This is a genomic window from Chryseobacterium indoltheticum (genome assembly GCF_003815915.1).
GTDB lineage: Bacteria > Bacteroidota > Bacteroidia > Flavobacteriales > Weeksellaceae > Chryseobacterium > Chryseobacterium indoltheticum.
In genome coordinates this window covers 1,499,460-1,613,830 of the sequence record NZ_CP033929.1, presented here as the reverse complement: position 1 = coordinate 1,613,830, position 114,371 = coordinate 1,499,460, and the positions used below count along the sequence as shown (strand labels likewise).

128 protein-coding genes and 1 tRNA gene (1 of these 129 only partly in view) are annotated in these 114,371 nt (G+C 33.7%); 42 read left to right on the top strand and 87 right to left on the bottom strand.

The window, feature by feature from the left end:
* From EG358_RS07625 to EG358_RS07615, 3 genes are all read right to left on the bottom strand, one after another.
* On the bottom strand, positions 1-1,671 hold the 5' portion of the coding sequence (locus EG358_RS07625; protein ID WP_076562268.1) for a SusC/RagA family TonB-linked outer membrane protein. 1,308 nt of this gene lie to the left of the window's left edge; only the first 1,671 of its 2,979 coding nucleotides appear in the window; it begins with the start codon at positions 1,669-1,671; its stop codon lies off the left edge, out of view.
* Positions 1,672-2,128: 457 nt separating this feature from the next.
* Complete coding sequence (locus EG358_RS07620; protein WP_076562269.1) at positions 2,129-2,875, bottom strand: glycerophosphodiester phosphodiesterase family protein; 747 nt, start codon at positions 2,873-2,875, stop codon at positions 2,129-2,131.
* Positions 2,876-2,942: 67 nt separating this feature from the next.
* A complete protein-coding gene (locus EG358_RS07615; RefSeq protein ID WP_076562270.1) occupies positions 2,943-6,035 on the bottom strand; it encodes a TonB-dependent receptor in 3,093 nt (1,030 codons plus the stop codon).
* Between the two features lie 239 nt (positions 6,036-6,274).
* Between EG358_RS07615 and ligA the strand changes: the two genes are divergently transcribed.
* Positions 6,275-8,275, top strand: a complete 2,001-nt coding sequence (gene ligA / locus EG358_RS07610; protein WP_076562271.1) for an NAD-dependent DNA ligase LigA — start codon at positions 6,275-6,277, stop codon at positions 8,273-8,275.
* 97 nt (positions 8,276-8,372) lie between these two features.
* Here ligA and EG358_RS07605 read toward each other — a convergent pair whose 3' ends face one another.
* Positions 8,373-9,023 carry a DUF1349 domain-containing protein gene (locus EG358_RS07605; RefSeq protein WP_076562272.1) on the bottom strand — a complete coding sequence of 217 codons (651 nt, stop codon included), beginning with the start codon at positions 9,021-9,023 and terminating at the stop codon, positions 8,373-8,375.
* 158 nt (positions 9,024-9,181) lie between these two features.
* Between EG358_RS07605 and EG358_RS07600 the strand changes: the two genes are divergently transcribed.
* The 4 genes from EG358_RS07600 (at position 9,182) to EG358_RS07585 (ending at position 13,781) form a co-directional block, all read left to right on the top strand.
* Positions 9,182-9,943 carry a response regulator transcription factor gene (locus EG358_RS07600; RefSeq protein ID WP_076562273.1) on the top strand — a complete coding sequence of 254 codons (762 nt, stop codon included), beginning with the start codon at positions 9,182-9,184 and terminating at the stop codon, positions 9,941-9,943.
* Between the two features lie 42 nt (positions 9,944-9,985).
* Positions 9,986-10,630, top strand: coding sequence for an MgtC/SapB family protein (locus EG358_RS07595; protein WP_076562274.1), 645 nt, complete (start codon positions 9,986-9,988; stop codon positions 10,628-10,630).
* A gap of 166 nt (positions 10,631-10,796) precedes the next feature.
* Entirely contained in the window at positions 10,797-11,378 is a 582-nt protein-coding gene (locus EG358_RS07590) for a Crp/Fnr family transcriptional regulator (protein ID WP_076562275.1), read from the top strand.
* A 261-nt stretch (positions 11,379-11,639) separates the two neighbouring features.
* On the top strand, positions 11,640-13,781 hold the full coding sequence (locus EG358_RS07585) for a S46 family peptidase (protein WP_076562276.1): 2,142 nt from the start codon (positions 11,640-11,642) through the stop codon (positions 13,779-13,781).
* Between the two features lie 52 nt (positions 13,782-13,833).
* Here the strand turns inward: EG358_RS07585 and EG358_RS07580 are convergent, their stop codons facing one another.
* Positions 13,834-16,701, bottom strand: a complete 2,868-nt coding sequence (locus tag EG358_RS07580) for a M16 family metallopeptidase (protein WP_076562277.1) — start codon at positions 16,699-16,701, stop codon at positions 13,834-13,836.
* A 212-nt stretch (positions 16,702-16,913) separates the two neighbouring features.
* Between EG358_RS07580 and EG358_RS07575 the strand changes: the two genes are divergently transcribed.
* The 6 genes from EG358_RS07575 (at position 16,914) to EG358_RS07550 (ending at position 21,070) form a co-directional block, all read left to right on the top strand.
* Entirely contained in the window at positions 16,914-17,384 is a 471-nt protein-coding gene (locus EG358_RS07575; protein ID WP_076562278.1) for a hypothetical protein, read from the top strand.
* A 28-nt stretch (positions 17,385-17,412) separates the two neighbouring features.
* Positions 17,413-17,970 carry a YdeI/OmpD-associated family protein gene (locus EG358_RS07570; RefSeq protein ID WP_076562279.1) on the top strand — a complete coding sequence of 186 codons (558 nt, stop codon included), beginning with the start codon at positions 17,413-17,415 and terminating at the stop codon, positions 17,968-17,970.
* 236 nt (positions 17,971-18,206) lie between these two features.
* Positions 18,207-18,917, top strand: coding sequence for a hypothetical protein (locus tag EG358_RS07565; RefSeq protein ID WP_076562280.1), 711 nt, complete (start codon positions 18,207-18,209; stop codon positions 18,915-18,917).
* Positions 18,918-18,943: 26 nt separating this feature from the next.
* On the top strand, positions 18,944-19,507 hold the full coding sequence (locus EG358_RS07560; protein WP_076562281.1) for a DUF4256 domain-containing protein: 564 nt from the start codon (positions 18,944-18,946) through the stop codon (positions 19,505-19,507).
* Between the two features lie 184 nt (positions 19,508-19,691).
* Positions 19,692-20,078 carry an immunity 22 family protein gene (locus EG358_RS07555; protein ID WP_076562282.1) on the top strand — a complete coding sequence of 129 codons (387 nt, stop codon included), beginning with the start codon at positions 19,692-19,694 and terminating at the stop codon, positions 20,076-20,078.
* Between the two features lie 38 nt (positions 20,079-20,116).
* On the top strand, positions 20,117-21,070 hold the full coding sequence (locus EG358_RS07550; RefSeq protein ID WP_076562283.1) for a Fic family protein: 954 nt from the start codon (positions 20,117-20,119) through the stop codon (positions 21,068-21,070).
* Between the two features lie 40 nt (positions 21,071-21,110).
* Here EG358_RS07550 and polA read toward each other — a convergent pair whose 3' ends face one another.
* Positions 21,111-23,978 (bottom strand): DNA polymerase I, encoded by a 2,868-nt coding sequence (polA, locus tag EG358_RS07545; RefSeq protein WP_076562284.1) that lies wholly within the window; start codon positions 23,976-23,978, stop codon positions 21,111-21,113.
* A 471-nt stretch (positions 23,979-24,449) separates the two neighbouring features.
* Here polA and EG358_RS07540 point away from each other — a divergent pair, with 471 nt between their 5' ends.
* From EG358_RS07540 to EG358_RS07525, 4 genes are all read left to right on the top strand, one after another.
* Complete coding sequence (locus EG358_RS07540) at positions 24,450-25,295, top strand: prephenate dehydrogenase (RefSeq protein WP_076562285.1); 846 nt, start codon at positions 24,450-24,452, stop codon at positions 25,293-25,295.
* A 132-nt stretch (positions 25,296-25,427) separates the two neighbouring features.
* Positions 25,428-25,694 carry a DUF2089 family protein gene (locus tag EG358_RS07535; RefSeq protein WP_076562286.1) on the top strand — a complete coding sequence of 89 codons (267 nt, stop codon included), beginning with the start codon at positions 25,428-25,430 and terminating at the stop codon, positions 25,692-25,694.
* 5 nt (positions 25,695-25,699) lie between these two features.
* Positions 25,700-26,269, top strand: a complete 570-nt coding sequence (locus EG358_RS07530) for a YIP1 family protein (RefSeq protein WP_076562287.1) — start codon at positions 25,700-25,702, stop codon at positions 26,267-26,269.
* A 10-nt stretch (positions 26,270-26,279) separates the two neighbouring features.
* Complete coding sequence (locus EG358_RS07525; protein ID WP_076562288.1) at positions 26,280-27,668, top strand: serine hydrolase domain-containing protein; 1,389 nt, start codon at positions 26,280-26,282, stop codon at positions 27,666-27,668.
* Between the two features lie 130 nt (positions 27,669-27,798).
* Here the strand turns inward: EG358_RS07525 and EG358_RS07520 are convergent, their stop codons facing one another.
* The 7 genes from EG358_RS07520 to EG358_RS07490 form a co-directional block, all read right to left on the bottom strand.
* A complete protein-coding gene (locus EG358_RS07520) occupies positions 27,799-29,217 on the bottom strand; it encodes an L-serine ammonia-lyase (protein WP_076562289.1) in 1,419 nt (472 codons plus the stop codon).
* Between the two features lie 214 nt (positions 29,218-29,431).
* The gene (locus EG358_RS07515) at positions 29,432-30,778 is read right to left on the bottom strand and encodes an ammonium transporter (RefSeq protein WP_076562290.1); all 1,347 of its coding nucleotides are present in this window, start codon (positions 30,776-30,778) and stop codon (positions 29,432-29,434) included.
* Positions 30,779-30,925: 147 nt separating this feature from the next.
* Positions 30,926-31,567, bottom strand: a complete 642-nt coding sequence (locus EG358_RS07510; RefSeq protein WP_076562291.1) for an alpha/beta hydrolase family protein — start codon at positions 31,565-31,567, stop codon at positions 30,926-30,928.
* Between the two features lie 66 nt (positions 31,568-31,633).
* The gene (locus tag EG358_RS07505; protein ID WP_076562292.1) at positions 31,634-32,245 is read right to left on the bottom strand and encodes a YceI family protein; all 612 of its coding nucleotides are present in this window, start codon (positions 32,243-32,245) and stop codon (positions 31,634-31,636) included.
* A 78-nt stretch (positions 32,246-32,323) separates the two neighbouring features.
* Positions 32,324-32,890: a YceI family protein gene (locus EG358_RS07500; protein ID WP_076562293.1), complete on the bottom strand. Its 567-nt coding sequence runs from the start codon at positions 32,888-32,890 to the stop codon at positions 32,324-32,326.
* Between the two features lie 144 nt (positions 32,891-33,034).
* Positions 33,035-34,084, bottom strand: a complete 1,050-nt coding sequence (locus tag EG358_RS07495) for a glucokinase (protein WP_076562294.1) — start codon at positions 34,082-34,084, stop codon at positions 33,035-33,037.
* Positions 34,085-34,197: 113 nt separating this feature from the next.
* Positions 34,198-34,770, bottom strand: a complete 573-nt coding sequence (locus EG358_RS07490; protein WP_076562295.1) for a hypothetical protein — start codon at positions 34,768-34,770, stop codon at positions 34,198-34,200.
* A 241-nt stretch (positions 34,771-35,011) separates the two neighbouring features.
* On the opposite strand from EG358_RS07490, the gene EG358_RS07485 reads away from it, so the two are divergent.
* The 5 genes from EG358_RS07485 (at position 35,012) to EG358_RS07465 (ending at position 40,309) form a co-directional block, all read left to right on the top strand.
* Positions 35,012-36,385: a DUF1800 domain-containing protein gene (locus tag EG358_RS07485; protein ID WP_076562296.1), complete on the top strand. Its 1,374-nt coding sequence runs from the start codon at positions 35,012-35,014 to the stop codon at positions 36,383-36,385.
* 65 nt (positions 36,386-36,450) lie between these two features.
* Entirely contained in the window at positions 36,451-37,641 is a 1,191-nt protein-coding gene (locus tag EG358_RS07480) for a DUF1501 domain-containing protein (protein WP_076562297.1), read from the top strand.
* A gap of 124 nt (positions 37,642-37,765) precedes the next feature.
* The gene (locus EG358_RS07475; RefSeq protein ID WP_076562298.1) at positions 37,766-38,446 is read left to right on the top strand and encodes a hypothetical protein; all 681 of its coding nucleotides are present in this window, start codon (positions 37,766-37,768) and stop codon (positions 38,444-38,446) included.
* Between the two features lie 76 nt (positions 38,447-38,522).
* Positions 38,523-39,548 carry a sensor histidine kinase gene (locus EG358_RS07470; protein WP_076562299.1) on the top strand — a complete coding sequence of 342 codons (1,026 nt, stop codon included), beginning with the start codon at positions 38,523-38,525 and terminating at the stop codon, positions 39,546-39,548.
* The gene (locus EG358_RS07465; protein ID WP_076562300.1) at positions 39,545-40,309 is read left to right on the top strand and encodes a LytR/AlgR family response regulator transcription factor; all 765 of its coding nucleotides are present in this window, start codon (positions 39,545-39,547) and stop codon (positions 40,307-40,309) included. Before EG358_RS07470 ends, EG358_RS07465 begins: the two co-directional genes overlap by 4 nt.
* A 30-nt stretch (positions 40,310-40,339) precedes the next feature.
* Here the strand turns inward: EG358_RS07465 and EG358_RS19625 are convergent, their stop codons facing one another.
* The 4 genes from EG358_RS19625 to EG358_RS07450 form a co-directional block, all read right to left on the bottom strand.
* Positions 40,340-40,477 (bottom strand): hypothetical protein, encoded by a 138-nt coding sequence (locus tag EG358_RS19625; protein ID WP_164462478.1) that lies wholly within the window; start codon positions 40,475-40,477, stop codon positions 40,340-40,342.
* Between the two features lie 55 nt (positions 40,478-40,532).
* Positions 40,533-41,555 carry a helix-turn-helix transcriptional regulator gene (locus EG358_RS07460; RefSeq protein WP_076562301.1) on the bottom strand — a complete coding sequence of 341 codons (1,023 nt, stop codon included), beginning with the start codon at positions 41,553-41,555 and terminating at the stop codon, positions 40,533-40,535.
* 204 nt (positions 41,556-41,759) lie between these two features.
* Entirely contained in the window at positions 41,760-42,092 is a 333-nt protein-coding gene (locus EG358_RS07455) for a HopJ type III effector protein (RefSeq protein WP_076562302.1), read from the bottom strand.
* 10 nt (positions 42,093-42,102) lie between these two features.
* A complete protein-coding gene (locus EG358_RS07450) occupies positions 42,103-42,576 on the bottom strand; it encodes a hypothetical protein (RefSeq protein ID WP_079466960.1) in 474 nt (157 codons plus the stop codon).
* A 209-nt stretch (positions 42,577-42,785) separates the two neighbouring features.
* Here EG358_RS07450 and EG358_RS07445 point away from each other — a divergent pair, with 209 nt between their 5' ends.
* From EG358_RS07445 to EG358_RS07425, 5 genes are all read left to right on the top strand, one after another.
* A complete protein-coding gene (locus EG358_RS07445) occupies positions 42,786-44,171 on the top strand; it encodes an RtcB family protein (protein WP_076562304.1) in 1,386 nt (461 codons plus the stop codon).
* 210 nt (positions 44,172-44,381) lie between these two features.
* Positions 44,382-45,128: a nucleotidyltransferase domain-containing protein gene (locus tag EG358_RS07440; protein ID WP_076562305.1), complete on the top strand. Its 747-nt coding sequence runs from the start codon at positions 44,382-44,384 to the stop codon at positions 45,126-45,128.
* A 104-nt stretch (positions 45,129-45,232) separates the two neighbouring features.
* Complete coding sequence (locus EG358_RS07435) at positions 45,233-48,112, top strand: TrlF family AAA-like ATPase (protein ID WP_076562306.1); 2,880 nt, start codon at positions 45,233-45,235, stop codon at positions 48,110-48,112.
* 1 nt (position 48,113) lies between these two features.
* A complete protein-coding gene (locus EG358_RS07430; protein ID WP_076562409.1) occupies positions 48,114-49,208 on the top strand; it encodes a nucleotidyltransferase domain-containing protein in 1,095 nt (364 codons plus the stop codon).
* Between the two features lie 466 nt (positions 49,209-49,674).
* Positions 49,675-50,397, top strand: a complete 723-nt coding sequence (locus EG358_RS07425) for a hypothetical protein (RefSeq protein ID WP_076562307.1) — start codon at positions 49,675-49,677, stop codon at positions 50,395-50,397.
* A gap of 363 nt (positions 50,398-50,760) precedes the next feature.
* Here EG358_RS07425 and EG358_RS07420 read toward each other — a convergent pair whose 3' ends face one another.
* From EG358_RS07420 to rpsO, 4 genes are all read right to left on the bottom strand, one after another.
* On the bottom strand, positions 50,761-51,195 hold the full coding sequence (locus EG358_RS07420) for a cold-shock protein (protein WP_076562308.1): 435 nt from the start codon (positions 51,193-51,195) through the stop codon (positions 50,761-50,763).
* Between the two features lie 578 nt (positions 51,196-51,773).
* Positions 51,774-54,035, bottom strand: a complete 2,262-nt coding sequence (locus EG358_RS07415; RefSeq protein ID WP_076562309.1) for a polyribonucleotide nucleotidyltransferase — start codon at positions 54,033-54,035, stop codon at positions 51,774-51,776.
* A gap of 143 nt (positions 54,036-54,178) precedes the next feature.
* Positions 54,179-55,309, bottom strand: a complete 1,131-nt coding sequence (locus EG358_RS07410) for an acyloxyacyl hydrolase (RefSeq protein WP_123890045.1) — start codon at positions 55,307-55,309, stop codon at positions 54,179-54,181.
* 212 nt (positions 55,310-55,521) lie between these two features.
* Positions 55,522-55,791, bottom strand: a complete 270-nt coding sequence (gene rpsO / locus EG358_RS07405) for a 30S ribosomal protein S15 (protein ID WP_027386233.1) — start codon at positions 55,789-55,791, stop codon at positions 55,522-55,524.
* A gap of 283 nt (positions 55,792-56,074) precedes the next feature.
* Between rpsO and EG358_RS07400 the strand changes: the two genes are divergently transcribed.
* The 3 genes from EG358_RS07400 (at position 56,075) to EG358_RS07390 (ending at position 58,875) form a co-directional block, all read left to right on the top strand.
* Positions 56,075-56,632, top strand: coding sequence for a pyruvate decarboxylase (locus tag EG358_RS07400; protein WP_076562311.1), 558 nt, complete (start codon positions 56,075-56,077; stop codon positions 56,630-56,632).
* 83 nt (positions 56,633-56,715) lie between these two features.
* Positions 56,716-58,038 (top strand): magnesium transporter, encoded by a 1,323-nt coding sequence (gene mgtE / locus EG358_RS07395; protein WP_076562312.1) that lies wholly within the window; start codon positions 56,716-56,718, stop codon positions 58,036-58,038.
* A 108-nt stretch (positions 58,039-58,146) separates the two neighbouring features.
* On the top strand, positions 58,147-58,875 hold the full coding sequence (locus EG358_RS07390; protein WP_076562313.1) for an ABC transporter substrate-binding protein: 729 nt from the start codon (positions 58,147-58,149) through the stop codon (positions 58,873-58,875).
* A 168-nt stretch (positions 58,876-59,043) separates the two neighbouring features.
* Here the strand turns inward: EG358_RS07390 and EG358_RS07385 are convergent, their stop codons facing one another.
* Entirely contained in the window at positions 59,044-59,493 is a 450-nt protein-coding gene (locus tag EG358_RS07385; RefSeq protein ID WP_076562314.1) for a GAF domain-containing protein, read from the bottom strand.
* 11 nt (positions 59,494-59,504) lie between these two features.
* Positions 59,505-60,932 carry a nicotinate-nucleotide adenylyltransferase gene (locus EG358_RS07380; protein ID WP_076562315.1) on the bottom strand — a complete coding sequence of 476 codons (1,428 nt, stop codon included), beginning with the start codon at positions 60,930-60,932 and terminating at the stop codon, positions 59,505-59,507.
* A gap of 54 nt (positions 60,933-60,986) precedes the next feature.
* Here EG358_RS07380 and EG358_RS07375 point away from each other — a divergent pair, with 54 nt between their 5' ends.
* From EG358_RS07375 to EG358_RS07365, 3 genes are all read left to right on the top strand, one after another.
* Positions 60,987-61,754: an MBL fold metallo-hydrolase gene (locus EG358_RS07375; protein ID WP_076562316.1), complete on the top strand. Its 768-nt coding sequence runs from the start codon at positions 60,987-60,989 to the stop codon at positions 61,752-61,754.
* A 94-nt stretch (positions 61,755-61,848) separates the two neighbouring features.
* A tRNA-Leu gene (locus EG358_RS07370) sits at positions 61,849-61,928 on the top strand.
* A gap of 99 nt (positions 61,929-62,027) precedes the next feature.
* Complete coding sequence (locus tag EG358_RS07365) at positions 62,028-63,173, top strand: tyrosine-type recombinase/integrase (RefSeq protein WP_123890043.1); 1,146 nt, start codon at positions 62,028-62,030, stop codon at positions 63,171-63,173.
* A gap of 29 nt (positions 63,174-63,202) precedes the next feature.
* Here the strand turns inward: EG358_RS07365 and EG358_RS07360 are convergent, their stop codons facing one another.
* On the bottom strand, positions 63,203-63,757 hold the full coding sequence (locus EG358_RS07360) for a hypothetical protein (RefSeq protein ID WP_076562318.1): 555 nt from the start codon (positions 63,755-63,757) through the stop codon (positions 63,203-63,205).
* Positions 63,757-64,140, bottom strand: coding sequence for a hypothetical protein (locus tag EG358_RS07355; protein WP_076562319.1), 384 nt, complete (start codon positions 64,138-64,140; stop codon positions 63,757-63,759). The genes EG358_RS07360 and EG358_RS07355 overlap by 1 nt, the downstream gene beginning before the upstream one ends.
* 121 nt (positions 64,141-64,261) lie before the next feature.
* On the opposite strand from EG358_RS07355, the gene EG358_RS07350 reads away from it, so the two are divergent.
* A complete protein-coding gene (locus tag EG358_RS07350; RefSeq protein WP_076562320.1) occupies positions 64,262-64,480 on the top strand; it encodes a hypothetical protein in 219 nt (72 codons plus the stop codon).
* A 4-nt stretch (positions 64,481-64,484) separates the two neighbouring features.
* Here the strand turns inward: EG358_RS07350 and EG358_RS07345 are convergent, their stop codons facing one another.
* Genes EG358_RS07345 through EG358_RS07330 form a run of 4 tightly spaced genes read right to left on the bottom strand, consistent with a single transcriptional unit; the run spans position 64,485 to position 67,246 of the window.
* Complete coding sequence (locus tag EG358_RS07345) at positions 64,485-64,850, bottom strand: hypothetical protein (RefSeq protein ID WP_076562321.1); 366 nt, start codon at positions 64,848-64,850, stop codon at positions 64,485-64,487.
* 1 nt (position 64,851) lies between these two features.
* Positions 64,852-65,478, bottom strand: coding sequence for an SOS response-associated peptidase family protein (locus tag EG358_RS07340; protein ID WP_076562322.1), 627 nt, complete (start codon positions 65,476-65,478; stop codon positions 64,852-64,854).
* A 44-nt stretch (positions 65,479-65,522) separates the two neighbouring features.
* The gene (locus EG358_RS07335) at positions 65,523-66,779 is read right to left on the bottom strand and encodes a Y-family DNA polymerase (protein WP_076562323.1); all 1,257 of its coding nucleotides are present in this window, start codon (positions 66,777-66,779) and stop codon (positions 65,523-65,525) included.
* Positions 66,776-67,246 (bottom strand): LexA family protein, encoded by a 471-nt coding sequence (locus EG358_RS07330; RefSeq protein ID WP_076562324.1) that lies wholly within the window; start codon positions 67,244-67,246, stop codon positions 66,776-66,778. The genes EG358_RS07335 and EG358_RS07330 overlap by 4 nt, the downstream gene beginning before the upstream one ends.
* Before the next feature lie 283 nt (positions 67,247-67,529).
* Here EG358_RS07330 and EG358_RS07325 point away from each other — a divergent pair, with 283 nt between their 5' ends.
* Positions 67,530-67,751 (top strand): hypothetical protein, encoded by a 222-nt coding sequence (locus EG358_RS07325; protein ID WP_076562325.1) that lies wholly within the window; start codon positions 67,530-67,532, stop codon positions 67,749-67,751.
* Between the two features lie 50 nt (positions 67,752-67,801).
* Here EG358_RS07325 and EG358_RS07320 read toward each other — a convergent pair whose 3' ends face one another.
* From EG358_RS07320 to EG358_RS07230, 20 genes are all read right to left on the bottom strand, one after another.
* Positions 67,802-68,242 (bottom strand): lysozyme, encoded by a 441-nt coding sequence (locus tag EG358_RS07320; protein WP_076562326.1) that lies wholly within the window; start codon positions 68,240-68,242, stop codon positions 67,802-67,804.
* Entirely contained in the window at positions 68,239-68,739 is a 501-nt protein-coding gene (locus EG358_RS07315; protein ID WP_076562327.1) for a hypothetical protein, read from the bottom strand. Before EG358_RS07315 ends, EG358_RS07320 begins: the two co-directional genes overlap by 4 nt.
* A 31-nt stretch (positions 68,740-68,770) precedes the next feature.
* Positions 68,771-69,316, bottom strand: a complete 546-nt coding sequence (locus tag EG358_RS07310) for a hypothetical protein (RefSeq protein WP_076562328.1) — start codon at positions 69,314-69,316, stop codon at positions 68,771-68,773.
* Positions 69,317-69,367: 51 nt separating this feature from the next.
* The gene (locus tag EG358_RS07305) at positions 69,368-71,824 is read right to left on the bottom strand and encodes an SGNH/GDSL hydrolase family protein (RefSeq protein ID WP_076562329.1); all 2,457 of its coding nucleotides are present in this window, start codon (positions 71,822-71,824) and stop codon (positions 69,368-69,370) included.
* A gap of 2 nt (positions 71,825-71,826) precedes the next feature.
* The gene (locus EG358_RS07300; RefSeq protein WP_076562330.1) at positions 71,827-72,690 is read right to left on the bottom strand and encodes a hypothetical protein; all 864 of its coding nucleotides are present in this window, start codon (positions 72,688-72,690) and stop codon (positions 71,827-71,829) included.
* Between the two features lie 59 nt (positions 72,691-72,749).
* On the bottom strand, positions 72,750-75,947 hold the full coding sequence (locus EG358_RS07295; RefSeq protein ID WP_076562331.1) for a hypothetical protein: 3,198 nt from the start codon (positions 75,945-75,947) through the stop codon (positions 72,750-72,752).
* Positions 75,934-80,295, bottom strand: a complete 4,362-nt coding sequence (locus EG358_RS07290; RefSeq protein WP_076562332.1) for a tape measure protein — start codon at positions 80,293-80,295, stop codon at positions 75,934-75,936. The genes EG358_RS07295 and EG358_RS07290 overlap by 14 nt, the downstream gene beginning before the upstream one ends.
* Entirely contained in the window at positions 80,285-80,926 is a 642-nt protein-coding gene (locus EG358_RS07285) for a hypothetical protein (protein ID WP_076562333.1), read from the bottom strand. The genes EG358_RS07290 and EG358_RS07285 overlap by 11 nt, the downstream gene beginning before the upstream one ends.
* The gene (locus tag EG358_RS07280) at positions 80,919-81,158 is read right to left on the bottom strand and encodes a hypothetical protein (protein ID WP_076562334.1); all 240 of its coding nucleotides are present in this window, start codon (positions 81,156-81,158) and stop codon (positions 80,919-80,921) included. The genes EG358_RS07285 and EG358_RS07280 overlap by 8 nt, the downstream gene beginning before the upstream one ends.
* On the bottom strand, positions 81,159-81,311 hold the full coding sequence (locus EG358_RS19620) for a hypothetical protein (RefSeq protein WP_159436396.1): 153 nt from the start codon (positions 81,309-81,311) through the stop codon (positions 81,159-81,161).
* Entirely contained in the window at positions 81,308-81,727 is a 420-nt protein-coding gene (locus tag EG358_RS07275) for a hypothetical protein (RefSeq protein ID WP_123890041.1), read from the bottom strand. Before EG358_RS07275 ends, EG358_RS19620 begins: the two co-directional genes overlap by 4 nt.
* Positions 81,687-81,938 carry a hypothetical protein gene (locus EG358_RS07270; protein WP_076562336.1) on the bottom strand — a complete coding sequence of 84 codons (252 nt, stop codon included), beginning with the start codon at positions 81,936-81,938 and terminating at the stop codon, positions 81,687-81,689. The genes EG358_RS07275 and EG358_RS07270 overlap by 41 nt, the downstream gene beginning before the upstream one ends.
* The gene (locus EG358_RS07265; protein WP_123890039.1) at positions 81,938-82,792 is read right to left on the bottom strand and encodes a hypothetical protein; all 855 of its coding nucleotides are present in this window, start codon (positions 82,790-82,792) and stop codon (positions 81,938-81,940) included. The genes EG358_RS07270 and EG358_RS07265 overlap by 1 nt, the downstream gene beginning before the upstream one ends.
* A gap of 57 nt (positions 82,793-82,849) precedes the next feature.
* Positions 82,850-83,380 carry a hypothetical protein gene (locus EG358_RS07260; protein WP_076562338.1) on the bottom strand — a complete coding sequence of 177 codons (531 nt, stop codon included), beginning with the start codon at positions 83,378-83,380 and terminating at the stop codon, positions 82,850-82,852.
* A gap of 1 nt (position 83,381) precedes the next feature.
* A complete protein-coding gene (locus tag EG358_RS07255) occupies positions 83,382-84,506 on the bottom strand; it encodes a hypothetical protein (protein WP_076562339.1) in 1,125 nt (374 codons plus the stop codon).
* 18 nt (positions 84,507-84,524) lie between these two features.
* On the bottom strand, positions 84,525-84,950 hold the full coding sequence (locus EG358_RS07250; RefSeq protein ID WP_076562340.1) for a hypothetical protein: 426 nt from the start codon (positions 84,948-84,950) through the stop codon (positions 84,525-84,527).
* 2 nt (positions 84,951-84,952) lie between these two features.
* A complete protein-coding gene (locus EG358_RS07245) occupies positions 84,953-86,026 on the bottom strand; it encodes a hypothetical protein (protein ID WP_076562341.1) in 1,074 nt (357 codons plus the stop codon).
* 63 nt (positions 86,027-86,089) lie between these two features.
* Positions 86,090-86,986: a hypothetical protein gene (locus tag EG358_RS07240; protein ID WP_076562342.1), complete on the bottom strand. Its 897-nt coding sequence runs from the start codon at positions 86,984-86,986 to the stop codon at positions 86,090-86,092.
* Between the two features lie 151 nt (positions 86,987-87,137).
* Entirely contained in the window at positions 87,138-87,860 is a 723-nt protein-coding gene (locus EG358_RS07235; protein WP_076562343.1) for a hypothetical protein, read from the bottom strand.
* The gene (locus EG358_RS07230; protein ID WP_076562344.1) at positions 87,829-89,547 is read right to left on the bottom strand and encodes a hypothetical protein; all 1,719 of its coding nucleotides are present in this window, start codon (positions 89,545-89,547) and stop codon (positions 87,829-87,831) included. Before EG358_RS07230 ends, EG358_RS07235 begins: the two co-directional genes overlap by 32 nt.
* A gap of 84 nt (positions 89,548-89,631) precedes the next feature.
* Here EG358_RS07230 and EG358_RS07225 point away from each other — a divergent pair, with 84 nt between their 5' ends.
* Positions 89,632-90,654: an AlbA family DNA-binding domain-containing protein gene (locus EG358_RS07225; protein WP_076562345.1), complete on the top strand. Its 1,023-nt coding sequence runs from the start codon at positions 89,632-89,634 to the stop codon at positions 90,652-90,654.
* A gap of 3 nt (positions 90,655-90,657) precedes the next feature.
* On the opposite strand, the gene EG358_RS07220 is transcribed toward EG358_RS07225, so the two are convergent.
* The 8 genes from EG358_RS07220 to EG358_RS07185 all read right to left on the bottom strand — a co-directional run bounded on the left by EG358_RS07220 (position 90,658) and on the right by EG358_RS07185 (position 94,740).
* A complete protein-coding gene (locus EG358_RS07220; RefSeq protein ID WP_076562346.1) occupies positions 90,658-92,085 on the bottom strand; it encodes a phage terminase large subunit in 1,428 nt (475 codons plus the stop codon).
* Between the two features lie 9 nt (positions 92,086-92,094).
* The gene (locus EG358_RS07215; RefSeq protein WP_076562347.1) at positions 92,095-92,298 is read right to left on the bottom strand and encodes a hypothetical protein; all 204 of its coding nucleotides are present in this window, start codon (positions 92,296-92,298) and stop codon (positions 92,095-92,097) included.
* A 120-nt stretch (positions 92,299-92,418) separates the two neighbouring features.
* Positions 92,419-92,745, bottom strand: a complete 327-nt coding sequence (locus EG358_RS07210; RefSeq protein ID WP_076562348.1) for a hypothetical protein — start codon at positions 92,743-92,745, stop codon at positions 92,419-92,421.
* A gap of 82 nt (positions 92,746-92,827) precedes the next feature.
* Positions 92,828-93,085 (bottom strand): hypothetical protein, encoded by a 258-nt coding sequence (locus tag EG358_RS07205; RefSeq protein WP_076562349.1) that lies wholly within the window; start codon positions 93,083-93,085, stop codon positions 92,828-92,830.
* Positions 93,086-93,092: 7 nt separating this feature from the next.
* Entirely contained in the window at positions 93,093-93,404 is a 312-nt protein-coding gene (locus tag EG358_RS07200) for a hypothetical protein (RefSeq protein ID WP_076562350.1), read from the bottom strand.
* A 30-nt stretch (positions 93,405-93,434) separates the two neighbouring features.
* Complete coding sequence (locus EG358_RS07195; protein WP_076562351.1) at positions 93,435-93,917, bottom strand: terminase small subunit-like protein; 483 nt, start codon at positions 93,915-93,917, stop codon at positions 93,435-93,437.
* 2 nt (positions 93,918-93,919) lie between these two features.
* The gene (locus EG358_RS07190) at positions 93,920-94,432 is read right to left on the bottom strand and encodes a ParB N-terminal domain-containing protein (RefSeq protein WP_076562352.1); all 513 of its coding nucleotides are present in this window, start codon (positions 94,430-94,432) and stop codon (positions 93,920-93,922) included.
* A complete protein-coding gene (locus EG358_RS07185) occupies positions 94,429-94,740 on the bottom strand; it encodes a PDDEXK family nuclease (RefSeq protein ID WP_115596413.1) in 312 nt (103 codons plus the stop codon). The genes EG358_RS07190 and EG358_RS07185 overlap by 4 nt, the downstream gene beginning before the upstream one ends.
* Before the next feature lie 263 nt (positions 94,741-95,003).
* On the opposite strand from EG358_RS07185, the gene EG358_RS07180 reads away from it, so the two are divergent.
* The 4 genes from EG358_RS07180 to EG358_RS07170 are packed head-to-tail and all read left to right on the top strand — an operon-like array spanning position 95,004 to position 95,918.
* Positions 95,004-95,258 carry a hypothetical protein gene (locus EG358_RS07180; RefSeq protein WP_076562354.1) on the top strand — a complete coding sequence of 85 codons (255 nt, stop codon included), beginning with the start codon at positions 95,004-95,006 and terminating at the stop codon, positions 95,256-95,258.
* A gap of 20 nt (positions 95,259-95,278) precedes the next feature.
* Positions 95,279-95,446: a hypothetical protein gene (locus EG358_RS19615; protein WP_159436397.1), complete on the top strand. Its 168-nt coding sequence runs from the start codon at positions 95,279-95,281 to the stop codon at positions 95,444-95,446.
* Complete coding sequence (locus EG358_RS07175) at positions 95,443-95,706, top strand: hypothetical protein (RefSeq protein WP_076562355.1); 264 nt, start codon at positions 95,443-95,445, stop codon at positions 95,704-95,706. Before EG358_RS19615 ends, EG358_RS07175 begins: the two co-directional genes overlap by 4 nt.
* A 2-nt stretch (positions 95,707-95,708) precedes the next feature.
* The gene (locus tag EG358_RS07170) at positions 95,709-95,918 is read left to right on the top strand and encodes a hypothetical protein (RefSeq protein WP_076562356.1); all 210 of its coding nucleotides are present in this window, start codon (positions 95,709-95,711) and stop codon (positions 95,916-95,918) included.
* Positions 95,919-96,110: 192 nt separating this feature from the next.
* Here EG358_RS07170 and EG358_RS07165 read toward each other — a convergent pair whose 3' ends face one another.
* The 24 genes from EG358_RS07165 to EG358_RS07060 all read right to left on the bottom strand — a co-directional run bounded on the left by EG358_RS07165 (position 96,111) and on the right by EG358_RS07060 (position 108,751).
* Entirely contained in the window at positions 96,111-96,413 is a 303-nt protein-coding gene (locus EG358_RS07165) for a hypothetical protein (protein WP_076562357.1), read from the bottom strand.
* Positions 96,414-96,427: 14 nt separating this feature from the next.
* Entirely contained in the window at positions 96,428-96,703 is a 276-nt protein-coding gene (locus EG358_RS07160; protein WP_076562358.1) for a hypothetical protein, read from the bottom strand.
* A gap of 338 nt (positions 96,704-97,041) precedes the next feature.
* Positions 97,042-97,269: a hypothetical protein gene (locus tag EG358_RS07155; protein WP_076562359.1), complete on the bottom strand. Its 228-nt coding sequence runs from the start codon at positions 97,267-97,269 to the stop codon at positions 97,042-97,044.
* Positions 97,270-97,288: 19 nt separating this feature from the next.
* Positions 97,289-97,594 (bottom strand): hypothetical protein, encoded by a 306-nt coding sequence (locus EG358_RS07150; RefSeq protein WP_076562360.1) that lies wholly within the window; start codon positions 97,592-97,594, stop codon positions 97,289-97,291.
* Positions 97,595-97,599: 5 nt separating this feature from the next.
* Positions 97,600-97,827, bottom strand: coding sequence for a hypothetical protein (locus tag EG358_RS07145; RefSeq protein ID WP_076562361.1), 228 nt, complete (start codon positions 97,825-97,827; stop codon positions 97,600-97,602).
* 9 nt (positions 97,828-97,836) lie between these two features.
* Positions 97,837-98,079, bottom strand: a complete 243-nt coding sequence (locus tag EG358_RS07140; protein WP_076562362.1) for a hypothetical protein — start codon at positions 98,077-98,079, stop codon at positions 97,837-97,839.
* A gap of 19 nt (positions 98,080-98,098) precedes the next feature.
* The gene (locus EG358_RS07135; protein ID WP_076562363.1) at positions 98,099-98,362 is read right to left on the bottom strand and encodes a hypothetical protein; all 264 of its coding nucleotides are present in this window, start codon (positions 98,360-98,362) and stop codon (positions 98,099-98,101) included.
* A 33-nt stretch (positions 98,363-98,395) separates the two neighbouring features.
* Positions 98,396-98,641, bottom strand: coding sequence for a hypothetical protein (locus tag EG358_RS07130; RefSeq protein WP_076562364.1), 246 nt, complete (start codon positions 98,639-98,641; stop codon positions 98,396-98,398).
* Between the two features lie 67 nt (positions 98,642-98,708).
* Positions 98,709-99,281, bottom strand: a complete 573-nt coding sequence (locus tag EG358_RS07125) for an NUMOD4 domain-containing protein (RefSeq protein ID WP_076562365.1) — start codon at positions 99,279-99,281, stop codon at positions 98,709-98,711.
* Complete coding sequence (locus EG358_RS07120; protein ID WP_076562366.1) at positions 99,257-99,532, bottom strand: DUF3127 domain-containing protein; 276 nt, start codon at positions 99,530-99,532, stop codon at positions 99,257-99,259. Before EG358_RS07120 ends, EG358_RS07125 begins: the two co-directional genes overlap by 25 nt.
* 272 nt (positions 99,533-99,804) lie before the next feature.
* The gene (locus EG358_RS07115) at positions 99,805-101,106 is read right to left on the bottom strand and encodes a DNA cytosine methyltransferase (protein ID WP_076562367.1); all 1,302 of its coding nucleotides are present in this window, start codon (positions 101,104-101,106) and stop codon (positions 99,805-99,807) included.
* A gap of 147 nt (positions 101,107-101,253) precedes the next feature.
* Entirely contained in the window at positions 101,254-102,204 is a 951-nt protein-coding gene (locus EG358_RS07110; protein WP_076562368.1) for a P-loop NTPase family protein, read from the bottom strand.
* Positions 102,155-102,883, bottom strand: a complete 729-nt coding sequence (locus tag EG358_RS07105) for a DUF6291 domain-containing protein (RefSeq protein WP_076562369.1) — start codon at positions 102,881-102,883, stop codon at positions 102,155-102,157. The genes EG358_RS07110 and EG358_RS07105 overlap by 50 nt, the downstream gene beginning before the upstream one ends.
* A 28-nt stretch (positions 102,884-102,911) precedes the next feature.
* Positions 102,912-103,892 (bottom strand): phosphoadenosine phosphosulfate reductase domain-containing protein, encoded by a 981-nt coding sequence (locus tag EG358_RS07100; protein WP_076562371.1) that lies wholly within the window; start codon positions 103,890-103,892, stop codon positions 102,912-102,914.
* Entirely contained in the window at positions 103,893-104,060 is a 168-nt protein-coding gene (locus EG358_RS19610) for a hypothetical protein (RefSeq protein ID WP_159436398.1), read from the bottom strand.
* Entirely contained in the window at positions 104,060-104,302 is a 243-nt protein-coding gene (locus tag EG358_RS07095) for a hypothetical protein (protein WP_115596412.1), read from the bottom strand. Before EG358_RS07095 ends, EG358_RS19610 begins: the two co-directional genes overlap by 1 nt.
* A 77-nt stretch (positions 104,303-104,379) precedes the next feature.
* Positions 104,380-104,646 carry a hypothetical protein gene (locus EG358_RS07090; protein WP_076562375.1) on the bottom strand — a complete coding sequence of 89 codons (267 nt, stop codon included), beginning with the start codon at positions 104,644-104,646 and terminating at the stop codon, positions 104,380-104,382.
* A complete protein-coding gene (locus EG358_RS07085; RefSeq protein WP_228421463.1) occupies positions 104,612-105,109 on the bottom strand; it encodes a hypothetical protein in 498 nt (165 codons plus the stop codon). The genes EG358_RS07090 and EG358_RS07085 overlap by 35 nt, the downstream gene beginning before the upstream one ends.
* A complete protein-coding gene (locus EG358_RS07080) occupies positions 105,106-107,232 on the bottom strand; it encodes a DNA translocase FtsK (RefSeq protein ID WP_076562377.1) in 2,127 nt (708 codons plus the stop codon). The genes EG358_RS07085 and EG358_RS07080 overlap by 4 nt, the downstream gene beginning before the upstream one ends.
* Positions 107,229-107,804 carry a Rad52/Rad22 family DNA repair protein gene (locus tag EG358_RS07075; protein WP_076562378.1) on the bottom strand — a complete coding sequence of 192 codons (576 nt, stop codon included), beginning with the start codon at positions 107,802-107,804 and terminating at the stop codon, positions 107,229-107,231. The genes EG358_RS07080 and EG358_RS07075 overlap by 4 nt, the downstream gene beginning before the upstream one ends.
* Before the next feature lies 1 nt (position 107,805).
* On the bottom strand, positions 107,806-107,985 hold the full coding sequence (locus EG358_RS19605; protein ID WP_076562380.1) for a hypothetical protein: 180 nt from the start codon (positions 107,983-107,985) through the stop codon (positions 107,806-107,808).
* 55 nt (positions 107,986-108,040) lie between these two features.
* The gene (locus tag EG358_RS07070) at positions 108,041-108,262 is read right to left on the bottom strand and encodes a hypothetical protein (RefSeq protein ID WP_076562413.1); all 222 of its coding nucleotides are present in this window, start codon (positions 108,260-108,262) and stop codon (positions 108,041-108,043) included.
* Positions 108,263-108,266: 4 nt separating this feature from the next.
* Positions 108,267-108,509, bottom strand: coding sequence for a hypothetical protein (locus tag EG358_RS07065; protein WP_076562382.1), 243 nt, complete (start codon positions 108,507-108,509; stop codon positions 108,267-108,269).
* A 5-nt stretch (positions 108,510-108,514) separates the two neighbouring features.
* A complete protein-coding gene (locus EG358_RS07060) occupies positions 108,515-108,751 on the bottom strand; it encodes a hypothetical protein (protein ID WP_076562384.1) in 237 nt (78 codons plus the stop codon).
* Between the two features lie 110 nt (positions 108,752-108,861).
* Between EG358_RS07060 and EG358_RS07055 the strand changes: the two genes are divergently transcribed.
* Complete coding sequence (locus tag EG358_RS07055) at positions 108,862-109,287, top strand: helix-turn-helix domain-containing protein (RefSeq protein WP_076562386.1); 426 nt, start codon at positions 108,862-108,864, stop codon at positions 109,285-109,287.
* Here the strand turns inward: EG358_RS07055 and EG358_RS07050 are convergent.
* Genes EG358_RS07050 through EG358_RS07040 form a run of 3 tightly spaced genes read right to left on the bottom strand, consistent with a single transcriptional unit; the run spans position 109,284 to position 110,284 of the window.
* Complete coding sequence (locus EG358_RS07050) at positions 109,284-109,517, bottom strand: hypothetical protein (protein WP_076562389.1); 234 nt, start codon at positions 109,515-109,517, stop codon at positions 109,284-109,286. The genes EG358_RS07055 and EG358_RS07050 overlap by 4 nt on opposite strands.
* 22 nt (positions 109,518-109,539) lie before the next feature.
* Positions 109,540-110,010 (bottom strand): hypothetical protein, encoded by a 471-nt coding sequence (locus EG358_RS07045; protein ID WP_115596410.1) that lies wholly within the window; start codon positions 110,008-110,010, stop codon positions 109,540-109,542.
* Positions 109,988-110,284 (bottom strand): hypothetical protein, encoded by a 297-nt coding sequence (locus tag EG358_RS07040; RefSeq protein ID WP_076562391.1) that lies wholly within the window; start codon positions 110,282-110,284, stop codon positions 109,988-109,990. The genes EG358_RS07045 and EG358_RS07040 overlap by 23 nt, the downstream gene beginning before the upstream one ends.
* A 232-nt stretch (positions 110,285-110,516) precedes the next feature.
* Here EG358_RS07040 and EG358_RS07035 point away from each other — a divergent pair, with 232 nt between their 5' ends.
* The gene (locus EG358_RS07035; protein WP_076562393.1) at positions 110,517-110,840 is read left to right on the top strand and encodes an SHOCT domain-containing protein; all 324 of its coding nucleotides are present in this window, start codon (positions 110,517-110,519) and stop codon (positions 110,838-110,840) included.
* 1 nt (position 110,841) lies between these two features.
* Positions 110,842-111,291: a hypothetical protein gene (locus tag EG358_RS07030; protein WP_076562395.1), complete on the top strand. Its 450-nt coding sequence runs from the start codon at positions 110,842-110,844 to the stop codon at positions 111,289-111,291.
* A gap of 337 nt (positions 111,292-111,628) precedes the next feature.
* On the opposite strand, the gene EG358_RS07025 is transcribed toward EG358_RS07030, so the two are convergent.
* From EG358_RS07025 to EG358_RS07015, 3 genes are read right to left on the bottom strand one after another with little or no spacing between them, the layout of a single operon-like run.
* Positions 111,629-111,787, bottom strand: coding sequence for a transposase (locus EG358_RS07025; RefSeq protein ID WP_394337948.1), 159 nt, complete (start codon positions 111,785-111,787; stop codon positions 111,629-111,631).
* Between the two features lie 35 nt (positions 111,788-111,822).
* Positions 111,823-112,767 (bottom strand): ISAon1 family transposase, encoded by a 945-nt coding sequence (locus EG358_RS07020; protein WP_115596394.1) that lies wholly within the window; start codon positions 112,765-112,767, stop codon positions 111,823-111,825.
* A 28-nt stretch (positions 112,768-112,795) separates the two neighbouring features.
* The gene (locus tag EG358_RS07015; RefSeq protein WP_076561346.1) at positions 112,796-113,149 is read right to left on the bottom strand and encodes an ISAon1 family transposase N-terminal region protein; all 354 of its coding nucleotides are present in this window, start codon (positions 113,147-113,149) and stop codon (positions 112,796-112,798) included.
* Between the two features lie 436 nt (positions 113,150-113,585).
* Between EG358_RS07015 and EG358_RS07010 the strand changes: the two genes are divergently transcribed.
* Positions 113,586-114,128, top strand: coding sequence for a peptidoglycan-binding protein LysM (locus tag EG358_RS07010; protein WP_076561714.1), 543 nt, complete (start codon positions 113,586-113,588; stop codon positions 114,126-114,128).
* Positions 114,129-114,371: the final 243 nt, after the last annotated feature.

Sequence of the window (114,371 nt, the reverse complement as noted above, 5' to 3'; positions counted from 1 at the left end):
AGCACTTACTAACCCGTATACACTGTTCATCTGCTGATCATTGGGTTTGGGAACTTTTGTGATAAGCGCTATGGCATTATTTAGACTATAGTCGCCGGCTACCTTTAATCCTTCAGCACGGAAGTCTGTCATTACATATTGATTGTAACGTATACTTGCTCCGGCATTTGCACTTACATTAAATTTGCCATAATCTTTTTTGAAAGTAAATAATAAGTCATTATTGAACTCATTATTCTTAATATATTGCTCTCTGTAGAAACCTTTCAGATAATTGGCAGAGCTGTAAGGTCTCTTTGTTGTTCTTTCTTCATCAAGCATTTCGATTCCTGATCTTAACATCAAGCTGAAATTTTTGTTGAAATCATAAGTTGCAGAAATATTTCCGGTAATTAATTTCTTTTCTACACCGTTCAGCATTTTATAAGCAATCAGATAAGGGTTATCAATAAACGAACTGAATGGATGAATCTGGTCAAGTTCTTCCTGACCCGGTTTCCAGATTGGTTTATACCAAGCCAAATCAACATTCGGATTTTGGAAAATCATGAAATAAGAAATCGACTGGTTATTGTATCCTGTGGCAGGAAGATTATCACTTTGTGTATTAGCGTAGTTGAATTTGGTTGAAATTCTGAATTTATCTGTTACTTTATGATCTAATGAAATCGCACCATTGAAACGGTTAAAACCTGTATTTGGCATCATCCATTTGTTATCCAGATAAGTTAATGAGGCTCTGAAGCTTGTTTTATCTGTACTGCTTTCTACAGAAACATTATTAGAAGACGTTACACCCGTTTCCCAAAAACCTTTGATATTATCTTCATACGGTCTCCACAATTGTCTTTCGGCACTTTGTCCAAGCAAATTTGGGTCGTACTGGAAATAAGACTGACCATTGAATTTTGGACCGAAAGCACTACTCGTTCCTCCTGTACTTACACCGTCTGCAGAAGCTCCGTAAGAATAGAAAAATTCTCCTGCTGTATTTTTAGTTAAAGTTCCCTGACCGTACTGATACTGGTAATCCGGCCATTTCAAAACCGAATCATAGCTTAAAGTAGAATTAAAGGAAACAGTCAGTTTACCGTTTTTGCCTTTCCCTGACTTTGTGGTAACCATCAATGCTCCATTCGCAGCTCTCGATCCGTACAATGCTGCCGCAGAAGCACCTTTCAGTACGGTTACCGATTCGATATCATCCGGATTAATACTGTTGAGGCCATCACCCAGATCGACTGGTAAATCTCCTCCGGTTCCTGCACCATACGCCGCAGTTCCAGTTCCTGTAGTTGAATTGCTCAAAGGAACACCATCAACAACAATTAATGCATAATTTCCAGCGAAACCAAATGTTTTTTCTCCTCTGAGTGTTATTCTCGCCGAGCCAAGGGGGCCTGCTCCGGCTGTTTGTACTTTAAGGCCAGAAACCCTGCCTTCCAGACCTTGAGCCCAGTTGTTATTCTGAATGTTTTCAAAAACCTCAGCATCTACTTTCTCGGCTACATAACCTAAGGATTTATCTTGTCTTTTGATACCCAGAGCTGTCACTACAACTTCATCAATATTTTTGATCGTATCTTTCTTCACCTGCTGCTGGGCTGCCATATTGACGCTCACCAATCCTAACACAGATAAAAGAAGTAATTTTTGAGTCTCTTTACGCATACACTTTTTTGTTTGCGCAAAATTAGAAAGCTATGACCAGCATAGCTTTAATACGGTTTTAACATATTTTAAACAATTTCTAAACGCCATATTAACTTATGATTAACGATTATGTATAAGCTTTTAGTTAACAGTGCATTAAAAACATGAATCATTTTTAATACAAAAAGTGGCTTATTTTGTCCTACCTTTATTGTCTTTTCCTGAGAAAATAAAAAAATTTGTTGATAGGGTTTAGTTGACAGTTGGTAGGTTTATATTCAATAGCTTTATGCATGTATGCAATTTTTGTGAATTGAAATTTAAAGATTAAGGGTCGCTCCTCCGGAGCTTAAGATTGTTGGCGCAATTTTGCTATAAAAGTTTATTTCTACGGAGCAAAGAACTGAGATTATTAATAACAAAAAAATCCGCCTTGAAAGAGACAGATTTTATATAATAGAAAAAATTCAGAATATTACTTATTCTTCAGCTGATCCGGAATATTGGTTGTAACAAATTTTACTCCTTGTTTTTTCAGTTCATTATAGGTTTCAACGTCATTTACCGTCCATGAATTGGTGATTAATCCTAAAGCGTTTGCTTCAGAAATCCATGTCGGGTTTTTCTGAAATACTGAATAATGATAATCTAATCCGTCTAAACCTTCTTCTTTAATCTGCTGTGGAGAAAGTTCACCTCTTAAATACTGAACTTTAAAATCTGGAGCAATTTTTTTGATCTGTTTGCAGATATTTAAGCTGAACGAAATGTATTCACACTGAGACTCAAGCTTCATATCTTTGATCATGGCGATGGTTTTTTCGACCAATTCGTTTTCTAACGCTTCGGTCTTTGCCGGCTTTATTTCTACGATAAGCTTTAGTGCTTTGTCTTTTTTACCAGCTTTGAGATAATCTTTTAAAGTCGGATATTTTTCACCGTTTAATAGTTTAAGTTTTGCCAATTCTTTGAAATCGGTTTCAGAAATTTCCATTTTACCGTGATGCTCATCGTGATTAATGACCAAGACACCGTCCTTTGACATTCTTACATCAAACTCAGATCCGTAGATTTTTAATTTTTGAGCGTTTTGCAATGCTGTAATAGAATTTTCCGTTGTTGGAGGCTGCGTTTGAAAATAACCTCTGTGTGCAATGATTTGGGTTTGTGCGTTCATAAAAGCTGTTGTTAAAACTGCAAACCCTAAGATAAACTTTTTCATAATATCGATTGATCATTAAAATCTAAAAGCCTTTTTCAGACTTTTAGATAAATTTAGTACTTATTTTTTAGAATGAATATTTAGCTCCGATCTGTATCTGATAAGGATTTCCTGATAATGGAGCCAAACCGTTCGTATTTTTCACATATTCAAATTGTTGAGTAGTGGTATTGAACTTCGAAGCTCTGTATAATGCCATATTCCCGTAAGATTTGTTGACACCCCATTCTCTGTTAAGCAAATTGGCAAAGTTGAAAATATCAACAGAAAGTTCAAATGCACCGACTTTTTCAAACTTGATTTTTTTTGCTAAACGTACATCCCAAACTCCATAGAAACCGTTCTTTCCACCATTTCTTTCTGCAATTTTATTGTTGTAATCTGTGATATAATTTTTTAAAGCGTTCCCAACTTCAGGATCGTTTATCAAAGATTGGGTAAGTTCAGGAAAAATATACGCCAAATCATTAGAATCAACAAAATCTCCATTGATATTTCCTCCTGCAGTCACCGAGAAACGTGTTCCTCCAATTCCTGAATATCTTAATCCTAAGGTAAATCCTGCAATTGTAGGTGAGTTACCGTAAATAACCACTTTGTTTCTGAATTGATTATCAGAATACGTCATTTTCAGATCTCTCGGATCACCCTGAACCAGAGTAGATAAAGTAGCAGAATTGGCAACATTTCCGTTGTAAGAAGTATTGTCTCTGATATCTGACCATGTATAACTTGCCGTGATTTCACCATCTTTCCAATAACGGTAGCTTGTATCAAACACAAATGAAAACTGATTCACCTTGCCATCACTTACCAATTCGAGTACTCTTCCGAAGTTGTTGTTAATTCGACCATCTTTCCAATTAAGAGTTACGGTATTGTTTGCATTATTGGTAATCGCTTTTATAGGAACAAACACGCCTCTTCCGCCTTCATTTGCCAACGTGATGAAAGGATTTGCCTGCATATTTCTGTCGTAATAGAAGTAATTGTTTCTTCCTAAAGCCATATAACCTGCAACTCCCGCTCTGAACCTTTCGTTGAAGAAATGGGTATAAGAGAAATTTGCTTTATAAACGATAGGAATTTTAGCATCTTTCCCTGTATAATTGATGGTTGGCAGCTGGTATTGAGACAATGTAGGTACAGTTCCGTAATCATTTCTGTAGCTGATGAAGTCTGGAGTAAGGCCAATCTCGGAAGGATTGATATCAACGGTTGCCAAATGTTTCCCATCAAACACCAAATTATTGATTACCATATAATTATTAATATCAGAAGAGAAGATACCTGCTCCGAATTTTATGAAATCTTTATTGCCTTCATTAATATTCCAGTCAAACTGAAATCTCGGCTGAATTACAAAAGATTTAATCTTATTATCTGTACGTATTCCCATTTCATCATACAGTTTTTGGTTAAATTCTGCTTTTGGATATCCTCCGTAATCCAATCTCACACCTCCCATAAAATCAAGACCAGTCGCAAGTTTTGTCTGAAACTGCCCGTACACGCCAATATTCCAAATGCTCGATTTTACTGAAGGGTCTTCCACCAAAGGAACTTCTCTGTAATATCTGTTTGAAATAAGGTTATTAAAAGCATCTATTCCCTGATAATGAAATCTGCCATTTACCTCACTTCCATACACCGATTTTGATTTTGTGTACATCAAGTCAGCTCCAAATGTATATTTTACTTTGTCTGTATTGTAATATAAATTATCAACGATCTGGAAAACATTATTTCTAAAGCTTTCCTGTGCGAAACGGTGTCCGCCAATCTGAATATTCGTTGTTTTTTTGCTTCCATCAAAAAGAGTTGATGCCACACCCTCCACAATTGCTCTCGGAACCGGATGTCCTAACTGATCGTTTTGATAACTATCCTGAAAAGTGTATAAATATTGAGCTTTTAATTCGTTGGTTAAATTTGATTTTACATTTGTTCTCAAGGTAAACAACAAACTGTTATCAAGATTCTTGTCATTTGCGAATGATTCAAAGAAATTAATAGCCGTGTTGTCACCCAAACCATTTTTATTCAAATCGTATGTGAAATTGTTTCGTACCGTTAATAAGTTTTTATCATTTATCTGCCAGTCAAGACGTAAAAATCCTGCGTCAGAATTTCTCACTTTATCGAAACTTCCAAACTGAGGCGTATTTCCAACACCATATTTTGCTCTCGCAATATCTACAAACTGATTCAGGGTCTGGTTTGTAATATTAAATCTCGCTTCATCCTCATTCGATTTAATATCGGCGATAATCAACGGTCTTGAATCTAGCTGGTGATCCCAAGCTGCAAAAAAGTGAAGTTTATTTTTAATAATCGGTCCACCCAAAGAGAATCCAAACTGAGAAGTCGAAAAATCGTTTGTTCTCTTATTTCCTCTGATATCGTACGGGCTCGATAGCCAATTTGTTCTTAAATACTCCCATGCACTCCCCGAAAATTTATTGGTTCCGGATTTTGTAACTGCACTTACCGTTCCGCCTCCACTTCTACCCAAAGTCACATCATACTGATTGGTTGTGATTTTAAATTCTCGTACCGCCTCAATCGATATAGAAAATGGCGCACCACTTCGGCTGGTTGTAGATCCTGCAGAAGTAGGGTTTTTAGCAGTCATTCCGTCTATGGTAAAATTGGTAGAAGATCCCAATTGCCCGGATAAATTTCCACCTTTCCCACTCAAAGGAGACAATTCCGTAAGACTGGTAAAATTTCTTCCGTTTACTGGTAAAATCCCGATATTTTTGGCTGATATTGCTGTTGCTGCTCCTAGGTTTCCTATTTTATTTTTAAGGTTTCCATTAATGATTACTTCTTCAATCATTTTTTCACTTTCATCCAAATCAAGATTCACAGTAACCTGATCTCCGAAATTCACATTGTAGCCCTCCTTTTTTTCATCATTGACGATCACCGTATATGGTCCGCCCAGAGGTATTTCTTTGAAAATATATTCACCTTTAGAATTAGTTTCTGTTACTGTACGGAAACCGGTAGACTCATTCACGATGGTAACTTTTACTTTTTCCTGAACATTTTTGCCGGTAATTTTCCCTACAATAGAAGCCTGTGTAGTTTGTGCATAGGCAATAGTTCCTACACCCAAAAACAGAAGTCCCAATAAAATCTTTGCTTTTTTCATATAATAGATTAACTGGGGACAAAGGTATAGTGACTTTACAAGCCAGCTGTTTACGGGTGTTTTAACATTTTTTTAATTAAATTGAAATATTATGTTAAATCAGTGTAAACGATAAAATTATTAGAAACACTATCAAATCGTTAGAATAGATTACAAAGTTTTAATTTTCCCAGAATAATTAATAGTGTTATTTTTTTAAATTATTATTTACATTATTTTTGTTGAAAAGATAGAAACCCATGTCCGAAAACATTCAGCATAAAATAGTGCAACTCCGCAAAGAACTTCATCAGCATAATGAAAACTATTACCTGATGGATGAGCCCAGTATTTCTGATCTTGAGTTTGATTTATTACTAAAAGAACTTCAGGATCTGGAGGCGCAGTATCCCGAATTCTATGATGATAATTCACCAACTATTCGTGTAGGAGGTGGCGTTACAAAAATTTTTCCGACCATTCAGCATCAGTTCAGAATGTATTCTTTAGACAATTCTTACGATTTTGATGATTTGGCAGACTGGGAAAAGCGAATCATAAAAACCATCGACGAACCTGTAGAATTTGTTGCCGAGCTCAAATATGACGGTGCCTCAATTTCAATTCTTTACGAAAATGGAAAATTATCACAAGCTGTAACTCGTGGTGACGGTTTTCAGGGAGATGAAATCACGTCTAATGTGCGAACGATTTCAGATATTCCGTTAAAACTAAGCGGAGATTTCCCCGAGAGATTTTTTATGCGTGGCGAAATCTACTTAACACGAAAAAACTTCGATAAAATCAATAAACTGCGTGAAGAAGAAGGTTTAGACCCATTTATGAATCCAAGAAATACGGCAAGTGGAAGCTTAAAAATGCAGGACAGCGGTGAAGTGAGAAAACGCAGGCTGTCATCGGTACTTTATCAATTTGTTTCGGATGAAATTCCTGCTGAAACTCATTGGGAATTGCTTCATGAGGCAAAAAATTGGGGTTTTAAAATTTCAGATCAGGCAAAACTCTGCAAAAATTTAGAGGAAATTAAAGAATTTATTAATTTTTGGGACACCGAAAGGCACAATCTTCCATTTGAAATTGATGGAATTGTACTGAAAGTAAACTCAATAAAACAACAAAGACAGCTTGGCTACACCGCGAAATCGCCACGTTGGGCAATGGCGTATAAATTTAAGGCTGAAAAAGTGGAAACCGAATTGCAGAGTGTTTCTTATCAAGTGGGACGAACCGGAGCCATCACTCCTGTCGCCAACCTGAAACCAGTTTTATTAGCCGGAACAATTGTAAAAAGAGCTTCTCTGCATAACGAAGACATCATTAAAAAACTTGATTTGCATGAGCACGATTTTGTATACGTGGAAAAAGGAGGCGAAATTATTCCTAAAATTGTCGGCGTTAACACTGAAAAAAGAACATCTGAAAGCAAAGAAATTGAATATATCAAAAATTGCCCGGAATGCGGAACTGAGCTTGTAAAAATAGTGGATCAAGCCATTCATTTCTGTCCGAATGATTTACATTGTCCGCCGCAGGTTGTTGGAAGAATGATTCATTATGTTTCAAGAAAAGCCTTGAATATTGATAATCTGGGAAGTGAGACAATTGAGCAGCTTTATAAAGAAAAACTGGTTGAAAATCCTGCCGATTTTTATACTTTAACCAAAGAACAACTTCTTCCTTTGGAAAGAATGGCTGAAAAATCAGCTCAAAATATTATTACCGGAATTGAAAAATCGAAAGATATCGCTTTTGAAAAAGTTTTGTACGGAATAGGAATTAAACACGTCGGAGAAACCGTTGCTAAGAAATTGGTGAAAAACTTCAACACGATTGAAGATTTAAAAAATGCAACCGCCGAAGAACTGTGTCAGGTAGAAGATATCGGAATGAAAATCGCAATAAGCATCGTTGATTTCTTTAATAATTCTGAAAACATTCTGATGCTTGAAAGATTAAAATCTTACGGTGTTCAGCTTGAAAAGGGAGCAAATACAAATGAAGTTTTATCAAATGTTTTGGAAGGAAAAACCTTCTTATTCACCGGAAAACTCTCTCTTTTCACCAGAGAATCAGCGGAAGAAATGGTAGAAAAGCACAACGGAAAAAACATCTCCGCAGTGTCCAAAAACCTAAATTATCTTGTTGTTGGAGAAAAGGCAGGAAGCAAACTGAAGAAAGCCCAAGACATAGGGACTATTACGATTCTTGATGAGCAGCAGTTTTTGGATTTATTGTCATAATAATATTAACAACTATCAGACAGAGATATTCGTAAAAGAACTAACTGAGATTACATTTAATAAACTCCAAAAGCTTTGCCTTTGGAGTTTTTACTTTTTACTGATTATTCTTCAGCCATTCTAAACGTCGCTGATCCGGTAAGTGTTTCACAGAAAAATTCTCGAAAGTAGCTTTGAAACCGTTTCCATCCGGACTTGCCGCCATAAAACCGACTTTTACAGGCGTATTATCCTGTAGATAAGCATTTCGCATCATCACATATTCTTTATCATCAAACGAATAAAAAATCTCAACGGCATCCAATCTTCTCACTGCTTTTATCCAGACAAAAGGTGGCGTTTTTTCTAGAACAATAACGCTCCAATCGCTTGTTTTATGAGTAACAACCGTGCTTAAATTAAATTTTCCATCAACAAATTCTACTCCCGCTTTAATATAATTCTGCTCATCGATTCTTAACATTAAACCCATCTGATCAAAACGTGCTTTATAATTTCCGGTAATTTTCACTTTCGTCTCAAATTCACCACCGTATGTTGAATAATAAAACGGTGCATCATCTACTGTAAAACCATAATGCGAAATCCTCCAGTAATCACTTTGGGGCGTAACATTCATTGTCAGTTTTTTATCTTTGATTTCCCATTCCTGCGGCTCATTAAACCAAGTCATTTTTTCAAGAGATTGAGCTTTTAAACCTTGAAAAAAAGCAAAAACCAAACTTAAACGTATTAAAATCTTCTTCATATATACTTTATTTTTTATTTAAATTAATAATCTGCATCCATACAATTCATTTTCTGATGGTTAATTTTCCCAATAATTCATTGTATTTTTACACTAAATAATAGAGCAAAATTAAAATCTCAGAATTTTAATATCAATACTGATTAATAACCATTTTGATGAAGAATATTCAATCTGATTTAAACGATCAACTTCTCCGCCAGAACTTCACGTCTTCTGAAGAAAAAGAAAAACGACAATTGGAAGACTGTCAGGAAAAAGCGAGAAATTTTGTCGAACTAGAAAATGGAATTGCCGTTTTAAGTGACTTAAGAAACGACAAAAGTTATATTTATGCCGGAAAATTCGCTGATGAGCTCAATATTTTTAAAGATAAAAATATACAGGAAATCGAAAGCATCTGGGAAAAAGAACTTTTTGATCAGCTAAATGCTGAAGATGTTTTGCAAAAGCATGTTTTAGAGCTCCAATTTTTTCAGTTTATCAAAACCATTCCTTTTGAGCAACGCAAAGATTATTGTGTAATCAGCAGGTTAAGAATTTCTGAAAAGCAAAATCAGAAATCATTAATTCATAAAATGTTTTATTTTTCTAATTCTGATAATTGCAATACAGAACTCTCACTTTGCCTTTATAATTTCGACTTTTTTCAATCGGATTCATATACAGGAATGATTATCAATACCGCAAACGGAGCAATAATATATCAAGCTGAAGTTGAAAATTCTGCATTTCTTTCCGTACGTGAAAAGGAAATTTTAAAAATGACTCAGCAAGGCAAAAAAAGCAAAGAAATTGCAGAAGTTTTGTTCATAAGTATTAATACGGTAAATCGTCATCGCCAAAATATTATTGAAAAAATGCGGGTTTCAAATACCACAGAAGCCTGTACAATGGCATCACGATTAAAATGGATCTAAAATATATATTTTATTGTAACTTTATTTCACTAAAACTATACAATGGATTTTCTAAGAGACCACTCCATTCAAAACGAATTGCTTTTGATTTTTATTTCCGTTTTCCTCGGTCTTTGCATAGGCGCCGAGCGAGAATACAGAAATAAATCTGCAGGATTGAGAACTTTTATATTGGTTTGTTTCGGATCTTGTCTTTTCACTATTCTTTCCGTTAAAATCGGAATTAAAGATCCTGATCGTTTGGCCGCAAACATTATTACCGGGATTGGGTTTTTAGGCGCAGGAGTTATTTTTAAAGGAGACAATAAAATCGACGGTATCACCACTGCCACAACGATTTGGGCAACTGCATCTATCGGTATGGCTGTCGGTTCAGGATACGTTTATCTGTCGTTGTTGGGCACTTTACTGGTTTTGCTTATTTTAAGTTCACTCACCTATTTTCAAAATTATATTGATCACAATCATAAAATCCGTGAATATAAAATTGTAGTCTCCAACAAGGAAAATCTTGATTATTGCCGGGAATTATTTACAATTCACAATTTAAAATTCACTGTAGTCAAACAGCAGTTTTCAAAAGAATCATCCAGCACAACCTGGCTTCTTACCGGGAAAAACAGCCGTCATGAAGATCTTATACAGCAGATGATGCATGATTCTAAGATTGATTCTTTTCAATTTTAAAATTGGCTTTTCACTAAAATTCAAATTTTTCAGATCACCTTCGATTTCAAATCTATTTTAACTGTTTTTTATTATTTAACAGTAATAATTTAACTTCATTAAGGATTAGGTTTAAGAAATTAAACAGTATTTTTACATTACAAAACCTAATATCCATAAGGATTTCATGGAAAAACTGCTGAATATTTACACGAGTATAGAAGGTCTATCTGAGGAAGAAGCTTTGTATCACGTCAACAAATTTGAGAAGATTGTTTTTGCAAAAAAGACAATGATTTTGAAAGAAGGAACGGTAGAAGATTATCTGTATTTTATCGACAAAGGAATTATTCGTTTTTTTGTGAATAAGGTGCATCCAACCGAGCCGCCAAAAGAAGTTACATTTTCTTTTATTGCAGAAAATATGTTCTGCAGCGCTTATGATTCATTTATTACCAGAAATCCTTGTGCGTATAATGTGGAAACAGTGCAGGAAACAGTCGTATACAGAATTCACTTTGATGATATTCAGGAGCTTTATGAAAGAAGTAAAGTCGGAAATTATTTAGGGAGAATCTCCGCCGAGAGTCTGTATGTGCGAAAAACTCAGCGAGAAATATCATTACTTACACACAGCGCAGAAGAGCGTTACAAGAATTTGGCGAAGGCATATCCGCATTTTATCAGGGAAATTCCATTGAAGCATATTGCATCTTACATCGGGATCACTCCACAAGCGTTAAGCCGTATCAGAAAACAGAATTTATGAACATAGGTTCATTTTTTTACTCAAAAATAATCAGTTATTTTGCAGCTAGCAAGAAAACACAAGTGATGAAATTTTCTTTCTCAGAAACAATACAATAAAAAGTATATCATAGTGTAAAAAGATCTTTTGAAATTTATTTCATAGAGTTCATCAGCTGAAAAAAAATATATCCCGAAAACCCTTCCTAAATTTTAATTTTAGGAAGGGTTTTTCTTTTCTTAAAAAAATTAAAATGTGTATTTTAGACAAAATTTTTAAATAATGATAAAACGTAATATTCTTATTGCTTCTGCTTTCTTCAGTTTCTCTTGGGGAATCGCTCAGCAATACGGCGGAATGTGGATTCCTACGGAGCTCAATGAAAAGGAAATGAAAGATCTTGGGATGAAAATTTCTGCTAAAGATATTTTTAATACACAGAAACCAAGTATCAAAGATGCTGTGGTACAGTTCAACGGTGGCTGTACAGCCGAAATCATCTCACCAAAAGGATTATTACTTACCAATCATCACTGTGGTTACGGACAGATTCAGGCGCATTCTACAGTGCAGAATGATCTTCTTTCAAACGGATTCTGGGCAAAAGACATGTCTACAGAACTTCCAAATCCGGGTGTAACCGTTGATTTCATTGTTGATATTAAAGATGTTTCTGCTCAGATTTTAGAAGATACAGAGAATCTTCAGGAGCCGGAATTAGCAAAACAAATCGCCAAAAATATTGAGATTTATAAAAATTCTCAGAAAATAGAGAATTATCAGTCGATTTCTGTAAAACCAATGTACTACGGAAATAAGTTTTATGCTTATGTAATCGAAACATATAAAGACGTACGTTTGGTGGGTGCACCGCCTCAAAGCATCGGAAAATTCGGAAGTGATACAGATAACTGGGTTTGGCCGAGACATACGGGAGACTTCTCGATGTTCAGAATTTATGCTGATAAAAACAACAAGCCGGCAGAATATTCTAAAGACAACATTCCTTACGTTCCGAAACATTACCTTCCTGTTTCAATCAAAGATAAGGCAGAGAATGACTTCACGTTTGTATTCGGATTTCCGGGAAGAACAACAGAATATCTTCCGGCAATTGCAGTAGAAAAAATCATGAAAGAGATTGATCCTGCAAGAATTGCCGTACGAGACGTTGCATTGAAAACATTAGACGAAAAAATGCGTGCTGACGACGCCACAAGAATTAAATATGCTTCTAAATTCGCATCTGTAGCCAACTATTGGAAAAAATGGATCGGTGAAGTAGAAGGTCTTAAAAAGTCTAATGCTGTACAGAAAAAAGTAATGTATGAAGGTTCTTTAGTTGCTAAAAATCATGAAGTAAAAGCAACTTTAGACCAATTGAATAAACTGTATAACGACCAGGCGCCTTATGCCTTAAACAATGCGTATTACAGCGAAGTTGTAAGAAATGCAGAAACGTTTGCGTTGGCAAATATGTATTCCAATTATATTACTTCTGTAGAAGCCGGAAGAATGGATGAAAAAGGAATTACTGCTTTTAAAAACAAACTAACTTCTTTCTACAAAGATTACAGCGCTGAACTGGATTCTAAAGTTACCGCTAAACTTTTAGCATTATATGCTAATAAAACGGATGCTCAGTTTTTGCCAGCCGGTTTTGATAAATATAAAAATGAAGCTCAGAATATTGCAAATTTTGAAGAATTATCAAAAAATTCTGTTATTACAGGAAGAAGCCAGGTGAATGGTGCTGCTCTTAACGGAGATATTGAAAAAGCTTTTTCAAATCAGGATAAACTGATTAAAACTATTAAAAAAGATCCGGTTTATCAGTTATTTATGAGCATTAAAGATACTTATATGAAAACTGCCGATCCGCAATTTACCAGTTTACAGACTAAGATCGATGCCTTGCAAAAGACTTATATGGCGCAGCAAATGGCTACTGATAAAGACAGAAAATTTTTCCCGGATGCCAATTCTACGCTTCGTGTAACGTACGGAAAAGTAAAAGGATCTACTCCAAAAGATGCGGTAACTTATGATTACCAAACGCATTTAGCCGGAGTTATGGAGAAATATGTTCCCGGAGATTATGAATTTGATGTTCCGCAAAAGCTGATTGATCTTTACAACAAAAAAGATTACGGAAATTACAAAGATAAAAGTGGAGATGTTCCTGTAGGATTTACAGCAACCAACCACACAACTGGCGGAAATTCCGGAAGCCCTGCTTTGGATGCACACGGAAATCTTGTTGGTTTGAATTTTGACAGACAGTGGGAAGGAACGATGAGTGACATCAATTACGATCCTCGTTTCAGCAGAAACATCATGGTAGATACGAAATACATTCTTTTCATTATTGATAAATTTGCCGATTCGAAATGGCTGATTGATGAGATGAAAATTGTAAAATAATGTAAAGTAAAAAGTAAGCGGCGAAATCTTTGATTTCGCCGCTTACTTTTTTTTAATATCCGAAAATATCTTCCCGGCTTACTTCTTCGAAACTTCCCATTTCGTTCACCGCATCCATATTCAGATTTTCTTTTTTTCCAATGATGGCTGTGTTAAATTGTATGGGTTTTATCTCGGTCTGATAAAATTCTCTAAGATCACTAAATTTCAGATTTTCAATTTGATGATAAATATCTTTTCTGAAATCATAATTAATTCCCAGTTTCTTCAATCTTAAAGTATTAAAGAAAATATTGGTTCTGGTAATTCTGGCAGAAGCAATCTGTTTTAATGCAGAATTTTTTGCATTTTCAAACTGAACCGGAACTTCAGGAAGTTTATTCATCAAATCGCTCATTGTATCCACCGCAATCTGTAATTTGTCTGGTTGAGTTCCGATGTATGTTGTGATATAATCCGGATGATTCAGTTGTGAATTTGGTGAATAAGAAACATACGCCGAATAGGCCAAACTCTTACTTTCACGAATTTCCTGGAAGACAATTGATGATAATCCCCGACCGAAATATTCATTAAAAACATTTATTTTCCCAAAGTTTTCAGGGTTTACATTCTGGCTTCTTCCAATCTTGCTCATTTCCATCTGTACCATATCATAATCGGTGAAATATACTTTTCCTGTTGTTTCCTGTTCGGGATATTTTTTAGCTTCAGGAATCGTAAAGACTTCATTCACCATATAATTTGGAATATAATTCTTAAAGCTTTCAAAATCTTTTCCATAGAAGAAAATCTGGTAAGGAAAACCAAACAGCTTTTTCATTCGATCTGTAAATTCTTCCACTTTTGCCTGCTCAAGTTCTTCTTTCGAAATTATATCCAAAAATCTTGAATTTTTCCCAAGCTTCGTATAGTTCGTTAAAGCCGTCATGATACGGTTTTTGTCTTTTTTCAACGCTTCACGGTTTTCCAGAATGGTTTCCACAAACTGATTATAAATTTCCTGGTCTGGCTTTACATCATGCATCCAATGCTGCAATAACGAAATACCTTCTTCAAGATTAGATTCCAATCCGCTTAAAGAAATCGTAAGCTGATCTGCACTGGTTTTAAAATCATTACTAATCCCTATTTTAAAGAATTCTTTCTTTAAATCTTCAGACGAAAATCTTTCTGTTCCGAGATACTGCAAAATCTGTGTAGAAATCCCCAGATCTCTATCGTGGTCACTACCAAAAGGAAAGATAAAATATACCTGGGCAATTTCATTATATTTATTTTCAACGAAACTTACTTTTTTATTTTGAACGGTTTCAGTTTTAATTTCTTTTTGATAATCAATAAATTCAGGCTTTACATCTTCTGTTTGATCAGCCAAAATTTCCTGTAAAAATTCTGATTTTGCTTCGCGATTGATTTTAATCGGTGTAATTCCCGGATTATCAACTCTTAAAAGCTGATCATTAACTCCTTTTTCTTTATTGATAACCACATAATTATCTTTAAAAAACGTGTTCGCAAAATCAATAATATCTTGTTTGGTAAAAGAAGCGTATTCATCCATTTCGCCAAGCTCTTCCTGCCAGGTTTTGCCTTTAATGTACGTATCGTAGAGATTTGTGGCAAGACCATCTGCGGTCTCAAGACCTTTTAATCTTTGCAGTTTAAAATCATTGATGATTGCAGGAAGCATCCAATCTGGGAAATCTCCTTTTTTCAGTAATTCAATTTGTTCCAGCATCATTTCTTTTGCTTCAGATAAAGTCTGATTTTCTTTTGGAACAGCAACTATTGAGAAATAACCATAATGTTTTAGGCCTAAAGAATACGCTTGGGCAAACAGCATTTTTTGGGTCTGATTGATATTTAGATCCAATATTCCCGCTTCTCCCCTATTACTCATAATATTAGCCGTAATATCAGCAAGCATCGCTTCTCTGGTTCCGTAGCTGTCGGTTCTCCAGGCTATCTGAAGTCTTGGTGTTGTCGGGCTTTTTACAGTTCTTTCAACAATCCCTGTAAGTGGTTTTTCTATGATTAAATCTTTCTTCGGTAATTCTCTGTATGGGATTTTACCAAAATATTCATCAACCAGCATAACTGTTTCTTCAAAATCTAAATCACCAACTAAAACGATTGCATAATTATTGGGAACATAATACTCATCAAAATACTTATGTATAGCCTTCATTGAAGGGTTCTTCAGATGTTCAGGATCTCCTAAAGTCGTTTGCTGACCATTGGGATGCGTAGGAAAAAGAGCATCCATCAATTCATAATTTACCAGACGTGAATCGTTATCCTGTGCACGGTTGAATTCTTCATAAACAGACTCCAGCTCGGTATGGAAAAGACGCAAAACTATTTCCGAGAAGCGTTCTTTCTCTACTTTCAGCCATTTTTTGAGCTCGTTGCTGGGGATATTATTTTTGTAAACGGTCTCGTCAAACCAGGTATGTGCATTGGTTCCGGTAGCGCCTAAAGAAGAAATCGCCTTGTCATATTCATTGGCAATAGCGTATTGGCTTGCTTCCTGAGAAATCTCGTCAATTTTCTGATAAATTTCTTTTTTCCTTTCAGGATTTTGTTCAGTTTTATGCTCTTCGTATAAGTCTGATATTTTTTCTATTAAAACTTTTTCTTTTTCCCAGTTGTGGGTTCCTATTCTTGATGTACCTTTAAACATCATGTGTTCTAAATAATGCGCTAGACCTGTATTATCGGAAGGATCGTTGTTGCTCCCCGTTCTTACCGGAATATAAGTCTGAATTCTTGGAGCGTCGAAATTCTGGGCAAGAAAAATCTTCAAACCATTTTTCAGGGTATAAATTCTTACTTTATTTTCGTCGTTGGTAATGGTAATATAATCGTAGTTGTTTTTATCGGTATAATGTGTTTCTCTATACGTTTTGTCTATCATATTCTCTTTTTACGGTTCTAAAATTTTAGAACATCATACAAATTTACGGATTCAAAAAATAAGACCTGCTACTATTATTTTATATTAAATCTATTGCAACGATTTATTTTTAATTTCATTAAATGGAAATAGTAAAAAGGTTTATGTATTTTAATTTAATTCTTTATATTTAGTCGTAATTAAACCTGAAAACTATTCTTAAATCATGAAAAATGTTTGATTCTATTTTATCTTATTTTTTTCCAGCAATCATCTTATCGTTGATGATTTCTGTCATTTATTTCTTTTTTGAAAAGAGAAAAATTATTAAAAATTATTCCGTATCAAACTCAAAATACTTAAAAAATATCCGCGGACTTATTATTTCAGATGGCGGATATTTGCAAAAAAAGATACAACTCTGTAGTTTCGATTTACTAATCAATGACAATACAATTTTTATTTTTCCTAAAAGTTTTTATGTTATTCCGATGCGAAAAATAAATTTAAACTTTTCAAATTCTGATAAAAAACTTACCCGATCTAGAATATTACTGAGAGAAATGAAGATAAGTAATCAAAGTGTTGACTTAATATCTTATCCCAACTATTTACAATCAAAAGGACGTATCATTCGTTTACAAAATCTGACAACTGAGCAGATTTCAATTTTTGAGGAAATCAAAAAAAATAAAAATTATTAGATTTACATAAAACTAATTGCAAATAAATATGTCTGCAACCTTCTTTCCAACACCGCAAGATTTCAGAAACTGGCTCAAGAAAAACCATAAAACCGAACAAGAATTATTGGTAGGTTTTTATAAAGTTAGCACCAAAAAACCATCAATTACATGGTCTGAATCTGTAGATCAGGCTTTATGTTTTGGCTGGATTGACGGCGTGAGAAGATCGATTGATGAAGAAAGTTACAGCATCCGTTTTACGCCAAGAAAACCGACAAGTATTTGGAGCGTTGTGAATATTAAAAAAATCGAAGAGCTTTCCAAAGCAGGATTGATGCAGGAAGCAGGTTTAGAAGCGTTCAAACTTAGGAAGGAAGAAAAATCCGGTATTTATTCTCACGAAAAAGAACCTGCAAAACTAACATCAGAATACGAAAAACAGTTTAAAGCAAATAAAGAAGCCTGGGAATTTTTTGAAAAACAAGCTCCATCTTATAAAAAGGTGAGGATACATTGGATTATGAGTGCAAAACAGGAGAAAACACAGATTTCACGATTAGAAAAAACTATTTCGGAAAGTGAAAAGGGAAAAAGAATTTCTTAAAATCTTCAGTTCAAGATAAAAAGATAATGTTTGAATTTTACCGCAAAAGCTACAAAAGAAATCATTAAAAAAAAGAAATTTCAAAAGGACGTAAAAGGTAATAACCTTTTTTCATTATTATTTTTGCTTGCTTTTGAATAGCTTATACCTACTGAAATCTTTTGTAACTTTTGCGGTTTAAAAATTATCACACAATAAACAAATTTTATTATTTTTGAAATCCAAGTCACAATAATATGAAGAAAATTGTTGCATTTTCACTTTTGGTTTATTGTATTTCCTGCAGTCCAGGTCCGGAAAAAAATAAAGATAAAAAGGCCGAACGAAAAAAAGAGATTCAGCGAATTGCCGTAAAAAAAGATTCTTTAAAACGGGACACCATCGAATTTGTTTCCTATAATGACGATTTTGATTATTCACAACTCAACGGTAAAAAAGGAAAAGAAGAAATCAGTTATATCAATGACCAAAATAACGACCGCAGTTTTCTGAGAGGTGATCTGATCGCCATTGAATATAAAAACGATTCGATCTACATTGCCGGAGACGGAGAAACGCCTCAAAATGCAGAATGGATTGTTTCTGCGAAAAAAATAAAAGACGGAAAAGTTTCAAAATTCAGAAGAGAATATAATATGCCAATTAAGTATCATTATTCAAAAGAAAATGAACTTTCCAGCAGCTATTTAGATCATTTATACAAGCTTGCAGAATACTATATCGCCAATTCAAAGAAAGATTTGATAAAAATTTCTCTCAAAAATAAAGAGCAGCTCGGATATTCTGTTGAAAAGCAAATGAAGAATGAAAAAGAATATTACGTTTTGGGAATTTATACAGAATTTGAGCATCGAGTAAGTCCTTTTCAATGGCTTTATATCGATCCTGAAACCGATATAATCTACGAATACGATTTGCCAAACGATAAACTGATTGAGTTTCCTTAGTTTTAAATCTAAAAAATCTGAAGAAAATGCCACAAAAAAAACAATTATCTGAAAAAGAAACCATAGAACTTCTTGATATCCTGCAACAGCGTTTTGAGAAAAACAAAAGCCGTCATGAAAATCTGGACTGGTCAAAAGTTGAGGCGAAATTAAATTTAAATCCATCAAAATTATGGTCGCTACACCAAATGGAAATTTCTGGCGGAGAACCCGACATTGTCGATTATGATGAAAAAACGGATGAATATATTTTCTTCGATTGTTCTTCAGAAAGTCCAAAAGGCAGAAGAAGCTTTTGCTATGACCGCGAAGCTTTAGATTCCAGAAAAGAACATAAGCCGCAAAATGATGTAATGACTGCTGCCAAAGAAATGGGCGTAGAAATTCTTTCCGAAGAACAATATCGTTATTTACAAAGTGTAGGAAAATTTGACCAGAAAACTTCAAGCTGGATTAAAACTCCGAAAGAAATCAGAGAATTGGGAGGTGCTTTATTCTGTGACCGCCGCTACAATACCGTTTTTGTGTATCACAACGGAGCCGATTCTTATTATGCGGCAAGAGCTTTCAGAGGGGTTTTGAAGGTTTAATATACTTATTAATATTCGTCAGTTCGAATGAAATTCTGCAAGAATTTTGTATCGAGAACTAAATTGATAAATAACTTCTCGATACGCTGCGCTACTCGAAGTGACGGAAAAAACAATTACAAAACTTATCTAAATTTTTGAATCCAAAAACTATATTCTTACCTTTGAGCTTTGAATAAATACTATGGATAGACAGATTTTAGATTTTTGGGTAGGAAATTTCAGAACTGAAGAAGATTTTTTCCAGTTTGTAGAGGAAGATGAGAATTACTACATCGAAGAAGAATCTGACGACACTTATATTTCAAAATTTGCGGAGTCACAAGACACCCTTTGGTTTGATCAGGATTTGATGGAATATGGTTTCGAACAAAGCGTGCAGCATTTTTCTGAATATTCTTTTGCCGAGCAGTGGCTTCCGGTTTTATACAACAGAATCAACGAGATGAATCTTAAGTTTGATATCAACTCTCTGGTTTTTGTAAGCCAAGGACAGATTCCGCAACCTAAATCTGTGGAAAATGATGAGTTTTCTTTGGTTTATTTAGGGGGAATTGAGTTTGAGTATTAATTTCATTATCTTTGATAGTATCAAATGATACTATCACTATGAAACCACCATATCAGATTACTTCTAAAATTTTACATTTAATTTCAAATATTTCTCAAAAAATAGGTGAGGTAAATGCTAATTATTTAATTAAAAACAATCCTCAGTTAAGAAAACAGAACCAAATTAAAACCATTCATTCCTCATTAAGTATTGAGGGAAATACTCTTTCAGAAGATCAAATTACATCAATTTTAGAAAACAAAAGAGTTTTAGGACCTGAAAAAGATATTAAAGAAGTTTTAAATGCTTTGAAAGTTTATCAGGAATTAGATAGATTAAAATTTAATATTGAAAAGGATTACTTAAAAGCTCATAAAACTTTAATGAATGGTCTCGTTGAAAATCCAGGAAAATACAGAACAAAAGGAGTTGGAATTTTAAAAGGTTCGAAAGTAGAACATATCGCTCCACCATCAGAAAATATACCATATTTGATGAAGGAACTTTTTTATTATTTAAAAGATAATTCAGAATTAAGTCTGATAAAAAGTTGTGTGTTTCATTATGAAATGGAATTTATTCATCCCTTTATGGATGGAAATGGCAGAATGGGTAGACTTTGGCAAACGTTAATTTTGATGAATGAATTTCCTGTATTTGAATTCTTGCCTTTTGAAACATTGATTTCTAAAAATCAGCCTCAATATTATCATGCACTTTCTCAGTCTGATAAAGAAGGACACTCCACAAAATTCATAGAATATATGTTAGAAATCATTGATAAATCACTATCAGAGCTTCTAGCCAATACCATTAGAAAACTTACCCAAAATGATCGGATTTCTATTTTCTTAGAAAGTACAGAAAAAGAGTTTTCTAGAAAAGATTACATGAAAAAGTTTTCAGAAATCTCTTCTGCTACTGCAAGTCGTGACTTGAAAACAGCATTGGAAAAAGGATATATTGAAAAATTTGGTGATAAAAATGTAAGCATTTATAGAAAATTGTAAAAAAACTTCTGCCTTTCGACAGAAGTTTTTTAGTTATTTCTTAATGCGCTTCCAGCCAGTTCTTTCCTACTCCAACCTCAACTAATAAAGGAACCTGTGTTTCTATAGCATTTTCCATTTCTGTTTTAATGATATTTGTAGCCACTTCTACCTCATCGATAGGAGATTCGAAAACCAATTCGTCATGTACCTGAAGAAGCATTTTTGTGTGTAGTTTCTCCTTTTCTAATTCTTTTTGAATTTTAATCATTGCCACTTTCACAACATCAGCTGCACTTCCCTGAATAGGAGCATTAACTGCATTTCTTTCGGCATGAGCTCGCACCACAAAATTTCCCGAATTGATATCTTTCAAGTGACGTTTTCTTCCTAAAATGGTTTCTACATAGCCGATGTCACGAGCTCTTTTCACTTGCTCTGCCATGTATTCTTTCAATTTTGGGTAGGTTTCGTAATACGCCTCTATCATTTGCTTAGCTTCTGATCTCGATAATCCGGTTTGTTCTGCCAAAGCAAAAGCTCCCTGACCATATAAAATTCCAAAATTGACGGTTTTCGCCTGTCCACGCTGCGTTTTTGAAACTTCTTCCAACGGAATATTAAATAATTTTGCCGCCGTAGAAGCGTGAATATCTTCACCGTCCTGAAACGCTTTGATCATATTATCTTCACCGGAAATTTCCGCAATCAGACGCAATTCGATCTGCGAATAATCGGCAGAAATGATCTTCTTTCCTTCTCCTGAAACAAACGCTCCACGGATTTGCTGACCTCTTAATGTACGGATCGGAATATTCTGCAAATTCGGATTTACACTTGCCAAACGACCTGTCGCAGCAGTAGTTTGTGAGAAATTGGTATGCACACGATTATCGTCTTTATCAATCTGCGACGGCAATGCATCCACATAAGTCGATTTCAGTTTCTGATACGTTCTGTATTCTAAAATATGCTGAATAATCTCGTGCTTCGAAGATAATTTCTGTAAAACATCTTCTGAAGTTGCGTATTGTCCGGTTTTTGTTTTCTTGGCTTTTGAGTCGAGCTGCATTTTTTCAAATAAAACTTCTCCCAATTGCTTCGGTGAATTCATATTAAATTCTTCACCCGAAATTTCAAATATTTTAGATTCTAATTGTCTTAAATCATTTTCTAAATCAATACTTTCCTGAGCCAGCCATTTTTCATCTAAAGAGATTCCGGACAATTCCATTTTAGCCAAAACTTCCATCAAAGGCATTTCGATATTGAAGAAAAGGTCTTCTAAATTTTCTTTCTTTAATTGTGGTGCAAATAATTCGTACAACTGGAAAGTAATATCTGCATCTTCTGCTGCATAATCGGTCTGCGTACGCAAATCTGCATCTCTGAAATTGCCCTGATTTTTTCCTTTTTTCCCAATAATGGTTTCTATGGAAACAGGTTTATAATTTAAATAAACTTCTGAAAGATAATCCATCCCATGTCTTCCGTCAGGATTTAGAAGGTAATGCGCAATCATGGTATCAAACATTGCTCCTTTTACCGTCATATTATATTGCTGCAAGACCTTATAATCAAATTTTAGATTATGAGCGATCTTTACTATATCTTCCTTTTCAAAGAAAGGTCTGAAAATTTCTAACGTCTGCAAGACCTCACCCTGATCTTCAGAAAGCGGAATATAATATGCTAAACCCTTCTTGTAAGAAAAGCTCATTCCTACCAATTCTGCTTCCAGTTCATTTAACGATGTGGTTTCTGTGTCGAAACAAACGGCTTTTTGCTGCAATAGATTTTGAACTAATATTTTCTGCGCTTTCGGATTGTCTACAAACTGATATAAATGATCGTTTTCTGTAATCGTAGATTTTGTAGAAGTTGCCTGATCAAGCTCTTCATAAGTTGCGAAAAGATCGAGCTGGCCAACATTTTTAGCCACTTTTTGCTGTGGAGTTTCTGTAACCTGAGTTTCAACTTCTGTCACCGTTATACCATCCTGAGAAATAACGGTAGTTTTTACCGTAACCGTTTCTGTAGGCGCAAAAGCACGATACAGATTTTCGTATAATCTTCTGAATTCTATCTCGTCAAAAACTTCTTTTACCTTTTCAAAATCGGGAGTTTCAAGGTCATATTGTTCCTGATGAAATTCTACAGGAGCATCACAAATAATGGTTGCTAATTTTTTAGATAAAATTCCACGTTCGGCAGAAGCTTCCACTTTTTCTTTCAGCTTACCTTTCAGCTTATCGGTATTCGCTAAGAGATTTTCAATGCTTCCGAATTCTTTCAGGAATTTCATCGCTGTTTTTTCACCAACACCATCCAATCCAGGGATATTGTCTACTGCATCGCCCATCATTGCCAGGTAATCGATCACCTGTTTTGGGTCTTCAATTTCATATTTAGCTTTAACTTCTTCTACTCCCAAAATCTCAATATCACCTCCTTTCAGACCTGGTTTATACATTTTAATTTTATCGGTAACCAACTGCGCAAAATCTTTGTCAGGAGTCACCATAAAAGTAGTGTACCCTTCTTTTTCAGCCTTGCAAGCAATGGTTCCTATGATATCATCGGCTTCGTAACCTTCTACTCCCAAATGCGGAATATGCATTGCATTTAAAATCCTGTGAAGATATGGAATCGCAATTTTTATAGCTTCGGGAGTTTCGCTTCGGTTGGCTTTATATTCGGTATAATCAACCGTTCTTATACTTGCCTGACCGACGTCAAAAACAACAGCCAAATGGGTAGGTCTTTCCCTTCTGATCAGTTCAATCAAAGAATTGGTAAAGCCAAAAATTGCAGATGTGTCAATTCCTGTACTTGTAATTCTCGGACTTCTGATCAATGCATAATATCCTCTGAAAATCATCGCATAAGCATCGATGAGAAATAGCCTTTTATCTTGTGTTGCCTCCATATTTTGAATAATGAACAAATATATGAAATCGGGATGAGTGGTCAAACAGAAAGACCAATGAAGAAAAATGAAGTTTTACTTTTAGTTTTTAATAAAGTACTTATACCTTAAGGTAAAAGTACCAAAAGTTCAAGAATGAAATCTTCAGATAAAAATAAAATTTATTCCTGAAATTCCAAAAACTCATATGAATTCAGATTATTATTCGTCTCAATATTATGTCGCACTCAAACAGTGGAAATTTTTAACGGAATAGATTTTATTTTTCTTAACGATACAGCTTTCTAAGTCAAAACAAAAATGACTATAAAAACAACAATATTTTCAAAAAAATTCATAAATTCGCCCTGTGATTACAAACAAGACATATTATTACGGAATTTTTAACTCAGATCTGGGATAAGGATTTCTTGTATATATAACTAAAACCTCGTCCTTTGGCGAGGTTTTTTATTTTTAAAATTTAAACAAATGAAAATAAGTATCATTGGTGTAGGATTAATCGGTGGATCAATCGCCTTAAAATTAAAACAGAAAAAAACAGCAGATTTCATTTACGGAATCGACAATAATACCGAAAATCTTGATGAAGCTTTAGCCTTAAATATCATTAATGAAAAAGCAGACTTAAGAACTGGAATTCAAAATTCAGATTTGGTTATCATTGCTATTCCTGTAGATTCGGCGAGAAAAATTCTTCCTGAAGTTTTAGATTTAATTTCGGATCAGCAAACGGTGATGGATGTTGGCTCTACAAAATCAGGAATTGTAAATGCAGTAAAAAACCACCCGAAAAGATTAAGGTTTGTCGCTTTTCACCCAATGTGGGGAACTGAAAACCACGGTCCGAAATCCGCAGTTGCCGAAAGTTTTTCAGGAAAAGCCGGAGTGATATGCAACCGTGAAGAATCGGCAGAAGATGCTTTGGCAATCGTAGAAAATGTCGTAAAGAGTCTCGATATGCATTTAATTTACATGAATGCCGATGATCACGACATTCACACTGCGTATATTTCACATATTTCACATATTACTTCTTACGCTCTAGCCAACACCGTTTTAGAGAAAGAAAAAGAAGAAGACACTATATTTCAATTGGCGAGTTCAGGTTTTTCGAGCACGGTGCGTTTGGCAAAATCGCATCCTGAAATGTGGGTTCCTATTTTTAAACAAAACAAAGAAAATGTGCTTGATGTTTTAAACGAACATATTTCCCAACTCAGAAAATTCAAATCTGCTTTAGAAAAAGATAATTTCGAATATCTGGAAGAATTGATTACCAACGCTAATAAAATCCGCGGAATACTCGATAAATAAAGACTTTTCATAAAAATTAAACTTCCTTACTTGGGAAGTTTTTTTATTTTAAATTTAAACCAACATTTAACTTTATTAAAAATAACTTTAACTTTATTCAAAATAATATTACATTTGTAAAAACAAAAGTTAATGAAACTTCCTATAATTTGTCCGAGTTGCGATCACACGCTCAATGTAAGCCAAATGAAATGTCCCGATTGCGGAACCAATGTAAACGGTGATTATGAACTTCCGGTTTTTTTAAAACTCAACAGAGATGAGCAGGATTTTATCTTAAACTTTTTTCTCTCCAGTGGAAGCATCAAGGAAATGGCCAAACAGGCAGAACTTTCTTATCCCACCATGAGAAATAAAATGGATGATCTTATCAAAAAAATTGATCAACTAAAAAAATAATATCTATGAGCTGGAAAACTATTTTTAATCCTTTTTTGAAGTTTGATGAAAAAACTTTGCTTATTGCGGGATTGGTATCAATTACCGCAGTATTTTCATTCGGTTATTCTGTTGGTCTTCAAACAGACAGTTTGTTTCATTTCAGGTCGATAGACTCAGAAGATTCATTATTAAAAATTATATTATCAACATTAGTTGTTTATGCGATAAGTATTGTTATTTTCTTTGTTTATGGAAAAATAATTAATAAAAGAACGCGCTTTATTGATGTCGTAAATCCTATTTTCATTTCCCAATTTATCGTAATTTTATTATTACTCATATCAGAAATACCTTTGATTAAAAATGCGCAGAAACAAATTATGGCTTCTGTAGAAAATCAATCCTATGAAATCGATACGATTTCTGTTGTAATCATTACCATCTATTCTTTCATATCACTTGCAATCACAGCTTATGGAATAGCGATTCTCTTCAATGGTTTTAAAACTGCTACCAATATGAAAGACTGGCGTCATATCGTAATTTTTGCAGTATTACTATTAACAACCATGCTTACAATGCAACTTTTATAAATTAAAAAATATGAAAAATAAATTTTTACTTTTCTTCTGCTTCTTGATTTTTAATTCGGTTTTTGCTCAACAAATTGTAGGCTCATGGATGGGCGAACTTGAAATTCAAGGCAATAAACTTCCTCTGATCATCAATATCCAAAAAGAAAAAGATGGATATAAATCTACTCTCGATAGCCCTTTGCAAGGTGCGGAAGGAATTCCCATCGATAAAACATCTTTTGTTAATAACGAATTGAGTTTTGAACATACAGCAATGAATGCAAAATTCAAAGGAACAATGAAAAGCTCTGAAATCATCGGAACTTTTACACAAAACGGAATGGTTTTACCACTAACACTAAAACCTTTCGATAAAACAAAAAATAAAGACAAAACTCTTGAGGTCATTAAACTTTCCAATATGGCTGAAAGCTTAAAAAAAATTGACGATTTTGTTTCTTATTTAGAGAAAAACAATGCCTTAGCAGGAGAAATTTCCATATTTAAAGATGGAAAAGAAATTTATGCAAAGAATTTTGGAGAGAAAAATCTTCCGGATTTTAAAAACGCGAATGAACTATTTCAGATTGGATCTATTTCTAAGACCATGACTGCAATTATGATTTTTAAACTTATCGAAAAAAAACAATTAAACCTTACGGATAAACTTTCACTATTTTTTCCTCAGATTCCAGGTTCAGATAAGATTACAATTTCTCAGTTACTTAGTCACAGCGCCGGTCTTGGAGATTATGTGCAAGGCAAGAACGATGCGAGATGGCTTACAAAAAAAGCAACAGAACAACAGATTATCGAAAGAATAATTGAGCAGGGATTGTTATTTGATCCAGGTTCTAATCAGCAATATTCAAATTCCGGATATTATTTATTATCGAAAATTCTTGAGAAAATTTCAAAGAAATCTTACGCAGAAAATTTGAACGAATCTATTATTAAGCCTTTACAATTAAAACAATTTCACACGGCTGGTCAAAAACCTGCGAATGTTTATAAACCTTATTCTTATGATACAAAATGGAATTTAATAAACGATTTCGATTTTAATAACGTTGTTGGTGTGGGTGACATTGCGACAACTCCGAATAATTTAAATCTCATCATCAATTCTATTTTCGACCGTAAATTGGTTTCGGAAGAATCATTAAAAATGATGATTCCTGACGAAAACAGATTTGGGAGAGGATTGGCAATTGTACCCTTCCACAGTAAAATATTTGTAGGTCACAGCGGCGGAACTTATGGAACAAACTCTTTGATGATTTATAATGGCGAAGATAATCTCTCTATTTCTTATTCTCTAAATGCTGATCGTCTCGGCATCGCAGGTAATGAGTTTGCTGTTGCTATATTAAGCTTCTTATATGGGGTTGATTATGAATATCCAAAAATTAAGTAAAAGCATAAATTTACTTTGAACAAATGATGCGTATGTTTCATCTAAAACGTGCGCATCTTATAACGAAAACGTGCGCACCTTTTACTCAAATGGTGCGCACGTTTTTATAAGATCTTACTGATGTTTTATTTTAACATTCCGGAACGTTCACCGCAATTGCCAAACCTCCTTCTGATGTTTCTTTAAATCTATCATTCATTGATAGAGCAGTTTCCCACATGGTCTGAATTACTTGGTCTAAGCTTACTTTAGCTTTTGCAGGATCACTTTCTAAAGCAATATTTGCTGCTGTAATCGCTTTGATTGCGCCCATTGTATTTCTTTCGATACACGGAATCTGCACCAATCCTTTAATCGGATCACACGTTAAGCCTAAATGATGTTCCATTGCAATTTCTGCTGCCATCAAAACCTGGCCAACACTTCCGCCCAAAATTTCCGTTAAACCAGCTGCAGCCATCGCCGAAGAAACTCCGACTTCCGCCTGACAACCACCCATTGCCGCAGAAATGGTAGCATTTTTCTTAAATAAAGTTCCAATTTCTCCCGCAACCAAAATAAATCTGGCAATATCATCTTCGCTTACCGCATCTGTAAAAGCCTGAGCATACATTAAAACCGCCGGAATTACACCACTCGCTCCATTCGTTGGCGCAGTGATAATTCTTCCAAAACTAGCGTTCTCTTCGTTTACTGCCAAAGCAAAACATGAAATCCACTTATTGATATTGGTGAAATTTTCTTCCGCATCAACAACCTGCTGAAACCATTCATTTTTATTTTTGTAGATTTTATCTCCTAAAAGTTTCCTGTTGATTCCGGCAGCACGGCGCGTAACGTTTAGTCCGCCCGGTAAAATCCCTTCTTTATTGACTCCTTTATAAATACATTCTTTGATCTGCTCCCAGATATAAAGTGCCTCTTTTCTTGTTTCTTCCTGAGTTCTCCAGCTTTCTTCATTAATAAGAATTAAATCTGAAATTTTATTGAAACCTAATTTCTCGCAGTATTTTACAATATCAGAAGATTTGTGACAGGGATATAAAGTACGTACGCATTCTTTTTCAATAGACTTTTTTTCCTGGCTCATTATAAAACCTCCGCCTACAGAATAAAAATCCTGTACAAGCTCGGTTCCGTCTTCAAAAATTGCTTTAAAAATCATTCCGTTTGGATGATAATCTAAAGTCTGAGACATATTCAAAACCAAATGATGCCCGTAAATGAAAGGAATTTCTTTTTCTCCACCCAAATTAATAATCTGAGATTCTTTGATATGATTAACAATGTCATCAATCTTTGTAGTGTCAATTATCTTAAAATCTTCACCATTCAGACCCAACATTCCGGCAATATCGGTTCCGTGACCGATACCCGTTTTTGCCAACGAACCAAAAAATTCAAGAAAAACTTCTTTTACCTCAGCAATTGATCTTTCTCTTTTTATAATCCTGATAAATGCAGCTGCTGCATTCCAAGGTCCCATCGTGTGCGAACTAGACGGGCCAATTCCTACTTTAATAATTTCAAAAACTGATATTGATTCCATAAATGAATTCCATTTTCATGAAAAGCAAATATACATTGAAAATACCTTAGAATGGAAACAATTAATCATAATGTAACCAGTCACCATTCCATGGAAGTGTACTTTTGTAAAGAATCGTTTTGAATGACATTAGCGTTGAGCAGATTTAAAATATCAAAACAAATCAACGCTATTTCTACATCAGAAAGAGAAATTATATAGATTTAAAACGCATTTACCATTTCAAGCTTTCGCTATGCTGCGACATATCAAGCCCCTGCTCTTCTGAATCTTCTCTTACTCTCAACGTAATAATTCTATCCGTAATTTTGTATAAAAGTATCGATCCGAAAAATGCAAAAAGCGAAACTAAAATCAGCGCTATCATGTGATGTGCAAAAACTCCGAATCCTCCGTGAAGAAGACTTGCATTTTCACCGTGAGCAAAAATTGCCGTAAGAATCATTCCCATAATCCCTCCTACTCCGTGACAGGCAAAAACGTCAAGCGTGTCATCTATCTTTTTTAAAGCTTTCCAATTAACCATCAAATTAGAAACAATTGCAGAAATAAAACCTATAAAAATACTTTCCTGAATAGAAACAAAACCACAACCCGGAGTAATGGCCACTAAACCTACAACCGCACCGATACATGCGCCCAAAGCAGAAACTTTTCGTCCATTAATTCTATCAAAGAAAATCCAGGTCATCATTGCTGAAGCTGAAGCAATTGTTGTTGTTCCGAAAGCAATCGCAGCAGTTGCATTAGCGCTTAATGCCGAACCTGCATTAAAACCAAACCATCCGAACCACAGCATTCCTGTTCCGAGAATAACGTAAGGAATATTTGACGGCTCATGATGCGGATTTTTTCTTCTTCCTAAAACAATGGCACCCGCTAAAGCCGCAAAACCTGCACTCATGTGAACAACCGTACCACCTGCAAAATCTTTAACTCCGAAAAATTTATTTAAAAGTCCTTCCGGATGCCAAACCATATGGCAAAGCGGTGTATAAATAAAAAGGCTGAATAATACCATAAAAACCAAATACGAAATAAATCGAACCCTCTCTGCAAACGATCCCGTAATTAAAGCCGGAGTAATGACCGCAAATTTCATCTGAAAAAGCGCAAACAAAACAAACGGAATGGTTGAAGCCATCGCTTTGTGCGGATAAATACTTACATGATTAAAAAACGGATACGTGAAAGGATTTCCGATAATCCCGTAATGAACGCCATCGATTTCAAAACCTATAGATTCACCAAACGAAAGAGAAAAACCAACGACAATCCATAAAATAGAAATTACTCCAAGAGCAATAAAACTTTGAAGCATTGTGGAAATTACATTTTTCTTCCCGACCATTCCGCCATAAAAAAATGATAAACCGGGAGTCATCAGCAAAACTAAACCGGCTGCAGCAAGAATCCAGGCTACATCTGAACCCACTATTTCTTTCTCACTCAAAAAATTTCCCGTATTGGGAATATCAACATCTGGTCTGAAGAATAAACCACCAATTGCTACAATGCAAATGACAACAAATGAAACTTTCCATTTTAATCCAACTTTCATAAGAGTTCTATATTTTTAACTGTTTTAAATCACCAAAAAAAGTAATTATACTTATTTTTATTTTAACCCCTTCAAAATTAAAAATAAATATGATAAAAACATAAAAATAAATTGTAAACCCCTATAAATTTAATACCATTTTAAAATTTAAATAAATATTTTATTTAAAAGTAAAGAAACCTCTTTGTATTTTGTTGCCGGAAAAAGATGGGTACCCCCTTTAATGATATAATCAGGTTTTGAATTTTTTAATGGAAAAACAATATCAAGGTCGCCCAAAATCTGGATCACATGAGGATTTTCATCAAATTTCCATTCCGAAATTCTTTCTACAGACCATTTCAAATAGTAAGGATCCCGAACCTGAAAATACTCAATCACTTTTGGATTTTTTGAATAGATCATTTGCCTGAACTTAGCGTAAAGCTGAGAAGTACGGTCACTAAAGAAACCCACAGGAAGATACTTCGGGATTCTTGTAAATTCTCCCATCCTGATTAACTTTGATTTTTCTTTGTCAGATTTTATACTTCCAAGAATAACGACTTTTTGAGCGGGTTTTATTTTATCAATTTCCTGAACTATAATACCGCCAAAAGAATATCCCAAAAGATAAAACGGCTCCGAATCATCAATCTTTTCAGCCATTCTCTCGATATATGAACCAAAAGATTCATTATTCTCAGGAATCAGCCAATCAATAAATACAACGTCATGCTCTTTTGGAAACTGCAAACGTTCCAAAACTTTAAAATCTGCACCAAGACCGCTTATTACGTAGATTTTCATCATGCTAAAATAAAAAAAGGACCGCTTATTTCCAGCAGTCCTTTTTTATTTATAATAATTTTAACCTTACAAAGGTCTTTCGTTATCAACTTTTTGAGTAGAAACCTTAAACTGAATATCCATTTCGTCTTTGATGAAATAATCTTTCAAAGAATTCTGATAGAAAATTCTGAAATCTTTTCTGTTTAAAGAGAATTTTGAAGACTCAATTTCTACCGTAAACTGCGTAATATGGGCGTTTGCAGGGAAAGAAATTGTTTTTCTGATATTCTTGATCGTGATATCACCTACAATGGTAGAATTGTATTCGCTGTTTGCAAGCGGGATGATTTTCTTTAAATGAAATTTAGCAGTAGGGAATTTTTTAACTTCGAAGAAATTGGTTCCTTTCAATTCGTTAGTCAGTTTTACCTGGTCATCACCAGAAACATCTGCAACCATAAGACTTCTCATATCGATTACAAACTCACCGTCTACCAAAACCGTTTTATCGAAATTAAATTTACCGCTTTTCAGTTTCAGACTTCCGTAGTGAGACGAAGCTTTAGTTTTTACCACTTTATGTCCCCACCATTTAATCTCGGATGTTATCACTTTCGAAACTTTATCTCCTTTTTTCTGAGCAAAAACAAATGATATGCTTGCACACATCATAACAAACAATAGTAATCTTTTCATTATATTTTATTTACAATTCAACAAAAATAAAAAAAAGTGTAGAACTTCTACACTTTTAATAATATTTTTTTAAATAAATTATTTCGCACTCACCTTAACGGTCATTTCTATCTCATCTTTCACAAAAACATCTTTCATAGAAGATTTGTAAGCGACATCAAATTTTTGTCTGTCGAAAGAGAACTTATCTGACGTTAAAGTTACCACTCCACCCTTCACCGTAACGTTTGCAGGGAAAGAAACGGGGTTTGTTTTACCTTTTACCGTAAGATCACCGTTAATGGTACGATTGTACATTTTATCGTTGTTTTTCTTTACTGATGTAATTTTGAATGTAGCGGTAGGGAATTTTTCAACCTCAAAGAAATCTCCGTTTTTAAGATGTCCGTTCAATTTCCCCTGCGTTTCTCCTGAAACATCAGTTGCGTTGATAGAATTCATATCCAAAACGAAAGAGCCGCCTGCAATTTCATTACCTTTCATTACGATGTTTCCTGATTTTACAGTAATAGTACCGTCGTGAGAACTCGCCTGAGATTTAGCAACTTTGTATCCCCACCAGTGAACATCAGAGCTTACTACTTTTTTTGCCTGCCCGAAAGCTAATCCACTAGCCAAAACTGCTAATATGAATATTTTTTTCATTGTAAATTTTTAAATAGTTTATTAAAGCTGCAAATGTAATTATCTTATTTAATAATTCATCTTGATGTACATCAATAAAAAAGCTGTTTCGATATGAATAAAATCAGGCCATAAAAAAACTCCGAATTTCTTCGGAGCTTATGTTTATTCTGTAAAGTAGGCGGTGTAGAGTGCCGCACCATTGATACTTGTACTGTCTGTATTCACCAAATGGATAGGAATATTCTTCAACATATCTTCCATCTTATCACTGATTTTGAATTTCTCGTAGAATTTATCTTTGTCGATATATTCTCTGATAATTTGTGGGATATCTCCCGCAATCAATAAACCTCCCGTAGCTTTAAGCTTTAAAGTAAGGTTGTTTGCTTCTCTTGCCAAAAATTCGATGAAGGTATCTAAAGCTATTCTGCAGATCAACGCATCTTCATTCATGGATGCTTTATAAATTTCTTCAGTAAAGTTTCCATGGGCTAAGCGTTCTGAAAGCCATTCAGGCTCAGGATGTCTTTTTACATCTCTCAAAAATCGGTAGATGTTAAACAAACCTGTTTTAGAAAGCACATTTTCCCAGCTTACAATTCCATAGATATTATTTAAAAACTGATAAAATTCTACTTCAACATTCGTTCTCGGTGAGAATTCTGAATGTCCTCCTTCCGTTGCAAAAGGTCTTAGGTATTTTCCGTCAAAGAAATAACCTGCTTCTCCCAAACCATTTCCTGGTGCCAGAATAGCAACATTTCCCTTTTCACGTTGACCGTTTGTATAGATTGCATCCAATTCAGAATCATCCAAAAGAGCAATTCCATAAGCAGCAGCTTCCTGGTCATTCAGCATGTCGACTTTTTCAAAACCAAATTTGCTTTGATACTCTTCTACATCTAAGCTCCAGTTTAAACGTGCCGGATGACTTTTACCGTCAAGTACAGGTCCCGGAACCGAGATCCCAAGGCGTTGTACATTTTCCAGCTGAGAATCCTGCATAAACTTTGAAAGCACATCAGTAAAAGATGCATATTCTTTGGTAGGATAATTATTTTTAAATTTAAGTTCTATCCCGGAATTTCCTGAAGTGTAATATGCAATACTAGTCACATCTTCTCTCAAGTTGGCTCCGATAATAGAAACATTATCATTATTGGTGTTCTTAACCCCTGGTAAATAGAGAGGAAATTTTGGATTCAAGTTCATAATCGCAAATTTTATCAAATATAATAATTGTTTTGGTATTTCGTGTATTGGAACAGAAAACCTTTTCAAAAACTCGAAAAGGTTTGGCTAATAACTAATTATATTCTGTCTGATTATTTCCCTAAAGCAATATTGTAAGAAAATCCTACTCCGATGCTTCCCACATTATAGTCCTGAGAAGCTGGTGATGCGATATCTCCGTTGCTGCCTGCAAATACTTTTTGGTATTGTACATAGAAATTCCAGTCTCTGTTGTGGTACCCTATTTCAGGTTTAAGATAGAAACCGCCATCTGGTCTGTTTACTGTTGAATTGGTTGCTACCTTATCATCACCTACCAAAAATCCGTATCCTAAATCGGCTCCGAAATAAAATCCTGTCTGTTTAGGATATACTCTAAAAAGTGCTGCTACAGGAACAACTCCTACATCATTATTATTATATCCGCTGTTATCTTTTCCGAAATAATGGGTATACCCTGTTGCAATACCTAATCCAAAACCTGGAGTGATAAGATTTTGATATGCTACATCTACGCCCACTGCTGCAGACACGTTATCTGAAGGAACAGCAATACCTGCAGTTGCTCCTACTTTGATCATATTATTCATCTGAGCACTTTGCGCACTTACTAAACCGGCTGTTAAAATTCCAGCTGCCAAAATGGTTTGCTTAAACATTTTCATAACTCTGATTTTTAAATTTTACTAAAAAGGAGAGATGTAAAAATCATGCCAAAATAACTCACACTTCTTAATCCCAAAGCCCGCAATATCCCATACACAATGAAAATCAAATCATTAAAATTTAAAATATTTAAATAGTTGTTTAACTTTACATACAGGCAAACAATAAATAGACATTAATATTTGTTTATACAGTTTAACCTCATCTTTATTTAATCATCAAAAAAATAAAATCAGGATTATGGCTGCTTCACTTATCAATAACAAACATCTTCTTTGGCGTGCAGGTTTCGGACCGGGAATTGAGCAGATAGATGACCTGAAAAACAAAAACATCAAGACAATTTTGAATGAAGTTTTCAATGAAGAAAGCTTCTCTCCTATTGTATATGAAACTCCCGACATTCAACCGATTGAATATACAGATCCAAAAGCTACAGCCGAACAGAAAAGGGAGATACAAAGAGTCAATCAGAAGCAAAACAACGAGCTGAATCTTAATTTTCTACAAAAAATGACTGCCAGCAAAGAACAGCTACGTGAGAAAATGGCTTTTTTCTGGCACGGACATTTTGCGACGAGAATCAATAATTCAAAATTTAACCAGCAATTACTGAATATAATTAGGGAAAAATCTTTGGGAAATTTCAAAGATCTGTTGTTTGAAGTGAGCCGTTCTCCCGCAATGCTCAGTTTTTTGAATAATCAACAAAATAAAAAAGATCATCCCAATGAAAATTTCGCCCGTGAAGTTATGGAACTATTCACAATGGGTCGTGGTAATTATACCGAAAAAGATATCCGGGAAGCCGCAAGAGCTTTTACAGGATGGGGTTATGATAAAGAAGGAAATTTTAATGAAAGAAAAAAGCTTCACGATACCGGCACAAAAACTTTTCTTGGAAAAACCGGAAACTTTACCGGTGATGATATTTTGAATATTATTCTCGAACAAAAATCTACTGCAGAATTTATTACTACAAAAATCTATACCTTTTTTGTCAACGAAAAGCCCGATTCAAGCAGGATTAAAAATCTAAGCGAAGACTTTTACCAATCCGGATATGATATCAAAAAACTGATGAACGAAATTTTTTCAAGCCCTTGGTTTTATGATAAAAAAAATATTGGCAACCGTATAAAATCTCCCACAGAATTATTTGTCGGTATGATGAGAATCCTCCCGATGAATATTCAAAATCCTGAAAACATTACGGTTTACCAAAAACTTTTGGGGCAGATGTTGCTTTATCCGCCCAATGTTGCCGGTTGGCCTAATGGAAAATCATGGATCGACAGCTCTACTTTGATGTTAAGACTTCAGATCCCCCAAATCTGGTCTGGTTTGCGTCCTATGGAATATTCTGCAAGGGAAGATGACGATATGGACATGGGAATGAAATCTCGTGAAGCTTTAAATAAAAGCTTTAAAAACCCGAATATAATAATTGACTGGAATAAAGTTGACCAGGCTTTAGCGCAGAAAAAAGCAGAAGATTATCTAATTGTGAATTCAGAATCATTGGATATGAATATTGTTAATCAGTTTTCGGATAAGAGTCTTAAAATGAATGTGATCAATCTGATGTCCACACCGGAATATCAGTTAATGTAGGGAGTTAGAAGTTAGAAGTTAGAAGTTAGAGAAAGCTAGTTTTATTTAATCAAAGAAAAAAAATTATGATCATAAAGAGAAGAGAATTTTTAAAGATCAGTTCATTGGCAACGGCTTCCTTATTGGTTCCGAATTTTTTGCAGTCGATGACTTTAGATAACGCCCTAAATCCAAGTCAGAAGATATTGATCATTTTACAATTCACAGGTGGAAATGACGGTTTAAATACGATTATCCCTACAAAAAACGATATTTATTTTAAAGAAAGAAATACTATTTCGGTCAAAGATTCATTAGCTTTAAATGATGAAACGGGAATCAATCCTGCATTGTCCTATTTTAAAGAATTATTTGACAGCGGCGAACTTTCCCTTATGAATAATGTAGGTTATCCGAATCCTGATAAATCGCATTTCAGAAGCATGGATATTTGGCATTCTGCAAGTAAAAGCGATGAGTTTTTGGAAACAGGATGGCTCGGAAGATTTTTGGATGAAGAATGTTATAAATGTGAACATCCGACGCAGGCTTTGGAAGTTGATGACATGCTGAGTCTGGCTTTAAAAGGAGAAAACAACAAAGCTTTTGCCTTTAAAGATCCAAAAAAACTGTATCAAACCAGTCAGGAAAAATATTTCAAATCATTGTACAATAACGACCATCATCATGATGATGAAACGGTTTCTTATTTATACAAAACTTTAGGCTCTACGATCAATAATGCTGATTATATTTTCGAGAAAAGCAAAGCAAAAAAATCGACTCAGGAATATCCGAATTCTAAACTCGGAAAAGACTTTAAAACGGTGGCTTCATTGATTAAATCTGATATTAATACACAGGTTTATTATCTTTCTATCGGAAGTTTTGATACGCACGTTAATCAAAATGAAAGACAGCAAAAACTGTTTGGAGAAATCAATGATGCCGTAAAATCTTTTGTTTCTGATATGAAATCGAATGGATTATTTAATGATATTTTACTCATGACATTTTCAGAATTCGGGAGACGTGTTGCCCAAAATGCAAGCAAAGGAACCGACCACGGAACAGCCAATCAAATGTTTTTTATCAGTGGTGGATTAAAAAAGAAAGGAATTCTTAATGCCCTTCCCGATTTGCAAAATCTAAACGAAGGAGATTTAATTTATACCGAAGATTTCCGAAAAGTCTACGCAACGATTCTCAAAAACTGGCTGAATGCAGATTCGTCAAAAGTTTTGGGCTGGAAAAACGGCATTTATGATTTTATTTAATTAAGCTAAAAATTCACTCCTATTATATTATTCTTAGTTCATCGCTTTATTTCCTTCGTTCAAAAAATAGTTGTTGATTCAAACCCCATATTCATGATACTTTTACGCCATAAAATCAACAATTATGACATCAAAACGTATCAACAGAGAACTTGTATTTTTAAGAGCTTTTGCCCTTTCTATGGCCATTGTAATTTTCTTTTTAGTCAATTCAGCTTTTAAAAGTAATGGAAATCAAAAGTTTTCAGAAATCGATGTGGAAAGAATTAATATCGTTGAAAAAGATGGTACTGTTAAAATGGTAATTACCAATGTAGATCGTTTTCCAAACGGAAAAATAAAAATCAACGGTGTTTACACCAACGAAAAGCGTAAAAAACGTTCCGGAATGTTATTTTTCAATGAAGAAGGCCTTGAATGTGGTGGCTTTATCTATGACGGTAAGAAAAACACAGATGGTCATTCTTCAGGACTTTCATTCACGCATGATCAATATGACGGTGATCAAATCATGCAATTGTTATCGGAAGATTATCAGAAAGGCAATGAAAGGTTTGTAGGAAGCAGTCTTACATTCAACGATCGTTCTAAAAATGAATCTCAGAGAACTAAAAATTTCGGACAAGGAACGCCAAGAATTATGCTCGGAAAATCTCGCGGACAAAGAGATGGCCTTTTTCTTTTTGATGCAAAAGGATTACCTAAAGCCATGTTATATGTAGACAAAAAAAACAAAGCAAAGCTCGATTTTTATGATGATAAAGGTAATATTACCGCTTCATTTCCCCAAGAACCTTCAAAATAACCGTAAACACATTTTCAATTATAAAATTTATTAATAGTTCTGTATTTTTATAGAACTATTTTGTTGTCACGAAACCATGAAGAAAATTTTAAACGAAATACAGCAGAACAAATACTTTTTACTCTTTATTTTTCTTTTTTCTTATGTGCAAACTATAGAAATCCGTTTTCAGACAGAAAGAGAGATCAACTGGTACACTTTCACACCGGAAGCTCCGGTATTATATTTTGTAAATGCCGGTATTCTATTTCTGATTATGCGTTTTCTGATGATCTATTGGCAAAAATCAGATAATTTCAATTTTAAAGAAATTTTTAAAATTTTTGGAACTTCCCTTCTTTTGTATTTGGTGATACTTAATATTTTTAAACTTATTATCGCTTTTATTTTTGATACTTTTGAAAGGAACTTTAATTCGCAAACATTTCTCAACAATGTTATTTCAGATTTTTTAAATGCTTTTATTTACGGAAGTTTTTTTCTTGTTTTTTATTATTACCAAAAAAATCAGAAAAACCAGAAACAGATTGCAGCTTTTAATGAAATGCTTTCCGAGACCAAGATCAATCAGCTTAAAAACCAGCTCAACCCCCATTTTTTATTTAATAATTTGAATATTCTCGACCAGCTTATTGAAGAAGATAAAGCCCAAGCATCAGATTTCCTCAACGAATTTGCAGATATTTACCGCTATGTTTTGCAGGTTTCAGATAAAAAATTAGTAGAAATTGATGAAGAATTAGCTTTCGTTAAAAAATATTTTAAACTGATTCAGCATAAATATGGAAAATTTTATCAATTGGAAATAAAAAATAATCAATCGCACGGTTTTATAGTTCCGTTAAGTCTTCAGTTATTATTAGAAAACGCCATTCAGCATAATTTCGGAACAGAAAAAAAAACTATTTTTATCACCATCAGCATTGATGAAAATCTTAGAGTTTCAAATAATATTATTCAAAAGAGAAACACAAAATCTCCATCAGGAAAAGCATTGAAAAACCTCAACGAACAGTATTTTTTATTGACCGAAAGTCAGATAAAAATTCAAAATACCAGCGATCAATTTTCCGTAACCTTACCTATAATTCAAGAAGCATGATAAAAATAGTCATTATTGAAGATGAAATCCCGGCAAGAAAAAAACTCATTAGATTTATTAATGAGTTAAAAGAAACTACTGAAATCATAGCAGAAATCGATAATGTGGAACAGGCTATAGATTTTTTAAAAACAGAAAAATCTATTGATCTTATTATTTCAGATATTGAATTGTTAGACGGAGATGCATTTGAAATTTATGATCAGGTGAAAATTTCCTGTCCGATTATTTTTACAACTGCTTATGATCAATTTTGGATGAATGCTTTTGAAACAAATGGAATTGAATATCTTCTGAAACCTTTTACATTAGAACGTTTTCAAAAAGCCTGGAATAAATTTTCAATATTAAATAAGTCTCATGCTTCCGATGAAATTTTATTAAAAATAAGTCAGATTCAAAAAGAAATTCAGCCCAAAAGTTTCAAAGAGCGATTCAGCGTGATCAGCAATAAAGGGATTTATTTTTTAGAAACTAAGCGTATTACATTTTTTAAAGCTGAAGAAGGAGTTATTTTTGCGTTTGATGATTCCGGTAAAAAACATTTACTCAATCAAACCGTGCTTAAAGAAATAGAATCGCAGCTGAATCCTAACGAATTTTTCAAGATCAATCGGAGTGAACTGATCAATAAAAAAAGTATTATAAAATTGGAGCGATACTCGAAAAATGCTTTAGCTTTAGAGATGAAAGGTTGGGGAAATCCACTTATCACAAGTCAAAGTCAGACAGCAGATTTCAGAGAATGGATTGAAAAATAAAAACCTCCCAATTAGGAAGGTTTTATGATTTTAATGAGGCGAAGGAATAGATTTTACATCTTTCACATCTTTGTTTTTATCGAGCTTCTCTGTAACTTTTTTAATGATAAATTCTATAACAATCGGCACAACGAGTGCCACAACGGCTTTTAATATTCTGGATTTCATAATAATTTATTTTCGGAAACAATTACAAGTTTCAAGCCAATTTTTAATTCTAAATTTACAATTCTTCAGCCGTTGTATTTTGAGACTGATAATTTGAATGAGCAATGCTAATACTTTTAGCAATTCTCTGCTTCAGTTTTCTCGGAGCTAAAACCGTTAGAAACTCTCCCATTCCCAAAATCATGCGCTCCAGTTCAAAATTGAGCTGTACGCAAATTTTAAAGGTCGTTCCGTTTTCATCTTCTTCAATAATTTCCTGAGAATGATGAAATGGCTTGGTTTTTACATAAGGAGCGTGTTGCGAGTTGACAAAAAAAACAACATTTTGAGGTCGTTGTGTTTCAGAAACGGTTGCTCCGATCACTTCGCCAAAATAGCGGTCTGCATCAAAATCTTTATCAATATATTCCGTATCATCATCTGTTTCAATGGAAATTATTCGGTCTAAAGCCAAATTGTAGATCGCTTTTTTATGCCAACAAATCAAAAACCAGCGGTTGTTATATTCTTTCAATAATTGAGGATGAACCGTTAAAAAATTCTCTTCTCTTGCCTTAAAACTTTTATAGCAAATCTTTAAAACCTTTTTATTTAAAATATTTTCATACAAAACATCGATGTGCTCCAAACCTTTCAGTTGTTCATTTTTATCTAAATGAATAATCGATTTTTGGCTGGTCGAATGGATAGAATCTTCCAACTTCTGGATAACACCATTCATTTCCTTGAACATCGAAAAATCCTTAAACTGCTTTAAAATCTGTATCGCATTATTCATCGCTTTCAGATCATTTTCATTCACCGAAATATTGTGAATGCTGTAATCGGGATCGCTGTAACGGTAATATTTTCTTTCATAAACCTCAATTGGCGCTTCATAGCCGAATTTTTCGCTTCGCATATTTTGAAGATCGAGCTGCACGGTTCTTTTGCTTACAAAAGATTCTTTTCCTTCAAACTCAAATAACGCTTCAGAACATTCGTCGATCAAATCTTCCAAAGTGTATTGTTTGTATGTATTCTTCAAACATTTGTCTAAAGTTTTATAGCGAATCAGAGCGTTTTTGTTGGATGACATAAATTAGGTTGAGGATAAGATTAAGTTTAAGGCTAGATCAATCAAAATCCCTCTCATTTGGAGGGGTGGCGAAAATTCGCAGAACTTTTGACGGGGTGGTTTAAAATGAACATCCAATTTGTCATTCCGTAGGAATCTAAGCAACTACTTATAAAAATTTTGCAGAGATTCCTACGGAATGACAAACTATATGAATAAACAAATCTATTTTCTCACCAAAGCCTTTCCGTCAAAAGAAATCCCTTCCCAGCCGAATTCTATAAAGTTTCTGATATTCTGATGATCTGTTCCTTCAGGATTTTGTAAGACATCTTTTCTGTAAAATTCTCCGAAAAGATTCAGTGTTTCTTCTTTAGAAAGGTCATTTATTTTTGCAAAACTGAAAACTTTGCACGAACCGTTGTTCTGATCTGCTTCATTTACGGTATTTCCGTTGGTAAATTTTGTTGGCGTAAACTCGTAATGCTCATCAATAAATGCAATAACATCTTTAAATTGAATTTCCTCCGCTGATTTTTCTAATTGTTCAAATAACATATTTTTTATTTTATATTTTTATTAATTGTTTATCTTCTAAGCTTAGATTTTCTAACCTAATTTCTATATTGCTATAAATCCCAGGCGTAGTTTGAAATTCTATAAAAACATCCTGATTAAATGAATGCAAATTGAGCTTATATAATTTAGGAATTTGCGCCGTAGGAAACTGTTCCTTATAAATATCTTCGCGATGGGTCAAAATAACCAAACATTTGTACCATTTCAAATTTTGAAATTCTGAGTAGCCAAAAATGAAAAGAGCATCCTCTAAAATGTAAACATCGGCTTTATTAAACCTGAAATCGTGATTTCTTTTTCCAGTAGCAAAACAAAAACAACGGATATCTTTTAGTTCTTTCGTTATTATCACCTTACTTTCTAAAAGTTGTCTGTTCAGCTTTTTGATAGAATCTGACTTTTGCCAAAAAACCAATACAACAAAGCCAAAAAATAAAATGAATGTCAAAATTGGGAATAGCATAACACAATTTTTCTCAAAAATAATTAAAATAAATTGATCTACGCAAAAAGATTGCACACTTGTACTTTTACTTTGCATCAACAAAATGACAAAGCAGCAATAAAAAGTCTAATCTTTCGCAGCCCGTACCTGAGTGGACTCTTCGACAAGCTCAGAGTGACAGGCGGGAGCGGAAAGCGGTTAAGCTGCCAAAATAAAAAAACAAAAATATGAATACAATTACAGGAAATGAATTGATCGCTTTAGGATACAGACCGGGAAAATGGTTTGCAGGAGCATTAGAATATATCAACGAAAATCAATTGGACGAAAATCAAATCTCAGAATATTTGGAGCAATTCAAATCTCCGGAACCAATTCCGTTGCATGCTGAAGCGAAAGATTTCATCATCAACATCAGAGCGGAACACGAAAATGAAGTCGATAACGTAGAAAAAGTAATCAATACGATGAAAGTTTTGATGAAAACGCCAACGTTGATTGACGGCGCCATTATGCCCGATGCTTGTCCGACCGGACCGGAAGGATATATTCCGGTGGGCGGAGTTGTAGTCGCAAAAAATGCGATTCATCCGGGATTTCATAGCGCAGATATTTGTTGTTCCGTCATGTTGACAGATTTTGGGAAAGTTGAACCTAAAGAAGTTTTGGATGCAGCCCATTCAATTACGCATTTCGGATACGGAGGAAGACCGAGAGGTGAGCAAATGGAAATGTCTCAGGAATTGATGGATGCTTTCAGAGAAAATGAGTTTTTGAATGATGAAAAATTAATCAGCATCGCCCGTTCTCATATGGGAACTCAAGGTGACGGAAACCATTTCTTATTTGTCGGAATTTCTAAAAATACAGGGAATACAATGTTGGTGACTCATCACGGATCAAGAGCTCCCGGAGCAATGTTGTACGATAAAGGAATGAAAGTCGCAAATAGATTCAGACAGGAAATTTCGCCAGAAACTTTAAGAGAAAACGCATGGATTCCGTTTGAAACCGAAGAAGGGAAATCATATTGGGAAGCTTTGCAGTTGATAAGAAACTGGACGAAAGAAAACCATGAATCGATTCATAACGCAACTTTGGAAAAATTAAACATCGAAAAGCAAAACAGGTACTGGAACGAACATAATTTTGTATTCAGAGATGGAGATTTATTCTACCATGCAAAAGGAGCAACTCCGCTGGACGATAAATTTTTGCCGGATATTACGGGCCCGAGATTGATTCCTTTGAATATGGCAGAACCTGTATTGATTGTTCAGGGAACAACGAATGAGAGAAATTTAGGTTTTGCGCCACACGGAGCAGGAAGAAATTTCAGCAGAACTTTTCATAAAAAATCTCTGGCTCATAAAACCATCGAAGAAGTTTTTGAAGAAGAAACAAAAGGTTTGGATATCAGATTCTTCACCAATGATATTGATATTTCCGAACTTCCGACTGCGTATAAAAGTGCCAAAAATGTAAGAGCGCAGATTGAAGAATACGGATTGTGTGAAGTCTTGGATGAAGTGATGCCTTACGGATGTATTATGGCGGGTGATGTACAGAAAAATGCGCCGTGGAAGAAAAAGAAGAAGTTTAGAAAAGCATAGTTTGTTGTTGGATAAACGCGAAGGCGCAATTTCTTTAACAACTATACTTTTTAAGGCGCAAGGATTTTTATCTCCATTAAATTACAACTTTCAACTTAGTGTAGACTTTTGAAATACACACTGTCACACTGAGCTTGTCGAAGTGTCTTGCGCCTTAAAAACATAACTAATTTAAAACCTTTGCGCCTTTGCGTTTAAAACAAAAAAACAATGACACCAAAAATACTAGATAAATTAAAAGAAATAGAGGCAACAAGAAACATAGAAATACTTCTTGCCGTAGAATCAGGAAGCCGAGCCTGGGGTTTTGCGTCTCCTGACAGCGATTATGACATACGTTTTATATACCGCCACGAAAAAGACTGGTATCTTTCACCGTGGGATAAAGACGAGACGATAGAATTTATGACCGAAGACGACCTCGACGGTTCCGGATGGGATTTGAGAAAGACTTTTCATCTCTTATTAAAATCGAATGCAGCTTTATTGAGTTGGTTCTACTCTCCTATCGTTTATGTGAAAGATGAAAAATTTTACGACTTATTTAAACCTTTAGCAGATTCTGCTTTTTCGCCAATAGCGGTTTCTTACCATTATCTGAGCATGAGCAAAAAATATCTGGAAGCCTGCAGAACCGATGAAGTAAAACTGAAATCTTATTTCTACTGCCTTCGAACTGTTCTGACAGGAAAATGGATATTAGAAAAAGGAACGGTACCGCCAGTTTTGTTCAGTGAATTGCTGGTTTTAGTCGATGATTTTACGAGAAACAAAATAGAAAATCTTGTTGCCTTAAAAGCGACCAAAGGAGAATCTTATTTTCATCCGAATGATTGGGAACTTTTTGGTTTTCTGGAGAAGATGGTGAAAGATAATGAGGAAAGAGCAAAGAGTTTGCTTGGAGGAAATAATGATAAGAGTGAGATGGAGAGGGTTTTTAGAGAGATATTGATGTAAATTCAGAGATTACGGGAAGCCGTAATCTTTTTTTGTGGATTGTGAATATATTTGTTTGTTGGGTAATTATACTAAATATTAATATATTAGAAGAAACTAAAACTATGGCAATTAACAGAGGCTCTGAATGGAATAAATGGGATCTACATATACATACGCCCGCATCCATAAATCAAAATTACGGCAACAACAATGACGGCTGGGAAAAATTTATAAATGCTCTAGAAAATCTGCCTACAGACGTCAAAGTAATAGGTATTACTGATTATTACTTCATTGATGGTTACGAAAAAGTAATGGAGTATAAACAAAGTGGAAGATTAGCTAATATCGAAAAAATTTTTCCAATCTTAGAGTTTAGGATAGATACATTTGGAAGTGCTAGCGAAAGTAAATTACAAAAAATAAATTTGCATATTCTTTTCAACTTAGATGAATCTGATTTAAAAAAAGAAATAAATTGTGTTAGAAGAGAATTCATCGAGCAAATTCCAATTACAAAGCTTGATAAACATTCAACGAAGATGCTATCAATTGATAATTTGACTTTAGAAGGAAATAATGATTTAAATACAGGCTTTGCAAATTTAATTCCTCCAACAGATATTGTCTTTAATAAAATTAAATCTGATACATGGAAAGATAAGGTAATATTATTTTTAGGTTACAAAGAATGGAGTAATTTGGATAAAAACCAGCAACTGAAACCTTTTAAAGAGGATTTATATTCGAAAGTAAATGCTTTTTTCAGTAATGGTTTTGAAACTAATAAAAAAAACCAAAATTGGCTTAATGAATATGGAAATAAGAGATTATTACATTCTTTAGATATTCATGATTTCAATTTTTTAGACACATTTGAATTTGATGAAAATGAAACAAAAAAACCAATATTAAATTACTTTTGTAATACTTGGATTAAAGCACAACCTACATTTGAAGGCTTGAAACAAATTCTCTATGAGCCAAATGAAAGAGTAAAAATTCAACTTGATAAGCCTGATTTTAAGGAAGACAAACTAGTAATTGATGAAATTCAATTTATAAGCGAAAATCAAAAATTTATCTCTGAGCCAATAAAATTAAATCAGAATCTCAATGTTATCATTGGTGGTAAATCATCTGGTAAATCAATCTTGTTATACAATATTGCAAAAACATTACTTGGCAATGAAAAGATATTTAAAGATGAAAAAATAGAAAATAAATATAACTTTAGAGAAGGAGAAAATCCTGATATAAATTTTGATTTTTTAGTAAAAACAAAAGTTGGAATCCCGCAGTCAAGATATGACCTTGAAGGAAAAAATATAATTCCAGATATTAAATATATTCCGCAAAATTATTTAATAAAATTGGCTGAACCTGAACAATATAAAACCGGTGATTCATTAAATAAAGTAATCAGAAACTTAATAATTGAAGATAAAGAATCAAGGGAAAAATATAATGATATATTTTTAACAAATGTTATAGCAAATGATAAAGAAAGAGATCGCATTATTGATAACTATTTTGAAATTAAGGAAAAAATATCTGAATTAGAAAATCTATTAAAAACTAAAAGCAATAAAGAGGTCTTAGAAAAAAATATTGAAGCTAATAATAATAAGATAACAGAATTAAAAAAAGGAATTGGTTTAACCGATGATGAAATAAAAAAATACAATCTTCTTCAAAAAGATTCTGAAGTAATTAATATTGATAAAAACAAAATTAATAATGATTATAAAAAAATATCTAAATTTAATAATGAGGCTGAACATATTCTTAATGAACTAAAAAGACAAAAAGATATCATTGCCTCTTCTTTAGAAAATGCAGAAATTCAAAGCGAGTTTATAAATCATTATCAAGATTTAGATAAGTTCATTTTAAATTTAGATGGCTTCATTTCATCGTATGAAGTACAAATAACAGATGATGGAAACACTATTTTTAAAAATGAAAATATTTTTAAGAATCTCCTTTCTAAAATAAAAAGTAGAAAAGATACAAATGATAAGGATTTAGAAAAGTACCGACAAAATGCGGAAGTTGAAAAAAATATTAAAAGTTTAGAATTATCTATAGAGGAAGATAAAAAAAATTTACTAGCGATTTCACAATTAAACAAAGAAATAGATACTTATCAAAATGAACTATTTAAAGAAAAACACAAGCTTTTTACTCTTTACATAAAGTCTTTTAAAGAATATCGTGATTTAATTAAAAACTTAAAAAAACGTGTTGAAATTTTAGAAAAAGACGGTTTAATTATCAATGGAAGAGTGAAGTTCAATTTTCCTAAATTTAGAAATGATATGCTAGATATAAGCCACGGAACATATAAATCATATAATAATTGGCAAATCATTAATTCAAACCTTTCTGCTTTAGACAAATATGATACTAAATCTTTCATATACGATTTGAAAAATATATTTGAAAATATAATTGATGGTGAATACATCCTGCTAAGTAAAGTAAGTAAACAACATGCTATTAAAAATTTACTTTACGATTATTTTTTTGATTATTGGGAAATAGAATATAAAGGTGATAAATTAGGAAAGATGTCTACAGGTAAAGCCAGTTTTGTTATTTTAATGCTTATTGTAGGTCTAAGTGAATTAAAAACACCTATCCTAATAGACCAACCTGAAGATAATTTAGATAATCGTTCCGTCTCAAAAGATTTAGTAGAATATTTAAAACACAAAAAGAAAGAGCGTCAAATAATATTGGTTACTCACAACCCTAATATAGTTGTAAATGCGGATGCCGAGAATATTATAGTTGCAAATCAAAAAGGTCAAAATGATATTGAAAGTACAAGCGATTATATTTTTGATTATGTAAATGGAGCTATCGAAGACTCATTTTCTAAAGACATAAATAATACAAATTTGTTAAAATCTATGGGAATTAGAGAACATATAGCTGAAATTGTTGAAGGAGGAAAAGAAGCATTCAAAAAACGCGAAGAAAAATATGGATTCTAAAATGACCATCCAAACCCTTAAAAATAAAAACCTCATCCTCTTCCAATCCATCTCGGGAAGCCGCTCTTTCGGTCTCGCAACGGAAAACTCAGACACAGACATCCGTGGAGTATACTATTTACCAAAAGAAGACTTTTTTGGTTTAAACTATATTCCGCAGATTTCTAATGAAACGAATGATATTTCGTATTTCGAAATCGGGAGGTTTATAGAATTATTACAGAAAAACAATCCGAATATTCTGGAAATTCTGGCAAGTCCGGAAAATTGTATTCAGCATAAAAATCCGTTGATGGATTTGCTGAAGCCGGAAGATTTCTTATCGAAATTATGCAAAGATACATTTGCAGGTTATGCGATTTCACAAATCAAAAAAGCAAAAGGACTGAACAAAAAGATTTTAAATCCAATTGATAAAGAAAGAAAATCAATTCTTGATTTCTGTTATATTTTAGAAAATAATAGCTCTGTTCCGTTGAAAAAATGGTTGAGAGAATTCCCCTCCTCTGGAGGGATTTCCGAAGGACGGGGTGGTCTTTCCCAAGAAAAATGTGGTTTGGTAAGCATCGACAATACCAAAGGAATGTTTGCGCTTTTCTATGATGAATCGGGAGATTTAAACTACAAAGGAATTATTCAGAATGAAGAAGCCAATCAGGTTTCTGTTTCATCTGTTCCGAAAGGTGAACAATCGTTGGCTTTTATGTTTTGTAATCTAGACGCTTACTCCACCTATTGTAAAGATTACCGCGAATATTGGAAGTGGGTTTCAGAAAGAAATGAAGACCGCTACAACGTCAACCAGAACCATGGACAAAACTACGACAGCAAAAATATGATGCACACGATTCGTTTGTTACAGTCTTGTGAACATATCTTTAAAACCGGTTCGTTAGAGATTCGGGTCAAAAATCGGGATGAATTATTAGACATCAAAGCCGGAAACTGGTCGTATGATAATGTGATGAAGAAAGCCGAACAGCTGATTACATCTATTGAATATCATCATTCAAAGTCTACACTTCCTGAATTTCCTGATGTAGAAAAAACAACCAGACTTTTAGTGGAAATAAGAAATTCACTTTACAGTAATTAAAAAACAAAAGAGGCCCCGATTGGAGCCTTTTATATGATGATACGATAGCGCGGATTTGTAATCCGTGCTTCACTTAACTTTTAGTCCATTATATATTTAATTCGGAGGTGAATTTTATTCTTTTGTAATAAAGTAAGCAAAGAAAAATCAATAAGTTGATTTTATCATGCTTTTGCTCAAGCTTTGCAAAGCAAATTATTAGCTTTTGCTTTCTAAAATAGAAAATTTAAAGATAAAATCTTTGCGTTTAATAATTTAGAAACTATGATCAGAATCTCTTATCCCGAAGCCCGATAGCGCGGATTTGCAATCCGTGCTTCCAATATAAAAACCCTAGCCTCGACGCCAGGGTTGTCCATTACCCTATTTAACATAATATCCTGATTATCAAAATATTTCACTTCAAAATCAATTCTATTCAAAATAATATTTATATTTGAATTACAAATTTAAAAACACAAATATTATGTCAAGTACTTCAGAAGTTGGGCACGCTAAAAATGTAGCGAACCTTCAAAAAATCACACAGCAAGTTACCACCTACAGCCTCTACAATCCTCCGGTAGAAAACATTACAGTAGCAAACCTTCAGGCATTGTACACCACAGCTACTGCAAAATTAGCTGAGGCGGAAGATAAACGAAACGCCAACAAAAACGCAGTCATCATCCGTCAGACCGCTTTCGAAAATCTAAAATCAACATGTACCAAAATCGTTAATCTGCTCGAAATTTTAGGATTGCCACAAGGTACATTAGATCAGGCAAGATCAATGAACCGTGCAATTCAGGGCAGCTCAAAGAAAACCACCACTCCACCCGAAGAAGGTAAAAAAGCTTCCAAAACAGCTTCCACTTCCCGCCAGTCTTTCACCCAACAGGCTGAGAATTTCGGGATTCTTCTCCAGTTATTGGCAACCATTCCGGGCTACACACCGAATGAAGAAGATTTAAAATTAAACAACCTCACCAACTATCATGCATCATTAATGAGTAGTACCCAGGCTGTCGACCAGACAGAAGCCGAGCTCAATACCAAATTGATAGAAAGAGATAAAATTTTGTATGCAGAGGGTGCGGGATTGTACACCATCGCCCAGAACATCAAAAAATATGTGAAAAGCCTCTACGGTGCAACATCTCCTGAGTATACAAACGTTTCAGCAATAGAATTTACGAATAGAAAATAATATTTTTTGTGTTCAAAAGAATGTTGAAGCATAGTAACTCAATATTCTTGCAATGTAAAGTTACATTCTTGTTATGTAACTTTATTTTTTTGCGATGTTATTTCAAATTGGCACGATGCAGAATTACATTCTTGCATTGTGAACTTAAATTTTTACGTTGAAAAATCATATTCTTGCATTGTAAAACTATATTCTTACGTTGCAAAATTACATTCTTGGGATGCAAACTTCAACTCTTGCATCACAGAAAAATATTTACAAATTTCGGAATAAAAATCTATCACTAACTAAAAACAAAAAGGCTCCTATTGGAGCCTTTTATATGATATGATCTATTGGGTTTCAGTACCAAAAATCGAATAATTATTTAACCATTCTGATTTCTACTGCAACAAAACCTTTTGGAGATTTCTCTTTTTCAAAAGATACTTTGTTTCCTTTTTTGATAGGTTCCATACAGTTGTTACTGTGGAAGAAAACATTTTCTTTCGAACCGTCTTCTGTAATAAAACCGTAACCTTTTTCACTGAAAAATGTTACAATTCCTGTCTTAATCAATTCTTCAGCTTCGATAGGAGCTGCACCCAGCTGAATGTTGTTGATATCAAAATCTTCAACGTTGCTGTTATCCGGTGGTGTAGAAGTCAACTGCCCATTGGCATCCACGTACATGATCATGTCGTCTAGACCTTTACCTTTGTTGTTGCTGGTTTTACGCTCTTCTCTTTTTTGAGCTTTTTCCTTTGCTTTTTGAACTTTTTTCTTGAAATTTTCTTTTTTAGAGAAAGAATCCGCCATATATTGTATAAAATTTATTTGTTTAAACTGACTTTTTTTGGGATGTATTATATAACCCCAATAACCAATAATACTTCTTCTCTGAAGTAAAAAAGGTATCTTAATTGTTTTTCAGTAATGATGATTCAGATTGTCTTAAGAAAATATTATCGGAATAAAGATCCATTTAAGACATTAAGAAAGTGAAAACTGAGAGGAAAAATGAATATTCTAAACTATTACCGCTAAAGCAAAGATAGAAACCTTCTTATTAATTAAATGCAAATATACAACAAAAGATTGTAACTTCACCTCTCTAGCATATAATTATTTGAAATTCAATCTATTTTAATGCTTTTAAAAACGGCAATACATCATTCTTTTATTAGTCTTTAATCCTTCACGGTTTACAATATCAGCAAATTGAAAATCATAAACATTTGCTTTCAGTCTTTTCAAATCGTGTTTTCAATTCTTAACGTGAAAATAACTATTAAAACTTTGTACATAAAAAAACCACCGAAAATTTCGGTGGTTTACTTTTATGATCATAGAATTTACATCCTATGCTGTATTAAATCGTCCCTTAAGGACTTTTATTAAGCTTCGTTCAAAGGCTTGTGCTCTCCCGGCTGGTCTCTTCCTTCCGGATTTACTTTACTTTCCGGTCTCGCAGGTCTTTCAGGTCTGTTTTGTCCTTCTGGTCTTCCTTGTCCTTCTTCTCTTGGTTTTTGCTCAGGTCTTGGTGGTCTTGGCAATAAAACTTTTCTAGAAAGTTTCATTTTCTTACGGTCATCATACCCCATAAATTTCACCTCAACTTCGTCACCTTCTTTGTAAGGAACTTTATCAAGACGAGCCCATTCGATTTCAGAAATGTGAAGTAATCCTTCAGTTCCTTTTGCAATCGCTACGAAAGCTCCGAAATCCATTACTTTCACTACTTTACCTTGGTAAACTTCACCTACAACAGGTACAAAAGTAATCTCGTTGATTCTTGCAATCGCATCGTTGATCTTTTCTCTGCTAACACCAGAAATTTCGATTCTTCCGATCTCACCAACTTCTTCAATTGCGATAACCGTATCCGTATCCTTCTGCATTTGCTGAATGATTTTTCCACCAGGTCCGATTACAGCACCGATGAAATCTTTAGAGATTTCCATCATTACCATTTTCGGCGCGTGAGGTTTCACATCTTCTCTTGGTGCAGAAATAGTTTCATTTAATTTATCAAGAATATGAAGTCTTCCGTTTCTAGCCTGTAGAAGCGCTTTCTCCATAATATCCATAGAAAGTCCCTGGATTTTGATATCCATCTGACAAGCGGTGATTCCGTCTGCAGTTCCTGTTACTTTAAAGTCCATATCACCTAAGTGATCTTCGTCTCCTAAGATATCAGAAAGCACTGTGAATTTTCCGGTTTTTACGTCAGTTACCAATCCCATTGCAATCCCGGAAACCGGTTTTGTAATTTGAATACCTGCATCCATCAAAGCCAATGTTCCTGCACAAACTGTCGCCATAGAAGACGAACCGTTTGATTCTAAAATATCAGAAACGATACGGATAGTATAAGGATTTTCTTCAGGGATCATATTTGCCAAAGCTCTTTGAGCTAAGTTTCCATGACCCACTTCTCTTCTTGAAGTTCCTCTTAAAGGACGAGCTTCACCAGTTGAGAATGGAGGGAAGTTATAATGTAAGAAGAATCTTTCGTCATAATTTACCATTACGCTGTCTACCATGTTCGCATCTTTTACTGAACCTAAAGTTACAGCTGTTAAAGACTGAGTTTCACCTCTAGTAAAGATTGCAGAACCGTGAGCTCCCGGTAAATAGTCAATTTCGCTCCAGATCGGGCGAATTGTTTCAGGATCACGACCATCAAGACGGATTTTGTCATTGATAATCATCTGACGCATCGCTTCTTTTTCTACATCGTGGTAGTATACTTTTGCGAAAGGAGTTACTCTTTCCAGTTCTTCAGCATCTTCTACATATTGAGCTAAGAATTCAGCTAAAACAGCTTTGAATTTCTCACCTCTTTCTTCTTTTCCTGAAGGAGTTTTTGCTACTTCATATACTTTATCGTAAGTTTCTTTCCACACTTTCTCGCGAATTGCTTCATCGTGATTTTCGTGGCTGTATTCTCTTTTTGGTAATGATTTGCCTACTTTTTCAGCTAATCTTTCCTGAGCTTCAACTTGTTTTTTGATTTCAACGTGAGCGAACTGGATAGCTTCAAGCATTTCTGCTTCAGAGATTTCTTTCATCTCTCCTTCTACCATTACGATAGAATCTTTAGTTGCTCCCACCATGATATCAAGGTCAGCAATTTTAAGATCTTCAAATTTAGGGTTTACAGAAAGTTCACCGTTAATTCTTACTACTCTTACTTCAGACATTGGTCCGTTGAAAGGAATATCTGTGATAGCGATTGCTGCAGATGCTGCAAGACCCGCTAAATCGTCAGGAATAGATTCTCCGTCATAAGAAATCAATGAGATCATCACCTGAACTTCTGCGTGGAAATCTTCCGGGAATAATGGTCTCAAAACTCTGTCTACCAAACGCATCGTCAGGATTTCCTGATCTGAAGGTCTGGCTTCTCTTCTGAAAAAGTTTCCGGGGATTTTTCCACCAGCGTAGAATTTTTCTCTGTAATCTACTGTTAATGGTAAGAAATCTACACCGTCTTTAGCTTCTTTACTTGCTACTACGGTTGCTAAAAGCATTGTTCCGCCCATTTTTACTACTACAGATCCGTCAGCTTGTTTTGCCAGTTTCCCTGTTTCTAATGTGATTTCTCTGCCGTCTGCAAGAGTAATCAACTCTGTAATTGCTTGAGGTATACTCATAAATTGTTTTGTGTTGCGCTCCGTATTGAGCACTTTAATTATTGATATTTTCGTCTAAAATGTGATGCAAATTTAGTGTTTTTGTTTTAAATAGAATGTCGAAACTTCTTGACGCTCAATTTCAGGCATTCCATTCATATTAATTACGGATTTTTCTTATTAAAAATCCTGTAACCGAGTCTCCATTCTATATAATCTGCTTTATGAAATTTAAATGATCTCAAACCGATTCCTATCAACAGATTTTTCCCGACTGTATATTGGAAACCAACTCTCTGATAGAAAATAGTTTTATCATAACGTCGGTCAATTTCTTTTTTAAATATATAGAATCCCGGCTGAATCTGAATCGCAAATTTTGAAATCGAAAGTCGGTAAGAAGGGAATATATTTAATAAAAGCTGATCCCGTTGAAATCTTTTTGTACTTTGGATTATTCCGTTTTCATCCTGATAAAACTTGTGATTGTAATCTTCGTCATACATAAGACCAATCCCCAAGCCCAAAGATGATTTATAAGTAACCTGTCTGTGATACACCGTTTCTATTCCCCAATTCTCATAATACCTTCCTTTAAATTTATCTATCAAATCAACATCATCATAACTAAAACCTTCATCTTTTCCATAAAAAATAGAATGTCTTACGCCTCCAAAAACATTCACATCCAACGTAGAATATTTATCAAATACCGACAAAGTATCTTTCGGAGCAAATTGCCTTTCATCAAAATGATACGTGAGAGAAAGCTGTGAATTGAATGTATTCATTCCTTTATTGGGAAGTTTCAAGGCACCATTTGAAAAGTGGGTAAAATTTAAACCCAATCCTAGATCTAAATGTTTGGAAAGATAATATTTATAATTGGCTCCAAAGCTAATGTAAACACTTACTGAAGATCCGAAAGTTTGATTAAGATACCCTTTTTCCTGATCAAAAGGCGTCCAGTTGAAAGCAAAACCACCGCTTGTGTTGTAATTCCAGGAATGTGTGAGTGTTTCTTTGATGGCTCCACCGAAAGTTCCGTAAATAGCGAAAGGTCTTCCCATATCACTGTTTTTCAAGAAATCAAAAGCGACAATCCCTCCACCGTAATAAGGTCTTCCAAATCTTTTGTGCCACTCCTGACTTCCATCGGTTTGCACGGTAAGTTCTGCAGAAGCTCCGATAAATTCTCTATGCTTAAGTTCTTTTAGATAATCATTGGTTCCTAAAAATTTTCCAAACTGCATACTTACAGAACCTTGCAAATTTGATCTTCGAACACTATCCATTTCCTGAGAATTGTAAAAAGCTGACGTCAAAAGAAAGAAAAAGAGATAAAAATATTTCAAATCTGTAGTTTAATTTTAAAAACGAGCAAATTTAAACGATTTCTTTAAAGATCTGTAAATTTTAATGTTCAATTTTTCAGAATTCCAAAAAACAGCAATAAAAAAAAGCAACCTCTTTCGAAGTTGCTTCTTTATTTTGGAAATCGGATAGATTATTTTCTTAAACCAAGTTCAGCAATAATTGCTCTATATCTTGTGATATCTTTCTTCTTAAGATAATCTAATAAGCTTTTTCTCTTACCTACTAATTTCACCAAAGATCTTTCAGTATTGAAATCGTGACGATTTGCCTTCAAGTGCTGAGATAAGTGGTTAATTCTGAACGTGAAAAGAGCTACTTGCCCTTCAGCAGTTCCTGTGTCTTGTGCAGATTTTCCATGTTTTGCGAAAATTTCTGCTTTTTTTTCTGTTGTTAAGTACATTCCAATATTGTTTAATGATTATTATGTAACGGCTGCAAAAGTACGACTATTTTTTTAATCACCAAAACAGTAATTTAAATTCAGAAATAAAATAATATTGAAGCATGTAATTTTTCTAAATAATACAGTATCAGCATTTTTTAATAATAATTTAAGCAATCTACCATAGTTTGGAGACATTATTGATTCCATGTATTAAAATTGATAGAAAAATATGTTAACAAATTCTTAAATAAATTATGCCATCCCGTTAAAAGACAGTAATTTTACAGCCGACAAAAAGATGAAAAAAATTTTATTTTATACGCTTATTTCTTCTGTATTTATCATCAGTGTTTCTTCTGTGAAAGCACAAAAAACCTCATCTCATGATAAAATAAAGAAAGTTTTATACTTCAATCCTGAAGTTGAACCCGATATTGAAGAAATAAAAGAACCAACCAATCATGCATTCTTTAGTGCAGTTTCGGATAATATCAGCGCTTTTCGCAAAAACAAAATGCTGAGATCTGAAATTCAGGTTTCTTTTGACAGCATCGATTCTAAAACCATTACCGAATACAGTAAAAACAATGATGCCGACTTTGTCATTGTTCCTAAAGTAAAATATTTTAAAGTAGGATTAGGAAAATACGTTTTCTCTAATCAGGTTGTCGTAAGCATGAAACTGTTTGATGCAGAAGGAAATCTCGTTACCTCTTCAGAGTATGACACTTACCGAAAAAACATGCGCCTTTTGGGTTCCACAGAAAATTCAATAAAAATAGGAACCAACGGTGCCATGAAAAATATCCTTAAAGAATTAAGAAAGATAAAACCTTCTGCAGAAGCTGGTTTTTAAACTTTAAATAAACCTTAAATTTGGTTCATCATTCTCCTATTCTAAAAATTTGAGTTATTTTTGCATATCAAAAATTTCAGGTTTTGAATTCTACACACGAACTTACTTTTAACCCCGCCGATATTGCCGAAAGACTCAGTGAACTTCCCGCTGATGAAAGGCTACTCGCTTTCCTGAAGGTTCCGAAAGAATACAAAGCCGATGTTTTTTCGCACTTAGATCCTGATTTCCAGGAAGAAACTATCCGAAGCATTGGAAGTGATGACGTTTCAGACATTCTTAATGCGATGACTCCCGATGACAGAACAGCTCTGTTTGAGGATTTTCCGGATGAGCTGATAAAATATTCTATCAATCATCTTAATCCGCAGGAAAGAAGAATTGCCCTGAAACTTCTTGGCTACAATTCTGATTCTATTGCGCGTCTGATGACTCCTTATTACATTCAGATCCGAAAAGAATGGACGGTAAAAAGATGTCTTCAGCAGATCAAAAAAGTCGGAAAAAAAGTAGAAACCATCAATCATCTGTATGTTGTGGATGAAAGAAATCATCTTATTGACGATTTAGCTTTAGGAAGTTTATTGTTGGTGGAAGAAGACACTTTAGTTTCAGAATTAACAGATAATCAGTTTGTTGCTATTAAAACAACAACTTCCAAAGAAGATGCCGTTACTTATTTTGAAAAATATGACAGAACAGCGCTTCCCATTATTACCGAAGCCGGAGTTTTGGTTGGAATTGTAACGATTGATGATATTTTAGATCAAATTGAATCACAAAATACCGAAGATATTCAAAAATTCGGGGGACTTGAAGCTTTAGATTTACCTTATACGCAAACCTCTTTGATGGAAATGATCAAAAAAAGAGGAATGTGGCTTATTATTTTATTTTTCTCTGAAATGTTGACCGCTTCTGCGATGGGATTTTTTGAAGATGAAATTCAGAAAGCCGTTGTTTTGGCATTATTTGTACCGTTAATTATTTCAAGTGGAGGAAATTCAGGTTCACAAGCCGCAACTTTGATTATTCGTGCGATGGCATTACAGGAAATCGGTTTAAAAGACTGGTGGTACGTGATGAAAAAAGAAATTTTCACCGGATTATTTTTAGGTGGAATTTTAGGAATTATCGGATTTCTGAGAATTATGATCTGGCATAAAGCAGGATTTTTTGATTACGGAATTCATTGGGCATACATTGGCTTAAGTGTCGGATTTTCTTTAGTGATGATCGTTTTATGGGGAACACTTTCAGGTTCTATGGTTCCATTTATTCTTAAAAAATTAAAGCTAGACCCCGCTACATCTTCTGCTCCATTTGTAGCAACTTTGGTCGATGTTACCGGATTAATTATTTACTTCTCTGTTGCCGGCCTTTTCTTAACAGGAAAACTTTTGTAATTTTAGGCAAAGTCTAAAAATTGTATGAAATCGCCATGTTTGGGTTTCCAAATTATAGTGAAAATAGTGCGATTGCATATGACTTTTAAAACGCAATAAAATCTACATATGAAAGTAATTTCTCTCGTTCCTTCGATTACAGAAGCTTTATTTGATTTAGGTTTAACAGAAAACGAAATTGTCGGAAGAACAAAATTCTGCATTCACCCTTCAGAAAAAGTAAAAAATATAGAAATTATCGGCGGCACAAAAAATCTTAATATTGAGAAGATTAAAAGCCTTAAACCAGATTTAATTTTAGCCAACAAAGAAGAAAACGTCAAAGAACAGGTTGAAATTTTGATGAAAGATTTCAAAGTAATTGTTTACAATACGGAAACGATTGAAGATAATTATTACTTGTTGAAAAATTTGGGATTGCTTTTTAATAAAGAAGAACGAGCACAGGCTTTCAATCTAAAAATCTACGAAATCTTTAATCAAACCAACATAAACACAAAAGTAAAAGTTGCCTACCTTATTTGGAATAATCCTTATATGACGGTGGGATCAGATACATTTATAAATCATATTTTAAATGAAATTGGTTTTGAAAATATATTTAAAAATCAAACCCGCTATCCAATAATCAAGACTGAAGATTTAGCGAAAGCCGATGTCATCATGCTATCTTCGGAACCTTTTCCTTTTAAAGAAAAACATATTGCCGAACTAAAAAAGATTTATCCTCATAAAAAGATTATGATTGTAGATGGTGAAGCTTTTTCGTGGTACGGAACACACATTGCAAAGTGTGAAAATTATTTTAAAGAACTGATTGCTGAATTTAATGATTAAATAAAATAAGAGTTTGTCATTCTGTAGGAATCTAAGTTGCAGTAATTTTCTATATCGAGATTCCTACGGAATGACAAACTTTTTGTTTTAAATTATATTGACGAAGTTTTAAATAAAAAAACTCCGACTTAAAAAAAATCGGAGCTTATATTTTATATTTAGATAAGATTACAAAATCTTTGAAACTTCATTACAAAGCCATTCCAATAATTCTAAATCTTCTTTTGTAAAAGGATCGATCGTATGAGAATCGATGTCAATCTGACCAATATTTTCTCCATTTTTAAAAATAGGAACTACAATTTCAGCTTTTGTATCAATCGAACAGCTCAAATAATTATCCTGTAAATGTACATCGGGAACAATAAATGTTTCGTTGGAAACAGCCACCTGCCCGCAAATACCTTTTCCGTAAGGAATAATGATATGATCGGTTTCAGCTCCTACGTAAGGACCTAATTTCAGTTCGTCTTTATCACCGTTTTTAAAGTAAAAACCGGTCCAGTTGAAATAAGATATTTCCTGGTCTAATAAATGACAAACTTTCTCAAGCTTCTCATCAGTATTATGTTTTGGACTTTCAAGAATAGACGAAAGTCTTTTTTTTATTTCAGACATTGTAATATTTTTTATGAAAATTGTTTTAAAGAAAGCTCGTTTTTAAACCCGAACATCCCTCTTTCTTTTATCATTTCTGCAACACCTTCCGGAACCTGGTTTTCCCAACCGCCGATATTACAAGCAATTTTTCTTAGTATTTCTCTTGAATATATTTCCAAAAACTCAGGATTGTAGTTGGTAATATCTACAATACGATTATTGTGTTTGAAATATTTGTACAACTCTTTTAGGTTTTCTTCTACTTTTAAGTTTGAGGAATCCAACAATTCATGAGTTTCAGGATCTTTGTAAGGATACAAATACACTCTCATTCCGTTTCTGAAAAACTTACCAAAAGCTTCCAAAATACCACCTGAAAGATCTTTATAATATTTCTCGTCAAATACCATCAACATATTATTTACGCCCATCGTTACGCCAATATCACCATTGGTATAATGGGAGAAATAATCAATCAATCTATAATATTCTGAGAAATTTGAAATAATAACTGTATAGCCTAATTTACCCAGAACATCTACCCTATCAAGAAAATCTCTCTCATCAATATCTCCGTCTGCACGCAGGTTTGAAATGGTAATTTCGATAAGAATCTCGGTTTCTTCCTGTGTACAGATTGCGTCTTTCAGGAACATATCCATTCCGTTTCGCAACATATCAATATTTACTTTCGTAACCGGTCTGAAACTTCCTCTTACCGCAAAAATGTTTTTCTTATATAGAATATCCGCAGGAAGCATGTTGTTTCCTTGAGAATTGAAGATCACAGCATCAGTCATATTATTTTTCACCAGTTGCAAAGACATCAATCTGTTGTCAACATAAGCAAAAGCCGGACCGCTGAAATCTATCATATCGATCTCAAGATTGTCTGTAGAAACCTCATCATAAAGAGATTCTATCAACCTTCTTGGGTTATCATAATAATTATATGCCCCGTAAATAAGATTTACACCAAGATTCCCAAGTGTTTCCTGTTGCAAAGTAGCATCGTTTTCTTTGAATTTTACGTGAATTACAATCTCGTTGTAATCTTCGTTTTCTTTCACCTGAAAACGAATTCCGACCCAACCGTGACCTTTTACAGTTTTATCGAAATTGATGGTCGTTACCGTATTTGCATAAGAAAAGTATTTTCTTCCGGGATTACTGTCTCTGGAAATTCTTTCTTCAATCAGTGACACTTCATAGCGAAGCATTTTTCTAAGTCTGTTTTGCGTAACATACCTGTTTTTTACTTCTTTTCCGTAGATGGCATCACTAAAATCTTTGTCGTAAGCCGACATTGCCTTAGCAATTGTACCGGAAGCCCCCCCTGCTCTAAAAAAATGTCGTACAGTTTCCTGCCCTGCTCCAATTTCTGCGAAAGTACCATAAATAGTAGGATCTAGATTAATTGTTAATGCTTTTTGTTTAGGAGTTAGTTTCTGATACATTAGGACATTAAATTTTTCGTAAATTTACCAAAATTAAACCAACCTCAAAACAAAATGAAGTTGAAATTTTTAGGAACCGGAACTTCACAAGGTGTCCCCGTTATCGGCTGCACTTGTGAGGTATGTACTTCTCAAAATCCAAAAGATACTCGTTTTCGGGCTTCAGCGATGATTACCACCGATGAAAACAGGAAAATACTGATCGACTGCGGACCCGATTTTCGTCAGCAAATGCTTATCAACAAAGAAAACCACATCGACATTACGCTTCTTACCCACGAGCATAATGACCATGTGATCGGTTTGGATGATATGCGTCCGCTAATTTTTAAAAGCGGTAAAAATATGACTATTTATTGTCTTTCAAGAGTCGGACAGGAAGTGAAAAACCGATTTCCTTATGCTTTTGCAGACATTCGTTATCCAGGAGCACCCGCTTTTGATTTACACGAAATCAATCACAAAAAATTCACTGTTTTAGATACAGAAATCACTCCAATAGAAGTAACACATTATAAAATTTCCATCTTAGGTTACAAGTTTAAAAAGCTCGCCTATATCACCGATGCCAACTTTATTTCTGATTTGGAAAAAGAAAAGTTAAGAGATTTAGACGTCCTTATTCTAAACTGTATTCGAAAATTTGATCCTCACCCTGCTCATTTCGTATTAGCAGATGCTATTAAATTATATGATGAATTAAAACCTAAAAAATTATTCCTCACCCACATCAGTCACCATTTTGGGCTGCATGACATTGAGGATAAGTTACTTCCCAAAGGAATACACCTTGCGTATGATGGTTTAGAAATAAATTTTTAAAGAAAGTTCAATAAAAGCCTTTGAACATTGAAAAAAAGTTTTTATATTTGCACACCAATTTGAAACAAACAGTAACGTTTGAAGTAAACATCAAGCCCAGGTGGCGGAATTGGTAGACGCGCTGGTCTCAAACACCAGTTCTTAGGAGTACCGGTTCGATCCCGGTCCTGGGTACAACAAACCTCGGAAATCCACTTCCACAAAGGATTTCCGAGGATTTTTAAAAATCTGTTTTCATCTCGTTAGATTTCAATCGTGCAAAAAACCGTGCAAATGAAATCTTATTCTCAAATGAAAGTTTATCCCATAAATTGGGAGACTTCAAAAAAATCAATTTCAAAAGATTGGATTGTCCGTTATATCTTCACAGATAAGAATGGCGCCGAATACTCAACATCATTCAAAGGAATGAATCACATTAAAGATCATGCTGATCGTGTTAATGAAACAAAACGCTTAATTCTTGAGGAACAGTTTATTCTGGAAAAAGGTTATAATCCTAAAACAAAGGAATATGATAATGATTCCGGCTTAGACTTAGTTAATCCTTCAACTCTTTTTTTAACAGCCTGTAACGCTTGTATAGCAGGAAAAGATTGTGTTGACACTACGAGAACCGACATGGAAAATTCCATGAAGCATATCACTAAGTACGCGACAAAATTACGATTACACACCAAAAAGCTCAAGGACATTACAAAAGGTGATGTTAAGCAGATTTTAATTTACATGAAAAAAGATAAGCATAGTAATTACAGGATAAATAAAACTAAATCCCACCTATCGGCGTGCTTTACTTTCTTTACTGAACTTGATATTTTCCAAATCAATTTTGTAAGAGGAATTTCAAAATTACCTCATGAATCAGCGAAAAAAGAAATTATTCGAACAGATGATGATTGGAATAAATTCCACTCAATTCAGCACATGAACTATAATGCGTACATGTTTCTTTACATTTTTCTTTATTCAGGAAGCCGATTCGAAGAAATGATTAAAATTAAAAAAGAAGATGTAGAGCTGGAAAAAAGTATTTTCTGGATCCATCTTTTAAAAGGCGGTAAACATACAAGAGCTATGCGACCAATAAACTTGAATACTTTCAAATTTTGGAAAGCTATTTATGAGAGGGCGCAACCCGGCCAATATCTATTTAGCTACAATCAAATGCCAAGCGATGAACCTGTAAAAGTGAAGAGTATTTATGATTTGTGTACAAAGTACCTGAAAGCTGCAGGGTTAAATATTACCGGATATGGTCTTAAATACTCCTATTTAAACTTAGTGGCTAAAATATATGGAATTACAAAAGCTAAAGAATTGGCAGGTCACACTAGTGAAAGAACAACAAAAATATATGCAGTTGATCACGAAGAACATTTAGTTGAACAAAATAAAAACATTGATATTTGTATTTAAAGAAATAGCCCTGTTAATTCAGGGCTTTCTTATTGATATTGAATATCTATGATTTTAAATTTACCTTCATCATCTATCATAATATTATCATTATGTACATCAGAGAAATTATATTTTTTCAGTAATCGATTTGCTTGAACTAAAAATTGTAAAAATACTTCATAGTTTGAAAACCCTCTCAAATTCAAGTATCTTATTAATTCTACTTTTTTAGATTCTAAAGAAATCATATTCTCAACATTTATTTCTTCTAAAAAATATTCAATGGTCCTAAATAATGTTTTTAAATCCTTATCAATATTATCAATTTTTTGAAAAATAAAATAATACTTACCATCATTTTCGTCTACTAAAATTGGAATTTCAAAAATACCTTCAAGTAACTCTTCCCTGATTTCTAACAATTTTTTATAGGCGTTAAATTCATCTACATTGTTTGAATATTTTAGAATTAAATTCGTTCCATCAATTTCATAAATTACACTTTCAGCGCCTTTATCTAAGAAAGTTATGTTTGTCATATGATTGATTTCGTTGAATTTAATCCCGAAATCAATCATTTTACTTTTTAATACATCCTTCATTATAATGGATTGTCGTTTTTTGATTTTAAACCTAATTCTTTAAGATAATTTCTTTGTTTGAAACTCAAGTGAGAAACTTGTTTAAAACCTATTCCTGCACGTTTAAATAGTTCGCTGTAAATTTTTTTTGAAAATGAATCTAAATGCAGCATATTCATCACTGTTTGAGCATCGTGAATTCTGGCAAATTCAATCAATTCCAGATCATTCATTTTCTCTAAAGTTTCAGTGATAATTTTTGATTCTGATTTTTTTAATCTTTCATAAAGATTTACATCTAAGTTTGCAAGAGCACTATCAATTAAAGGTTTTAATTCCTCCATATCCTTATTTGACAGCTCAATTTCAATTCCCGAGGATAGTTTAAAGTTTATTGTTTTCATTGCTTTGATTTTAGTACTGTAAAGATATTGCGCAATAAATTATCCACCTTACGGGTTTCCGTAATGCAGATAATTATTTTTTATTACATTAGAAAAATGAGACTTTCTATATATTTGCAAAATGGAAATTGAAGAGTTAGAAAGGCAGATATTAGAGATAGTAACCCTGAAGCATAATGAAACTGGCGGAAATAATGGAAATGGTTTTGGCGACTTTGACCATATTCTAAAAATGTCAATCGAAGATAGAAACTCATTTATAAATCGAATGGTGGATGAAAAGAAAATTGCAATCAGAATGGGACCCAATGCGAGAATGATTATGTTGCCAAAAAATTAAGGAGTCAAAAACTGACTCCTTTTTCTTCTAAAGCATATATTTCACGATGCAATATATTTTCATTAAGATCTTCTCCTTTTGCTAAATTCCAGATATAATGCAATAATTGAAAGATTTCTTTATCATCTAAAGCAGCCTTGAAAACATATAAATCTCTGCGATCTTTATTTTCAAAATATTCTTTATTGAAGGTCATTATGTTTTCAGCTTCTTCTTCCCATTTAATACGATAATAACCATCATATTCAATTTTTTTTTCAATCGCTTCTTCACGAATTAGTTCCATCACATCATTGTAAACTCCTTCTGAATCTTCAGCCATATCCATGGTGATATTCATTATCACTTGTTCTGTATCTTGTATGCTCATATCAAAAAAGTGTTTGTGGGATTTTCTCCGGTTCTAAGTTTACAAATTCTAAATTTGGAGAATAAGCTGGAAATTGAAATTCTTCAATTGGTTTTTGATCGAGGAATTCTCTTCCCATTTTTTCATCCAAAGTAATAATCATTCTATTGTGGATTTCAGCCTGAGTTGGATTTGGCAACGTGGTTACTAATCCAAATCCTAAATTTCCATCACTCCAAATATCATAAAAACCAGCAATGTAAAACTGAGCTTTATCTTTCCAAAACATTTCGTGCTTTACCTTAATCGGCGTTTTCTTTCCGGGAACTAAAACAGTTTTATGTTCGTAATAAGATGATGCAGGAATTAGGCACCTATTTTTTTCTATCTTTCTGTAAAAAGTGTGAGTGTTTTCAGATTGTAAGTTTTTACCTTTCGTTGGAGCATTCGGATTTTCTTGAGTTCCCCAATAAGTATTTATTAGAATAATTCCGTTATGATTTACTATTGCAGGAATTGCTGGTGTAGTTTGTTTTACGAATGCGTTTACATTATCCCGAAGTGTATATTCCTGTCCGGAATCTTCAGCATTGAAGTCCTGAAGTGCTTTCTTGAGATTTACACCTTTGGAGTTATAATTATAGCACATACTTATAGTTTGAAACTAATCTACAAATTTTATGCTATATCTATTTATGCTTTTAAAACAATTGATTCAGAAAATGATGTAGTGTATTTTGGAGAGAGGTGTTTCTGATCCATCTTCCATGTTTTCTGAATATCCATAGAAGCCAATTTCACTTTTTGAGTACCTAATTTTTTATTAAGAAAATCCATTGTTTGCATCAATGGTGCATGACGCTCATGAAGATCATCATCAAACATACTTGTCATTCTTTCGGAATCAGGAACGAAGGTTCCGGTAATTACTCCTACTTTTCGGTATTTAAAACCTTGAATAAATATTTTATCTAAAGCTTTTTTTGCAAACTTTGAAATCTCAATTGCTGAATTTGATGGATTTGGAAGCGTAATTGTAAACGAGTTTGAATATTGCGCCTGATCCATTTTGTATCTGTCAGTTGTCACAAATACAGTTACATGCTTACAACACGATCGCTGTTCACGTAGTTTTCTTGCACATTCTGAAGCATAAGTCGAAACTCTTTCACAAACGTATTCATAATTATCATTTCCTTTATCGAATGTTCTAGTAGTAGCAATGTTTTTCTTTGGCTCTTGAATAGTCATTCCGTACTGCTGGTCACCCAAAAGTTCCTTTTTCATTCTAACACCATAAACACCCATCTCGTCACGAAGAAAATCGTCTGGTAGTTGTGTAAAATCATATGCTGTTTTAGCTCCGTACTTTTGAAATCTCTCATAATATCTGCGGCCAATACCCCAAATATCTTCAAGAGGAAACCACTTTAATGCTGCCTGAATTCTTTTTTCAGAATCAAGAGTATACACAGAGCCTGTTTTATCCGGATATTTTTTGGCGATTTTATTGGCAACTTTCGCAAGAGTTTTCGTTGGAGCGATTCCAATACTTGTAGGAAGATCAAGACCTTTTAAAACATCTTGTCTTAGGTTTCGCATTCTGTTTTCCTGGTCGGAATACCCATCTAAAAAAAGAAAACTTTCATCAATTGAATAAACTTCGATATCGTTGCAATATCGCTTCACAATTTGAACGACACGATTGCTGATATCGCCGTACAAAACAAAGTTTGCAGAGAAAACGAAAAGACCATCTGATTTTTCAAAGTGTTTTACTTTGAAATAGGGCTCACCCATTTTTATACCTAAAGCTTTTGCTTCGTTTGATCTGGCAATAGCACAACCATCATTGTTCGATAGAACAACAACGGGTTTGTCCCGACATTCATATCGAAATATTCGTTCGCACGATGCGTAAAAATTATTACCATCAATTAAAGCAATCATAATTTCCGCCAGTTTCTAAATGTCCAGGTGACCACGCCCCATAGAAAGAATTCAGTTTCATCGTTTATGTCGAAATTTGAGAAATCAGGATTTTCAGAGTTCAACTTCAATTCCTGCAGTTTATTATTGTCATCGTATTTAGGCTTAAATCTTTTGATGAAGAACTGATTTTCGATAATTGCAGCAACAATATCATTCGGTTTAGCTTCTATACCTTTTTGAATCAAGCACCAATCACCATCCAAAACTCCAATATCTTTTAATGAATCTCCGGAGATTCTTCCAGGAAATGTTGTGATAGGATCTTTAACTAAAAGCTTCAGGAAATCTATGCTATCATCGGGAAAATCTAGTGCTGCACTGGGAAACGAACCATAACCGCCAGCTTTCAAGCTTTCGTTTAAAGGCTTCAAAATCAAAGACCCAGCACTATCTAATTTAAATATTTCTAAATTTCCATCTTCCATTTTGCAAAGTTATGGAGTTTAATTGTAGAGAAATCCACAACTTATCCACAGCAAAAATGAATGACTAATACGTCAAAACTTGACGTATAAAAAAAGAGAGCTTCCGGATTGATGTTGGAAGCTCTCTTATAAATTTGAATATATAAATTGGATGGTTTTTTCTTAATTTCAAAATTCATACCAAGATAATAGATAAATATTAATATTATCTAATTTCCCGTGTTTTTACGGTATTATATTTTGAAAAACATCTATATATTGGCAGCTTAAAAATTAAATAATTATGACACATCACTTTACAGACAAAGATTGGAAAAAATCAGATGAAGATTTTAAGATTGAAATCAAGATTAATATTAATGAAGACAAGCCTTTAATCCAGCTATATACAAAAGAAACTCAAAATGGTGTCGCAATACATGCAGATTGCCATATTGAAGTTGGTGACAATATCATTATTTTAAGTTCAGTCATTCCAGTAAATGGTTACGTCGTGATAAAATAATAAAAAAAAGTCCCCACTTACTTAGATGGGGATTTTTTTGTTAAACAAAGTTATTTTGCAAAAAACAACTCTGCTTCAGCTTTTCTCCGTCTGATTAAACCGTTTAAAGTTTTTCCTCCGGCGGTAATATATCTTGAGATAAACCAATCTTTGATAGTTTCTGAATTTGCTTTTTTATTGATCAAAGAAAACAGAGTATCAGATCCTCCTGTGTTGTAAGTATGCGAGACAAGAGCATCAAATTGATTTTGTGTAAGAGCGACTTTAATTTTATTGCTGACTATTTTTTCATACGTCGGTAAAACAGATGAAAATAATTCTACTCCTTTTTCTTTACTGATTGAAGAATCTTTCAGGGTTACTTTTTTCCCGCCCGGATAATAGGTATTTCCGTAGCCAATTGTAGGAATTCCCGCAGAATCCAGATAAGGCTTAGAACTAAATCCTTCAAATGATAAAATCAGATTGATTCCTTTTTGTGATGTTTTCATTTCTTAAAATATTTATAGACGAAAAAGATGAATATTAAAAAGGTCACAACAATTGTAATTACTATCCATGTTCCGGCTTGAAAGCCTGTGGAAGTGATATCATTGGTTTTTGTACTTACAGCGGATGCAACATCTTTAATTGTCTCTTTTGAAACTGCGGTTTTAGCGAGATCCTGAATAAAGTTTGTAGATTCTTCTTTCTTACATCCTTCAGTCTTTTCTTCGGCTTTTTTATAGTGGTTACTAATGGTGAAGTCTGCATTTCCTTTTATCAAAATACTTTGTAATGTATCTTTACCAACTACATTATGATATACCAATGGAGTTAAAGAATCTGCCTTGCCTTTGATGATGATGTCGCCAGAGAAATCTTCAACCTTCTTTTTTACGACCTGATCTGTAATTTTTTTAGTTTCATCCTTTCGGATTATTTCTTTTACAGAATCAAGTTTTACACGTTCAACTTCAGTCTTTCCTTCCTTTGTGAAAGAGACCATTTTATGTTTTGTCCTACAACCCAGCAATAAGCTAGTCAGCAGAATTAGAATCAATATCTGTTTCATTGTTTTTTAGATTTAGATCATTAATATTTAATGTTTTGTTGAATTTTTCAAATTTTCTTAAAAATGCTAAAGGCGGGAATTTACCATCTGTTATTATTCCTATGTTAACCAAAGCATTCCCTGCCGGATATATGAAAATCATTATTTTAGACGCTACTTTAAAATAGATACTATCAAGTTCTGCATCTGCTATGATTTGTATAAACGCTTCCGTAAGAAAATACACAAGAATCACCAATCCTATTTTTTGACTAAAACCGATCATCATTTTCTTTGGTGAAAAAGTATTGAATTTCATATGCTTCCAAACTCCCGCTACCAAATCAGCTATAATAGCAAATCCCAAAATAAATATGAAAACATAACTCTCAAGATACCATCCAGTAATTCGTTCGGAAATCGTCAATCCAACAGCTGGAACCAGAGCCAATTGCAAAGACGACCACATCTTACCACCCACGCCGCTTGAATGGATTGCAAGAAGATTATTTATTATAAATTGCTTAATCATAAGTTATCAATATGTGAACTGTTCTGTATAGAGTTATGTTGTTCATAGTACCTATCCTAATTTATTTGCTACTTTTAAAGCATATTTTTGTGCGCCAAAATCAGATAAGTGCGTTCCATCAACTGTATAAGTTGTCAATGTTTTAGCATTCATACCTAAATTATCATACATGGTTAAAACATCAATGTGATTTATTTTAGCAATTTCTTCTTCAGCATCGATAATACCTTTCATTGTCACGGGTGGAGTCCTACCATTTGCATATGTATCGGAACTCACACCTTCAATATTTCTGTATATGGGAGTAATAACAAGTATTTCAATTTTTGGAAAAGCGGTTTGAATCTTAGATAAAAACAAGTTCATTGCACCTTTAATTGTTGTACCCGTATTATCGGCATTCGTTCCAATTGGGCAAGTCCCTCCCGTTAGATCATTCGTTCCGAACGCTAAAACAATAAAGTCGACTAGCGCCCAGTTTATGGCTTTCATTCTGTTAACTATGTAAACATTGTCATCGCCCGTATTATCTCGAATCGCAATTGCTGCCGCTTCTTGTCTGCTCCAGTTTCCAGACACTACAGCCTCGGCGAGATTATAGGCGGAAAATGCATCATAATCGTTAGGAGTTATTTGATGTAGAGCCATTCTTGTTCCTCCAATAGCACAATTAATTAAATTACAGCCTAATAATTTACCTGCTATGTTTGTCCAGTTTGACAATTCCCCTATTGAATCGGCAAACACAACACCTGTTTGATTTGATCTTACACCACCCGTAACGATTGTATTTAATGGATTTAAATATTTTGAGTAGCCATAAGGAATATAAGGAGATGTTATTCTTTGATTAGCTGTAACCATTAAATTAGGTACATCCGTTAATGGAATATCTGTTTTTCTAGGCGCAATACGTATATATTTCTCACCCTCTAACATTGTATAACCGTCATAACCTAATAATAATATAGATGATTTAGTTATAATATTTTTATTCTCATCAAATACCGCTATCCAAGCTGGCGGGTGTTTGTCTGGATTTCCAAATATCGTAGCATTAACTTTATCGCCCGTTTTAAACGGTCCGATAAATCCTGTTAGTATACTGGCTAATGTCGTTACCTCAGGGGTTCCTGTGGTCGAATTCGACGGAATCCATTTCTCTTGTAGAATATTTGGATCATTTTTATCAAAGAAGTTTTCTGATTTTAAATAAAAATTATCTTTTACAATTACATTTTGCAGTTTAGAATCGACCTGCTTAGGCAAATCATTGAGATAATTTACCGTTGTGTTAATATGTAATTGTTGCTGTAAATTGTCATTTTCCTTTAGCAAATCCCAATTCACCAAAGCTTTAAATAGTGTTGTAGTTCCTGGGTTTGAACCTACATTTTTAATTTCTATTTCTTTAACACCAGTTCCTGTTCCTGTTGAAACAGCATAACTACCAATTAAAACTCCTGAGTCATTGGAAACTTGAAAAACGGGCGGTGTTTTTTTTAAAACACTGATATATAACTGATCTGAATTTTCCACGTAATTAACTTTGCCAAGATTTATAATAGAATCCGCATTGTAATTTGTGAGAACTGAATCAGGGAGTAAAAAACCGCTAACATTATGTTTCTTTAAATCATTTATATCTGTATATCGAATCCAATGGGTCGATACCGTCCATTGGCTCAAAACACTTGAATTAAATTTCTCTATAATATGATCAGTTGCTGTTGCATAGTAAATTATTAGCCCTGCTCTTCTCAATGCAACTGGCACTGCCAATCGAGCCGTATCAGGTGTGTAAAATCCTGAACTCAAAGGGAAGTTTTTGTCTAAATCTAAAACTCCTGCACCTGATATCTTTAAAACCCATTTAGAACTAACTCCGGGAATATCAGAAGATGTTGCTGTTTGTCCATCAGATAAATAATATATAGAACCGTTTTTAATAACAGTGCTCTTTTCTACATAATTGGATGCTGTCCAATCTGTAATAGATTTTCCGTTTGTAACCTCAAAAGTAGTAGGAGTAGATCCGTCTGTAAAAGTAATATTATAAGTATCCACCAGACCAACAGTTGATGTTTTTTCAATATCATTAATAGACCTCACTCCATACCTGTTAGCAATATCTATCCAATCCGTGCCGTCAAAATAAAATAAAGTGTCATATCCTTCAACTGCTTTTAAATCATCCAAATTAGGGTAATTCGTTCCTGGATCAGCTGAATAAACACGGGGCTTATACCATCCTATAACCGTAGGAGTAGCATCACTCGGAGATATTGGTTTTGCTAACCCTCCAATCAATTGATAAAATGTATTAATAGGCACTTTATATAGAGTTCCGTCAGCAGCTTCAAAAGGAATGTTCCCATCTACAGGATTCAACACTTCTGTCAGTTCACTGACTGATTTAACATTTATAAATGCAAGTAATTTATTAAGCTCAACCACTTGGATTGGTGTTAATCCTAATTCCTGCGCTATTTCCGGGGTTATTATCATAGTTATACTTTTATTGCATCCAGACCTTTAAAGGTGTAGATGATTGTTTTTAATTCATTTCCTAAAACTTGCTTCATAACATCTTCAAAGATTTTTTCTTCATCCAAGAAAATATTCATTCCCTTCTCATCCTTCTGGTTTGAAAATTTCATCGTTAGAGTCGGAGAAAATTCTTCGTATTCTGGTTTTTCTTTTCGAGTGCGTTTTGTTCCATCAATATAGAATTCATTATTAGTGGAATGAACTGTGATGAATGAAAGAATATTGTTATCGCCATAGATTGCAAATTCGTATTTAACATTCTCTTCTAACCAAGCATCATTAATAACTGTAGAACTTAATTTCCCTGCTTTTGCACTTTTCACATCTTCATCAATATCAAATTGCCCAAAGCAATATCCCGGAAGGCTCGTCACCATCCAATCATGATTATCGCCTAAAAAGGTGAATAGACCTCGGTTATAATTATGCTTGGTTGCTATTCGGATATGCTTTCTTCCTTCATCATCAGTACTGTCTAAGAATCTAACACAATTAGAGTAGAATAGAGTTTCACCCAATTCATTTTTTATTTCAAAATGCCCCTGAATTTCTTCAAAAGAAACAAAAGTAACTCTAACAAGCTTTCCGTCAAGTATACCAAATTCACATGGGACCTGAATTTCATCCAACCAAAGTTGTAAATCTTCTGATTCAACTTCATTTTGATAATTTGGGATTAAAAATCTATGATAAGAGTTTACTTCTAAAGGGTAAGGATTGTTAACGTGTCCGAAATATTGAGTGTTTTGCGGATTGGTCATGTCCTCCAACTCTTCAAGTGTCTTGTAGAATCTTACGGGGCTATGGTACCAGAATCGCTGCATAAATAAAACATTATGCACAAAACTAATGTGCATAATGTTAGGATTAATTGTGTGCGCTTTTAAAAAGGATCCGTAGATGGATCAAAAGGTCCTCCCGGCTCAAACGGAGGTTGATATCTTTTAACTGCTCTTACCTTCACATCAGTATTGAACTCTGAATTATCTACAGTATTTTTTATATTAATAAATAAATTTGATCTTGTTATAACTAGATTATTTCCAAAATTGCATTGAAGAATGTTTGTTCCATCATTATCAGTTGGTTTTAGCTGAACGTTAAAAACAAAAGCTTCATTATTTAAAACGTGATTAGAACTTACCGTATCATCACTATCAACACCGTAAGGTGTATAAGTGCTTACAATCTCATTTCCTAGATCATCACTTACTAAAAAGAAACCACCCCCGGGAGCTGATAAGAAATTCCAATTAATGTCAAAATTCCCAGTTCCGTAAAGCTGAAATCTTAATATGCTTGTTCCACAAGCCGTATCAATAGTTCGTTCTATTTCGCTATAAATCCAATCATTGAATCTCCAGTTTATCATTATCGTATTCGATTGCTTATTATAATAATCTGCCGTAGAAACAATAACTCTAAAGTACACCGGTGTACCTGTCATTATATTGAAAAACAGAATTGATTGAACATCATCTGTTTTAACATTAAATATTTCTTTCAAAGTAGTCCAATTCACACCATCAATAGAGTATTGTATTTTCGTAGTAGCATTAATATAATCTTGATTATACTCCCAGATTAACCGGACAGTATCTTTAGTCAATTGCTCAACACTTAGAAGTGTAGGATTATCTACTGATTTGCCTTTTACTTTTCCGTTGATAGTTAAAACGTTTTCACTTTTATTATGTGAAAAAGCACCTTCGCCAAACGGAAAAACATCATAAATACCATCAGGCGTGTTACAAGATAAATATCCCCTACTTCTCATTCGATCATATCCTATTCCATACTTCCAAGATTCATAAATAGCAATAAACTCTTCAAACGTTACCGATGTGTAAGAAATTGAAATTGTATCACCATTGAACAAAGTTTCCGAATAAGATCTCAATCTTCCTAAAGTTTCATCAGAGCCTACAGTTACTAAATCCGGAAGTTCATTAGCTAGATCTTCGGAATTAATTCTCATCTGAGCTTCAGAGTTATTTTTGTAATTAGTGATTTTGATCAATTCACTATTTAGCTTTTTTCTTAATCCAGAGCCAAACCATTTAAACCACCTTGCCATGTGATATTTTGGATTATGTCGAATATTGGTTGCCGTATCGAAATTACGGATATTTGCATTGTCGGTAAATCCTTCCTTAGTCCTGTTTTTGGTTAATTCTGCTATCCTGTATCTAATTGGCGTATCGTTTACTCCAGTTTCGATGCTTGATGTTTTATTAAGGGTCATTTTCGAAGTGACAATACTCAGAACAGTCCATGATCCAGCATTCTTTCCTTCTGTAATTTGAACAATATTTCCCACCTCGATCAAAGTAGTATCGAAAGGTGTTGCCGTGCAATTTAATTCCAAAAATCCGCCCACGTTGGAATGAACAGTATTTTCGAAAACTCCATTATCCCAAACGTCAGTTGTCTGAACTAAATCGATCAAAACCAAATCATCATCGTTATCATTTGTAGATGAACTTTTGTCTTCAATCAACTCCTTGATTTTAAATTCATCAATAATAAGTGATGTTTGCTTGTCAAGCTTGTTTTTAATTGATTTTATCGGTGTATTGGATTCTGAAGAAGTCGTGAAGTTTTTGATATCCTCTTTTACATTTGTTGAAAATTTCTTGGAACCGAAAAGCAAAGTATTAAATACTAAATCTTTATCATTTTCAATCTTGTATCCATCCTGAAGATAAAGTTTCTCTGATAGATCATATACTTTCACATCTTTAAAGAAATACGTCATATCTTCAACAACAACATTACTATTCAGAATATCGAATCCAAGACATAGCAATTTGGCAGCGCCTTCTGATAATGTGTTTTTAAAAGACGTTTTAATTTTTTGATTTAGATACACAGCAGGTAATCCCCTAAGATACATTCCTGTGGATATACATGTATTATAAAAGGCCCCGTTAACTCCAATCGTATTACTTATAACTGATAAGGAAGATGATGTATAATTTTTAACTAATTGATCTAAAGCAGATATTAATCTTACGCCTTTTGTTTTAACAAGTGGAGATTCTAAATTAGTAGTAATTTCAATGCTGGTATTCTCTTTAATTGGGAACAATCCGATGTTAACATCTTCATTGCTGTTTATTTCAAATGTCAAATTTTCTCCAGGATTTAAATTCCCTATGCTGAAGGTCTGATTATCAATCTTAATTATACCCGATACTGTATCTGCAAGTTTCACCGATCGCACTCCAGTTACTCCATTTTTAACCAAAGCATATAAAGAAGCATTCGCCATGACTCCACTACCTTTATTCACTTCAACTTCTAAATTGCTTATTTCTACCTTTAAATTAGGTAATGAAATATTAGTAGAAACAAAATCGCCTTGATATCTACGTGCAAATAGGGACGTATCAAGATTAGTATAACTCGTATAGTTATTAGTGTTGTTACCAAATTCGTATTCATCGGATCTTTTAAAAGAGAAAAAAACAAACTTGAACCCCGGTGTTACACCGCCATATCTAAATTGAGAAACATCATAAGTGTAGAAATTAGATAATCCTTTATCACCCTTTTTGTACCCAATGTCAAAAGTCTGAACCGGATCAATATCATTTTCATCTAAATCCTTAACGGCAAATAGATCTACAGTAGTTTCTTCCCGGGTAAATAATTTGTTTTGCGCTTCACTTTTTTTTATTTCAAGTTCTATTTTAAACATAGATACTTCAAAAGATTCTGAATATTTACCCAAATTAACATCGAAATTATCTTTCAGTAAATCATACTCAATTCCATCCTTTACAGCAATCCATTTAAAATTTATTAACCCATCGCATCCCTGTTCTTTGTAAACTGCTTTTATTATATCAAAAGCTGTTTTATGGCTATATTGAAAGAATCTTAGCTTTTCGTTATCGCCAATAATAAAATCTTTAACGAAAAACAATTCTTCATCAATATTTACTTTGGAATCAAGATCATCCCATCCGTCAGGCTTTTCAATTTCATAAGTTCCAGTATGAATACCTTCCGGAACAATCAATTTGAAGATCTCCTTAACTCCGTTTTCGTATAATATGTGTTTAATTGGTATCATCTTGTTTTATAATTTCATTACCTGTTTCTAAATCGTAGTAACCTATTAACTCTGGATAGTTTGCACCTCTTTGTTTGTAGATTTTACCATTTTCTTTTATCACAGTATCATGTGTATATCTTTTGAATGTAGAATCAAACTTTTTGGCTATTAAATCAGCAATCTTCTCTGAATAGTCTACATTCTGATTAATCACCACCGGTGCCGGAGCTCGTAAACTTTGAAGTGCTATTTTATGGAATATGTTATCTCCTAACTTTGGAATAGAACCTATTCTATTGATGATAGCTTTAGTTTCTTTAGCTGTATGAACATTATCACCTTTTTTAAGATATGTTAATTGATCTCCTTTATCTGAGCCCAAAGAAGTGATTTCGCCCTTTTCATTTGAGATAAATTCACGGCCGCCATCCTGAGTGATTGCAACTTCTGCATTTCCGCCTTTACGTCCTACACGATATTTAGGAACCGGATCTTTTGCCATAATAGCAACTGATTGAGCAATACCAAAACCTAATGCTAATGCTGCAGGAATAGCCCCAGCAATGAAACCCAATTGAGCTAGAGTCATAGTAGCCGCCAAAGCTCCATTTATTAATGCTTTTTGAGCTGCAGCCTTTTGCTCAGCTCTTGCTTTTTGAGCTTCAATTAATTTTTCACGTTGATACTGCTGTTCTTTGTACGTTCTAGCCTCATCTTCCAGTCGATTACGCTCTGACATTTGTTCAGCAGTTAATTCTTCTAATGAATTAAGAGCATTTAAACGCCCATTAATAAATCCCAATTCCTGCTCAGTTGTTTCCTGAGAAATTTTTAACTCTTCATCAAGCGCTGCAATTCTTTTTTCTTTTTGCTTATCTGTTAAATCCGACATAGCGTCTAAAACAGCAGAAGCAGCAAGAACTGCATAATCCTTCCAAGATGCGGTATCTCCTTTCAGCCTAACCATTAAAGCACGATATGAGCTGGCTAAACCTTCAAAACCTAAATCATCAAACCCCTTAGATATTGTATCTTGAATAGCCTTAGTTTTTTCATCAATATCATTTTTAGTATCAATTTCAATTTGAATGTTTATATTCTCTAATCCTTTGATTAAGCCTTCAAGTTTTTCGACTTCCTGTACGTCATTAGGGTTGATAATGCCTGCAACTTGTGAAGCTGCTATTTTAGTTAATAACTGAGAGCGTAAGGTTTTAAGTCTTTCAATCTCAATTTTATTGACTTCAATTTGGTTATTTTTTTCTAAAATATTTAGTTGAAATTCTCTTTCGGAAATTGTTAATTTTTTATTAGCAAGAATAACCGATTTCTGCTGCTCATAAGTTAGATTCTGAAAACCTTGAGCAAATTCAGACTGCACATTTAAATCTTCCAAAGCAGCTTCATATCTCGAACGAAACCTTTCGCTTCTCTTATCTTCAAGCTGTCCTATTTCTTCATCACGTTTTCTTTCTAAATCAATCGTTTCTTGATTAGCGTTTTTGGCAAGGCGAATTAATTCTTTATGATATTCCTCGGCTTTTTGAATTGATTCAGTATCAATTTCAATCTGCCTATCAATCCTAGCTACTCCGGAAACGAAAGAGATATTTTCTAAATCTTCAGAATTTCGTTCTAAAATATTTGATTGTATCTTATAATTTTCTTCAAGGACTTTAGCTTCATTTTCAAATGCTTTTTTACTTATTTCCGTTTTTTTTGCACTTATACTTTTTACCAATTTTGCTTGATCTAAATCAGCATCAGCAATTTGTTTTCGTTCTTCTGCATTTTTACCTTTTAGGTAGCCCATCTTCTTGTTATAGAATTCTGTATTTATTCTAAGGATTTCATCTAAATACTTAATCTCACTTATTTTTTCCTTCTCAAAACTGGTTTCATTTTTAGCTAACATTGTATCTCTAATCGCTTGAAGGTCCTTCAAATGATCTTTCTGAATAGATGATAAGGAAGAAGCTTTTTTCTTTTCATCTTTTTCTAATAATTTAGTTTTTTCCCTTTGCTTTAAAATTCCTTTTTCATCTATAAACCATCCTTCAGTTTCTTTTTTTGTTGTAGTAATCCATTTACCATTAACATTTTCCCGGAAGACATTGTTGATTAATGCGAATTTTTTACCTTGTCTTTCGGCTTGTCCTAATATTTCATCAAAATAGATTCTCCTATTACGCATAGCCCTTCCTGTCTCGTCAAAGCTTAATGAAAGAAGACCATTTGAATTAACTAATTGCCCTTGAGTACCAATTAGCATATTTGTGGCCTCTATTATATTATTATACTCCTTACTTGCTGATTTAATAGCTTTTTCATTTCCTTTTACTCCCCTATTGTATCCATCGAAATTAAGCGTACCAACATTTATTATATTATCTAATTGGTATAATATATCTAAAGCATTTGTATTTTCTTCCGTGAAATCTTTTGTGCTTTTTCTAACAATTGAAGTTGCCTGACTATAAGTAATAACTCCATCTCTAAAATCATCGATTGCTTTTTTTGCTTCATCATTTAAATTATTATATTCTACAGCATTATCACTGTAAACTCTGCCTATATAAATTAAAGCTTGTGCCTGATCCTTTAATAAATCATTTATTTTTTCTTGTTGTTTTTCAAGAATTATTTTTTGTACATATTGATAGTTTACGTTTTGGAGTTGTATGCTTATTTCGCTAAGGGTAGATTTTTCTTTATCTAAACCATTTAAAAAATAAGGATTTAACGCAACTATTTGTTCTATTATTTCTTTTTTCTTCTTTTGATCGTTAAAGTTTTTCCTAAGCTCTATTCCTAATAAATTTAACTGAGCTTGTTCTTGCTCAATAATGGTTACCTTTTTACTTGGGGTCAATGCTTCAAGCATATTTGTCAACACCGCATTAAAACCTAAAACGGATTTGGTCATGACGCCACTTCCGGAATTAACACCATCTACAAAGGCAACCCAAGCATTTGTTCTACGATTGATAGAAGCTGTTTGGGTGTCAATTTGATCTCCTAAATCAAGCTTATATTTTTTATTTAGCTGATCAGCGAATTTAGGAAGAACATCATCAGCGAGCACCTCTCCATCCTTAAGCATTTTATCAAGTTGCGCAGTAGAAACACCCATTCCATCGGCGAACAACTTAAAGGCTCCGGCCATACGGTCACCGAGCTGTCCTCTTAATTCTTCTGCTTGTACTTTTCCTTTCGACATCATTTGCCCAAGTGCTCTAAGTATACCAGTTGTTTCGTCTGTAGAAACCCCCAATAAAGAACTGGATCTCGTTACTGCATCAAAAATATTCTGCGTTTGTGTCCCCTCTAAATAAGTTCCTTGAGCAGAAGCGGCAAATTTCGTGTATGCATCTGTTAATCCCAATATTTCAATACCATATCGGTCAGCGATTCCGGTTAGAAATTCATTTTGTTTTGCAACATTATCTTGTGTTTTAAAAACAGAATTTTGAGCTAAACGAAGTGAATCTAACTTGATAGATGTTTCAAGTGCCTTTTCTCCTAATCTATAAAAGGAACTTGCAATATTATCTACAAGACCAACAACTCCTGCAGCTTTTAAAATGTCTGTTACACGACCCGGTAATGATCCGTGAACTCCCGGAGTAGTAGATCTATTTAATCTCGTTAACTGTCTTTGAAGGTCAATAGATTCTCTGTTTGCATTTCTGAAGTCACGAGATAGTTGGGCTAATCTTTGTCTATACTCCCTTTGTGCAACATCTCCATTTCTATACGCCCTAGTCAAGTCCACCATTTCAGCACCATAATCTCGTGCCCTATTGCGTGCTTCACGTACCTCCCTCGTTAATCTAGCATGAGCAGATGTACTTTCTCTTGTTTGTCTTTCATTTTGGCGTTGTTCTCTCGTTGCCTGCTGTCTTGCTCTGCTTTCGGCATTTAATGCATTAGCAGCTTCACGGTTAGCTCTGTTTTCAGCAGCTTGAGCATTTGCCGTTTCTCTAGCCGTTCTTTGCTGTTGAGTAGCTATTCTTTCTGCAGCTTCCCTAGCTCTACTTTCATCACGAGTAGCATTTGCAACTTCTCGAATAGCACGACTTTGTTCCCGAAGCATCTGAGCGACCTGTCTTTCAAGCCTTGTGATACGGGTCATATTATTAGCCATTGCAACCTGTGATTTATTAAATTCCTTGGTTGCGGTGTTCATTTCTCGTAATGCACGGGTATACTCCCTTGGGGTACCTGTTTTTAAAGCCTTACTGATGTTATTAGCATTTTTGATTAAATCCTTTGTCGTTTTTATAACGCTTTTGATAGAATCTTCTACTCTTTTTAATTCATCAATACTTTCCTGTGCCTGAATGACCGCTAATCTATCTGCCATGATTATGTGCTTTATTTAAACTTTCAACTTTCTTAATGAGACTCTTAACCATTATACCATACTGATAAAGAGAAATTCTATTTTCATCCGGATGTAATTCTAACCCGATACATACGCTGATAAACTGCTCATCGATATCAACTTCTTCATTTGATTTTTCTTTTTTCTCAAGCCTTGATTTAATCTGAAGAATATCATTGTTGTACTTTTCAATTTTTGAAAGAAGTTTTTGTTTTTGAATTTCCAAATCATCCGACTTCTCCACCTTCACATCGCTTAGTAGATCTTTTATATCCGAATTATCCACTTTCCAATTAATACTTTCACGAATGGCATTTGCTATTTGTTTTGTAGAAATAATATCAATAATCAATGAAAGTTTGTTTATCTCGTTACTGGCACTAGCATACTTGCCATAATCGCTTATCTCTTCGTTCTTTGTGTTGATTGAGATAACATAATCCTCAACAACTTTATTAAATTGTTCTTCAAGAAATTTTTTATCAACTTCGATTTCGTCACCCGATTCGTAGCTTTTTATCATATATAAAAAATCCCCTGTTTGTATTATTCGTTTATAATTCCAAAAGGGGAGCTCTTTACTATCTTGATATATTTTAATATTATTCATTTAGGCAGGGATGTTCTGAGACGTGAAACCACTCGATTACACCTTTCTCGTTAATAAATTTTCGATCCAATGCGATTTTGTTGGGATTTTCTCCAGCAGGAACATAAGCAACTGACAATCCTCTTTTATCATCGAAAATGTGATAAATGAAAAACCGTTTTTCAGGATCATTAACAAATTCTCTGAGCTTCTGACATTCGCTTTGAGTGATTGGTTTGCTACAATTACACATTTAGATGCACTTTACTTTTCCGTTTTCTTCCTGATATCGGAATTCAATAGTTTCAGAATCTTTTCCGGTAAGTGTAGAAACTTTTATTACTTCACAATCTGGGTTCTTAGAACTTACCAGAGTATATTTTTCGATGATTATTTTTGTTTTCATTTTCCTTCGTTTATAATTTCTAAGAGCTTAGGTTCTATTTTCGGAATGTTGTCTTTCTGGGCTTGTATCATCTGTTTTCGATTGATACCAATTATTTTACTTTTGCTTTTGTAGTAGTAAATATCCTTCATGTATCCAGGATCATAGTTGGTGGTAAAAAGAACTTCTTTCAAAGTCACTTTCACTTTGATGCTTTTATAGAATAATCCATCATATTTTTTGCCCCACCAATGTTTTAAATCCCACCTTCCATCACTTAAAGGATTTGAACGCCTTTTATATTGGTGATAAAACACACCTGCTTTTTGATAACGGAGTGAATAGCGAGGCATAAATCCGTACTCGCTATCACGTCCGTGTAATAAGTTATCCTGATTAATCTTTTCCAGCTTGCTTGCGATCAGAGCTTCTTTCACCAGTCTTGGTGTTTGCTTTTTCGCCTTCTGAACTCTCTTTAATAGTTCCTGTGGACTGATTAGATTCATCGTTAATTGATGGTTTCAGGTTTTTTACAATCTCATCCTCCGTTAAATGAGGGTATCTTTCTTGTACATGCTTTACGGCTTCATTATTCGATTTGAATTTTTTACCCGGATTAAAACTGTACGCTCCAACCGTATAATTCATTATACTACGGTTTTTTTCATTGATTCACCGGCGTAGTAATTAGTGTCAATAGCTACAACAGGATATCCAGCATTATCTGTTTTAAACGAAACTAGATGATCTACAACCAATGCTGGATGAGTCAGTGTATAAGCACCGTTAATTTCAGAAACCGCTGTTATTGCTTTTAATACATCATTGTCAACCATTTTCCAATTGTCCGGCTCATTAAGTCCAGAAACAACTGAATCGGCACACATGTTCGAAACGTTCACAACCGTAGTAGTTGCTCCAACTGTCAAAATAGGAACTTTAATATCTAAAGCCGCTACCGGGTTTACTTCCAAGAAGTCAACTTCATCATCTTGCATCAAAATTGAGGTTGCCTGCCACGGAGACATTGCCGTTCTAGTCAAATCAATCATTAGAGATGATCCACCCCCTTCAGCTGCTGTTTTAATTTTTTTAACACCAGTAAATAATTTGACATCAAACCCTTTAACTGTTCCATCTTTCATTTCTCTTCCTAAAACAGAACCATCTTCCAGGACGAACATAATTCCATATCTCTCTGATCTATTCAGTTTTTGGATTTGATTTTGAAAGCAATTTCCCCTGTAAAAAGTTAAATTCCATCTCTTCATTCCAATTGTATTCTGAATTCTTTCACCATTGGACATGTCAGTGAATCCAGGATCAACATCCGCATCTTCTGCATTAAAGTCTTTAACTGTTCCAATGATTTTATCTTGTGCGATAAATCCATCTAAAATGGTTTTACTGAAGGTTGCAGGATCAAATTTAATTGATCGGTCTACAAGCATAAATCCTAAAGCCTGCTTCTCGTCGCAGAAAATCCCACCGATACGAGCCACTGCTTCAGATAATGCGCATTTTTTTAAAGTTAACATAGTATTTTTATTATTTAATTATTAGCAAATTTTATTTATTGAATAAGGCAAAGTCTCTAAATCTATTCTGAAACAATAGTAAGGCTGAATGTTGTCGAACTCATAAAAAAAAGGTCCAAATACTTCATTGTAGTCTGTTACAATTTTATATTTTCTGTTAACCCCAGCAGATGAATCTAAAACACTTGAAACATCCGCTAAAACTTCCGAATCACATCTATGCTTTAATTCTGGATAAATACTTTTTAAATCCAAAATAAAGTATATAGAAATCTTTGTTTCAAACTGCGTTACATTTACCTTTCCTTGAGAATCTTCCGCAGTGAAAAAGAATTTATTTCTTTCGGAAACAATTAAATTCCCACTGTATTCTTTATTTCGTTCATAGTGCTCAACTGTAACTATTCCATCTTGATCTTCTAAAACATAACATCTTGGATATGCGTCTAAATCAACATTCCACTTAGGAGAAAGTTTATTGTAAAGTTTTGTTTGAATCTTATCTATGATAAAATCTAATCCAATTGGCTTTTCTTTATTTAGTAAACTCATTTTAAATGGAAGATGTTTCAACCTCGTAACCATCATCCGAGCCCAACTGAGTATCAAATGTTTTTTGAATGGTTTTACGAGCTTCTTTTAATTCGCTGTAGTATCTTTTAGCAATTGTATTATGTTGCAAATCTTTCGTTTCGAACATCAAATTTTCTTTGTCAAGTTGTATATTTCTATTGCTTCTGTTGTTTGAATTATTCAAAAACATTTGAAATGCCATCAATTCAAATGAAGCTTTGATAAATGATGTTAGATTTATAAGATTGTATTCAAGATAAGAATCACTTTCAAGCGTTACTGAAACGTTAAAGCCTAAACCATTACCAGAATTATTGAAATAATTCCAGTTTGAGGACTGGGGAGTTAATCCGACACCTGAAGCTGTGTAACAAACAAAACCATCATATTTCATTTCATCTAACCATCCTGAATTTGTAAGAACTTTTTGACTGTTTATAGCAAAGATCCATCTACCTGGACCACTAAAAGTATAATTCAGTTTTTCAAATGAAAGATTTCCATTCTTAGGATGAATTACCAATGTATCAACAAGTTCTTTCTCATTAATAACATATAGATTCACAGGATCATTTGTTAATGCTTGCAAGCTTATTTCATTTAAAGTAATCTGAACATAATCACTTCCTTTCGCTTCAAATACCCAAGCAGAATAATCATGTGGCAACATTATTTCATGTTTCCCAAATTCATACAAATACTGTGAGTTTATCAATCTTCTTGAAAGTTTTAAATCTGATATCACCTTGTCTTTAACTCGATCAATGAAGGATTTTAAAATCAAACTTTCTTTGTTTGTTTCCATCCAAGTGGCAGAATTCGAAGGATCTACGTTTATGGAAATATCACTTAAACATTGATACAGCTTACCTTGAAAAGAAACAATATTCTTTCTGAATCTTGTCTTAGAATAGCTTTGATAAGTAACTTCTGAATTATAATCTTCAAATTCCAAATCAGGAACCGGAAGGAACTGCAGAAGATTATCCAACGTAATTGAAGGATGAACGCCACTATTGAGAATTATGCCTGTTTTTGATTTCAGTGTTAATTCTGAATCTAGTTGTACGTTTGATGTAAAATCTTCTACAATTCCAAGTTCCATGACTATTAAAAAATTAAATTATGCTTCTCTTGCCCAAATTCCTGTTGAGGATGTTACGATCCATGCTTTTGTTCCGGTGATTCCGGTACCTACCAATGTGATAGTATCTCCTGTTTGTGCAGTTGCTTTAGTATTCTGTACTGCTTTGTTGACAGTTCCATCTAAAACAACCACAGAACTCGCCAAGGTAACTGATCCAAAGATTCCGTCAGTTGCAATAGGTGAGACTTTCACGATGTTATTTCCGGTAGCACCAGAATTAACGACTGTGAAAATCAACCCTTGTTTTGTCGGCGGCAATACAATAGTTTTCGCATCTGTGCCAATCAAAATAACTTTTCCTGAATCATTCGCCGTAAGCGTGATGTTATCTGCGAGAACCTGAACCGGTTTCTGGTCCATTTCTCCTACGTTTCCGTATTTGTCTGTAATTTTTGCGTCCATAATTATGATGCTAAACCTTTGATTTTAATAATTGGATTTGCTCTAGTACTTAAATCAGAGTTGAACTCTTCAAAAATGTACACTCTAATCCACAACGCCATTTCTTGGAAGTGTGTCATGATTAAATTTGTATCTCTTCCGGTTGCCACCAATGCAGTTGCATCAGTTGCTTCACGGTTTACAAATACATTCGCTCTCATTCTTGCAAATGGAATTTCAGTGTCAGACATCGACCACTCTTTGCCACCTAGCTTAGTTCCCATACGGAAATCAGCGGGGAAGTTTTCATACATCGCAATTGCTCCGTTTCTCACATAATATCCTACGAAATTATCAGAACCAGGAGCTAATAAGCCTGATTCGTGAAGCTGATCCGGCGAAGGATATCCCAGCGCCTGAAGGTTTTTCTCGTTGTTGTTTCCGTATTTCGCCCATTCGTTTCTTGAAGCAGCTAATCCAGCTCTTGAAGTTAGAATCTCATAATCTCCCCCTATTTCATTTGCACCTACGATTCTAGAGATATTGGAAAACATCAATTCTTTTTGTGCCTCCTTACTAATCTCTAAAGTATCAGTAGTAGTGTTGAATGCGAAAGTTTTAGTTCCGTCAGAAACCTGAGCTGAACCCAATGGAAGAACTTGAGTTTTTCTTGCTTCCAATCGAGAGAGAATAATCGCTTCTAAAGCTTTACCCATTCCATACGAAACCTTCTTAAACTTGTGGTCAAGATCAAACTGTTCATCGATTAAGTTGTTGGCGTAATGAGCCGGGAAATGTCTAAATCCTGAGAATATATCATATACCATTGGTGAAATCTTGGTAGATGATGTTAAATTCGCAGGAATATCAAATCCCGGAGTAGAAGTAACTATTACTTCTTGATCTACAATTGCAGGAATCTCCAAGTTTCTCAGTGATGAGATCTGCGAGATTTCGTCAATTACACTAGGTTTTACCCAGTCTGCTTTTTCTGTGCTATTTTTTGCCAGGTCCACAGCACCTAACTCGGCATAGCGAGATTCAGTAACCGTGTTCGTGTCCTGGTAATTGTTTAGCATTGTTGCATCTAAATTCATTTTTAGAAAATTGTTTTTTGTTAGTAATAATTTAATACACGTTTTGCGGTCCTTCGCTATACCTTACTTTGCGGCAAGGATTTTTTTATTCAGTTCTGAGAATCTTTTAGAATAATCACGAGAAGTAGGTGTTACCCCTTCTTTTGCCAACTGTTCTCTGATTATTTTTGTTCGCTCTGCAGAATCTTTTTTAATTTCGTCAGTGATGTCGGCTTCTATACCTTCAACTGTGATCTTTGTTCCTTTCGCACCGGTTCCCGGAACAATTCTTCCGGTAATTACTGATTTTAAGCCCTCATCTTTTGCAACCAACTCGGATAATTTTACTCGCTTGTGCTGATTCTCTTTATCTACAGCTATATAATCATCTCCATCCAATTCAATGTTGTATTTTGCTTCTGTAGCTTTTTGAAATTCATTCCACTTAGCTTTAATTTCATACTCATTAGAGTCTTTAGAGAAAGTAGGTTTTACACTACTGTAAGCAACTTTCTTCTTATATTCTGAAAGCTCGTTTGATGTTTTTTCATACTTCTCAGCTTTTTCTTTCAAAGTATCGAAATCAGCTAATTTCTTTTGAGCATCATCAAGCTTTTGTTTAGCATCTTGTAGCTCTTGCTTAGTGGCTTCATCCCCTTTGAAGTCTTTTAACTTAGTTTCGTAATCAGTTTTTAGTTTGTCAACTTCTGATTTTTTACTTTCGATTGCTTTGTCTGAAAGGCGAGAAAGGTAATCTGCGAATTTCTCTCCTTGCTGACGGTCTTCCTTCACTCCTGTTTTTTCTTTCAGGTATGTTGCGGCACCAGTAAGGATGGCTTCTGCATCTGTGTTCGCTTTTCCATCCCATGCTTTTTTTTGCTCTGATACATAATCAGTCATCTTAGGAGTCAATGCAACAATCTGCTCAGGTGTAAGATTTGCATCTTTAATATTTTCTTCGTTTTTGAAAAACTCTTCCATAGTCTTTTAGGAATTTTAATTATTAATTTATTTGGGCCAATAATGGGAATCGAACCCATTTTTAAAATTCTTCTATCCAAGTGAAGAAATTAGCTGTTTTATAAAAACCGTGACCGTAATCACGGTTTTATTTATTTAAATCTTAATTGCCTTATTTTTCCTTAATGGCTTTTTCCAGCTCTTCCAAAGTCAATGCTTCATCAGCATCTTTATCAAAAGCTTTTTTATAATCTGCTCTTGCTGTTTCCAGCACTTCAAATTCTTCTTTTTTTGAGTTGATTTGGGCAACATCCCATTGAACACCTGCTTTCTTTCCTACTACCTTTTCGTAGTCTGCTCTTGCTGTTTCCAGCACTTCAAATTCTTCTTTTTTTGAGTTGATTTGGGCAACATCCCATTGAACACCTGCTTTCTTTCCTACTACCTTTTCGTAGTCTGCTCTTGCTGTTTTTAAGGCATCTGAATTTTCGGTTGAAACAACTTTATTAATTGCTGTAGAATTATTACCACCTTTTAAAGCTTCAACCATTTCTCTAAGCTCTTTCAATTCTTTCTGTTCAGGAGTTAAAGCAATTTCCGGAGCTGTGAAGTATTTATCAACTTCTGCTTGAATAGGCTCAATATCTTTCACTTCTTCATATCGCTTTTCTGAATCTGTTGGTTCGTCCTTATTAACTTTATTTAAGTCATAAGCTTTCGTTACTTTAATTTCAGTGATTCCATTTGCTTTTAAATGTTTCATAAAATTATCCCACTCCGAAGATCCTTGAGTAATAGTGACCGACTCATGCTTACTGGTGATATCACCTTTAGCGTTGTAAGTAGCAACACCGTAGAATAAACTAAGCGTTACTGATAATTGCTTGCTGCTCATTTTTAATTATGTTTTTGATTAAATTCGTGATTAAGATGATTTTCTCGCTTTCTTTCATATCATCTCCTAGACTTTCATAGAATACTTCTATCTGTCCGTATTCCGCTTCAAACATTGCAATCCAAAAATCAAATCTTGTTTGCATTTCAAACAGATCAGGCTGCATCTTAACTACTCCATTTAAAGCTGTAGCGAAATCTGTATCCGAAGCGTACGGAAGAATCATGTAAAGAATCACATCTCTTTTAGCTTGTTGGAGATTGTGTTTATTTCTGTTTTGAGAAATTCTTTTTAAAATCTTTCTTCTTTCAATTGCGTTTGGTGCTAATTTGAATGAAGTAAATAATTCATCTAATGATTCAATAAAGAAATCAGTTCCAAAGAATACTTCTACTGCTACATTCTCTTTTCCATGAAGCAAAGCCAATGTTTTGAAATCAGATAATTTTTTGATTCTTGAAAGCTCCTTAGATAACCATCTAAGTTTATCTTCTTTACTTACATATCCTTTACTGACTTGCATTTCATTTTTTGCTGCAGCATTTTGTTCTTCATAATCCCCAAGTAAGGATGAAAGAATTCTGTTTTCGATTTCAGTAATTCTTTTATTTAGATAATCTAAAGATTCAACAGGTAAATAATGAAACTGGAAATAGTTTTTAACTACATCCATGTTTATTGTGCCATCAGCATTATTTCCAGCTGGCACAGAAACAACCGTTCCGGCTTGTAATTGACTTTCAGATGATGAAATTGGATTGATAAGATCCGGTTTTTGTCCTCCAATCATAGATGAAGACATTGGTTCCTTATCAGATTCGGTTTTCTTTAAATTACCTGCAGGATTATTATCTTTTGTTTTAAGCTTTGTAGTTACGGGAATTGCTCCATTTGGCTCTGTCATTCTTTGGAGTGTTTTCAAGAAAACAAATTCTTCGAAATCGGCAAGAGCATATGAGAAAATTGATTTCTTAACAACGTGATTCTCTGTGAACATATTCTCAGAAGAAACCCAATCAACCGGACAATCTTCTAAATCATGTATAGAATGTAACACAGCTGTAAAATCGTGGTCAAAAAAGATATATTGATCCTTATCCAAGTATGAATATCCATGAACTTCTTTTCCTCCGATATTAATACAAGATCTGTAGGCAATGCGATTGATCTTGTCTTTCTCGCAGTCTACAGAAATAATATTCTTAATGGAAATAATTTCTCGGAATCTCTTTTCTTCTAAGTCGATATCCTGAACTACAACATCATTGTGATTAAATAAAATAGCATCAAATAACTCATCATCAAACTTTTCAGACTTCAATTCTGAATGACATGTTTCTTCCACACCTCTCAAAGTATATTTGAAAACAGAATCATCAGCATGGAATACTCTTCTCAGTTGTGGCTTCACGTCATCGTTGACAAGTTTAGCCGATGCTAGTGGATGTCTTAGGTATTTGAAGAATGATAGGAAATTATCAGTTTTGAAAACTGTTTTAACCCAATTGAGAAATTTATCATTTGAAGCGTACTTACGGTTCGTCCACTGTCTCAAATATTCTATCGAAATTTCTTTCTGCAAAGATGATTGTACAAAATAAGAAATATCCCGATGCTGTTGTTGAGCTTCTAGGATATGAGAGTAATTTACTTTCTTCTTTAAAAATTCGACAGGTGTCAGAACCATTTACACTTTAAGTTTCAGCAAACTTAAATCTGTAAATGTTAGGATTAATTGTGTGCGCTTTATATATTTGAAGAAAACTATTAAATGTATTACTCAGAAGCATTTTTTAAAAAGGATATTTATAACATTAATGAAAATGATGTTTTGCAATTTTTCTCTAATTCACCAGAAGAATCATCTATATTGGAATTTAAGTCCGGAGACAATCTTGATATTCAAAAGGTTTATCCTGAAGTATGTGCATTACATAATACACAGGGTGGATTATTAATTATAGGCTCTCCCAAACCAAGAAAATACGATGGTAGGGAAATATTTGACGGCCCTCTTACAAGGTCTCCATTCAAAGATAAAGATTGGGTATATCAGAAAATAGCTGGAAAGATTTCTCCACCCCCTACATCTATTAAAATTCATGATGTAAAAATGTCAGATGGAAAATATGTACAAATAATAGATATTCCAAAAAGCATTCATCCCCCTCATCAATACTTAGATAATGGAATATATTATTTAAGATTTGAAACTTCATCAAAGTTTGCACCTCATGGCTTGGTAGAAGCTATGTTTAATAAAAGGCAAGAACCATCAGTAAATTGTTTCATTTCAAAATTCAATTTTAACTTTTACGATCCAACAGAAATAGAATTTCAAATTACAAACACAACAGATTATCCTTTATTGGGCGTCCGTGGTTTGATAAAATTCTACAATGTTAACGAAGTTACTCAGTCAGGTAATATAAATGGTGATTTCATTAAACTAAATGAGTCTTTAGATTTTGATAGTAACCTAACCTGCTTTACAGCTGATATTCTTAAGCCTGATACTGTAATCGTGAGGGGATTGGCTTCTTTACACAGATACTATGTTACGACTGGCAAACTGCCTTTTTTGGCACAATTTTATATTTGGTCACAAAACATGAACTTAAAGAATTATGGATTTATAATATCACCAATACAAAATAAAAGTATTAAATATGAAATAAAGGCAAATTTGTTTGATGATGCGTCTAAAACCATTGAGAATGTTTTATTATCTGAAAAAGACGAAGAAATAATTTCTGGACTTAAAACCTTATTGAAAAGCATCAAACATAATTAAATATTAATTCCAGTCTGTCTCTAATTCTTGATTTGAATTCCAAGCCATATGACCGTATCGAGCAGCATCCCAAAAGTGATTAAACTTATCGATGGGCTGATTAATCATAATACCGTTTATTTCTCTCCATTTATAGTTTTCTACCTCTTTCTTTACTTTTTTGTAAAGGTGGTTTTTTACTATGTGGATTTTCTTTTTCTTCATTGAAAGAAGATGATAGGTAACAGATTTTGTTTTGCTAACTTTCATAGCATTCCATCCGAGATCAATTAAATCTGTTACCATTTGAACGGTTCCGTTTTTCTCTGACACATGTTTATCTGAAGAATCGCAGATAACTAAATCATTAGTGCTTACATCTAATTTTTCAAGACAACTTCCAAGTATATCGGCTGTCTCAATTGACTCGTAAAGAAGGGGTTCAATGTAGATATTATTTTCATCCTCGTAATATCCATTAAGCGCATTAGGATCTGATGTAAATCCAAAGTCATTGCAATAAATCTTATACTCTTCCGGAAATGAATCAATCCAGGTGACAGATGGAAATATAACACCTTTCATGGCTCCACGTAATCCAAGACCGTATACTTTCCACATAAACTCATCTGCAGTTCCTTGAATTACATTCGTTGGATGTATTGGTGGTTGGTTTGTTTCGGTAATCGCTTCATAGTTGTAGTAAACTCCATCTTCTGTTACTTCATAGCTTCCAGGTAGCCACGGCTCATAACTCATGATTTTAGTATACTCATTTGGAGCGATGAAATTTAGATTGTCTAAGAATGTTGTTCTAAGAAATGCAACATTATCTCTCGAAAGAACTTTATCAAATACCCAGTGCTCGGTAAAAGATGGGTTGTAATCCATCCACCAGAATTTTCGACATCTCATTTCAACCTGATCGAAAACCTCGTTTCTAATCATCATTGCTTCATTAAAAAAAGCATAATCACACCCTCCACCATGTTTACCATCTCCAAGGAAATGAACGGTTGTTTTACCTATTCTAAAGCTCGGAACTTCTTTCGCTAAATGGAATGGATTATGTAAGCCGAAATCATCTAATCTACGCTTGAAATCATCGTAGAGTGTAGTTTTAAACTCGTTATACGTTTCTCGATAAATATTAATCGTACAGCCTTCATCTTTATGCTTGTCGGTGGCCAACCAAATTATGATATCAACACCGGACCATGTCTTTCCGGATCTTGAACTTCCTTCAAGTGCAACTCCGGCGAAACCATAAAGAAGTTTAGGACGATTCTTTTCATCAAAACCCCATTTTTGATGATTTATTGCTTCAAATAGAATTTTGTAATTTGGATTTGTTTTATCATTAAATTCAGTGAGTCTACTAAACAATTCATCTACCTCTTCTTCTTTAAGAAGTTGTTCTAGTAAAATAATTTCTGAATCTGTTAAGGACATTAAATCTTTTTATATCTTATCATCAGGATAAGCGAATGGACTTTCTAAGTCAATAATTTGAGGTTTCTCGCTATTGGAAATGAAATCCTTCATCTTACATGTGACTAAATCAATCGCAAAACCAATAAAAACAGGGGAGGGCTGTTCTACATCAGCTCCCTTTCTCCATTTATTGTAATGCTCAAGAATTTCTATAGCTTGGTGTATGGTCATTAATTTAATTTTTCGAGATTACTTTTGTTTTCGCTGCTTCGAGTGAAGCTAACTTTATTTCAGGCGTTCCGTAGAGTGTTTCATCTGTCTTGCTCCAATTGGATTTTATTTCTTCTAAACTCATGGTCTTGAATTGTATTTTTCGTTCGCCTCATGTAAAGCTAATTTTAAAGCTTCATGTCTACTATTTACACATCTAAACTTTGATGTAAATGGTTTTTGTGTTACATAAGCCTCAAATCCTTGCTTGTTTTCCATATCGTTAAATACGTCTACATATTGAATACTGATAAATATCTCTACCGAATCTAGCCAATCAATAATTAATGATGACAAGTGACCCTTATCTACTGTGATATTATACCAATATTCAACATGAGGATTGTTGCATTTTTTATTATCCAGAGCCCAAATAATAAAATCGTTTTTAGCCTTGCCGTTTAACATCGTCTTTTATTTTTAGGTTTAATAAATTTTGGTTTCAAATTCTTTTTGCCGTTGGGGAGTAAGCCGTATTTCTTCATCGGAACTATTTTAAAGCATTATTGATTTCTTTCAATCTCGCTTCTAATTGTTCTTTTTCCGAAAGAAGAACATCTGTATGTTTCGCCATTTCGGGTGTAACAAACACTACTTTCATTTCGTTCACATAGATAGTTGCATCTTTATATGGTTTGTAAGGCTCAAAATATTTAATAATATCACTCTTAATACCTGATGCGTAACCTAAGTATCTTTCCCCGCCCATACCATCGTCGGCAGAAACTTTATAAAATATGTTTTCCATGAGTATTTTATTTTGATGAATTAATAGTTTCCTTTTTCTGAATTAATTTGACCCATTTTATTTCATAGTCTGGATCATCGAAGTTTTTTATCTCGTTCCAATCATCACAGAGTTTCTGTAAATCAGTGTACTCTTTTTCACTACCATCCATGAAATAATAAGTCTTTGGCTTACCAAATTCAAAATCATTTTTCTTTTTGGTGTACTGCTCACAATCAATTCCATACTTATCATCTCGCATCGCAGACATGTGCTCATCAGTCATTGCAAGACTTTTAATGAATTTGAATGAAATATCTTCTGGGCAAAGTAGATTCATATCCTTTATTGTTTAAGCCACTAAAGGCGATTATTTATTAGCTTTTGCAAGTAGTTCTTGTATCTTTTTCTTTCTTTCTTCAGCTGAAAGAATTTGTTCACCTCCAGAAGTAATATCGAGTTTTGCACCGTATTTTTTAGGATTCATTTTACCGATCACCCACTTGATAGTTTCAACCTTTAAACGGCGATGACCAAGCATATCACCTTTAGTTTTTTCAATTTCTTTAACGGTTTTCTTACCTTCTCCTTTTTGAGATATTTTCATGGTTTCACCCTCTTCTGTTGTAGATGCAATCATTAACATTTCATCAAATAGCATATCAGTTCGAATTTCACACGCACGTGCGTATCGTTTTACCTTCTCTTCATCTTCATCTAACCATTGAAAAAAGATTCTAGTAGATGGTGTCCAATCTTCTTTTAGAATCTGTCTTATAGGCTTACCGTCTTCTACTATAGAATCTATAATCTTATCGAAGATGTCTTCCTTTTGTTTCTTACCATATTTCATGATTAATAATCTTCTGTACAGCTATACCCTTGAGTTAAGAGTTCGGCCATTAGTTTATTTTTTTGAGCTTCTGTAGTGCATGTTACTTCAAATCTGAAAACAGGAATGTATGTTTGTTCTTCCGGTTGTTCCTCGTCAATTGGTTCCGTTGGAAACTTTAAATCCAATCCCCATTCTTCCAATAAATCAGCATCCCAAGAATTTGCGAGTTCTTCCCAATCCCATTCTCCTCCAGATACGTTATCTTTTATTAAAAATTCTTTTTGTTGTTCTTCTGTGAGATTATCAGCTATAATGATAGGTACTTCTTTCAATCCAGCTTCCTGACATGCTTTTAATCGCATATTTCCGCCGAGAACTATCATATCACCATTTACTACAATCGGGCGGATTTCTAGCATCTGTGGAAAGTCTTGGATAGATTTTACAAGATTCTTAAACTTGTCATCTTTAATCAATCTAGGATTGTTGGGATTGATCTTAACTTCCGATATTTTTACTTTCTTTGAATTCATAATTTCTCATTTAGATATCGATTAATAAGGCTTACAATGTCTTTGAAATTCCAAGCGAAATCTGCATAGTATCCAAGCTCCCGAAGTTTTTCGATTGTTTTGAATTGTTCCTGAATATGAGCATTGGATTTTAACCCTCCATTTAGTTTATATGGAGATTCCGTTTTCAATTCAATGAATAATCCGGAATATTTTCCTTTCGGGCAGAAGACGAGAACATCAGGAGTTTTGAACCCGGGTTTCTGAATTTGAGAATTCCGTACAGCTTGCCATTTTGTTAGTTTTAGACTGGCAATTGTATCAGACATGAATAAAATAGATGGGTGTGCAGCTCTCAAGTAACTGCATACACACTTCTGTAATTCAAATTCAGGTTGTCTTTTCACACTTTGTTTTAAAGCGGAAAAGTAAAAATTGTAATGTTAGGATTAATTGTGTGCGCCGTACCAACTTATACTATATGTTAAAGTTTGTTAAATTGCATCCATTTATTTGGACGCAATTATATTTATTAATATCTTTGAAGTATGAAAAATGAGAGACAAACCAACTCATTTGAAAACTAAAGATTATGAAAGCAATTATCAATAATAACATCACTTACAAATTAACAGGAGAAAGAGGAGATTTCTTTATCACTGAAGATAACAAAGGGAAATTGAAAATGTTTGCAAAAAACACTGTTGAAGTTGTAGAAATTGAATCTATGCCTAAAGCTAAAGTTTTCAAAAAAATTTCAAAATCAAGTCAAGCAGTTATTGATGCTGATTTTAAAAACTTCAATAAGAGAATGGCAGAAGCTGAATATTACGAACATAAATTTTAAATAAGAATAAATAAATTATTATGAAAACAACTAAAACAATTTTAAAAATCAATTCTAATGGTGAATTAGTTCAATGGAATGAGAAGTTAAGAAGATTTGAATTAACATCACGTTCTTGGTCTTGGTCTGATATTGCACCAGAATTTTTAGAAGAAAGTAAAAGTAATTTTGAAAACAAAAAAGTGTGAAAAGTTTATTATTAAAAATTGGAAGTAAGCAATATACAGTTATTGATTGGGAACATGGTTTTTCAAAAAAATATCATGTTGTTGTTACTTTTACAGATGGTGGTATAAAGTACATTAATTCAGATCATCTCTGTTATCAAGCCTGTTTGCTGTACACATACGATAAAGCACGAGCCGAAAAATTTTACAAATCTATACCTGAAAGTGATGAATATTCTATATCATTAAGCAAGCAAGATAAAGTTTTATTAAGCAAGTAAATATGACAACACACGAAAAAGCGATACAATTAATAAATGATTTAGGTATTGCCCCAAAAAATGTAGCCAAAATCATTAATAAAGAAAACCCTTCTACGGATGCGGTTTACAAGAAAATTAAGTCTCAAGCAAGGAATAAATTTTCCGTTGATGATTATGAAAACATCAAAAAACATATTTTAGGAATTGCTGACAAATTAAAAAACGAATAAATTTTAACTCATGAAAAACTTAATTTCCATCTGGAATGAAAAAGAACAAAGATTTGTTTCTGCTTCAATCGAAAAATCAAAAGTAAAAATCTCTTTTTTACATAGACTAATTTCACTCATAAAATAAAAATAAGCTCCTATTGTAAGGAGCTTATTTATCTCATATAAATTCTAATTTATTTAACGTTTTTCCTAAGCGTTCTCTTTAGCCAACTTGTAAAGTTCTGTTATCTCTACATGGAATTTTATCAACTTTGCGAAGTCACTACTATCAATAGGATTTTCACTTAATTTGATATCTTCGAAAGAATAACCTTTAAACATTTCATAAATAACATGAACCATACCCACGTACTCATCCACATCATTAATCAATTGGTCATTGCATTTTCCATCCGATTTTAAAATAGCAACAAATCCAGTTATTTCAACTGCTTTTAATCTATTCTCTTTGCTTATTAAATTACTTATTGCTTTTGCTTCTATTTCTTGCATAATATGTTTTTTATTTAAAATGAATAGGTATCTTTTAGTAAATCGAATGCCTCCTTATAAGACAATCCTTGAGTTACCATAATTAGAAACTCTTCATTGTGTTCTTCTGGGAATTGATAAACAATATCAAAGTTGTGCAAGAAGTCATCCTCTGAACTTACTAACCTTAGTTTTGAAGAATAATCTGCCATACAGTGGTATGCTGCTTTATTAAATTCTATCCAGCTTTCATTTGCGGATTTTAAAGAATCTGTAAGTTTTTTACCTGACTCATCCATGTTATTATTCATATTTCAAATGTATTAAAAATTGTGGTAAAAATCCCCGACCTAAGCCGAGGATAAAACTAAACCAGATTAAATTAAGCACAAAATATATTTTAATATTATATATATCCAAAATAAAAAACCCAAAATCCTAAAATACCATTTGGCCTCTAAAATTTGGTTTTTAAAATCTTCATCTACTTTTCCAGTATAACGGAAATCACTTTTAATAAAATATGATAATGCTATTAATACGTATAGTGGATATAAAGGCAAGGTATAGATCGTTTTAAATAATCTGACGGTAATATTTTTCATTGTAATTATTTTTTAAATTGTTTTTTAGACAGTAAGATGTCAGCTTAATTTTCAATCTCGTCCCAATCTTTAAAATCTTCAATTTCAAAATCAATATTAAAGTCTGTGATTTTAATTACTGCTTTATCATTTACTAATTTTTTAATTTCTTCCTTATCCAAAGTTTTCATCATTGCGATCTCGTCATTTGACAATTCGATCGAAACTTCTATTTCGCCAATATCAGAAGAAATTATATAAGGTCTAAATTCAAATTTCGTTTTATTCTCCATTTTTAGTGAGCAGTATAGTTTACTCAGACTTTAATAAATCAATTTTTACATCCAAAGTCATTAATGCAAGATTGGCAATGTCAGCGCAATTTTCTTCGATTCTGTGAATGTCATTACTCATCATTGCTGATTGTAGTTTCCCAACGTGATAATATAATTCAGATATCCAAAACTTATTATCTTTAACCTCAAGCCAACCACCTTGACCGTTACGGTCTCCCTTCTGGAAATTAGCTTCAAGTTCTTTTTTCATGTACTCAACAAACTTTTCAGTAACCTGATCATACATTTTTAAATCAGGTGTTTTTTCTAATGTATTTTCCATATCATTTATTTTAGTTCCAATCGATTGATTTTGTTGATATATTCTAATGCATTCACAATAGCTTTTCTTGGTGATTCAAGTCCGCCAGTATCATAAATATTCACACCACCTTTTGTGATAAAAATATTATTATTGTAATCTCCCCAGAATTGAAATGTAAACTCATATTTTACACTCCAATAATCAAGGTCGCTGAAAAGTTCTTCTAATGGTTTTGATTCTGTATTGCTCATAATAGTATTTTATTTAGTGGTTTCTTCTTCATGTCCTGGGCATCCACCTCCGAACGGATCAAAGCCAACACAATTACTATTTGTTGACATTAATTTATGTCCGAGTGCTTGAAGTTTTGCAATTTCTGCTCTCGCTTCTGCATCGGATAATGTTCTGCCATTATCATCTTCCATGATGTTGATTTTTCTTCTCTTGTAATTTCTAAGTAAACCTTCCAGATTTACACTCATGTGGTGAATTGTACGTTTCATCTTTGTTTTTATTTAAGGTTTAGAATGGTAAATTCTCATTTTGCTCCAAATCTTCAACAACAGATTCAAGCTGTTTGATTTGTTCGGCTAAATCAAGTATAAATTCCTTTGAAAGACTTACTTCTGTTTTTGTACTTCCATAACCATCATAATACCTGATTCTATTTACAACTTGCTTATGAGGAATAATTACCCCATCGGTATCAGATTGTTTAACAGGCTTCATTTCAGTAGAAATAATTACCTCGTGCTTTTCGTTGAAATGTTTTTTTGAATATGACATAATTTAATTTTTGTTTGTTAGTAATCTATTTAGTTAGTAGCTCTCAAGCTCTTTTTTAACCTCATTCCAATAGTACCATTTAGGATTTAAGTTTCCCAAATACATAGGGATATCATCAATAATTTCATTAACACATGTTTTAGCACACGCAAGTGCTTTATCTCTGTCATAAACATCTATTGTCTTGATTACGCCAAATCCCTTATTTAAATCTTCTTTATGAGAGCAATATTTTTGAAACTTCTCAATAAGACTTTTTGCTTTTTCTTTAGGTGTCATAATTTATTTTATTAGTTCTGGGTTAGAGTGGAAGGTGAATGCTTTCAATATCACCTTCCAACCTGTTTTAAATATTATTCCATCTGCGACCTCTTATAATCATCTGAATTGAACTTTCTGCTACTTTGTATTCATCAGATAATTGTTTTACAGATAATCCTTCAGCTTTTTTCTGGCGAATCTCTACAACCTCATTGGCTTTTAATTTTGTCATTCCGTTGTTGAAACCCTTGCCATGATTATGAGGCCAGCTTCCGCTGGAAAATGCAGCTTTTGAACTGTCTTTTTTTGCGATCCATTCGAGATTAAAAAAAGCATCAAAATGATAATTTTTGTCTCTGTATTTTAAAACTTCGTTTATCTTAGGCTCCCTAATGAAGTGAATGGCCACTAATCGTCCCGTTAAGTAGCTTTTCTTCCTACTTCTTTTATCATGTAGTATAATCTGATATCTTCCTGATGAAATAGTTTTTTTTAGTATCATATTAATTCTACTAACGATTGATTTTACACGAGAATAATTTGAAATCAAATACTTACCCTCATAGCCTTTAATTTCTTTCCATTCTTCTCCAGGTAAATCATTTAAATCCCGGCTTAAAGTGTCTTCAAGGTTTATTGAATTTTTAAAATCTTCCATGCTTCAATTGTGTTAAAGTATTTAGTTTCTCCCTGTGGCGAAATCCATTCTCTTCCCTTAATGTTGATTCCGATCTTTGCTCTTTCTCCTTCTGAAAACGGTTCGATAATATCAACCTTTCCAGAAATTAACTCTAAACAAATCGTCTGAGAAAATTGTTCTTCTGTCACAATTACAACTTCTCTTTTCTGAAATCCTGATCCGAATGTCTGGATGTTGCCTATTTTCTTAATTACTCCTGTTAATTCCATTTATTAATTTTTTTTGAATACATATTTTCGTTTTGTAAAATTAATTTGCTTGATTAAGCATTCCTTACGGGTTTCCGCATTCAGCCCTCTTTTATTAATCTCAATCCCTTTTTAGTAATCACATATTGAGTGTAAGTGATTTTAACAATCAATCCCGCTGTTTTAAGTTCGTAAATAGAATAGCTGTCTAAATACTCATTGTTTACTAATTTTTGCAACTTATCTTTCATGCCGGCAGTACAGGTATTTGTGTGATGTAGTAGGGCATAGGTTTAATTTTTTAAAAGTCTTTTTCCAATTTCTTCTACAACATCACGAGTTACAGCATTTCCAAGCATCTTGTATCGTTGTGTTTTTGGAATCTCATGTACATCTTGTACAATTTCGAAAGTGCCTTCTTTTTTATTGATCCAAACCTGCTTCTCGTAAAGTCCATACCTTGTCCAATCATCCGGGAATCCCTGCAGTCTTTCACATTCTATTTCAGTCAGTCTGCGAATTGAATGTTCTTCATTCCCGATTTCAGGAATCCGACCAGAATTAATACATGATCTCCCTTTTTTACCTGATCCCATTGAATAAGAAATAATAGGCTGACCAGATCCGTCCTCTCTTGCTCTTGCTTGAATTTTTGGGGAAATATTATCTTTCATAATTCTAAACCCAACTTCACCTTTAAAGTCTCTTTTGATACCGATTACAACATTATCTTTCTGAACTGAGGTCAAAGTATTTGAAACACCTTCTTTGTTGATCTCAAGCATTTGCTCGGTTTTTTGACCAACAATTCTTGCTGTTGGATTATCTGGATTTCTACCTCTTATTGCACCGAGTAGATAATTTCCATGCCCGGCACCTGTATTAGCTCGTAACGGAGGCATTATTTCTCTTTTTTCACGCTGTCTGGATTTGCAAGAATCACAAACTAATGTCATTGAAGAATGTAATCCTCCGGAATTTCCACCCGCTGTCAACGTTCGAATACTTCGGGCTTCGCCTGACCTTTCATTAATCCCGCAATTGTCTTCTGAGATAGGAAATACGTTTCCGAAACTTCGCTCTGATTCTGCAAGATGTCCGACAAGGTATATCCGCTCTCTATTTTGGGGTAAAAACCACTTTGTGTTAAGCAATTGCCATTCAAGTCGATAACCCCCAATGTTGGCAAAGGCTTGGAGAATGCCCCAAAAGTCTGCGCCAGAGTTTGAGGAGAAAGCTCCTTTAACATTTTCCCAGATAAAAACAGTTGGTCTGAGCTCAGTAATGAGCCTAATGGCTTCGAGGATAAGAACACTTCTCTTACCGTCCATCCCTTCTCTTTTTCCAGCAAGGCTGAAATCTTGGCATGGCGATCCGAAAGTGATAATGTCAATTCCGCTAAAGTCTCTTCCGGAAATATCTGTAACTGACCCGATGTATTTTGCATTTGGAAAATTGTATTTATAGTTTGCTATTGCGTGTTTGTCTATTTCGCTGAAATAATGTTCTGTAATATTGAATCCTGCATCTGCAAGACCTTTTGAAAATCCGCCAATCCCGGAGAATAGTTCAATTATTTTTAATTCCTGATTCATTTCTTCCTACTTGATTTTTGTGTAAATGTTTTAACCGTTTCCACTTCAAAAAACTGCTGATAATTAGAGAGTATTTCGAAAGGCATTTTAACGGGTTTCTTTTCGTTTCGGTTCTTCTGGTAGATGCTTTTGAAAGCTTCTATTTTTTCACTTTCTAAGGCTGTTGCCTCGTAATTCGATGATGTTGAACATTTCAAAGAATCTATCATAAAGTCTTTCTCCATATTTTTCAGCATAAACTTCTAATGTCTTTTCCAAGCTGTTCTCATGGTAATTAAGGGAGATCAGCGTTTTAGCTTTGTTCGCATATCTTTCTTCAAAAATCTCTTTAAATAGTTCTAATTTCCCGTAGTTACTTGCTGTTCTTTCGCTCATTATATCATCGTAATTGCGATAACCAAAATGATGGCGTTTATTGAATAAATTCAACTTATACTCTTTTTCAGATTCTTTGTTTGATCTGTTTATCGCTTCATATTCCTGCACTACGGAATTGCTTGTATTAAAACCAAATGACAGTTTATATCTTCCTAGAATTTGATCGGTACCAAATTTATCTTTCACAATAACTCTGTTGTTTTCTGCTGTTTTGAATATCACATGAAATGTTTCAATTACTGCAGACTTTCCAACTCCAAAATCTCCGAAAATAGCCAATCCTTTGTTTAAATTTGGTTCAGATTTATCGTTCAGAAGTGGGCTTTTATAAAAGTTTTTATTACCAATGAAGTAAGAAACTAATGTTCTTGCTAATTTTCTTGAACCAAAATCATTGTGAGATTCTACAAATGGTTTTCCGTGAACAAATTCAAAAACCTGAATAAACAAATCATACAAGCTTTCAGGATTTATTGGCTGTAATTCCGGAAGCACTTCAATCTCTTTTTTTTGCAAAGAATTAAGGTGATCAACGTGTTTTTTCTGATACTCCTCATATTCTTTCAGATATTTTTGCAAAATTGGATTTGCTTTTTTAGCAATTGGATTTTCATCACTTAACCCCAGAAGCGCTTCAATAAGTTTAGTTTTTCTCGGTTGTACTAAAACACTATCTTCTGGCTGCTTGCGTGAGTGATTTTGCTGTTTTTGATTGTCCATTTTCTTTCTCTTTTTGTTCCCAAGTATGTACGGCCGCTTGCCAATCTTTCATTTTATTTTTTCCTATCATCCAATCTTTCGCCTGATAAAAGTTTACGAAGCTAAAAGCCGATATTCCGTTTTTTCTTTCGTTACAGTAAATTTGAACTTCCTGAACTGTCGGCGGCCGGAATACCTTTTTTTGCGCAACTTTTTTGGGTTTTTCTTCAGAATCCGTTTTTACCTCATTATCAGAAAATAAATCTTGAGATTCTGGAAAATGTAAATTTTCCTCTTTTGTTTCTTTTTCTAAAAGAATATCAGTTACAGTATCAGTATCATTACCACTATCATTAACAGTATCACTATCGGCATGTTTGGTATCTTCTGGTATACAGTCGGATGCGGTCGCATTATTTGGCATTTCATTTAATGCGGTGGGTTTATCCTTTTGCCATCGCTTGTTAGCGTTTTCTCTGTTCTTCTCTTTTGTTTCTTCGTATTTTTTAAGATCTCTTTTTAATTTCTGCTTTACTGGTTCAAAAGCTACTTCAATGAGCAAATCATTTGTCTCAGGATTTTCATCATTTACATATTTTAGAATGTGCATGAATAATTCCCCGGCTTTTTCCATTGGTAATTTTTGTACAGTTTTGATAAGATCTTTGTAAAGAAGAAAACCGTTTTTGTCGTCTGCCATTTTAATAATTTGTAAGGTTATGCTAACTCTATTCGCAGATGTTATAATGTGATCTGCATTTAAATACAGGATCTGATATAAACATATCAGGTGTAGCCGTTTTATCATTAATGTATCTTTCAACATCACCCATTGTGGGATATGATTTGCCTTTTTTATCTACTTTACTATGATACCTTTTTGGAATTTTATCAGGTGGAAAAAAAGAAGAATTAGCTTTCAGTTCTGCATCTTTAACTTTAATTATTGTTGATGGTGATTCTTTCACCGTTAGGGTAATGCTTGGGATGTCTTCCATTATACATGGGTCACATCCAACCCTTTTATAACCTCTTTTATATCTCGGGTTAATATCATACCCACGATTTAAAGAATAATAAATCACTTCATCACCTGTCATGTGGAAACAAGGCCTTATCACACTGTCATCATACTTTTCACACCATTTTATAACATCTTTTTTTCGATAAGTGTAATATTTAGGATCATCTTTGCCAATTGCTAAACGGTCTTGCGCTTTCTTTAATTTCTTTTTTTGATTCAGAGATACTGGAGGTTTATCAGCAAATGATTCCACAATCATCGTGTTTGTTTGATAAGGCTCAAAGTAGTATTTAAAGTATCTACATTCGGCTTCCATTTTTGACCGTTTTGCACTCTCATCTGCTCTGATTCCATCAACTACAATTATGTGATCTTCGAGAGTTAATATATAGTCAATCATTGGGAAAATCTTTAATTCTTCGGTGCAGAACCGAGCAGTAGTAGAAGGAAAGCGACCTCTTTTAACTGCCAAATCAACCATTCCATCATATTTTTTTGATGTCAATACTTTGAAATTAATACCAAGCTTTTGAGTAAAGTAATCGATATGTAAATATGTTTCATCAGCTTCCCACTTGACATCACAAAAAACACCCGTGAGGCTTTTTAAACCAAATTTGTTTTCTGCCCAAAGCGTTGCTGCTTGACTGTCTTTTCCTCCTGAAATCGGTGTTAATACTATCATTTAATCCAAATCTTTAACATTACAAGGGTATCTCACCCCTTTACTATTTTCATATATTACAGCGTTTCCGCTTACAGAGATTATCTTTACTCTTTCTCCTTTCTTTCCCCAGACAGATTCTTTGTACTTGTTGTCTTTGTTTAGGGTTTTAGTTTCACCTAAATCCATTATCCTTCATCAAATTGAGCTTCACATCGTACGATACTAATTAAGGCGTATGGGTCTGTTTTGTGACTTCTTGTTTCCAATACCTCTACGATGTTAAGATTGTGGCTTGAACGGTTCTTTCTGTGTAGGGTAGTTTTCCAATAAACCGTTGCGGAATCGTTCGGTTTAGGTCTTGATGCGTTGTTATGTACTACAGAAAAAGTATCTGCTGAATACTGGAACATTGCTGTAAAATTTGGCATAATAAATTATTTTTAGTGTTAATTATTTTGAGTTTAATGTTCTTCAATTATATTTGTTTGAAGATTTTCGGATTCACTTATTCAGTGAAAGATTTGTTTATAAAATCTAGTTCTTCTTGAAAAACAAATGGAGAACGAAGCTTTAAAAATCGGTACCATTTATCTTCAACTTTAGCGAACCGTCGTAAATCCAGATATAGAAAAGCTTCTTGTCTTGAGTGGAATTGCTCCATTAATTTGTAAGAAGTAAATTCCTTTTCTTTGAGTTCGCCTGATGCATCGTTATATTCTAATTTGAAAGCTGTGGCGTTATCGATGTTGATTCTCTTTTTGAATTTTGGCATTTCCTGAAATTTTACTGAGTTGATATTTTTGCGACAATTCCGGATTTCTTTCTAATTCAAGATTGTGGTCATTACAGCACGGTTTCCAGAATCTTACATCTAAGTATAGGCTGATGTTGTTATCTCTCGCCCACTGGTCTGCAAATCCTTTTCTTCCCATTGTATGCTCAACTGTATCAGCTCTTTTATTGCAACCTTCTATAAAACATCTGAGATTTTCAGGTTGTGCTAAAAATTGAAGTCTCTTTATTGTGTACTGAGGATTTTCAATCTTTCTTTTCGCTGATACTTTAGGAATTGCTTTTTTAGGTTTTTGCAGTTTATCCTTATTCTTTTCAGCGTTTACTAAAGCTCTGTGAATTTTATAATGATGTTCGCATCTTTTCGCCGTTAGATAATTTTCAGTTCCGGGAGGGCAATCTAAACACTGTCCTCTTTTTGGTTTTATAGTGCTGTTTATCATGCTGATTCCGGTTGTTTGTAGAATGATTGAAATCTCACCAAATCCGGATACTCAGGCGATTTAAATAATCCATCACCCATACCCGTTAGAATTTCCGCTCCTGCATCATCCAGCACTACACGGCTGTCAATCTCTTTAGGAACTCGGAAGCAAATCATCAATGAGTAATTTACTTTAGCATCACCGGTGATAATTTTGGAAGAAGCTCTCTGTGTTGCATCTATTCCTCTGATCCCAACTGATCTACCTTTCTGCTTGATGATTCTCATATTTTCTTCAAGACTGTTTAAAGTTCCGGTCTTCTGTAGTTTAGTTTTTGGACTTGCAGGAAGCCCCATGAACAACTCTGCTGATGTTTGCTTGTAGTATCCTACTGTAACATTTTCCCAAATTTCTAAATCCTTTCCTTTTCTTGAATTAGCAACAGCATCGGCGAACTCGTCAAAAATGATTACAATCTTTTTTTTCTTACCAGCTTTGATAAGCTCATTCATTTCATCTACAACAGCTTCAACTCTCTTTTCAATATCAAGAATATCATTGAAAACTTCAATTTTAGAATCGTTAGCATAATGGCTGAATTCGAACTTCGGATCAAGGATAATAATTTCATCAACCTCATGAATTCGTTTAATATATTCCGTTACACTAATTAAACATCCAGACTTTCCGGAACCGGCAGCACCGCAAACCAAAACGAATGGAGTAGACTGATTATCTAAATCCCAATGAATGGTTTCGCCGAAATTATCTTTACCAATTGGAACTTTTTGACCTTTCAATTCAGTAGAATCCCATGGAAGAAACTTATCTTTTTTCTTTCCTGTTTCTACTTCCAGATATGCTTTACCTTCAAAAACTTTCAAGTCTTTTGCTATCCTAACATTTGGAACATTTAAAGCGTTCGCTATTTCGAGTTTATAACTTTGAACTGATGACATTTTAGTTCCAGAAGCTACTTCAAGTAAAAAAGTATTAGAAGAAAATCCGCTGAATGTATGTGCTACTTGTGTGTGAACTCCGAATGATTTTAGGATAAGTTCTATTTTTTTCTGTGGTTCCATGTTTGCTGTGCTTAAATCGAATTGAATAAATGAGGCTGCATTTGCCTGGAAGTTTTTAATAATCTTTGGACTGATTGTTTTAATTGATGAATCTCTTATTTTGCGATGTCTCTTTGATAAAAGATCTCTTTTAGTTTCATCAATATCAAATTCGTCTACTTCGTTTATCTGTGTTTTTGACCAGAACTCTAGTAATTCAGCCAGATCAATGTAATTATCACTCTTGTTTATGATGTATAGGAAATCAGGGTCAGAAACAGCCTCAATCATCTTTTTTATTGGCTCATACAATAAAACTTCATGAAGAATTCTAGTATCATAATCCATGATAATTGGAAACATCTTTAATTGCATTTGTGAAGCATCTTTGTTTTTGCTTGATTTATTTTCCGCAAACCAAACTTCATCTACAAATAAACCGCTGTAAGCCTCGTATCCTTTCACGTAGGTGATTGCCTGATCTCCGCTTACTAAAGCTATTTCCTTTTCATCAGTGAATGAAATTCTACTTTTATGATCTACAATGATTATTTTATTTTCTTTCGATTTGAAAACTAAATCAATGATCATCACGAATGGAAGAGGAATATCAACACCGTTAATTGTAAGATATTCTGTAATTTTTATTTCAACATCTAGAATCTCAGCAATATGATCTTCGTAAATAGATTTTTCTGTGTAGAAGTTTTCGATTAATTGTGTTGCTTTCTTGGTTGCCACAATTTTAGCTTCAGCAACTGTGGGAGTGGTTTTTTGAGTCTTCCATTCATTTGCAGGAATAGCTTCGATAAACTCATATGCTATTTCACATAATTCTGGTAGAGTTAAAATTTCTCCTACTTTATAAGCTTTCCAATATCTTTTGTGAGCTTCGTGATAAGCTTTTCCTGAAACAGAAGTAGATGATGATTTAGATCTGTATCCGTACAGATATATCATTTCGAAAGCTTTTGGATTTCTTGCAAATTGATCTGCTTTTGAATATGAGATTGAAGAAATAAGATAGTTGCTATTATGCTCCTCTAATTCTTCTGCTGTATATGATTTATATTTATTCATGGTAGTGGTTCTGCTTTTTTACGCGAATTACTTCTAGTTTTTTTTACTTCTGTAATGATTGCTGATTTTAAAGGCAATACATTTCTGTCAAACTTCAATTCTGAATCTTTCAAAGCAGAAATTCTTTTACATTCTGCCAAAAGCGTATCTCCGCTCAATTGATTTCCTTTTGAATCAACCGGAACCGGTAATTCATTCACAACTTTGCATTTAATCGTAATCTCTCCTAATTCATACGTGTCACGGTTGATCCCCCAGTGTACTGCAGCTCTTTTGAAAGCATCTGATGTTTCGCCTTTCGTTGGGTCTAAATGTGATTCAATTCCAGAGTCACCTTTCCAAATCCACTCTTCACCTATTTTAATCCCTATTTTACAGAACTGCTTTCCTTTCACCTCGAAATAATCATCTTGCCAGTTACGAGCTTCTAAAACATCATCTAATCTATCCTGCACCTGTCTTGCATCTACATAAGGAACCAATACCATTTCTTTTGGATTCTTGTTATCCGGCTTTAAAGCTTTCACTCGCCATTTTAGTTGTAGCGGTTTTTTTAAGTCTTTCAGATTCATGTTAGTAAACTTTAGATGGATAGATGTCTGAACAAACCATAATTCCGAAAACATACATTGTACAGTATTCTGCTGTTTTCCCATTTTCCGTGATTGGAATTTTATCAATTCTGATAAATGATTTTAGTATTGACTTCAATACTTTTTTCGCTCTGTTTGATTTTTTTTGTACTTTTGTCATGTCAAATACGTTTTTAAAATGTTATAATTGCCATCTGCGCCAACAGGTGGCTTTTTTAATTTTTAATTCCGAAGTATTTAGCTTCTTTTTCTTCGCACATTTGTGCGATAACGTTCTTGTCTTCCGGGGTAAGTGTTGAAAGAATGGATCTCAATTTATTATCAAGTCTATCCCAGAATTTCCACTTTCTCAAATTGTCGATGTATTGATAAGAAGTGTCCATTGCATTTATATTTCTAGCTATTTTTTCAGCTCTATGTTGAGATATAGTTTGCATCTTTTCATTTTTTATTAATTGCTTGAACAAGTGCCAATTTTTTAGAGTTAGATCCTCTACGAGTCAATATTCTTTCTGGGCTTATCGTGGCTTCCACTCCACTTACTGTTTTCTCCTCGATAGATTCCAAAATTGTTATTTGATTTTTCATTAATTCATTGTCTCTAGTTAATTTTTCTATCAATTCGCCCTGCTTCCAAACATTAACCCGAAGAGTTTCTAACTGCTTTTTATTTACACTTACCATGTTGATTATTTTTCTTCTTCAAAAATTTCTTTATCAGTCCATCCAGTGTGTTCTTTGATAGCTTGCATTACTTCAAAATCCCGAACCGCTCTCTCTGATTTTCGGTAAGCAAAAGCTAAAACTCCCGATTCTCTTAATCCTGTGATTTCAATAAGTTTATCTCTTAAACCAAAATCATCAAGTATTTTACGGTATACCGTATCTTTTACTTTAAGTCTTTTTTTTATCTTTGTACTTTGCATAACGTTGTAATGTTTTGTTGAAACAAATATATACACATTGTGGAATATAAACCAAATATTTATTCCACTATGTGTGTTAAAGTTTTGTTAAATTTTAATTAATTGATTTTATGGATAGTTCAGACCTTAAAAGACTTCGAGAAAGTCTCAATTTATCTCAAGAAGATGTAGCAAACATTACATCTACATCGGTAAGAACCGTTAAATCATGGGAGTACGGGGAAAGAAACATCTCTAAATCTGCTGAGAAATTACTTAGAGTTCACTGTGAAAGTATAGAAAATAATACACATAGTGGAAATAAAGAAAAATTAAATTTCGAAAAACAATCTATTGAGGAAAAATTAAATTGTTTACGTCAGGATAATATTTCATTGAAAGAAAAAATAGAATTACTGGAAAAGAAAAGTGAAATTGCACAAGAAATAAACAGAGTTTATTTAAAAGCGATAATGGCACATCTGTCGGTAGGAGAAGATTTGAATCAGGAATTAGGAACACTAGAAAGTGAGCTAAAAAAAATAAGCAGTAATTAGTTAATTACTGCTTTTAAATTACAAATAGCTAAGTTAAATTTTACAAAACTAAATTCATCGTCTATAAATCGATTTATCGAAATCTTTTGCTCACCTTCCAAAATACTCTCAAGTTTTCCAGCTAAGAACAAACTGTTTTTTATGAAATCAATTTTATCAATTTTTTTTCGCTTATAAAAAAACTCATTTTTATCAATCAGAATTTTGATCATTTTATAATCTTCCTTCATAATTACTAAAGGTATATGGTGATTAGTTTTCTTTTAAATATTCATGAAATGTATCTTCTATAAGTCTTTCTCTCAATTTTATCAATTTGATATAAAGATTAAAACTTTGCATTATACCTATTAGAATCAATATTATAATTACTAGATAGAAAAAAAACCAAAAATTTTCATTTGGTGAATAACCTAAAAGAGGAAGAAAATAAAAAGATGATGAATAGATTGAAGTAAATAGAGCTGGAACATAACTAAGCAAATAAGGCTTCATGTAATTAGCAATTATTATCAATGTCGCTTGAAAACAAATAGCCAGAGACCATATTACCGCTGCTAGATTATTATCTGCTGCATCAACATGCGTTGTATTTATTGCAGGAGCAAAAATTGCAATTATATTATTAATAAAAGGAAAGGTAGCAGAAATCAGCACTAAGACACTTCCAAGTGCTGAAATTGTTGAGTATTTTACCTTACTACTTCTTTGGAGGTCTAACATCTCCCGGAGGAATGATTTCTGGGTCATTTGGGTCAGGTACTGGGTCGGTTCCAAGGTCAGGATCTGCGGGTCCATTTAATGGTGATGAAATAGGCGCAGTAAAAGTTGTATCACTTTCTGTTCTGTTCTCAGTTCCCGTTGGGTTATTAATTTTTAGTTTTTCTAATTCCAGTTTCTCTGGTTTAGCTTCGTTAAACTGCTCATCTCTATCGGTTGAACATGAATAAACACTCAATGCGCATATTGCGCTAATAAATAAAACTTTTGTTTTCATCGAATTATTAATTTTAAATTCAAACAAAAATACTTATTTATGAAAACATAAGTGTTAAATCGGTCTGCAATATATAAATATTTCAAAAATAAAAACATTTCAAATTTAAAATAAACAAAAGTTCCGTGTTTATACGGATAGTGTGAATTATTATAAAGTTATTTTTTAATTATATTTGCGTTTTACATAATGCGTTAGCGTTTTGCGGTTTGTAATTTTTAAAATATTGAATATGGGTATTTTTATTGGTTGGTTTATATTATCCCTAATAGTTGCTATTTTGGGTTATAGCAGGAAGATTGGCTTTGGGGGAGCTTTGTTTGTTTCCATATTACTTTCGCCCTTAATAGGATTTATAGTTGTTTTATGCTCTCAAAGAAATTCTACAATAGAATTCCAGAAAAGACTGCTGGCTGCTTCTGAAGTCAAAGAAGAGAAGAAGATACAGTCTAGTGCTCATGACGAAATCGATAAGATTTTAGAACTTAAATCAAAGGGAATAATCACTGAAGGCGAATACCAAAGAATGAAAGATAAAATCATAAACTCAATTTAATATGAAAAAAATTAAACTTTTAATCTTAATATCTTTGTTATTTAATTTATCATGCTCGGACAGTAGTAGGGATGAAACAATTAAAGAAGAAATAACTTCTAACATAGAAATACCTCAAAAATATAAAGGTAATTGGAAGGTTGCATACTATACGATTATAGGATCTAATAGCAGTCATCAGACCAACGATAAAGGCTATTACATAAATTTCAATAACGACAATACTATAACTTTTAAAGACATTAACGGTATTTTCACTATTAAACCCCAAAGCGAATACGCCGCTTCTATGAATCACACATATACAGGTAAATTTAATAATATTGATATAACAATTTATATTCAAGATTATTCTAACTGGTATCAAGGTGGTTTTGAGTTTCAAATTCGTCATGGGAACGTCTACACGAGTAACGTTAGTAACTCTGACTTTTACGCAAAAAAACAATAGAAAATTACACTTTTTGCATTGAAAACAATGTGTATTGGAAGTAAAAACCCTTTTAAATAAATACCTTGCACGTGTTGCCATCGTGCAAAATACCGTGCAAAAACATATAAAAATAATAAAATCATTAATTCGCAAAGTATTGAAAATCAACGGTAATTGAAATTTGATTTATTAATAAAATGGTCTCAAACACCAGTTCTTAGGAGTACCGGTTCGATCCCGGTCCTGGGTACAAAAAACCTCTGAAATCATTTGATTTCAGAGGTTTTTGATTTTAGGGTGTTTGAAAAAAGTGGCTAATAATTATATTTTTAGGATCAATCACAAAACTTGGGGACTATGCAAAAAGTTTAGACAACCTGAACAGAAAAAATGCTTTATCCCGCACACCTCTTAATTGCAATCTGAAGTTTTTTATTTTCGCATTGAAAGACTCGGCGGAAGCATTCGTGCTTCTTCTTTCAAAATAATTGAGAATCTCATTGTAATGATTCATTATGGTTTTTCTGGATCAATCTCAAAAGTTGGGGACTAGGCAAAAAGTTTAGACAACCTGAACAGAAAAAATGCTTTATCCCGCACACCTCTTAATTGCAATCTGAAGTTTTTTATTTTCGCATTGAAAGACTCGGCGGAAGCATTCGTGCTTCTTCTTTCAAAATAATTGAGAATCTCATTGTAATGATTCATTATGGTTTTTCTGAGCACCGAGAAAGCTTTAAATCTTGATTCTTCCACCTCTTTGAACCAATGTGCCAGTTTCAACATTGCAACGGATTTTTGAATGTTTTGGTTGTAAATTTTCCTCAAGCCATCAGATAAATTGTACGCTTTTTCTAAATCAGGATATTGCGAGAATAAGATTTCAGCTCGCTGATTTTGCGATGCAGTCCATTTTTCTCTGGTTTTGTAGAGTAAATACCTGCTTCTTGCCAAAAGTTGCTTTCGGGTATCGCCATTTTCAAAAGTTTCAATCCCGGGGTTGTTTTTCTTTTCTTTTGCTTCCATGAGCAGGTTGTTTTCTTGCTCAATAGCTTCCCAACGGTGGCTTATCCTTAATTCCTGCAACGCTTCTATGGCTAATTTCTGGACATGGAATCGGTCGATAATTTGTGTGGCATTGGGAAAACATCTTTTGGCGATGAGCTTCATAGAACCTGCCATATCCAAAGTAATTCCTTTTACATTTAACCTTAGTTTTTTGTTGATTTTTAAGAGATATTCTATTACGGTATCACTGTTGGTTCCTTTGATAATGGCGACAATACTGCCTTTTCTGCCCCTTGCTTTTTTGGAGGTCAGAACAGTGTACAATTCGCCATCAGAAAGAGCAACTTCATCGAGAGATAGGTGGTGTGAGAGGTTTTCGGGATAGAGAATCCAATCCTCGGCGTGTGATTTTTGTTTCCAGTTTTTAAAATTGCTGATGCTTTGCTTGTATTGCCTTTGAAATTTCCTGCCATCCACGCCATACATCTCGCCAATGGTTTTACAGGGAAGCGCTTTAGTATCGGCTGATTTTTTTTAAGAACTCGGCAAAATCCTGTGTCATGCGGGTTCCTTTGGCAATGAGATTCCAATCTCTTTGGATGATGTTGCCGGTTTTTGTATCGGTCCATCTTCTGCGTTTGATGTGGAGTTTTACTGTTTTTCCACGAAGAGGAAAATCGTCAACGGTAATTTCCGGAACAAAACCTTTTGACTGCAATAACAGAGAAGAAAATTCTTTCGGAGCTGTATTTTTCTCGTCAAAGTAAATGTGGACGATTTTGTTTTCTTCTTCAACTTTTACAATCTCAAAATGCTCAATCAAGAGTTCAGGTAAAAATAATTTGAGGAGTTCGGCATCGTTTAACATTCCACAAAATTATCAATATTTTTTTTATCCCCAAGTTTTGAGATTGATCCCTAAAACATAATCTGCAATTCTTTGAGTATAATCACTCCTTAACATTGTTACGTATTCAACATTATAATAATCTAATTACGTTTTCCTTTACAGTTATTTGTTATATCCCAAATATGTTGATTATTTTTAAAATATATACTTTAGGTCTTATTAAAAAAGGTTTATAAAAAATCCTATTAATCCATGCTTTTGCAGAAAAATTTACATCTATCCTATTTGTGAATGAAAGATCATAGTAAAATAACTTACAATTATTTAATCAATAACAATAAAGGTTTTTGGTCATGTCAGATAATGTTATTAGATTTGATTTGTGAAACATTTGTTAGTATAATTAATTTTAATTAACAATATTTATTACAGCACCATTAATTTATCCAAAATCATGAAAAAACAAATCGCAATCGCAGCATTGACTATTGGAGCAGTCGTTTTAGGAACCGATCAGGTTCTGGCACAAAATTCTGAGAAGGCTAGTACATCAGTAAATATTATTTTAGCAGATGTTATTGCAATGGACATAGGAACTGTTGCTTCAGAAGGCACTGTAGATTTTAATTATGGGACTACAAAAGATTATAATTCATCAAAAAATGTGACGGTTCCAAATAGTTTAGTCATTATTTCCTCCAAAAATTTTGATGTAAAAGTAAAATCTGAAGGCGCAAACTTTGTAAGCGGAGCAAACGCAATTCCAGTGGATATATTACAAGTAAAAGCAATACCTGGCGGAAGTCTAGTAGGAACTATGAATGAGGTCACCTTATCTACAACCGATCAGGTTCTGGTAAGTAATGCAAGTTTGGGTTCCAAACAATCTTTGAATATCGCCTACTCTATTTCGGCGGAAAAAGCATCGAAAGTACTTTTGGGAAAACCACGGGGAACTTACACGCAAAAAATAACTTATACTGCTACTGCTTTATAATAAGGTAAGCAACAATTTTTATAAAAAGCCCTCAACACTTTCTAAGTGTTGAGGGCTTTTTATTATGATTAGCCATAATCTGTTATCATTGAAAATACTTTGTATTTCATTGTTAAGTTTACGCCTTTGTATAACCTAAAAACAAGTTAGTATTTAAATTCTTTGTTTGTCATTGCGTTAATGAAAGACAGCGGACATTCAATTTCTATTTACACCAAATGAATAACTCATGTAGTTATTTTA

What these genes read in the sequence shown, in the direction of transcription:
- EG358_RS07480 (WP_076562297.1), top strand. Translation starts at nt 36,451, where the DNA reads ATGATCATAAAGAGAAGAGAATTTTTAAAGATCAGTTCATTGGCAACG.
- EG358_RS07515 (WP_076562290.1), bottom strand. Translation starts at nt 30,778, where the DNA reads ATGAAAGTTGGATTAAAATGGAAAGTTTCATTTGTTGTCATTTGCATT.
- EG358_RS07100 (WP_076562371.1), bottom strand. Translation starts at nt 103,892, where the DNA reads ATGATAGTATTAACACCGATTTCAGGAGGAAAAGACAGTCAAGCAGCA.
- EG358_RS07210 (WP_076562348.1), bottom strand. Translation starts at nt 92,745, where the DNA reads ATGTTAAACGGCAAGGCTAAAAACGATTTTATTATTTGGGCTCTGGAT.
- EG358_RS07615 (WP_076562270.1), bottom strand. Translation starts at nt 6,035, where the DNA reads ATGAAAAAAGCAAAGATTTTATTGGGACTTCTGTTTTTGGGTGTAGGA.
- EG358_RS07090 (WP_076562375.1), bottom strand. Translation starts at nt 104,646, where the DNA reads ATGCCAAAATTCAAAAAGAGAATCAACATCGATAACGCCACAGCTTTC.
- EG358_RS07350 (WP_076562320.1), top strand. Translation starts at nt 64,262, where the DNA reads ATGGAAATTGAAGAGTTAGAAAGGCAGATATTAGAGATAGTAACCCTG.
- EG358_RS07535 (WP_076562286.1), top strand. Translation starts at nt 25,428, where the DNA reads ATGAAACTTCCTATAATTTGTCCGAGTTGCGATCACACGCTCAATGTA.
- EG358_RS07050 (WP_076562389.1), bottom strand. Translation starts at nt 109,517, where the DNA reads ATGAAGGAAGATTATAAAATGATCAAAATTCTGATTGATAAAAATGAG.
- EG358_RS07130 (WP_076562364.1), bottom strand. Translation starts at nt 98,641, where the DNA reads ATGACACCTAAAGAAAAAGCAAAAAGTCTTATTGAGAAGTTTCAAAAA.
- EG358_RS07620 (WP_076562269.1), bottom strand. Translation starts at nt 2,875, where the DNA reads ATGAAAAAGTTTATCTTAGGGTTTGCAGTTTTAACAACAGCTTTTATG.
- EG358_RS07290 (WP_076562332.1), bottom strand. Translation starts at nt 80,295, where the DNA reads ATGGCAGATAGATTAGCGGTCATTCAGGCACAGGAAAGTATTGATGAA.
- EG358_RS07510 (WP_076562291.1), bottom strand. Translation starts at nt 31,567, where the DNA reads ATGAAAATCTACGTAATAAGCGGTCTTGGTGCAGATTTTAAAGTTTTG.
- EG358_RS07440 (WP_076562305.1), top strand. Translation starts at nt 44,382, where the DNA reads ATGACACCAAAAATACTAGATAAATTAAAAGAAATAGAGGCAACAAGA.
- EG358_RS07070 (WP_076562413.1), bottom strand. Translation starts at nt 108,262, where the DNA reads ATGCAAACTATATCTCAACATAGAGCTGAAAAAATAGCTAGAAATATA.
- EG358_RS07135 (WP_076562363.1), bottom strand. Translation starts at nt 98,362, where the DNA reads ATGTCATATTCAAAAAAACATTTCAACGAAAAGCACGAGGTAATTATT.
- EG358_RS07115 (WP_076562367.1), bottom strand. Translation starts at nt 101,106, where the DNA reads ATGAATCAGGAATTAAAAATAATTGAACTATTCTCCGGGATTGGCGGA.
- EG358_RS07605 (WP_076562272.1), bottom strand. Translation starts at nt 9,023, where the DNA reads ATGAAGAAGATTTTAATACGTTTAAGTTTGGTTTTTGCTTTTTTTCAA.
- EG358_RS07425 (WP_076562307.1), top strand. Translation starts at nt 49,675, where the DNA reads ATGTCAAGTACTTCAGAAGTTGGGCACGCTAAAAATGTAGCGAACCTT.
- EG358_RS07285 (WP_076562333.1), bottom strand. Translation starts at nt 80,926, where the DNA reads ATGAATAATATTAAAATATATCAAGATAGTAAAGAGCTCCCCTTTTGG.
- EG358_RS07305 (WP_076562329.1), bottom strand. Translation starts at nt 71,824, where the DNA reads ATGATAATAACCCCGGAAATAGCGCAGGAATTAGGATTAACACCAATC.
- EG358_RS07030 (WP_076562395.1), top strand. Translation starts at nt 110,842, where the DNA reads ATGAAAAAAATTAAACTTTTAATCTTAATATCTTTGTTATTTAATTTA.
- EG358_RS07315 (WP_076562327.1), bottom strand. Translation starts at nt 68,739, where the DNA reads ATGGTCTCTTTCACAAAGGAAGGAAAGACTGAAGTTGAACGTGTAAAA.
- EG358_RS07035 (WP_076562393.1), top strand. Translation starts at nt 110,517, where the DNA reads ATGGGTATTTTTATTGGTTGGTTTATATTATCCCTAATAGTTGCTATT.
- polA (WP_076562284.1), bottom strand. Translation starts at nt 23,978, where the DNA reads ATGGAGGCAACACAAGATAAAAGGCTATTTCTCATCGATGCTTATGCG.
- EG358_RS07375 (WP_076562316.1), top strand. Translation starts at nt 60,987, where the DNA reads ATGAAGTTGAAATTTTTAGGAACCGGAACTTCACAAGGTGTCCCCGTT.
- EG358_RS07330 (WP_076562324.1), bottom strand. Translation starts at nt 67,246, where the DNA reads ATGGAAGATGGAAATTTAGAAATATTTAAATTAGATAGTGCTGGGTCT.
- EG358_RS07600 (WP_076562273.1), top strand. Translation starts at nt 9,182, where the DNA reads ATGAAGAATATTCAATCTGATTTAAACGATCAACTTCTCCGCCAGAAC.
- EG358_RS07565 (WP_076562280.1), top strand. Translation starts at nt 18,207, where the DNA reads ATGAAGAAAATTGTTGCATTTTCACTTTTGGTTTATTGTATTTCCTGC.
- EG358_RS07270 (WP_076562336.1), bottom strand. Translation starts at nt 81,938, where the DNA reads ATGAATTATACGGTTGGAGCGTACAGTTTTAATCCGGGTAAAAAATTC.
- EG358_RS19610 (WP_159436398.1), bottom strand. Translation starts at nt 104,060, where the DNA reads ATGGATTTAGGTGAAACTAAAACCCTAAACAAAGACAACAAGTACAAA.
- EG358_RS07470 (WP_076562299.1), top strand. Translation starts at nt 38,523, where the DNA reads ATGAAGAAAATTTTAAACGAAATACAGCAGAACAAATACTTTTTACTC.
- EG358_RS07300 (WP_076562330.1), bottom strand. Translation starts at nt 72,690, where the DNA reads ATGCAGCGATTCTGGTACCATAGCCCCGTAAGATTCTACAAGACACTT.
- EG358_RS07335 (WP_076562323.1), bottom strand. Translation starts at nt 66,779, where the DNA reads ATGATTGCTTTAATTGATGGTAATAATTTTTACGCATCGTGCGAACGA.
- EG358_RS07230 (WP_076562344.1), bottom strand. Translation starts at nt 89,547, where the DNA reads ATGGTTCTGACACCTGTCGAATTTTTAAAGAAGAAAGTAAATTACTCT.
- EG358_RS07110 (WP_076562368.1), bottom strand. Translation starts at nt 102,204, where the DNA reads ATGGACAATCAAAAACAGCAAAATCACTCACGCAAGCAGCCAGAAGAT.
- EG358_RS07445 (WP_076562304.1), top strand. Translation starts at nt 42,786, where the DNA reads ATGAATACAATTACAGGAAATGAATTGATCGCTTTAGGATACAGACCG.
- EG358_RS07360 (WP_076562318.1), bottom strand. Translation starts at nt 63,757, where the DNA reads ATGAAGGATGTATTAAAAAGTAAAATGATTGATTTCGGGATTAAATTC.
- EG358_RS07455 (WP_076562302.1), bottom strand. Translation starts at nt 42,092, where the DNA reads ATGTTATTTGAACAATTAGAAAAATCAGCGGAGGAAATTCAATTTAAA.
- EG358_RS07560 (WP_076562281.1), top strand. Translation starts at nt 18,944, where the DNA reads ATGCCACAAAAAAAACAATTATCTGAAAAAGAAACCATAGAACTTCTT.
- EG358_RS07055 (WP_076562386.1), top strand. Translation starts at nt 108,862, where the DNA reads ATGGATAGTTCAGACCTTAAAAGACTTCGAGAAAGTCTCAATTTATCT.
- EG358_RS07015 (WP_076561346.1), bottom strand. Translation starts at nt 113,149, where the DNA reads ATGTTAAACGATGCCGAACTCCTCAAATTATTTTTACCTGAACTCTTG.
- EG358_RS07190 (WP_076562352.1), bottom strand. Translation starts at nt 94,432, where the DNA reads ATGAATTCAAAGAAAGTAAAAATATCGGAAGTTAAGATCAATCCCAAC.
- EG358_RS07040 (WP_076562391.1), bottom strand. Translation starts at nt 110,284, where the DNA reads ATGAAAACAAAAGTTTTATTTATTAGCGCAATATGCGCATTGAGTGTT.
- EG358_RS07435 (WP_076562306.1), top strand. Translation starts at nt 45,233, where the DNA reads ATGGCAATTAACAGAGGCTCTGAATGGAATAAATGGGATCTACATATA.
- EG358_RS07165 (WP_076562357.1), bottom strand. Translation starts at nt 96,413, where the DNA reads ATGCAAGAAATAGAAGCAAAAGCAATAAGTAATTTAATAAGCAAAGAG.
- EG358_RS07020 (WP_115596394.1), bottom strand. Translation starts at nt 112,767, where the DNA reads ATGTATGGCGTGGATGGCAGGAAATTTCAAAGGCAATACAAGCAAAGC.
- EG358_RS07430 (WP_076562409.1), top strand. Translation starts at nt 48,114, where the DNA reads ATGACCATCCAAACCCTTAAAAATAAAAACCTCATCCTCTTCCAATCC.
- EG358_RS07105 (WP_076562369.1), bottom strand. Translation starts at nt 102,883, where the DNA reads ATGGCAGACGACAAAAACGGTTTTCTTCTTTACAAAGATCTTATCAAA.
- EG358_RS07235 (WP_076562343.1), bottom strand. Translation starts at nt 87,860, where the DNA reads ATGAGCAGCAAGCAATTATCAGTAACGCTTAGTTTATTCTACGGTGTT.
- EG358_RS07245 (WP_076562341.1), bottom strand. Translation starts at nt 86,026, where the DNA reads ATGAATTTAGATGCAACAATGCTAAACAATTACCAGGACACGAACACG.
- EG358_RS07345 (WP_076562321.1), bottom strand. Translation starts at nt 64,850, where the DNA reads ATGAGCATACAAGATACAGAACAAGTGATAATGAATATCACCATGGAT.
- EG358_RS07550 (WP_076562283.1), top strand. Translation starts at nt 20,117, where the DNA reads ATGAAACCACCATATCAGATTACTTCTAAAATTTTACATTTAATTTCA.
- EG358_RS19605 (WP_076562380.1), bottom strand. Translation starts at nt 107,985, where the DNA reads ATGACAAAAGTACAAAAAAAATCAAACAGAGCGAAAAAAGTATTGAAG.
- EG358_RS07080 (WP_076562377.1), bottom strand. Translation starts at nt 107,232, where the DNA reads ATGAATAAATATAAATCATATACAGCAGAAGAATTAGAGGAGCATAAT.
- EG358_RS07215 (WP_076562347.1), bottom strand. Translation starts at nt 92,298, where the DNA reads ATGACCATACACCAAGCTATAGAAATTCTTGAGCATTACAATAAATGG.
- EG358_RS07195 (WP_076562351.1), bottom strand. Translation starts at nt 93,917, where the DNA reads ATGAAATATGGTAAGAAACAAAAGGAAGACATCTTCGATAAGATTATA.
- ligA (WP_076562271.1), top strand. Translation starts at nt 6,275, where the DNA reads ATGTCCGAAAACATTCAGCATAAAATAGTGCAACTCCGCAAAGAACTT.
- EG358_RS07580 (WP_076562277.1), bottom strand. Translation starts at nt 16,701, where the DNA reads ATGATAGACAAAACGTATAGAGAAACACATTATACCGATAAAAACAAC.
- EG358_RS07145 (WP_076562361.1), bottom strand. Translation starts at nt 97,827, where the DNA reads ATGAGCAATACAGAATCAAAACCATTAGAAGAACTTTTCAGCGACCTT.
- EG358_RS07530 (WP_076562287.1), top strand. Translation starts at nt 25,700, where the DNA reads ATGAGCTGGAAAACTATTTTTAATCCTTTTTTGAAGTTTGATGAAAAA.
- EG358_RS07280 (WP_076562334.1), bottom strand. Translation starts at nt 81,158, where the DNA reads ATGTGTAATTGTAGCAAACCAATCACTCAAAGCGAATGTCAGAAGCTC.
- EG358_RS07380 (WP_076562315.1), bottom strand. Translation starts at nt 60,932, where the DNA reads ATGTATCAGAAACTAACTCCTAAACAAAAAGCATTAACAATTAATCTA.
- EG358_RS07170 (WP_076562356.1), top strand. Translation starts at nt 95,709, where the DNA reads ATGACAACACACGAAAAAGCGATACAATTAATAAATGATTTAGGTATT.
- EG358_RS07555 (WP_076562282.1), top strand. Translation starts at nt 19,692, where the DNA reads ATGGATAGACAGATTTTAGATTTTTGGGTAGGAAATTTCAGAACTGAA.
- EG358_RS07485 (WP_076562296.1), top strand. Translation starts at nt 35,012, where the DNA reads ATGGCTGCTTCACTTATCAATAACAAACATCTTCTTTGGCGTGCAGGT.
- EG358_RS07415 (WP_076562309.1), bottom strand. Translation starts at nt 54,035, where the DNA reads ATGAGTATACCTCAAGCAATTACAGAGTTGATTACTCTTGCAGACGGC.
- EG358_RS07125 (WP_076562365.1), bottom strand. Translation starts at nt 99,281, where the DNA reads ATGGAAGATTTTAAAAATTCAATAAACCTTGAAGACACTTTAAGCCGG.
- EG358_RS07095 (WP_115596412.1), bottom strand. Translation starts at nt 104,302, where the DNA reads ATGCCAAATTTTACAGCAATGTTCCAGTATTCAGCAGATACTTTTTCT.
- EG358_RS07255 (WP_076562339.1), bottom strand. Translation starts at nt 84,506, where the DNA reads ATGGAACTTGGAATTGTAGAAGATTTTACATCAAACGTACAACTAGAT.
- EG358_RS07520 (WP_076562289.1), bottom strand. Translation starts at nt 29,217, where the DNA reads ATGGAATCAATATCAGTTTTTGAAATTATTAAAGTAGGAATTGGCCCG.
- EG358_RS07295 (WP_076562331.1), bottom strand. Translation starts at nt 75,947, where the DNA reads ATGATACCAATTAAACACATATTATACGAAAACGGAGTTAAGGAGATC.
- EG358_RS07160 (WP_076562358.1), bottom strand. Translation starts at nt 96,703, where the DNA reads ATGAATAATAACATGGATGAGTCAGGTAAAAAACTTACAGATTCTTTA.
- EG358_RS07420 (WP_076562308.1), bottom strand. Translation starts at nt 51,195, where the DNA reads ATGGCGGATTCTTTCTCTAAAAAAGAAAATTTCAAGAAAAAAGTTCAA.
- EG358_RS07205 (WP_076562349.1), bottom strand. Translation starts at nt 93,085, where the DNA reads ATGGAAAACATATTTTATAAAGTTTCTGCCGACGATGGTATGGGCGGG.
- EG358_RS07365 (WP_123890043.1), top strand. Translation starts at nt 62,028, where the DNA reads ATGAAATCTTATTCTCAAATGAAAGTTTATCCCATAAATTGGGAGACT.
- EG358_RS19615 (WP_159436397.1), top strand. Translation starts at nt 95,279, where the DNA reads ATGAAAACAACTAAAACAATTTTAAAAATCAATTCTAATGGTGAATTA.
- EG358_RS07410 (WP_123890045.1), bottom strand. Translation starts at nt 55,309, where the DNA reads ATGGATAGTGTTCGAAGATCAAATTTGCAAGGTTCTGTAAGTATGCAG.
- EG358_RS07140 (WP_076562362.1), bottom strand. Translation starts at nt 98,079, where the DNA reads ATGAAACGTACAATTCACCACATGAGTGTAAATCTGGAAGGTTTACTT.
- EG358_RS07260 (WP_076562338.1), bottom strand. Translation starts at nt 83,380, where the DNA reads ATGAGTTTACTAAATAAAGAAAAGCCAATTGGATTAGATTTTATCATA.
- EG358_RS07150 (WP_076562360.1), bottom strand. Translation starts at nt 97,594, where the DNA reads ATGGAAAATACATTAGAAAAAACACCTGATTTAAAAATGTATGATCAG.
- EG358_RS07575 (WP_076562278.1), top strand. Translation starts at nt 16,914, where the DNA reads ATGTTTGATTCTATTTTATCTTATTTTTTTCCAGCAATCATCTTATCG.
- EG358_RS07340 (WP_076562322.1), bottom strand. Translation starts at nt 65,478, where the DNA reads ATGTGCTATAATTATAACTCCAAAGGTGTAAATCTCAAGAAAGCACTT.
- EG358_RS07450 (WP_079466960.1), bottom strand. Translation starts at nt 42,576, where the DNA reads ATGCTATTCCCAATTTTGACATTCATTTTATTTTTTGGCTTTGTTGTA.
- EG358_RS07180 (WP_076562354.1), top strand. Translation starts at nt 95,004, where the DNA reads ATGAAAGCAATTATCAATAATAACATCACTTACAAATTAACAGGAGAA.
- EG358_RS07250 (WP_076562340.1), bottom strand. Translation starts at nt 84,950, where the DNA reads ATGGACGCAAAAATTACAGACAAATACGGAAACGTAGGAGAAATGGAC.
- EG358_RS07010 (WP_076561714.1), top strand. Translation starts at nt 113,586, where the DNA reads ATGAAAAAACAAATCGCAATCGCAGCATTGACTATTGGAGCAGTCGTT.
- EG358_RS07025 (WP_394337948.1), bottom strand. Translation starts at nt 111,787, where the DNA reads ATGAATCATTACAATGAGATTCTCAATTATTTTGAAAGAAGAAGCACG.
- EG358_RS07225 (WP_076562345.1), top strand. Translation starts at nt 89,632, where the DNA reads ATGTATTACTCAGAAGCATTTTTTAAAAAGGATATTTATAACATTAAT.
- EG358_RS07505 (WP_076562292.1), bottom strand. Translation starts at nt 32,245, where the DNA reads ATGAAAAGATTACTATTGTTTGTTATGATGTGTGCAAGCATATCATTT.
- EG358_RS07390 (WP_076562313.1), top strand. Translation starts at nt 58,147, where the DNA reads ATGAAAGTAATTTCTCTCGTTCCTTCGATTACAGAAGCTTTATTTGAT.
- EG358_RS07540 (WP_076562285.1), top strand. Translation starts at nt 24,450, where the DNA reads ATGAAAATAAGTATCATTGGTGTAGGATTAATCGGTGGATCAATCGCC.
- EG358_RS07200 (WP_076562350.1), bottom strand. Translation starts at nt 93,404, where the DNA reads ATGAATCTACTTTGCCCAGAAGATATTTCATTCAAATTCATTAAAAGT.
- EG358_RS07595 (WP_076562274.1), top strand. Translation starts at nt 9,986, where the DNA reads ATGGATTTTCTAAGAGACCACTCCATTCAAAACGAATTGCTTTTGATT.
- EG358_RS07120 (WP_076562366.1), bottom strand. Translation starts at nt 99,532, where the DNA reads ATGGAATTAACAGGAGTAATTAAGAAAATAGGCAACATCCAGACATTC.
- EG358_RS07045 (WP_115596410.1), bottom strand. Translation starts at nt 110,010, where the DNA reads ATGTTAGACCTCCAAAGAAGTAGTAAGGTAAAATACTCAACAATTTCA.
- EG358_RS07525 (WP_076562288.1), top strand. Translation starts at nt 26,280, where the DNA reads ATGAAAAATAAATTTTTACTTTTCTTCTGCTTCTTGATTTTTAATTCG.
- EG358_RS07355 (WP_076562319.1), bottom strand. Translation starts at nt 64,140, where the DNA reads ATGAAAACAATAAACTTTAAACTATCCTCGGGAATTGAAATTGAGCTG.
- EG358_RS07590 (WP_076562275.1), top strand. Translation starts at nt 10,797, where the DNA reads ATGGAAAAACTGCTGAATATTTACACGAGTATAGAAGGTCTATCTGAG.
- EG358_RS07065 (WP_076562382.1), bottom strand. Translation starts at nt 108,509, where the DNA reads ATGGTAAGTGTAAATAAAAAGCAGTTAGAAACTCTTCGGGTTAATGTT.
- EG358_RS07385 (WP_076562314.1), bottom strand. Translation starts at nt 59,493, where the DNA reads ATGTCTGAAATAAAAAAAAGACTTTCGTCTATTCTTGAAAGTCCAAAA.
- EG358_RS07325 (WP_076562325.1), top strand. Translation starts at nt 67,530, where the DNA reads ATGACACATCACTTTACAGACAAAGATTGGAAAAAATCAGATGAAGAT.
- EG358_RS07585 (WP_076562276.1), top strand. Translation starts at nt 11,640, where the DNA reads ATGATAAAACGTAATATTCTTATTGCTTCTGCTTTCTTCAGTTTCTCT.
- EG358_RS07475 (WP_076562298.1), top strand. Translation starts at nt 37,766, where the DNA reads ATGACATCAAAACGTATCAACAGAGAACTTGTATTTTTAAGAGCTTTT.
- EG358_RS19625 (WP_164462478.1), bottom strand. Translation starts at nt 40,477, where the DNA reads ATGAAATCCAGAATATTAAAAGCCGTTGTGGCACTCGTTGTGCCGATT.
- EG358_RS07490 (WP_076562295.1), bottom strand. Translation starts at nt 34,770, where the DNA reads ATGAAAATGTTTAAGCAAACCATTTTGGCAGCTGGAATTTTAACAGCC.
- EG358_RS07085 (WP_228421463.1), bottom strand. Translation starts at nt 105,109, where the DNA reads ATGATAAACAGCACTATAAAACCAAAAAGAGGACAGTGTTTAGATTGC.
- EG358_RS07500 (WP_076562293.1), bottom strand. Translation starts at nt 32,890, where the DNA reads ATGAAAAAAATATTCATATTAGCAGTTTTGGCTAGTGGATTAGCTTTC.
- EG358_RS19620 (WP_159436396.1), bottom strand. Translation starts at nt 81,311, where the DNA reads ATGAAAACAAAAATAATCATCGAAAAATATACTCTGGTAAGTTCTAAG.
- rpsO (WP_027386233.1), bottom strand. Translation starts at nt 55,791, where the DNA reads ATGTACTTAACAACAGAAAAAAAAGCAGAAATTTTCGCAAAACATGGA.
- EG358_RS07400 (WP_076562311.1), top strand. Translation starts at nt 56,075, where the DNA reads ATGAAAAAAATTTTATTTTATACGCTTATTTCTTCTGTATTTATCATC.
- EG358_RS07240 (WP_076562342.1), bottom strand. Translation starts at nt 86,986, where the DNA reads ATGGAAGAGTTTTTCAAAAACGAAGAAAATATTAAAGATGCAAATCTT.
- EG358_RS07220 (WP_076562346.1), bottom strand. Translation starts at nt 92,085, where the DNA reads ATGTCCTTAACAGATTCAGAAATTATTTTACTAGAACAACTTCTTAAA.
- EG358_RS07570 (WP_076562279.1), top strand. Translation starts at nt 17,413, where the DNA reads ATGTCTGCAACCTTCTTTCCAACACCGCAAGATTTCAGAAACTGGCTC.
- EG358_RS07060 (WP_076562384.1), bottom strand. Translation starts at nt 108,751, where the DNA reads ATGCAAAGTACAAAGATAAAAAAAAGACTTAAAGTAAAAGATACGGTA.
- EG358_RS07185 (WP_115596413.1), bottom strand. Translation starts at nt 94,740, where the DNA reads ATGTCTGATACAATTGCCAGTCTAAAACTAACAAAATGGCAAGCTGTA.
- EG358_RS07320 (WP_076562326.1), bottom strand. Translation starts at nt 68,242, where the DNA reads ATGAAAACATCACAAAAAGGAATCAATCTGATTTTATCATTTGAAGGA.
- EG358_RS07460 (WP_076562301.1), bottom strand. Translation starts at nt 41,555, where the DNA reads ATGTCATCCAACAAAAACGCTCTGATTCGCTATAAAACTTTAGACAAA.
- EG358_RS07075 (WP_076562378.1), bottom strand. Translation starts at nt 107,804, where the DNA reads ATGAATCTGAAAGACTTAAAAAAACCGCTACAACTAAAATGGCGAGTG.
- EG358_RS07465 (WP_076562300.1), top strand. Translation starts at nt 39,545, where the DNA reads ATGATAAAAATAGTCATTATTGAAGATGAAATCCCGGCAAGAAAAAAA.
- EG358_RS07155 (WP_076562359.1), bottom strand. Translation starts at nt 97,269, where the DNA reads ATGGAGAATAAAACGAAATTTGAATTTAGACCTTATATAATTTCTTCT.
- EG358_RS07495 (WP_076562294.1), bottom strand. Translation starts at nt 34,084, where the DNA reads ATGAACTTGAATCCAAAATTTCCTCTCTATTTACCAGGGGTTAAGAAC.
- EG358_RS07310 (WP_076562328.1), bottom strand. Translation starts at nt 69,316, where the DNA reads ATGATTAAGCAATTTATAATAAATAATCTTCTTGCAATCCATTCAAGC.